The 110640-nt window shown below is 69.8% G+C and carries 110 protein-coding genes, 1 tRNA gene and 6 pseudogenes (2 of these 117 cut by a window edge); 46 read left to right on the forward strand and 71 right to left on the reverse strand.

Annotated elements, in window-relative coordinates; all coding sequences use genetic code 11:
* On the reverse strand, window positions 1–148 hold the beginning of the coding sequence (locus tag HHL28_RS00805) for a M20/M25/M40 family metallo-hydrolase (protein ID WP_075771471.1). The gene continues 1265 nt to the left of window position 1, outside the view; only the first 148 of its 1413 coding nucleotides appear in the window; its start codon is at window positions 146–148; the stop codon falls past the left edge of the window.
* Window positions 149–336: 188 nt separating this feature from the next.
* On the opposite strand from HHL28_RS00805, the gene HHL28_RS00810 reads away from it, so the two are divergent.
* Window positions 337–720: a hypothetical protein gene (locus HHL28_RS00810; RefSeq protein ID WP_075771472.1), complete on the forward strand. Its 384-nt coding sequence runs from the start codon at window positions 337–339 to the stop codon at window positions 718–720.
* 3 nt (window positions 721–723) lie between these two features.
* Here the strand turns inward: HHL28_RS00810 and HHL28_RS18095 are convergent, their stop codons facing one another.
* Together HHL28_RS18095 and HHL28_RS00815 are read right to left on the reverse strand one after the other, a co-directional pair.
* Window positions 724–1011: a LysR substrate-binding domain-containing protein gene (locus tag HHL28_RS18095; protein WP_404326182.1), complete on the reverse strand. Its 288-nt coding sequence runs from the start codon at window positions 1009–1011 to the stop codon at window positions 724–726.
* Window positions 966–1646: a LysR family transcriptional regulator gene (locus HHL28_RS00815; protein ID WP_404326183.1), complete on the reverse strand. Its 681-nt coding sequence runs from the start codon at window positions 1644–1646 to the stop codon at window positions 966–968. Before HHL28_RS00815 ends, HHL28_RS18095 begins: the two co-directional genes overlap by 46 nt.
* Before the next feature lie 254 nt (window positions 1647–1900).
* Here HHL28_RS00815 and HHL28_RS00820 point away from each other — a divergent pair, with 254 nt between their 5' ends.
* Complete coding sequence (locus HHL28_RS00820; protein ID WP_169654523.1) at window positions 1901–2092, forward strand: hypothetical protein; 192 nt, start codon at window positions 1901–1903, stop codon at window positions 2090–2092.
* Between the two features lie 160 nt (window positions 2093–2252).
* On the opposite strand, the gene HHL28_RS00825 is transcribed toward HHL28_RS00820, so the two are convergent.
* On the reverse strand, window positions 2253–2573 hold the full coding sequence (locus HHL28_RS00825; protein WP_075771475.1) for a heavy metal-binding domain-containing protein: 321 nt from the start codon (window positions 2571–2573) through the stop codon (window positions 2253–2255).
* A gap of 198 nt (window positions 2574–2771) precedes the next feature.
* On the opposite strand from HHL28_RS00825, the gene HHL28_RS00830 reads away from it, so the two are divergent.
* Window positions 2772–4652 carry an autotransporter domain-containing protein gene (locus tag HHL28_RS00830; RefSeq protein WP_083699161.1) on the forward strand — a complete coding sequence of 627 codons (1881 nt, stop codon included), beginning with the start codon at window positions 2772–2774 and terminating at the stop codon, window positions 4650–4652.
* A gap of 247 nt (window positions 4653–4899) precedes the next feature.
* Here the strand turns inward: HHL28_RS00830 and HHL28_RS00835 are convergent, their stop codons facing one another.
* From HHL28_RS00835 to HHL28_RS00855, 5 genes are all read right to left on the reverse strand, one after another.
* A complete protein-coding gene (locus HHL28_RS00835) occupies window positions 4900–6135 on the reverse strand; it encodes a pyridoxal phosphate-dependent aminotransferase (RefSeq protein WP_075771477.1) in 1236 nt (411 codons plus the stop codon).
* Between the two features lie 167 nt (window positions 6136–6302).
* Window positions 6303–8354: a transglycosylase domain-containing protein gene (locus tag HHL28_RS00840; RefSeq protein WP_404326186.1), complete on the reverse strand. Its 2052-nt coding sequence runs from the start codon at window positions 8352–8354 to the stop codon at window positions 6303–6305.
* A gap of 245 nt (window positions 8355–8599) precedes the next feature.
* Window positions 8600–9355 carry a gamma-glutamyl-gamma-aminobutyrate hydrolase family protein gene (locus HHL28_RS00845; protein WP_169654525.1) on the reverse strand — a complete coding sequence of 252 codons (756 nt, stop codon included), beginning with the start codon at window positions 9353–9355 and terminating at the stop codon, window positions 8600–8602.
* A 156-nt stretch (window positions 9356–9511) separates the two neighbouring features.
* Window positions 9512–10525: an amidoligase family protein gene (locus HHL28_RS00850; protein WP_083699162.1), complete on the reverse strand. Its 1014-nt coding sequence runs from the start codon at window positions 10523–10525 to the stop codon at window positions 9512–9514.
* On the reverse strand, window positions 10504–11151 hold the full coding sequence (locus HHL28_RS00855) for a dienelactone hydrolase family protein (RefSeq protein ID WP_075771480.1): 648 nt from the start codon (window positions 11149–11151) through the stop codon (window positions 10504–10506). The genes HHL28_RS00850 and HHL28_RS00855 overlap by 22 nt, the downstream gene beginning before the upstream one ends.
* A gap of 172 nt (window positions 11152–11323) precedes the next feature.
* On the opposite strand from HHL28_RS00855, the gene HHL28_RS00860 reads away from it, so the two are divergent.
* The 3 genes from HHL28_RS00860 to HHL28_RS00870 all read left to right on the forward strand — a co-directional run bounded on the left by HHL28_RS00860 (window position 11324) and on the right by HHL28_RS00870 (window position 12891).
* Window positions 11324–11935 carry an HPF/RaiA family ribosome-associated protein gene (locus HHL28_RS00860; protein WP_075771481.1) on the forward strand — a complete coding sequence of 204 codons (612 nt, stop codon included), beginning with the start codon at window positions 11324–11326 and terminating at the stop codon, window positions 11933–11935.
* A 10-nt stretch (window positions 11936–11945) separates the two neighbouring features.
* Entirely contained in the window at window positions 11946–12206 is a 261-nt protein-coding gene (locus HHL28_RS00865) for a hypothetical protein (protein WP_075771482.1), read from the forward strand.
* A 97-nt stretch (window positions 12207–12303) separates the two neighbouring features.
* Complete coding sequence (locus tag HHL28_RS00870) at window positions 12304–12891, forward strand: hypothetical protein (RefSeq protein WP_075771483.1); 588 nt, start codon at window positions 12304–12306, stop codon at window positions 12889–12891.
* A 7-nt stretch (window positions 12892–12898) separates the two neighbouring features.
* Here HHL28_RS00870 and HHL28_RS00875 read toward each other — a convergent pair.
* From HHL28_RS00875 to HHL28_RS00905, 7 genes are all read right to left on the reverse strand, one after another.
* A protein-coding gene (locus tag HHL28_RS00875) for an IS630 family transposase (RefSeq protein WP_169654527.1) occupies window positions 12899–14034 on the reverse strand; the annotation gives its coding sequence in 2 pieces (ribosomal slippage) (window positions 12899–13602 and window positions 13602–14034; 1137 coding nt in all).
* 337 nt (window positions 14035–14371) lie between these two features.
* Window positions 14372–14908: a hypothetical protein gene (locus HHL28_RS00880; protein WP_075771485.1), complete on the reverse strand. Its 537-nt coding sequence runs from the start codon at window positions 14906–14908 to the stop codon at window positions 14372–14374.
* 12 nt (window positions 14909–14920) lie between these two features.
* Window positions 14921–15535: a hypothetical protein gene (locus HHL28_RS00885; RefSeq protein ID WP_075771486.1), complete on the reverse strand. Its 615-nt coding sequence runs from the start codon at window positions 15533–15535 to the stop codon at window positions 14921–14923.
* Window positions 15536–15706: 171 nt separating this feature from the next.
* Window positions 15707–16279, reverse strand: a complete 573-nt coding sequence (locus HHL28_RS00890) for a hypothetical protein (protein WP_075771487.1) — start codon at window positions 16277–16279, stop codon at window positions 15707–15709.
* Between the two features lie 9 nt (window positions 16280–16288).
* Window positions 16289–16825, reverse strand: a complete 537-nt coding sequence (locus HHL28_RS00895) for a hypothetical protein (RefSeq protein WP_169654529.1) — start codon at window positions 16823–16825, stop codon at window positions 16289–16291.
* Window positions 16780–17367: an energy transducer TonB gene (locus HHL28_RS00900; RefSeq protein ID WP_169654531.1), complete on the reverse strand. Its 588-nt coding sequence runs from the start codon at window positions 17365–17367 to the stop codon at window positions 16780–16782. Before HHL28_RS00900 ends, HHL28_RS00895 begins: the two co-directional genes overlap by 46 nt.
* A gap of 116 nt (window positions 17368–17483) precedes the next feature.
* Window positions 17484–18512, reverse strand: a complete 1029-nt coding sequence (locus HHL28_RS00905) for an NADP-dependent oxidoreductase (protein ID WP_075771489.1) — start codon at window positions 18510–18512, stop codon at window positions 17484–17486.
* 174 nt (window positions 18513–18686) lie between these two features.
* Between HHL28_RS00905 and gloB the strand changes: the two genes are divergently transcribed.
* Window positions 18687–19457, forward strand: a complete 771-nt coding sequence (gloB, locus tag HHL28_RS00910; RefSeq protein ID WP_075771490.1) for a hydroxyacylglutathione hydrolase — start codon at window positions 18687–18689, stop codon at window positions 19455–19457.
* Between the two features lie 60 nt (window positions 19458–19517).
* Window positions 19518–20129, forward strand: a complete 612-nt coding sequence (locus HHL28_RS00915) for a glutathione S-transferase N-terminal domain-containing protein (RefSeq protein ID WP_075771491.1) — start codon at window positions 19518–19520, stop codon at window positions 20127–20129.
* 254 nt (window positions 20130–20383) lie between these two features.
* Here HHL28_RS00915 and HHL28_RS00920 read toward each other — a convergent pair whose 3' ends face one another.
* Both HHL28_RS00920 and HHL28_RS00925 read right to left on the reverse strand, forming a co-directional pair.
* Entirely contained in the window at window positions 20384–20698 is a 315-nt protein-coding gene (locus HHL28_RS00920) for a polyhydroxyalkanoic acid system family protein (protein WP_404326190.1), read from the reverse strand.
* Between the two features lie 60 nt (window positions 20699–20758).
* Window positions 20759–21994: an MFS transporter gene (locus HHL28_RS00925; protein WP_075771492.1), complete on the reverse strand. Its 1236-nt coding sequence runs from the start codon at window positions 21992–21994 to the stop codon at window positions 20759–20761.
* A 380-nt stretch (window positions 21995–22374) separates the two neighbouring features.
* Here HHL28_RS00925 and HHL28_RS00930 point away from each other — a divergent pair, with 380 nt between their 5' ends.
* The 4 genes from HHL28_RS00930 (at window position 22375) to HHL28_RS00945 (ending at window position 28485) form a co-directional block, all read left to right on the forward strand.
* Complete coding sequence (locus tag HHL28_RS00930; RefSeq protein WP_169654533.1) at window positions 22375–23001, forward strand: outer membrane protein; 627 nt, start codon at window positions 22375–22377, stop codon at window positions 22999–23001.
* 159 nt (window positions 23002–23160) lie between these two features.
* Window positions 23161–24078 (forward strand): 2-dehydropantoate 2-reductase, encoded by a 918-nt coding sequence (gene panE / locus HHL28_RS00935; RefSeq protein WP_075771494.1) that lies wholly within the window; start codon window positions 23161–23163, stop codon window positions 24076–24078.
* 421 nt (window positions 24079–24499) lie between these two features.
* A complete protein-coding gene (locus tag HHL28_RS00940) occupies window positions 24500–25735 on the forward strand; it encodes an aminotransferase class I/II-fold pyridoxal phosphate-dependent enzyme (protein ID WP_083699164.1) in 1236 nt (411 codons plus the stop codon).
* A gap of 92 nt (window positions 25736–25827) precedes the next feature.
* A complete protein-coding gene (locus HHL28_RS00945; RefSeq protein WP_083699165.1) occupies window positions 25828–28485 on the forward strand; it encodes an FtsK/SpoIIIE family DNA translocase in 2658 nt (885 codons plus the stop codon).
* Between the two features lie 204 nt (window positions 28486–28689).
* Here HHL28_RS00945 and HHL28_RS00950 read toward each other — a convergent pair whose 3' ends face one another.
* Window positions 28690–29661, reverse strand: a complete 972-nt coding sequence (locus HHL28_RS00950) for an SAM-dependent methyltransferase (RefSeq protein ID WP_075771495.1) — start codon at window positions 29659–29661, stop codon at window positions 28690–28692.
* A 499-nt stretch (window positions 29662–30160) separates the two neighbouring features.
* Here HHL28_RS00950 and HHL28_RS00955 point away from each other — a divergent pair, with 499 nt between their 5' ends.
* Window positions 30161–30808 carry a cold-shock protein gene (locus HHL28_RS00955; RefSeq protein ID WP_075771496.1) on the forward strand — a complete coding sequence of 216 codons (648 nt, stop codon included), beginning with the start codon at window positions 30161–30163 and terminating at the stop codon, window positions 30806–30808.
* Between the two features lie 359 nt (window positions 30809–31167).
* Window positions 31168–32721: a gamma-glutamyltransferase family protein gene (locus tag HHL28_RS00960; protein ID WP_404326193.1), complete on the forward strand. Its 1554-nt coding sequence runs from the start codon at window positions 31168–31170 to the stop codon at window positions 32719–32721.
* 83 nt (window positions 32722–32804) lie between these two features.
* Here the strand turns inward: HHL28_RS00960 and argB are convergent, their stop codons facing one another.
* Window positions 32805–33734, reverse strand: coding sequence for an acetylglutamate kinase (gene argB / locus HHL28_RS00965; RefSeq protein WP_075771498.1), 930 nt, complete (start codon window positions 33732–33734; stop codon window positions 32805–32807).
* 250 nt (window positions 33735–33984) lie between these two features.
* Here argB and HHL28_RS00970 point away from each other — a divergent pair, with 250 nt between their 5' ends.
* Complete coding sequence (locus tag HHL28_RS00970) at window positions 33985–36696, forward strand: M16 family metallopeptidase (RefSeq protein ID WP_404326194.1); 2712 nt, start codon at window positions 33985–33987, stop codon at window positions 36694–36696.
* Window positions 36697–36750: 54 nt separating this feature from the next.
* On the opposite strand, the gene yihA is transcribed toward HHL28_RS00970, so the two are convergent.
* From yihA to rpmH, 5 genes are all read right to left on the reverse strand, one after another.
* A complete protein-coding gene (gene yihA / locus HHL28_RS00975) occupies window positions 36751–37431 on the reverse strand; it encodes a ribosome biogenesis GTP-binding protein YihA/YsxC (protein ID WP_075771500.1) in 681 nt (226 codons plus the stop codon).
* Window positions 37432–37507: 76 nt separating this feature from the next.
* The gene (gene yidC, locus HHL28_RS00980) at window positions 37508–39280 is read right to left on the reverse strand and encodes a membrane protein insertase YidC (RefSeq protein WP_075771501.1); all 1773 of its coding nucleotides are present in this window, start codon (window positions 39278–39280) and stop codon (window positions 37508–37510) included.
* Window positions 39281–39362: 82 nt separating this feature from the next.
* A complete protein-coding gene (yidD, locus tag HHL28_RS00985) occupies window positions 39363–39635 on the reverse strand; it encodes a membrane protein insertion efficiency factor YidD (protein ID WP_075771502.1) in 273 nt (90 codons plus the stop codon).
* Window positions 39632–40069 carry a ribonuclease P protein component gene (rnpA, locus tag HHL28_RS00990; RefSeq protein ID WP_075771503.1) on the reverse strand — a complete coding sequence of 146 codons (438 nt, stop codon included), beginning with the start codon at window positions 40067–40069 and terminating at the stop codon, window positions 39632–39634. The genes yidD and rnpA overlap by 4 nt, the downstream gene beginning before the upstream one ends.
* Before the next feature lie 10 nt (window positions 40070–40079).
* Window positions 40080–40214, reverse strand: coding sequence for a 50S ribosomal protein L34 (gene rpmH, locus HHL28_RS00995; protein WP_075771504.1), 135 nt, complete (start codon window positions 40212–40214; stop codon window positions 40080–40082).
* Window positions 40215–40353: 139 nt separating this feature from the next.
* Between rpmH and HHL28_RS01000 the strand changes: the two genes are divergently transcribed.
* From HHL28_RS01000 to HHL28_RS01015, 4 genes are all read left to right on the forward strand, one after another.
* Complete coding sequence (locus HHL28_RS01000; RefSeq protein WP_075771505.1) at window positions 40354–40539, forward strand: hypothetical protein; 186 nt, start codon at window positions 40354–40356, stop codon at window positions 40537–40539.
* 11 nt (window positions 40540–40550) lie between these two features.
* The gene (locus HHL28_RS01005) at window positions 40551–40829 is read left to right on the forward strand and encodes a type II toxin-antitoxin system RelE/ParE family toxin (RefSeq protein WP_075771506.1); all 279 of its coding nucleotides are present in this window, start codon (window positions 40551–40553) and stop codon (window positions 40827–40829) included.
* A 90-nt stretch (window positions 40830–40919) separates the two neighbouring features.
* Complete coding sequence (locus HHL28_RS01010; RefSeq protein WP_075771507.1) at window positions 40920–41645, forward strand: TVP38/TMEM64 family protein; 726 nt, start codon at window positions 40920–40922, stop codon at window positions 41643–41645.
* A complete protein-coding gene (locus HHL28_RS01015) occupies window positions 41638–43056 on the forward strand; it encodes a dihydrolipoyl dehydrogenase family protein (protein WP_075771508.1) in 1419 nt (472 codons plus the stop codon). The genes HHL28_RS01010 and HHL28_RS01015 overlap by 8 nt, the downstream gene beginning before the upstream one ends.
* Before the next feature lie 120 nt (window positions 43057–43176).
* Here the strand turns inward: HHL28_RS01015 and HHL28_RS01020 are convergent, their stop codons facing one another.
* Entirely contained in the window at window positions 43177–44049 is an 873-nt protein-coding gene (locus HHL28_RS01020; RefSeq protein ID WP_169654535.1) for a uracil-DNA glycosylase, read from the reverse strand.
* Between the two features lie 121 nt (window positions 44050–44170).
* Between HHL28_RS01020 and HHL28_RS01025 the strand changes: the two are divergent.
* From HHL28_RS01025 to HHL28_RS01035, 3 genes and pseudogenes are all read left to right on the forward strand, one after another.
* A pseudogene (locus HHL28_RS01025) lies at window positions 44171–45831 on the forward strand (electron transfer flavoprotein-ubiquinone oxidoreductase).
* Between the two features lie 264 nt (window positions 45832–46095).
* Window positions 46096–47790: a tetratricopeptide repeat protein gene (locus HHL28_RS01030; protein ID WP_169654537.1), complete on the forward strand. Its 1695-nt coding sequence runs from the start codon at window positions 46096–46098 to the stop codon at window positions 47788–47790.
* Between the two features lie 79 nt (window positions 47791–47869).
* Window positions 47870–48757, forward strand: a complete 888-nt coding sequence (locus HHL28_RS01035; RefSeq protein WP_075770911.1) for a 4-(cytidine 5'-diphospho)-2-C-methyl-D-erythritol kinase — start codon at window positions 47870–47872, stop codon at window positions 48755–48757.
* Window positions 48758–48847: 90 nt separating this feature from the next.
* Here the strand turns inward: HHL28_RS01035 and HHL28_RS01040 are convergent, their stop codons facing one another.
* The 10 genes from HHL28_RS01040 to HHL28_RS01085 form a co-directional block, all read right to left on the reverse strand.
* Window positions 48848–49030 carry a hypothetical protein gene (locus HHL28_RS01040; protein WP_075770912.1) on the reverse strand — a complete coding sequence of 61 codons (183 nt, stop codon included), beginning with the start codon at window positions 49028–49030 and terminating at the stop codon, window positions 48848–48850.
* An 82-nt stretch (window positions 49031–49112) separates the two neighbouring features.
* Window positions 49113–50255, reverse strand: coding sequence for a pentapeptide repeat-containing protein (locus HHL28_RS01045; protein WP_075770913.1), 1143 nt, complete (start codon window positions 50253–50255; stop codon window positions 49113–49115).
* A gap of 145 nt (window positions 50256–50400) precedes the next feature.
* Window positions 50401–50850: a (deoxy)nucleoside triphosphate pyrophosphohydrolase gene (locus HHL28_RS01050; protein ID WP_083699070.1), complete on the reverse strand. Its 450-nt coding sequence runs from the start codon at window positions 50848–50850 to the stop codon at window positions 50401–50403.
* Window positions 50837–51406 (reverse strand): GNAT family N-acetyltransferase, encoded by a 570-nt coding sequence (locus tag HHL28_RS01055; protein WP_075770914.1) that lies wholly within the window; start codon window positions 51404–51406, stop codon window positions 50837–50839. Before HHL28_RS01055 ends, HHL28_RS01050 begins: the two co-directional genes overlap by 14 nt.
* A gap of 174 nt (window positions 51407–51580) precedes the next feature.
* The gene (gene argJ, locus HHL28_RS01060) at window positions 51581–52825 is read right to left on the reverse strand and encodes a bifunctional glutamate N-acetyltransferase/amino-acid acetyltransferase ArgJ (RefSeq protein ID WP_075770915.1); all 1245 of its coding nucleotides are present in this window, start codon (window positions 52823–52825) and stop codon (window positions 51581–51583) included.
* 216 nt (window positions 52826–53041) lie between these two features.
* The gene (locus HHL28_RS01065; protein ID WP_169654539.1) at window positions 53042–53200 is read right to left on the reverse strand and encodes a hypothetical protein; all 159 of its coding nucleotides are present in this window, start codon (window positions 53198–53200) and stop codon (window positions 53042–53044) included.
* Window positions 53201–53276: 76 nt separating this feature from the next.
* Window positions 53277–53714, reverse strand: a complete 438-nt coding sequence (locus HHL28_RS01070) for a hypothetical protein (RefSeq protein ID WP_169654540.1) — start codon at window positions 53712–53714, stop codon at window positions 53277–53279.
* 67 nt (window positions 53715–53781) lie between these two features.
* The gene (locus tag HHL28_RS01075) at window positions 53782–54180 is read right to left on the reverse strand and encodes a group III truncated hemoglobin (RefSeq protein ID WP_075770917.1); all 399 of its coding nucleotides are present in this window, start codon (window positions 54178–54180) and stop codon (window positions 53782–53784) included.
* 3 nt (window positions 54181–54183) lie between these two features.
* On the reverse strand, window positions 54184–54762 hold the full coding sequence (locus tag HHL28_RS01080; RefSeq protein ID WP_075770918.1) for an NnrU family protein: 579 nt from the start codon (window positions 54760–54762) through the stop codon (window positions 54184–54186).
* A gap of 368 nt (window positions 54763–55130) precedes the next feature.
* The gene (locus HHL28_RS01085; protein ID WP_075770991.1) at window positions 55131–55880 is read right to left on the reverse strand and encodes an SDR family NAD(P)-dependent oxidoreductase; all 750 of its coding nucleotides are present in this window, start codon (window positions 55878–55880) and stop codon (window positions 55131–55133) included.
* Between the two features lie 131 nt (window positions 55881–56011).
* On the opposite strand from HHL28_RS01085, the gene HHL28_RS01090 reads away from it, so the two are divergent.
* Both HHL28_RS01090 and pip read left to right on the forward strand, forming a co-directional pair.
* Window positions 56012–56614: a TetR/AcrR family transcriptional regulator gene (locus HHL28_RS01090; protein ID WP_075770919.1), complete on the forward strand. Its 603-nt coding sequence runs from the start codon at window positions 56012–56014 to the stop codon at window positions 56612–56614.
* 158 nt (window positions 56615–56772) lie between these two features.
* Complete coding sequence (pip, locus tag HHL28_RS01095; RefSeq protein WP_075770920.1) at window positions 56773–57723, forward strand: prolyl aminopeptidase; 951 nt, start codon at window positions 56773–56775, stop codon at window positions 57721–57723.
* An 87-nt stretch (window positions 57724–57810) separates the two neighbouring features.
* Here pip and HHL28_RS01100 read toward each other — a convergent pair whose 3' ends face one another.
* Complete coding sequence (locus HHL28_RS01100; protein ID WP_075770921.1) at window positions 57811–58452, reverse strand: 2-hydroxychromene-2-carboxylate isomerase; 642 nt, start codon at window positions 58450–58452, stop codon at window positions 57811–57813.
* Window positions 58453–58598: 146 nt separating this feature from the next.
* On the opposite strand from HHL28_RS01100, the gene HHL28_RS01105 reads away from it, so the two are divergent.
* Window positions 58599–58946, forward strand: a complete 348-nt coding sequence (locus HHL28_RS01105; protein WP_075770922.1) for a DUF4870 family protein — start codon at window positions 58599–58601, stop codon at window positions 58944–58946.
* 107 nt (window positions 58947–59053) lie between these two features.
* On the opposite strand, the gene HHL28_RS01110 is transcribed toward HHL28_RS01105, so the two are convergent.
* From HHL28_RS01110 to HHL28_RS01140, 7 genes are all read right to left on the reverse strand, one after another.
* Window positions 59054–59461, reverse strand: coding sequence for a hypothetical protein (locus tag HHL28_RS01110; protein WP_169654542.1), 408 nt, complete (start codon window positions 59459–59461; stop codon window positions 59054–59056).
* Between the two features lie 51 nt (window positions 59462–59512).
* Window positions 59513–59911: a type II toxin-antitoxin system HicB family antitoxin gene (locus HHL28_RS01115; protein WP_075770924.1), complete on the reverse strand. Its 399-nt coding sequence runs from the start codon at window positions 59909–59911 to the stop codon at window positions 59513–59515.
* An 11-nt stretch (window positions 59912–59922) separates the two neighbouring features.
* Window positions 59923–60111: a type II toxin-antitoxin system HicA family toxin gene (locus HHL28_RS01120; RefSeq protein ID WP_075770925.1), complete on the reverse strand. Its 189-nt coding sequence runs from the start codon at window positions 60109–60111 to the stop codon at window positions 59923–59925.
* Window positions 60112–60145: 34 nt separating this feature from the next.
* A complete protein-coding gene (locus HHL28_RS01125; RefSeq protein ID WP_075770926.1) occupies window positions 60146–60460 on the reverse strand; it encodes a hypothetical protein in 315 nt (104 codons plus the stop codon).
* Complete coding sequence (locus HHL28_RS01130) at window positions 60460–60828, reverse strand: hypothetical protein (protein ID WP_075770927.1); 369 nt, start codon at window positions 60826–60828, stop codon at window positions 60460–60462. Before HHL28_RS01130 ends, HHL28_RS01125 begins: the two co-directional genes overlap by 1 nt.
* Before the next feature lie 77 nt (window positions 60829–60905).
* Entirely contained in the window at window positions 60906–62897 is a 1992-nt protein-coding gene (locus HHL28_RS01135) for a sodium:solute symporter family protein (protein WP_075770928.1), read from the reverse strand.
* Between the two features lie 10 nt (window positions 62898–62907).
* Window positions 62908–63177 (reverse strand): DUF4212 domain-containing protein, encoded by a 270-nt coding sequence (locus tag HHL28_RS01140; RefSeq protein ID WP_404326206.1) that lies wholly within the window; start codon window positions 63175–63177, stop codon window positions 62908–62910.
* 358 nt (window positions 63178–63535) lie between these two features.
* Here HHL28_RS01140 and HHL28_RS01145 point away from each other — a divergent pair, with 358 nt between their 5' ends.
* Both HHL28_RS01145 and HHL28_RS01150 read left to right on the forward strand, forming a co-directional pair.
* On the forward strand, window positions 63536–64030 hold the full coding sequence (locus tag HHL28_RS01145; RefSeq protein ID WP_075770930.1) for a hypothetical protein: 495 nt from the start codon (window positions 63536–63538) through the stop codon (window positions 64028–64030).
* 70 nt (window positions 64031–64100) lie between these two features.
* Window positions 64101–64176, forward strand: a tRNA-Ile gene (locus HHL28_RS01150).
* Between the two features lie 10 nt (window positions 64177–64186).
* Here the strand turns inward: HHL28_RS01150 and HHL28_RS01155 are convergent.
* The gene (locus HHL28_RS01155) at window positions 64187–64636 is read right to left on the reverse strand and encodes a YaiI/YqxD family protein (RefSeq protein WP_075770992.1); all 450 of its coding nucleotides are present in this window, start codon (window positions 64634–64636) and stop codon (window positions 64187–64189) included.
* Between the two features lie 163 nt (window positions 64637–64799).
* Between HHL28_RS01155 and arr the strand changes: the two are divergent.
* A pseudogene (gene arr, locus HHL28_RS01160) lies at window positions 64800–65212 on the forward strand (NAD(+)--rifampin ADP-ribosyltransferase).
* A gap of 55 nt (window positions 65213–65267) precedes the next feature.
* On the opposite strand, the gene HHL28_RS01165 reads toward arr, so the two are convergent.
* From HHL28_RS01165 to HHL28_RS01185, 5 genes are all read right to left on the reverse strand, one after another.
* Window positions 65268–65759, reverse strand: a complete 492-nt coding sequence (locus HHL28_RS01165) for a GNAT family N-acetyltransferase (RefSeq protein WP_083699071.1) — start codon at window positions 65757–65759, stop codon at window positions 65268–65270.
* Window positions 65760–65765: 6 nt separating this feature from the next.
* On the reverse strand, window positions 65766–66890 hold the full coding sequence (leuB, locus tag HHL28_RS01170; RefSeq protein WP_169654544.1) for a 3-isopropylmalate dehydrogenase: 1125 nt from the start codon (window positions 66888–66890) through the stop codon (window positions 65766–65768).
* 125 nt (window positions 66891–67015) lie between these two features.
* Window positions 67016–67630 carry a 3-isopropylmalate dehydratase small subunit gene (leuD, locus tag HHL28_RS01175; protein ID WP_075770933.1) on the reverse strand — a complete coding sequence of 205 codons (615 nt, stop codon included), beginning with the start codon at window positions 67628–67630 and terminating at the stop codon, window positions 67016–67018.
* A 128-nt stretch (window positions 67631–67758) separates the two neighbouring features.
* The gene (locus HHL28_RS01180) at window positions 67759–68013 is read right to left on the reverse strand and encodes a type 2 periplasmic-binding domain-containing protein (RefSeq protein WP_169654547.1); all 255 of its coding nucleotides are present in this window, start codon (window positions 68011–68013) and stop codon (window positions 67759–67761) included.
* Complete coding sequence (locus HHL28_RS01185; protein ID WP_404326208.1) at window positions 68010–68567, reverse strand: substrate-binding periplasmic protein; 558 nt, start codon at window positions 68565–68567, stop codon at window positions 68010–68012. The genes HHL28_RS01180 and HHL28_RS01185 overlap by 4 nt, the downstream gene beginning before the upstream one ends.
* Before the next feature lie 178 nt (window positions 68568–68745).
* Here HHL28_RS01185 and zapE point away from each other — a divergent pair, with 178 nt between their 5' ends.
* Window positions 68746–69864, forward strand: a complete 1119-nt coding sequence (zapE, locus tag HHL28_RS01190; RefSeq protein WP_075770935.1) for a cell division protein ZapE — start codon at window positions 68746–68748, stop codon at window positions 69862–69864.
* A gap of 202 nt (window positions 69865–70066) precedes the next feature.
* Here zapE and HHL28_RS01195 read toward each other — a convergent pair whose 3' ends face one another.
* The 8 genes from HHL28_RS01195 to HHL28_RS01230 all read right to left on the reverse strand — a co-directional run bounded on the left by HHL28_RS01195 (window position 70067) and on the right by HHL28_RS01230 (window position 76601).
* A complete protein-coding gene (locus tag HHL28_RS01195; protein WP_169654551.1) occupies window positions 70067–70252 on the reverse strand; it encodes a hypothetical protein in 186 nt (61 codons plus the stop codon).
* Window positions 70219–71463, reverse strand: a complete 1245-nt coding sequence (locus HHL28_RS01200; RefSeq protein WP_169654553.1) for a tetratricopeptide repeat protein — start codon at window positions 71461–71463, stop codon at window positions 70219–70221. Before HHL28_RS01200 ends, HHL28_RS01195 begins: the two co-directional genes overlap by 34 nt.
* Before the next feature lie 67 nt (window positions 71464–71530).
* On the reverse strand, window positions 71531–72304 hold the full coding sequence (locus HHL28_RS01205; protein WP_075770936.1) for a substrate-binding periplasmic protein: 774 nt from the start codon (window positions 72302–72304) through the stop codon (window positions 71531–71533).
* A gap of 138 nt (window positions 72305–72442) precedes the next feature.
* The gene (locus HHL28_RS01210) at window positions 72443–73417 is read right to left on the reverse strand and encodes a tripartite tricarboxylate transporter substrate binding protein BugD (RefSeq protein ID WP_075770937.1); all 975 of its coding nucleotides are present in this window, start codon (window positions 73415–73417) and stop codon (window positions 72443–72445) included.
* 48 nt (window positions 73418–73465) lie between these two features.
* Window positions 73466–74971, reverse strand: a complete 1506-nt coding sequence (locus tag HHL28_RS01215) for a tripartite tricarboxylate transporter permease (protein WP_075770938.1) — start codon at window positions 74969–74971, stop codon at window positions 73466–73468.
* 6 nt (window positions 74972–74977) lie between these two features.
* Window positions 74978–75433, reverse strand: a complete 456-nt coding sequence (locus tag HHL28_RS01220) for a tripartite tricarboxylate transporter TctB family protein (RefSeq protein WP_075770939.1) — start codon at window positions 75431–75433, stop codon at window positions 74978–74980.
* 185 nt (window positions 75434–75618) lie between these two features.
* The gene (locus tag HHL28_RS01225; RefSeq protein ID WP_169654555.1) at window positions 75619–75837 is read right to left on the reverse strand and encodes a hypothetical protein; all 219 of its coding nucleotides are present in this window, start codon (window positions 75835–75837) and stop codon (window positions 75619–75621) included.
* Window positions 75834–76601, reverse strand: coding sequence for a VOC family protein (locus tag HHL28_RS01230; protein WP_169654557.1), 768 nt, complete (start codon window positions 76599–76601; stop codon window positions 75834–75836). The genes HHL28_RS01225 and HHL28_RS01230 overlap by 4 nt, the downstream gene beginning before the upstream one ends.
* Window positions 76602–76758: 157 nt before the next feature.
* On the opposite strand from HHL28_RS01230, the gene HHL28_RS01235 reads away from it, so the two are divergent.
* On the forward strand, window positions 76759–77952 hold the full coding sequence (locus HHL28_RS01235; RefSeq protein WP_075770942.1) for a DUF2336 domain-containing protein: 1194 nt from the start codon (window positions 76759–76761) through the stop codon (window positions 77950–77952).
* 34 nt (window positions 77953–77986) lie between these two features.
* Here HHL28_RS01235 and HHL28_RS01240 read toward each other — a convergent pair whose 3' ends face one another.
* On the reverse strand, window positions 77987–78448 hold the full coding sequence (locus tag HHL28_RS01240; RefSeq protein ID WP_075770943.1) for a hypothetical protein: 462 nt from the start codon (window positions 78446–78448) through the stop codon (window positions 77987–77989).
* Window positions 78449–78760: 312 nt separating this feature from the next.
* Between HHL28_RS01240 and mdh the strand changes: the two genes are divergently transcribed.
* The 4 genes from mdh (at window position 78761) to HHL28_RS01260 (ending at window position 83078) form a co-directional block, all read left to right on the forward strand.
* Window positions 78761–79726, forward strand: a complete 966-nt coding sequence (mdh, locus tag HHL28_RS01245) for a malate dehydrogenase (protein ID WP_075770944.1) — start codon at window positions 78761–78763, stop codon at window positions 79724–79726.
* Window positions 79727–80107: 381 nt separating this feature from the next.
* A complete protein-coding gene (sucC, locus tag HHL28_RS01250) occupies window positions 80108–81304 on the forward strand; it encodes an ADP-forming succinate--CoA ligase subunit beta (protein ID WP_075770945.1) in 1197 nt (398 codons plus the stop codon).
* 1 nt (window position 81305) lies between these two features.
* Window positions 81306–82181: a succinate--CoA ligase subunit alpha gene (gene sucD / locus HHL28_RS01255; RefSeq protein WP_075770946.1), complete on the forward strand. Its 876-nt coding sequence runs from the start codon at window positions 81306–81308 to the stop codon at window positions 82179–82181.
* A 207-nt stretch (window positions 82182–82388) separates the two neighbouring features.
* Window positions 82389–83078: an MOSC domain-containing protein gene (locus tag HHL28_RS01260; RefSeq protein ID WP_075770947.1), complete on the forward strand. Its 690-nt coding sequence runs from the start codon at window positions 82389–82391 to the stop codon at window positions 83076–83078.
* A gap of 86 nt (window positions 83079–83164) precedes the next feature.
* Here HHL28_RS01260 and HHL28_RS01265 read toward each other — a convergent pair whose 3' ends face one another.
* Complete coding sequence (locus HHL28_RS01265) at window positions 83165–84022, reverse strand: DUF4440 domain-containing protein (RefSeq protein ID WP_075770948.1); 858 nt, start codon at window positions 84020–84022, stop codon at window positions 83165–83167.
* 359 nt (window positions 84023–84381) lie between these two features.
* Here HHL28_RS01265 and HHL28_RS01270 point away from each other — a divergent pair, with 359 nt between their 5' ends.
* Complete coding sequence (locus HHL28_RS01270; RefSeq protein ID WP_075770949.1) at window positions 84382–86175, forward strand: potassium/proton antiporter; 1794 nt, start codon at window positions 84382–84384, stop codon at window positions 86173–86175.
* A 201-nt stretch (window positions 86176–86376) separates the two neighbouring features.
* Here the strand turns inward: HHL28_RS01270 and HHL28_RS01275 are convergent.
* Window positions 86377–86970, reverse strand: a pseudogene (locus HHL28_RS01275) (enoyl-CoA hydratase/isomerase family protein); the annotation flags it as partial.
* A gap of 104 nt (window positions 86971–87074) precedes the next feature.
* Complete coding sequence (locus HHL28_RS01280; RefSeq protein ID WP_169654559.1) at window positions 87075–87401, reverse strand: hypothetical protein; 327 nt, start codon at window positions 87399–87401, stop codon at window positions 87075–87077.
* A gap of 194 nt (window positions 87402–87595) precedes the next feature.
* Between HHL28_RS01280 and HHL28_RS01285 the strand changes: the two genes are divergently transcribed.
* Window positions 87596–88327, forward strand: coding sequence for a DUF3618 domain-containing protein (locus HHL28_RS01285; protein ID WP_075770952.1), 732 nt, complete (start codon window positions 87596–87598; stop codon window positions 88325–88327).
* 240 nt (window positions 88328–88567) lie between these two features.
* Here the strand turns inward: HHL28_RS01285 and carA are convergent, their stop codons facing one another.
* Window positions 88568–89752, reverse strand: coding sequence for a glutamine-hydrolyzing carbamoyl-phosphate synthase small subunit (carA, locus tag HHL28_RS01290; RefSeq protein WP_075770953.1), 1185 nt, complete (start codon window positions 89750–89752; stop codon window positions 88568–88570).
* Between the two features lie 254 nt (window positions 89753–90006).
* On the opposite strand from carA, the gene HHL28_RS01295 reads away from it, so the two are divergent.
* A complete protein-coding gene (locus tag HHL28_RS01295) occupies window positions 90007–90468 on the forward strand; it encodes a GatB/YqeY domain-containing protein (RefSeq protein ID WP_075770954.1) in 462 nt (153 codons plus the stop codon).
* Window positions 90469–90591: 123 nt separating this feature from the next.
* On the opposite strand, the gene HHL28_RS01300 is transcribed toward HHL28_RS01295, so the two are convergent.
* The gene (locus tag HHL28_RS01300) at window positions 90592–90957 is read right to left on the reverse strand and encodes a helix-turn-helix domain-containing protein (RefSeq protein WP_075770955.1); all 366 of its coding nucleotides are present in this window, start codon (window positions 90955–90957) and stop codon (window positions 90592–90594) included.
* A complete protein-coding gene (locus HHL28_RS01305) occupies window positions 90929–91210 on the reverse strand; it encodes a BrnT family toxin (RefSeq protein WP_075770956.1) in 282 nt (93 codons plus the stop codon). Before HHL28_RS01305 ends, HHL28_RS01300 begins: the two co-directional genes overlap by 29 nt.
* Window positions 91211–91398: 188 nt before the next feature.
* Here HHL28_RS01305 and dnaG point away from each other — a divergent pair, with 188 nt between their 5' ends.
* From dnaG to HHL28_RS01330, 5 genes are all read left to right on the forward strand, one after another.
* Window positions 91399–93231, forward strand: coding sequence for a DNA primase (gene dnaG / locus HHL28_RS01310; RefSeq protein WP_404326216.1), 1833 nt, complete (start codon window positions 91399–91401; stop codon window positions 93229–93231).
* A 573-nt stretch (window positions 93232–93804) separates the two neighbouring features.
* The gene (gene rpoD / locus HHL28_RS01315) at window positions 93805–95766 is read left to right on the forward strand and encodes an RNA polymerase sigma factor RpoD (RefSeq protein ID WP_075770958.1); all 1962 of its coding nucleotides are present in this window, start codon (window positions 93805–93807) and stop codon (window positions 95764–95766) included.
* 140 nt (window positions 95767–95906) lie between these two features.
* The gene (locus HHL28_RS01320) at window positions 95907–96134 is read left to right on the forward strand and encodes a type II toxin-antitoxin system CcdA family antitoxin (RefSeq protein WP_075770959.1); all 228 of its coding nucleotides are present in this window, start codon (window positions 95907–95909) and stop codon (window positions 96132–96134) included.
* Window positions 96135–96140: 6 nt separating this feature from the next.
* Window positions 96141–96458, forward strand: coding sequence for a CcdB family protein (locus HHL28_RS01325; protein WP_075770960.1), 318 nt, complete (start codon window positions 96141–96143; stop codon window positions 96456–96458).
* A 20-nt stretch (window positions 96459–96478) separates the two neighbouring features.
* Window positions 96479–97039, forward strand: coding sequence for a Uma2 family endonuclease (locus HHL28_RS01330; RefSeq protein WP_075770961.1), 561 nt, complete (start codon window positions 96479–96481; stop codon window positions 97037–97039).
* A gap of 18 nt (window positions 97040–97057) precedes the next feature.
* Here the strand turns inward: HHL28_RS01330 and HHL28_RS01335 are convergent, their stop codons facing one another.
* The 5 genes and pseudogenes from HHL28_RS01335 to malQ form a co-directional block, all read right to left on the reverse strand.
* Window positions 97058–99388 carry a methyl-accepting chemotaxis protein gene (locus tag HHL28_RS01335; RefSeq protein ID WP_169654561.1) on the reverse strand — a complete coding sequence of 777 codons (2331 nt, stop codon included), beginning with the start codon at window positions 99386–99388 and terminating at the stop codon, window positions 97058–97060.
* A 229-nt stretch (window positions 99389–99617) separates the two neighbouring features.
* Window positions 99618–100346: a DUF4032 domain-containing protein gene (locus HHL28_RS18100; RefSeq protein ID WP_404326976.1), complete on the reverse strand. Its 729-nt coding sequence runs from the start codon at window positions 100344–100346 to the stop codon at window positions 99618–99620.
* Complete coding sequence (locus HHL28_RS18105; RefSeq protein ID WP_404326218.1) at window positions 100321–100884, reverse strand: hypothetical protein; 564 nt, start codon at window positions 100882–100884, stop codon at window positions 100321–100323. Before HHL28_RS18105 ends, HHL28_RS18100 begins: the two co-directional genes overlap by 26 nt.
* A 251-nt stretch (window positions 100885–101135) precedes the next feature.
* Window positions 101136–101534, reverse strand: a complete 399-nt coding sequence (locus HHL28_RS18110; protein WP_404326220.1) for a 4-alpha-glucanotransferase — start codon at window positions 101532–101534, stop codon at window positions 101136–101138.
* Window positions 101535–101557: 23 nt separating this feature from the next.
* Window positions 101558–102664 (reverse strand): annotated as a pseudogene (malQ, locus tag HHL28_RS01345) (4-alpha-glucanotransferase); the annotation flags it as partial.
* 387 nt (window positions 102665–103051) lie between these two features.
* On the opposite strand from malQ, the gene HHL28_RS01350 reads away from it, so the two are divergent.
* Window positions 103052–106147 (forward strand): glycoside hydrolase family 15 protein, encoded by a 3096-nt coding sequence (locus tag HHL28_RS01350; protein WP_075770965.1) that lies wholly within the window; start codon window positions 103052–103054, stop codon window positions 106145–106147.
* 107 nt (window positions 106148–106254) lie between these two features.
* Here the strand turns inward: HHL28_RS01350 and HHL28_RS01355 are convergent, their stop codons facing one another.
* Window positions 106255–106614, reverse strand: coding sequence for a hypothetical protein (locus HHL28_RS01355; protein ID WP_075770966.1), 360 nt, complete (start codon window positions 106612–106614; stop codon window positions 106255–106257).
* A gap of 165 nt (window positions 106615–106779) precedes the next feature.
* On the opposite strand from HHL28_RS01355, the pseudogene HHL28_RS19075 reads away from it, so the two are divergent.
* From HHL28_RS19075 to pepF, 3 genes and pseudogenes are all read left to right on the forward strand, one after another.
* Window positions 106780–107667 (forward strand): annotated as a pseudogene (locus HHL28_RS19075) (ATP-dependent helicase); the annotation flags it as partial.
* Window positions 107668–107841: 174 nt separating this feature from the next.
* Window positions 107842–110139: pseudogene (locus tag HHL28_RS19080) on the forward strand (3'-5' exonuclease); the annotation flags it as partial.
* 446 nt (window positions 110140–110585) lie between these two features.
* Window positions 110586–110640: the 5' end (the start) of an oligoendopeptidase F gene (gene pepF / locus HHL28_RS01370; RefSeq protein ID WP_169654563.1), read on the forward strand. Its footprint extends 1721 nt past the window's final position; 55 of the gene's 1776 nt are visible here — the first part of the coding sequence; it begins with the start codon at window positions 110586–110588; its stop codon lies off the right edge, out of view.

Genomic DNA, 110640 nt, shown 5'->3' on the forward strand with positions numbered 1-110640 from the left:
GGCGGCTGTCCAGGGCCCGCTTCCGCAGCTCCGCCGCCAGGGCCATGGCGGTGTCGGGGATGCGGGCGGGCTCGGCAAGGGCCGGGGAAAGGGGCAGGACGAGGCAGGCAAGCAACAGACCCTTGGAAACCAGACCCTTGACCCCCATTCCCCGCTCTCCTGACCGTTCCGTCCCCGGGGCGGCATTGCCGCCGCCAAACACCAGCATGGCCGCTGAATCAGGCGGGCGCAAGCCCATGCCCCTGCGCCACCCCAAGCCTTTGGTGTCAACCAATCGCCCTGTCATCTCCCCCGCGATGACAGGCTTCCGCCGCATTCCCCCGCCATCTCTACAGCATGTCGAACCGCACCGCCGACGAGCCCGCCATGCTGCCGACCCTGTCCCGCTCCCTCTTCCTTGCCGCCACCGCCCTGCTGGCCGGGGCCGTCGCCGGACTGTGGGACCTGTCGGCGGCGGAGCTGGAGGGCACGCTGCTGATCCTGGGGCTGTCGGGCTTCGGCCTGGGGCTGGTGGCGCCACGCGGGGCGCCGTTGCTGGCCTTGGCCGTGGCGGCGGGGGTGCTGGGGGCACACCTGGCCTCCCCCGTCCCGCCGGGGGCCCAGCTCTCCCCCCTCGAAAGTGGCCTGATTTCCGCCGCCGTCGCCGCCCTGCCCGCCGGGATCGGCGCCGGCCTGGGCGCCCTGTTCTCCGGCAGCGCGCGGAGGCTGGTCGTCAGGTAGGGCTCACGCCACCATCATCCCGCATTGCCCCGCGCAGGCGTTGACCTCTGACAGGATCCAGTCGCGGAAGGCCTGGATCTTCGGCTCGCCGGCCCGCTTCTCGCTGTAGGCCAGCCAATAGGCGCTGCCCGTGTGCAGCACCAGCCCGGGGAAGGGCAGGACCAGCCGGCCCGTGGCGATGTCGCCGGCGAAGAACAGGGGGCAGAGCAGGGCCACGCCCTGGCCCATGGCGGCGGCTTGGCCGGTCATGCCGTGCATGTCGTACTGGGTGCCGGTGGGAAGGTCGCCCACCTCCACCCCGCCAGCCGGAACCAGTCCCGCCACCACGCCTTGTCATCCGGGTGCTGGGAGTCCAGGAAGGGCAGGGACAGCAGGTCCCGCGGTTCCCGGATGCCGCCCACCCGCTCCGCCAGCCGGGGGCTCAGGGCGGGGGTCAGGGTGAAGTCCTGCAACCGCTCCGCCACGATGCCGGGCCAGTCGCCCTTGCCGCTGCGCAGGGCCACGTCGAAATCATACTCCAGGTCGCCCATGCGGGGGTTGGCGTCCAGCCGCACCGCCAGGTCCGGCCGCCGCATCTGGAAATGCCCCAGCCGTGGCACCAGCCATTGCGACGCGAAGGTGGGCAGGGTGGTGACCGACAGCACCTTGCTCTCCCCCCGGTCGGCCAGCCGATTGACGGTGGCGCGGATGCGGTCGAACGCCTCTGCCACCGCGCCCTGAAGCTCCTGGCCCGCCGGGGTCAGCTCCAGCTTGCGGGTCAGCCGGCGGAACAGCTCCCGCCCCACATGCTCCTCCAACTGGCGCACCTGGTAGCTGACGGCGGCCTGGGTGACCGCCAGCTCCTCCGCCGCCTTGGTGAAGGACAGGTGCCGCGCCGCCGCATCGAAGGTGCGCAGCGCGTTCAGGGGCGGCAGGCGGCGGGACATCTTTCGTTCTTCCTTCTTTCGCAGTTCCCTCAAGCGCCGGGCGCCGCCATCCGGCGGCTTGGCTCATGCGACCATGGGGTCGCGCGGCCGGTTCCCGCCATGCGGGAACGGTCCCCATGGATAAGTCCAGCTTATCCACTGTATCGGGATTACTCGTTTGTCGTCGAGGCCCGTTTGCGGCGGAATGCCATGGACCGGGCGCCCCGCCCGACCCTGACAACCCGATGATGGAGCATGCCATGCAAAAGGCTGCCTTGACCCAACACGCCCAGAGCCCGCGCATCGGCGGGCAGGTGGACGTGGTGCCGTCCTTCCGCGGCCCGGCCATGGGCGGGCTGGGCGGCTTGCTGGAAGCGGTGCTGGTCCGCTTCCTCTCCGCCCCCGTCTACCGCGACCTGGCCGACCTGCACGGCCACCTGCTGCGCGATGTGGGCGCGAAGCGGTGAGTCCAAATGTCCGTGTCGTCCGTGGTGTGTCCGTGCCGTCCGTGTCCCCAACAAACAGCGTGTTCCCCAAGACCAAACGGTGATCCGTTCACACGGACGGCACGGACAAGCACACGGACGACACGGACAAAATGAAATTGGCTTCGCCGATTCAGGCCGACTAACCCAGCTTCACCGCCGTGCCGTTGACGCTGACCATCAGCATGCCGTTCTCCTTGCCCAGCACCTCATAGTCCACGTCCACGCCGATCACCGCATCGGCGCCAAGCTCCCGGGCGGCCTCGGCCATGTCGGCGAAGGCGTGCTCGCGGGCGTCGCGCAGGGAGGCCTGGTAGCCGCCGGACCGGCCGCCGACGATGTCGCGGATGCCGGAGAACATGTCGCGGAAGACGTTGACGCCCATCACCGCCTCGCCGGCGACGACGCCCAGGTAGGACAGCACCCGCCGGCCCTCGACGGTGTTGGTGGTGGTGATCAGCATGGGATGGCCCTCCTTCAGGCTGTGTACCGCGGCGACCGGCGGCGGGGCGCGGCATCCCTGCCATAGTCGCCGGGAAATGGGCCCCGGGCCACAACGCATTGTGATGAAACGCCTTCCCTGTGTGTGAAAGTAAAGTTACGGTCTCCCCCGACAAACAAGGGCGCGCCCAGCGCCCGTCCTCGGGAGGGAGCGACAGGAATGCTCAAGCGTATCCTCATGGCGACGGCCGCGGCGGCCGTGGCCGGTCTCGCCGTCGGTGCGGCGGGGGCCCAGCAGCTCCGCTACAGCGGCGGTACGGTGTTCGGCGACAGCCTGTCCGACACGGACAATTTCGCCCGGTTCCTCAGCCCGGCCCTGCGGCCCGGCGCGCCCTACGTGAACGGCCGCTTCTCCAACGGTCCCGTATGGCTGGAGACGTTCGGCAGCCTGCGCGGCATCACCATGGACAGCCGCGCCTTCGGCGGCGCCCGGGCCGTCACCCGGAACGATGCCACCGGCCTCGCCACCGACCTGACGCCGCAGGTGGACCGCTTCCTGGCGGGCGGCACCACCGTCGCCAGCGACCGGCTGGTGGCCATCTGGATCGGCGGCAACGACTATGTCGGCGTGCTCAGCGCCCCGACCCCGCCCAGCACGGCCCAGGTGCAGGCCACCATCGCCAACGTGGCCAACACCGTCGCCACGCAGGCCGGCCGGCTCTATGCCGCCGGTGCCCGGAACTTCGTGCTGGTGGACCTGCCTCCCCTGGGCAACATCCCCCTGACCTCGGGCCTGCCCGCGGCTACCCGCGCCAGCGCCAACCAGGTGTCGGACCTGCACTCCCTCGCCCTGGCTGGCGTCGCCGCCGGCCTGCGGACCCAGGGCGCCAACGCCATCCTGGTGGACGTGAACGGCCTGTTCCGTGACCTGTTGGCCCGGCCCAGCGCCTATGGCTTCACGAACACCACCATCCCCTGCTTCGCGCCGGTGGGCCCGGGCGGCTCGCTGGTGGCGACCGGCGCCTGCGCCACGGCGGCCGGCACCGCCGGGACGGTGTTCTTCGACGCGCTACACCCCACCACCACCGCCCACGCGTTGACCGCAGCCTTCGTGGACGGCACCCTGTCCGCGGCGTATGAGGCGCCGTCCGCCATCGCCACCACCACCCAGCTCGGCATCCGCCTGTTCGAGCAGGCGAACCAGGCCATCGCCGGCCGCATGTTCGGCGCCCGCGGCGGCCAGGCGGCCAGCCTGTCCGGCAGCCAGATGGGCCCGGACGGCCGCTTCGCGCTCTACGCCTTCGGCTCCTATTTCAAGGGCGACGCGGAGCAGCGCGGCAACCAGTTCGGCTATGACTATGACGGCTACAATGGCGGCGTGGGCGTCGACTACGAGGTCGACCAGAACGTCGTCGCCGGCCTGGCCTTCGCCTATGGCAAGGGCAAGCTGGACACGGACGGCGACTATGCCGAGGTGGACGCCAAGTCCTACAGCGTGACCACCTACGTCACCGCCGCGGCGGGTGAGCTGTGGGGCGACGCCTTCATGGGCTACAGCTTCAACAAGTACGACATCGACCGCCAGACCCGCTTCGCCTTCGCCCCCACCGCCAGCGCGGAGCCGGACGGCGACAGCTACGGCGCCGGCCTGACCGTGGGCTACACCCCGTCCATGGGCGGCTTGGCCATCGGCCCGGTGGCCAGCCTGCGCTATGTGAACACCGAGGTGGACGGCTTCACCGAGCAAGGCAGCAACCTGCTGAATCTGAAGGTGGAGGATTTCGACGCCGAGTCCCTGAAGGGCAGCCTGGGCGTGTCCGCCACCGGCCGCTTCGGCAGCGGCGGCACGGCCATCGTCCCCACCGTCCATGTGGCCTATGAGCGGGAGTTCCTGAACGACGACCGGAAGGTCTTCGGCACCCTGCCCAGCGGCCAGCCCGCCTTCGCCAACGCCACCTCACCGGCCCGCAACCAGGTGGTGGGCGGCATCGGCCTTGGCGTGAACACGGGCAGCATCGGCCTGTCCCTCGGCTGGGAAGGCCGCTTCGGCGGCAGCATCGACGACAACAGCTTCAGCGCCCGCGTCCGCGTCGGGTTCTGAGGACGGTCAGCGTTTGATGGCCGGGGCCGCGGGGGTATGTCCTCCGCGGCCCTTTCCTTTTCTGCTGTGTGGATGCGGTCGGAGGTGTGGCGGAAGGATATGGGCACGGATGAACGCGGATCAGGGCGGATGGCCACGGATAAGATGATTTGCGCTATCGCGCGGATAAGCAGGCGGCGCAGCCAATCATCAACCAGGCACTGACTGTCCCCACGGCCATCCGCGTCAATCCGACAGGAATCCGCGTTTATCCGTGTCCAAGTCTTTCCTCAACGCCGCCAAAACGGCTCGCAAGCATCTCCCCCAGCGCTGGCACCAGCCGGGCCATGGCTTCCTCCAGCAGGGTGGGGGAGCTGGCGAAGCACAGGCGCAGGCTGCCCTCCCCGCCGGGACCGAAGGCGCTGCCGGGGGCAAGGCCGACATTGGCGCGGTCCACCAGGCGGCGGGCGAAGTCCATGCTGTCCGTGACCCCCTCCAACCGCAGGAAGCCATAGAACGCCCCCGGCGGCGGGGCGACGGTGACGCCGGGCACCTGGTTCAGGGCGCGGGTGATGATGTCGCGGCCCTGGCGGCAGCGGGCCAGCATGTCGGCCAGGAAGGGCTCCCCCTGTTCCACCGCCACCAGCCCGGCATACTGGATGAACTCCGCCGTGCCCGAGGTGTTGAGCTGCACCAGCTTCTCCAGCGCGTCGCCCAGGGCCGGCGGGGTGGTCAGCCAGCCCAGGCGCCAGCCGGTCATGCACCAGTTCTTGGAAAAGCTGTTGACGACGATGAGCTTGTCATCAGCCTCCGCCAGCTCCAGGAAGCTGGGGGCGACCGGCTGTTCATAGGTCAGGCGGGTATAAACCTCGTCCGCCACAAGCCAGACGTCGCGGCCCCGCACCAGGTCCCAGACGGCGCGCAGGGTGGGCCGGTCCAGGGTCCAGCCCGTGGGGTTGCTGGGGGAGTTGACGAACACCGCCTTGGTCCGCGGCCCGATGGCGGCAGCCAGTTTCCCCAAGTCCAGGGCCCAGCCCTCCGGCGCCGGGTCCAGCGGCACCGGCACCACCACCCCGCCCATCAGCCGCACGGCGGACATGACGTTGGGCCAGACGGGGGTGACGACCACCACCTCGTCGCCCGGCCCCACCAGCGCCTGGACAGTGAGCATGATGCCCTGCATGCCCGAGCTGGTGATGGTGACCCGGTCCGCCAGCACCGGCGGGGCGCCGTTGGGGGTGGCGTGCAGCCGGGTCATGTAGGCGCCCAGCGCCTCCCGCAGCTCCGGCAGGCCGCGCTGCCAGGTGTAGAAGACCCGCCCGTCGCGGATGCCCCTGTCGCAGGCCTCGCGGATGAAGTCGGGGGTGGGGATGTCGCCCTCGCCCACCCACAGGGGGATCAGCCCCGGCCGGCCGCGGCCATACTGCACCATCTGGACGATGCGCGTCTCCTCCAGCCCGGCCACGACCGGGCGAAGGCCGGGGACATCATGGTAGACGGTCATGGGCGGGCGCGCTCCGGGTTGCGTGGGGCGTGACAGTAGCGGACCCTGGTGCCGGCTGCCACAGTCCCGGTGGGCCGCCGCCGCAGGTCGGTGCCGAGCGCAATGAGGCCCGACACGATGTGGATGGAGAGTCTTGCCGTCGGGCTTCCGCTCCGCTCCAGCCCGACCTACTCCCCCTTGAGGCTCCGGATGAGGTTGGCGATGGCGTCGTTGGATTCCTCCGGCGCCGCACCCTGGGCGGGGGCCTCCACCCCCTCCGGCGGCAGCTCCGCCACGGCGGGCGGGGCCGGGGGGGCCACGGTGGCGACGCGCGGGTGGCCGCCGGACAGGCCGGGCAGGGGCCGGGGCGGCAGGCCCCGGTGGGCGTCCTCCATGACGGACCGCCACAGCTTGGCCGGCAGGCCGCCGCCGGCCACCTTCTTCATGGGCGCGCCATCGTCGTTACCCAGCCAGACGCCGGCCACCAAATCGGCGGTGAAGCCCACGAACCAGGCGTCCTTGTAGTCTTGGGTGGTGCCCGTCTTGCCCGCGGCCATGCGGTCCAGCCGGGCCGCGGTACCGGTGCCATAGGCGATGGGCGCCAGCAGCATCTGGTTGATGGCCTCCACATCGGGCCCGGCCACGGCATGGCCGGCGCTGGAGCCGCGGCGCTGGTACAGCAGTTGCCCGTCCGTGTCCCTGATCTCCTGGATGGCATAGGGGATGACCGACCGACCGTCATTGGCCAGGGTGGCATAGGCGCCGGTCAGCTCCAGCAGCGTCACCTCGCTGGTGCCCAGCGCCAGGGAGAGGTCGCGGCGCATGGGCGTGGTCAGGCCCAGCCGCTTGGCCAGGCTGCGCGCCCGGTCCACGCCCACCTCCTCCAGCAGGCGGATGGTGGCGGTGTTCAGGGACCAGGCCAGCGCGTCGCGCAGGCTCACCTCGCCCCGGAACTTCAGGTCATAGTTGGCCGGGCGCCAGTTCTTCTTCTGGTACGGCGCGTCAACCACGGTGCTGGTGGGGGACCAGCCCGCCTCCAGCGCCGCCAGGTAGACGATGGGCTTGAAGGCGGAGCCGGGCTGGCGCAGGGCCTGCGTCGCGCGATTGAACTGGCTGTCGTCATAGTCCCGCCCGCCCATCAGCGCCTTCACCGCCCCGTCCGGCGTCATCACCACGGCGGCGGCCTGGGACACGCGCGACGCTTCCCCGCTGACCCGCAGCGTCTCGGCGATGTGGTGGGCGGTGGCCCGTTGGATGGCCGGGTCGAAGGTGGTGTAGACGATCAGGTCGCCATGGTCCGGCCCGACGAAGGCCGCCACCTGGTCCGCCACCCAGGCGGCGAAATAGCGCCCGTCCCCCTCCTGCCCCGGCTTGCGCTTGGGCACCCGGGGCACGGCCAGGGCGGCCTTGCGCTCGGCCTCGCCGATGTAACCCTGCTCCACCATCTCCGCCAGCACGACGGACGCCCGTTGCAGGGCCTTGTCCTCGCTGGCGGTGGGGGCATAGCGGGACGGGGCCTTCAGCAGGCCGACGATGATCGCCGCCTCCCGCAGGTTCAGCTCGGTGGCGGGCTTGTCGAAATAGGTCCGCGCCGCCGCGTCCACCCCGAAGGTGCCGGCGCCCAGGTACACCCGGTTCAGGTAGGCGGTAAGGATCTCCTCCTTGCTGTACTTGCTCTCCAGCCACACGGCCAGGATCGCCTCCTGCGCCTTGCGCTTCATGGTCTGTTCCGGCGTCAGGAACAGGTTCTTCACCAGCTGCTGGGTGATGGTGGAGGCGCCCTGCACTGTCCGCCCCGCCTTCCAGTTGGCCAGGGCGGCGCGGGCGATGCCGATGGGGTCGATGCCGAAATGGCTCCAGAACCGGCTGTCCTCCGTGGCCAGCAGGGCGTTGATCAGGTGCGGCGGCAGGTCCCGCGCCTGCACCGTGGCGCCCCGCAGGTCGCCGAAGCGGTGGAAGGGCGTGCCGTCGGCGGCCACCAGCGTCACGGCGGGCCGCCGCTCCAGTTGCACCGCCTGGTTCACGTCCGGCAGGTCGTGGGCGAAATAGGCCAGGACGAACAGCCCGGCCAGGCCCCCCCAGATCGCCACCAGGGCGGCGGACCGGCCAAGGAACCGCCACAGGCCGGACCGGTCCTTGCGGGCCTTGGGCTGCCGCGGCGGCTCCTTCCGCGGCGGGGGCGGCGGTGGGGGAGGGGGCGGTGCCGCGGGGCGGCGGGGCGGGGCGCGCAAGGTGCTCACGGGCTTCCGGACGCTGGGTCGGCTTGATGGGACCGCGGAAGATGGGCGGCGAAAGCGGCCTTTTCACGGCGCCCCACCGAGCCGTGACCATAACGGAGCGCACCGTTGCGGGAAAGCGACAGGGGTGGGGCCGCACCGTTCCCTCTCCCTGGGGAGAGGGTGGCCCGGCCGCCAGGCCGGGACGGGTGAGGGAGGTGGGCGTAGGGCGAAACGTGAACCCCGCCGTTTCGAGGAACCTGCCCCCCTCACCCGGCGCTACCGCGCCACCCCCGGATCAAGTCCGGGGCGGGCTCTCTCCCCAGGGACAGGGGACAAGACCCCTGCCGAAATCCCCCCGACGCTGCCTGGACCAGGGCCTTGAACAGGCGCTGCTGGCCGGCGTCCAGGACCAGCAGCTCCGGATGCCACTGCACGCCCATCAGGAAGGGGCGCTCCGGCACCTCCACGGCCTGGACGATGCCCCACTGGTCCCGGGCGCTGACCTGCACACCCTGGCCCAGCTTGTCCACCGACTGGTGGTGCAGGGCGTTCACCATCACGTCCATGTGGCGCAGGATGGCGGCCAGCCGGCTGTTGGGCGTGATCTCCACCCGCTTGCGGGGCAGCACGGTGCGCAGCCGCGGCGCCTCCACATAGATCTGGTGGATGTCGGTGTAGAGGGTGCCGCCGCGGTGGATGTTGATCATCTGGCTGCCGCGGCAGATGCCCAGCACCGGCTTGCCCGTCTTCTCCGCCCAGTCCAGGGCGGCCAGCTCCAGCTCGTCCCGGTCGGGATCGATCTTGACCGTGGGTTCCACCTTGGCGCCGTAGCGGGTGGGCTCGATGTCGTCGCCGCCGCCCACCACCAGCCCGTCCAGGGCGGTGAAGTCCGGCACGTCGTCCGCCGTCAGCCGCACCGACCGGGCCCCGGCCCGACCCAGGGCCAGCCGGTTCATGGTCCAGGAGATGCGCCCGCCCCGGGCCGAGGTGGTGACGCCGATGAGGGGGGATTTGCGGGGCATCAGGGCCTGTATCCTTAACGCGGCTTTCGAATTCGAAAGTTGCAAGAACGGGTCTGCCGTCCTGGTCCGGCCGTCACTCCCCCCTCGCCCTGAGAGAGGGGACCGAACGGCCCCGTCCGGCCGCTTCCCGGGCCGTGGCGCCAACGTCGTCGGAGCCTAGACAGGGGGCAGCCACCGCCTGACCAGCCGCGGCCAGTCCTCCAGCACGCCCGACCGGCGGCAGTCCAGCCACAGGGCGCCCAGCTCGTCCAGGGCCCAGCGGTCGGTGGCCAGGCGTTCCACCTGAACCCAGCGGTTCCAATCCGGCAGGATGGACCAGCCGGGCGTGCCCACCCGGCTGTCGGGCAGGCGCCAGTGCCAGGTGGGGCGGGGCTTCACGTGGGGGTCGCTGGCCTTTCCGGTGGACATCTCCCCCGGCACCAGCAGGGTCAGCAGGGGCCAGAGGTCCAGCTCCCGGTTCCGGCTGGGGCTGTGGCGGACATAGTCGCGGGCCAACTCCGCCAGCCCCGGCCGGTAGGAAGGGCCCACCACCAGGGCCGCGTACTCCTCCGGGAAGCGCTGCACGAAGGGGGCGACCTGGCGGGCGGTGTCGATGTCCATCTCCTCCCGCAGCCAGGGGGACAGCAGCAGGTAGGCCTTGAGCACGTCCAGGATATGGTCGCCGTCGCGGCGGGCAACCTCCGGGTTGAAGTGCAGGCCGAAGGCATAGAAGAAGCGGGCATCGGTGCCCTTGGCCCCGGCCTGTTGCAGGGCGGTCGCCAGCGGGTCCAGCTCGGCAAGGTCGGCCAAGGCGACGGGCGGGCAGGCGACCTCATAGGGCAGGACGAAGCTGCCCACGTCGCCCACCGTGGCGCGCAGGCGCTGTTCCAACTTGTCCAGGGCCGTGGCCACCTCGGCGCCCTTGGAATCCGGGTGGGCGGCCAGCATGTCCAGTTCCACCCGGAAGTCGCCCAGGCGGGTGTCCCTCACCCGTGCCCTGTGCTCATGCTCCACCTCGACCCGGCCGCCATAGAGGGATTGGACGACCCTGGCGATGGCGGGGGGCTCCAGCCCGGCGAACTCCAGTTCCACGCCGCATTGGCGCGGGACGCCGTCCTCCCGGCAGGTCACCGGGGGGAGCAGGGGGCCGGGCAGCGCCTCGGAAGGGGTCAGAGACGGGTAAGTAGCCAATCGCGGACCTCCCGGTGGACCCGGTCCGCCACCTCGTCCAGCAGGTGCCGGGCCCCGTTGAAGATGACCAACTGCTTCGGCTCCTTCGCCAGCCGGTTGACGTACTCGGTGCTCTCCACGGGCAGGACCTCGTCATCCGTCCCGTGCATCATCAGCATGGCGACGCGGGGGCCCAACCGGCTTGCCGGCTCGGCCCCGCGGCCCTGGGTGGCCAGCGTCACCACCGCCCGGACCTGGGACAGCTTGGCCGCCGCCTGCACGGCCACCGCCCCGCCGAAGCTGTGCCCCACGATGCCAAGGCGGTTCACCCCCTTGGTCTCCAGGAAACGCGCGGCGGTCAGCAGGTCGAACAGGCACTCCTCCAACTCTCCCGGTTTGCGATAACGCACGCGGAGGCCCGCAAGGTCCTCACCGGCAAGCTCAAGCGCCAAACGGGCATAAAGGTCGCGTGCCGGGCTGTCCCAGCCGCCGCCAACCCCGCCCACCCAGATGACCCCCCGACCCTTGGATTCGGCCAGACGCTGCGGGGCGTAGAAACGGGACTTCACCTCGCCCCGGGCCGTGGACAGGGTCACGGCCTGGTAGCCGCCCATCAAGGTGCCGTCAGTTTGCGCGCGCGCAGGCATTCGGTGCGCTTTCCGGTTGCGGAGCCGGGACCGTGCCCCCGCGGCAGGCCCCCGTTCGTCAACCGGTGTGGTGCGGACCGGTTCCGTTCTCCCGTGCCCCGCTTTTGCCCCCGGAACCGCCCCGGCCCCGCCCTGTTGGGAGGGCCGACACACCAGAAAGGTGGGAAACAAAATGCAGACGCCCCTGAAGATCGCCTTCCACAACATGGAATCCTCGGACGCCATGGAGGCCGCCATCCGTGAGCGGTTCGAGAAGCTGTCCAGGCTGGCCGGCGACCGCATGACCGCCTGCCGCGTCTCCGTGGAGGCCCTGCACCGGCAGCACCGCACGGGCAACGTCTTCGAGGTGCACATCGACATGGTGATGCCGGGCGCGGAGCTGGCCGTCAGCCGTGAGCCCAAGAAGGCGCATGACAAGTACGCGAACCCCGACGTCTACACCTCGATCCGCGACGCCTTCCAGGCGGCGGAGCGGCAGTTGAAGGCCTACAAGCAGCAGCAGCGCGGCGACGTGAAGCGCCACGACTTCGAGGTCCAGGGCCAGGTTACCCAGATGGCCGACGACCATGGCTTCCTGCTGACCAACACGGGCGGGCAGCTCTATTTCCACCGCAACAGCGTGATGGGCGGCGGCTTCGACAAGCTGACCCAGGGCGCCAAGGTCCATTACATCGAGGCCATGGGCGACACCGGCCCCGTCGCCAGCAAGGTCTGGACCGACCTGGACGGGGAAAACCGGCAGGACGTGAACGACCTGCCCCCCGCCGAAGACAACGCCGCCTGAGGAGGGCCCCATGGCGACCAACGACGAAACGCGGCGCCCCGGCTCCGAACGGGTGACCGACGTCCCGAACGACCCCCTGCACGTCAGGGAGGACGGCGGCTTCGCCGGCCTGTCGAGCACGCCCGAGGAGCACCGCAAGCGCGCCCGGGAAGGCGGCGACACGGGTCGCCGGCACAATGGCGACATCGTGCCGGAACAGGCTCAGGAAGACTCGGAACAGACCAGCCAGCATCTGGTGAAGCCGCGCGGCGTGGACGACAAGCCGGCGTGACCGGCCGATGCGGGGCTTGCTTGGGCACCCCCTTGTACCCTCCCCCATGGGAGAGGGGATTGTCTGGCCGCCCCGAGTGCAAGGGACAGGAGAAACCATGGCCGAGACACCCCGCGCCGGCGGGCGCCCCAGGACCTATGACGACCAGCAGCGGGAGGGCGCGCCGCGCCCTCCCGACGGGCCGTCCACCAGCAACAGCCCCGGCGTGGTCGGGCCCACGGGCCACAGCCATGCCCGCGGCGACTCCCAAGGCACGGCCCGTATCGCCGACGATACCGGCCCGCAGGTGCCCACCACCCTGGAGAAACACCCGGACGAGCTGGCGCCCCCCTTCGAGGAGACACCCATGGGCCCGCCGCCCAGCGGGCCGGGGACGGACCCCTGGCCGGGGGCGCGGGCGCAGCAGGCGCGGCACATGCATGACCACGGCATGTACCGGGACAAGATCGCCGTCTCCGACCCGGCGGCCACGCCGCTGGGCACCGACAGCGAGGCCGCCGGGCACCATGTCCCGGAGGGCTCCATCGAGCCGGTGGCCCCCATGAACGCCCCGGCCGAGAACAACCACACCCCGGACGGCCACGCCCGGGGCGAGGTGCCCCAGCGCTCCACCGCCATCGTCTGGACCCTGGGCGCGGTCATCGGGGCCATCGTGTTGGGGCTTATCGTGCTGGCGATGACCTAGTGTTCCGTCAGGTCTGAGGTGAGGGGTAGAGGCTTCGCAGCTTTATGCGTGCGTCGCTGGTTGTGAACTGCCAGCGTATGCTTGAGGCGGCGGCGTTGCGGTCCTCCTCCCATTGTCCGACCTGACGCTCGAGGGTGTCCTGACGGGCGATGCGGCGGGCGAGGCACTGGCGGGAGAGGGCGCCCAGCTCGATCTCTGCCATGTTCAGCCAGGAGCCGTGCTTGGGGGTGTGGTGCACCTCCAGCCGGTCGGCCAGGCGCTTGGCCTCGTCCGGCGGGAACGCCTCGTACAGGCTGGCCGGCGAGTGGGTGTTGAGCTGGTCCATGACCAGCACGACCTTGTCGGCCCCGCGGTAGCGCCCCTCCAGCAGGTCGCGCACCACGTGGGCCCAGGCCGTCCGGCGACGGTGGCCGGTGACGGCCACGTGGCGCCAGCCGGCCAGCGGCTCGCAGGCCATGAACAGGCTGGCCACGCCGTTGCGCACGTAGACGTGGTCGTAGCGTTCCACCGCGCCGGGCCTGGCCGGCAACGGCTCGCGCGTCTCGCCCACCAGCTGCTTGAAGGTCTCGTCCAGGCAGACCACCGGCCGGCGCGCGTCCAGGGGCCGCCGGTACACCTCCAGCACGTCCTCCATGTGGTAGACGAACTCCCCCGACTGCTTGGGCGGGATGCACCACATCCGCCTCAGGTGCGGGCGCAGCGCGTTTTTTTGAGCGTCTGGCGCACCGTCTCGTGCGAGAGCGTGCCCACGTGGCCCAACTCCACCATGCGCCCGGCCAGCAGCCGCAGCGTCCAGCGCGCCCGGCTCCCCGGCGGCTGCGAGCAGGCAAGCGCCACCAGGTGCGCCTCCTGCTCGCCGTCCAGCTTGGTCTCATACACCCGGTCCGGGCCGCGGTAGTGGCTCAGCGCCGCCTCGAACCCGTCCTCCACGAAGCGCCGGCGAAGCCGCTCCACCGTGGACAAGCCCACCCCCAGCGCCTCGGCGATCCCCGCGTCGCACAACCCCGGCCCGCCCTCCGCCTCGTCGGCCCGAAGCAGCACCTGCGCGTGCTTCAGCTTGCGCACGTCCGCCTTGCCCCGGGAAAGAAGCTGCCGGATGTGCTCACGCTCCTCCTCTGTCAGCGTCACGCGATACTTCTTCATGGCCGCTCTCCTGTTGGTGCCAAAACACCAACAGGACCAGACCCTTCACCTCACGCCTGACGCTGTACTAGACCCGTTTTCCGATGACCGGAAACGGGTCTAGCTTTTCCTGTTCCTCACACGCCCCCGGATCGGGGTCCGGGGCAGGCTCCGCCGCATCCGCGGCTTGGCTTCGCCCGCATGGGCGGGCGCGGCGGCAGTCGCCGCCGGAGCGTGTTTACGGCCAGCGTAAACACGCTCTAGCCTCGCCCCCTCAGGCGGGCCCTGGCTCAGGGCGCGCAGGCCGGCTGGTGCCGGCCCAGGTTGGCGTGGAGGGCGGTCGCTTGCCGCTGCCGGTTCACAGCGCCTCCGGGTCGCCCTGGTAGGGCTCGGGCTGGCCCACGGCATATCCCTTGTCCGCCGTGAAACGCATGGCGGCCTTGGCCTGGGCCATCTTCTCCGCCGCCGCCCAGACCAGGTAGCGGCGGCCATGCTGCCAGCTCCCCAGCACCTCGGCCGGGGCGGTGCGGCCCAGGCTGGCGAAGTTCGGGTGGCGCACCGGCACGATGAAGGCCTGGTCGCCCGGGTTGCGCCGGTCGTCCAGTACATAGATATGGGACTCGCTGCCCCGCTCCTTCGCGACCGCTTCCTCCCCCTGGTCGATGCCGACGCCCAATTCCTGCAACTCCCGCTCCATGGAGCGTTCCTCCCGGCGCAGGTCCAGGGTGATCCTGGCCTTTTCCCGCATCCGGCGGCTGGCCTCGCGCACCTGGTGCTGCTTGGCGGCATGCAGCATCTGCACCCGCTTGATCCGCTTCATCACCGTGCCCGCCACCTGGGCGGCGACGGCCAGCCCGGCGAGGATGCCGAACCACAGGGCGACATTGTCCAACATGCCTGCCGCCCCTCAGCCCGCCGGCTGGGCGGCGCGGAGGTCGATCTCCTCCAGCGCGCTCAGCACATCCCCGTCATGGGGCTCGGCGATCTCCACCACGAAGAAGCCGGTGGCGGGTGGGAAGGCCTTGTCCACCATGGCCTTGGCATCGCCGATGCCGTGGGCCCAGACGATGACCTGCTGCGCCCGGTTCCAGCCCTTGGAAAGGTGGGAATGTTCCTTCTGGTCCAGCACGGCGCGCTGGACATGGCGGTTGATGACGTGGGCCACGAACTTGCGGGCCGGCCGCTCCGACCGGACAAAAGCCTCCTCCTCCCCCAGCACCCGCAGCAGGCGGGACCGGCTGACCTTCATGTCGGAGATGCGCTTGCTCACCATGTAGTGCCGCCGCCGGGCGGATTTCAGCCTGTCCTCCAGCCGGACGAGCTTGGGCAGCATGGCGGTGCGCCGGGCCTGGAACCGGTGTTCCAGGGTGGCCAAGGCCAACAGCCGCCCTTCCAGCCCCTCCCCCTTCAGCCCACGCAGGGTCGTCTGCTCAACCATGTGGGCGATGGCCAACCCGGCCAGGTAAGCCAGGCCGGCGATGGAGGCGAAGATGATGCCGGCCTCGGTCAGCGTCTCGATCATGGGGCGGCGTCTGGCATCCGGCTGCGTCGGCACGGCTAGGTCCCGTGCGCGTATCGGTTGGATACTACCCTGAATCCTATCCATTCGGATAGTCCCGGATGCGCCGACGATAAACCGCATGTGAACAGGTGGGGAAGGGCGGATGCTGCCGAACCCGGCAATATCCCAACCTCAGCCTGCTCCGGCACCGAAGTCGGGCAGGTCGGGCAGGCGGCCGATCAGGTCGTTCAGGATCAGGATGGCGGTGGTCAGCTCCGCCTCCAGCCCCGGGTCAACCCGCTCGGCCACGGCGGGCGCGCGCAGTTTCTCCAGCGCGTCCAGCAGGGACGGCAGGTCCCGCCGCAACCACTCCACCGCACCCACGGGCACGGTGGGGTCCAGGGACAGGAAGGTGAAATAACGTCGGCTGGTCCGCACGAACAGGGACAGCATCAGCAGTTCCAGCCTGTCAAAGGCGGCCCGGGCCTTTTCCGCCCGTTCCGGGTCGGCGGGCCCCGATTGCCAAGTGCCCGCCGCCTCTTCCAACCGTCCCCGCAGCAGGGCGGCGATGGCCTGGAACTCCGACAGCTTCTCCCGGAAGCCGCGGTAGGGATGCTTGCGGAAATGCGCCGGGTCCCGCGCCGCCGCCTGCGACAACTCCATCGCCTCCCGCGCCAGATCCTGCAACGCGCGGTACAGGGCCTTGGCCTCAGCCTGGCGGGCCGCGGGGTCGCGGTACGCGGTGCGGTGTGGGCGGGCGTGCAAGGGCGGGGCCTACTCCTCGACAAGCCCCAACAGGGTACCCCGGCTGCCCCGGACTGTCAGCGTGCAATCACCCCAGCTCGCAGGGATGGTCCAGGCCGTGCCGTCCTGCACCGTGCCTTTGGAAATGGCCCGGTCGCAATCCGCCTCCACATTGTCGATCCGGCCCTGGATCCCCTGGAAGACGACGGTCCGGCGCAGGGGCCGGTAACGCCAGGCGGCGGTGCCCTCCGGACAGTCCCGCTCGCAGCTCTGGTCCAGCTTTCCCTGCACCTCAAAGGGTTGGCCGCTTGCCGCGCGTTCCTTGGCCTTGGCCAGCACCTCCAACAACGGCGCGGCAGAGGACGGTTGCTTCCGGGCTTTTTCCAGCCGGTCGCCCGTTTCACCGGCATCCTTGACGTAACCGAAGCTGAGCTCCAGTTGCAGCCGCTGGCGCAGCAGTTCCGTGTAAAGTTCCGTGCCCAGGGCGTTCTCGCCACCCCACAGCGCCCGGCGGACATAGGTCAGGCTCTGCCAATGGTCCCCTTGGCCCGGTGGTAAAGGTGCCATCGGGCGAACAGGTGGGAGTATTCGTAAAGGTTCAGGCCACGGTACCCACCCTCGGCCTCCTCGAGGACAAGCCGGGCCTCTTCCAGTTTCCCCTCGGCCAACAGGTTGTCGATCCGGCGGATCCTGCTCCGGGTGATATCGCTGCCGCCCATGGGGTTGCCGCCGCTGGTCCGGATGGTGAAGACGACCGGCAGCTCGTTGTTCCGCTGCTCCACCGGTTTCCCGTCCACCTGGGCCGGGGTATAGCGCCATGTGGATACGGCCTCGATGGCGGCCTCATGAAACCGCTTGGCGCGGTCGCTGCTGTCCAGCACCTCGATGTTGGCCGTCTTGCCCTCGGCCGTGATGGTGAAGGACAGGATCACCCAGCCTTCCCGGCTCTGGTCCGCCATCATGGCCGGGTACTTCGGCGCCAGCTTTTCCAGGGGCTGGGCCTTGATGAAGACCGGCAGTTTCTGCGGCGCCTCTTGGGCGGGTGCCGGGACCGGGGCCTGTGCGGCCATGAACGCGACGGCCAAGGCGATGGTGATGGAACGGCGCATCGGAGTTTTGCCCGTGGAGGAGGTAGATCGTTCCACCTCCTCCTATCGTTCGGGCGCGCTCCTGCCAAGCCCCCGCGAGTTGCGAGGTTATGCGCGACCGCCGGGCCCCCGCCGGGTCAGCCCCGCGCCGGTTCCTCAGACACCTGGACGGCCAGCTTGCCTGTGTTGCCGCCGGTGAACAGCTTCTTGAAGCTGGTGATGGTGTTCTCCAGGCCCTGGTCCAGGTCCACCTTCCACTTCACCTTCCCGCCGGCGATCCAGGGGCCCATCTCCTGGTACATCTCACCCAGGCGGGGGTTGTAGTCCAGGACCAGGAAGCCCTCCATCCGCGCCCGGCGGGACACCAGGATGGACAGGTTGCGGGGGCCGGGCTGGGGTTGGGTGGCGTTGTACTGGCTGATGGCGCCGCAGAAGGCGATGCGGCCCTTGATGTTGATCAGGTCCAGCACGGCCTCGCCCACCTCGCCGCCGACATTCTCGAAATAGACGTCGACGCCCTTGGGGCAGGCGGCGCGCAGGGCCTTGCGCCAGCCCTCGGCCTTGTAATCGACGGCGGCATCGAAGCCCAGCTCACCGGTCAGCCAGGCGCACTTCTCCGGCCCGCCGGCGATGCCGACGACGCGGCAGCCCTTCAGCTTGGCGATCTGCCCCACCATGGAACCCACGGCCCCCGCGGCGGCGGAGACCACCACCGTCTCCCCCTCCTTGGGCTTGCCGATGTCCAGCAGGCCGAAATATGCCGTGGCACCGGTCATGCCCAGCGGGCCCATGAAGGCGACCAACGGCAGGCCGGGGATGTTGGGCACCCGGCCGAAATTCTTGCCGTCGGTGATGGTGTAGTCCGCCCAGCCGCCCATGCCGCTGACCAGGTCGCCCACCTTCACCTTCTCATGGTTGGACTTGTCCACCACGCCCAGCACCAGCCCGCGCATGGTGCTGTTCAGCGGCACCGCCGGCAGGTAGCTGTCATACTGCATCCAGACCGCATTGGTGGGGTCCAGGGACAGGTAGATGGTGCGCACCCGGTATTCGCCGGGACCCGGCTCCGGCGCCGGCTCCTCCCGCAGGGACAGGACCTGCTCGAAGTTGCCGCCCTTGGGACGGTCGGTCAGCACCCAGTGGCGGTTCGTGGCGGTGGCGGACATGGTTCCTCCCTATACCCTTTCCGGGCCAGGGCGCCCGGTTCGCCGGGGAGTATGGTTCAAACGGGTGTTTGAGACAACCCGGAAAAGCACGGTCGTTCGGTCCCGAAAGGCCTAGATGTGCATCGGCCGCCGGGGTGCTTGGCGGCGGCGGCGGACGGGGGTAGGCTTCGCACCATGCTCGACATCCGCCTGATCCCCGTCCTGTCCGACAACTATGTCTACCTGCTGCGCGACGGCGCCACGGGGGCCGTGGCCGTGGTCGATCCGGGGGAGGCGGAGCCGGTGGCCATGGTGCTGGACGATCTGGGCTGGCGGTTGAGCCACATCCTGAACACCCACCACCACGCCGACCATGTGGCGGGGAACGAGGACCTGAAGCGCCTGTCCCAAGCCCCCGTCATCGGGCCGGAGGCGGACCGGCACCGCATCCCCACCCTGGACCAGGGAGTGGGGGAGGGGGACACGGTGCGCGTCGGCAGCCGCACCGCCCGGGTCATCGCCGTCCCCGGCCATACCAGCGGCCACATCGCCTTCTGGTTCGAGGCGGATTCGGCCCTGTTCTGCGGCGACACCCTGTTCTCCCTGGGCTGCGGCCGGCTGTTCGAGGGCACGCCGGCCCAGATGTGGGACAGCTTGCAGAAGCTCCGCGCCCTGCCGGATGAGACCCGGATTTACTGCGGGCATGAGTATACGGCCGGCAACGCCCGCTTTGCCCTGTCCATCGACCCGGACAACCCCGCCCTCCAGGCCCGGGCGGCGGAGGTAGAGCGGCTGTGGCTGGCGGGCAAGCCGACATTGCCGGTGACCCTGGGCGCGGAGAAGCGCGCCAACCCCTTCCTGCACGCCGACGATCCCGCCCTGGCCGCCCGGCTGGGGATGGCCGGGGCCGACCCGGTTGCCGTCTTTGCCGAGACACGGCGACGCAAGGACACATTCCGGGGCTGAGTTTCCCGCAGGTGCGTCTTAAACTGTGTCGCACCGCACACCCTGACCGGCAGGTGGCCCATGAAGCTGCGTTACAGCCAGACCTCCCCTTATGTCCGCAAGGTGCTGATGGTGGCCATCGAGGCGGGGCTGTACGACAGGATCGAGCTGCTGCCCACCGACGTCTGGGCCCCGGACAGCCCCATCCAGCGGGACAACCCGCTGTCCAAGATCCCCTGCCTGATCACGGAGGACGGGCTGGCCCTATTCGACAGCCCGGTGATCTGCGAGTACCTGGCCCACCTGGGCGGCGACGCACGCCTTTACCCCGGGCCCGGCCCCGCCCGCTGGGTGGCCCTGCGCCAGCAGGCCCTGGCGGACGGCATCTGCGACGCGGCGGTACTGCGGCGGCTGGAAAGCCTGCGCCCGGCCTCCCTCCGCTCCGCCGACTGGGACCGGCGCCAGCACCACGCCGTGACCCGGGCCCTGCACCGGCTGGAGGAGGAGGCGGGCCAGCTCCCCCCGCCCGAGGCCCCGACCATCGGCGGCGTCGCCATCGCCTGCGCCCTGGCCTATCTGGACTTCCGCTTCCGCGACGAGTGCTGGCGCAAGGGCCACGGCGCGCTGAGCCGCTGGTTCGACCACATGGCCGAGCGCGACAGCTTCAAGCGCACCATGCCGCCGATGGAGTGACCAGGTCCGGTCTAATCTGTAGCTGATCTTCGCCCGAGCCAGGCAGGTCACCGGTTGCTGCTCTCGTCTCTACTTGGTATGGTTCTCCAGAATACATACACGAACACGCACCACACACTCACGGACACGCACAAAAACTAGAAAAATAACGCTGCGCCGCAGGCATTGTCTTTTTTGTGAATGTTCGTGTGTGTTCTTGTGCGTGTTCGTGAATGTTTCCTGGTGCCCCGGCCGACGGGGCCCAGCGACACCCTCTATTTCTTCTCCAGCAACAGCGTCCCCTGCTGCCGGATCTTCGGGGCCAGCTTGTTGGCCAGCATGGACAGCATCCAGGGCAGGTCCACCTCCACCAGCACCTGCTGCTCGGCCACGTCCAGGCGGCCGGTGATGGTCTGGCCCAGGGCGACGATCCGGAAGCTCAACCGGTCGCCCTCCCAGCGATCGTCGATCTCGTTCGCCACGCGGGCGAGCTGGGCGCGCGCCTGCTCCCGCCCCACATCCACCCGCCGCTTCGCCTCGGCAAGGCCGAGCTGGTGCGGGATGGCGATGGTCATGGGTTTGGTCATCATGGGCGGGCTCCGCTGGTTCTCCCTTGGAGATGGGAACGCGTTGGCGCAACAGAAGGGCCTCTATCCGCCCACGCCACTGCCCTTCGCCGCCACGGCCTTGACCCGATGGCTCTCCGTGGCGCTCCGGGGGATGCGCCGCTCCAGGGCGGCCATCAGGGGCGGGCCGGCCAAGCTGACCAGGATGCCGATCAGGGCCAGGGCCGGCATGCCCGCCAACTTCCCGTCCGGGCCGGCCGTCAGCATGGCCGCCCCCAGGGCGGACCCGGCGCCGCCGGCAATCTGGGTCACCGCCTGGACCAGGGCCATGAAGCCCGCCCGCTCCGCCGGTTCCGGCACCTTGGACACGGCGGTGTTCTGGGCCACCATGCGGGCGGTGTTGAAGAACATGAAGGCCGGCACCAGCCCCAGCACCGGCAGGGCCAGCCAGTGCCAGTCGAAGTACAGAACGTATAGCAATGCCGCCAACACCAGGGTGGAGACGGTGGTGACGGGGGTGGAGCCGAACCGGTCCACCAGCCGCCCCGTCCAGCGCATGCCGAAGAAGCTGATGCCCCCGCCGATCATGTAGAGCAGGCCCAGCTGCTCCCTGGGGAAGCCCAGGTTGAACTGCACGAACACGGCCAGGTTGGTGATCACCAGGAACCCCGGCAGGATCGCCACCGCCGCCAGGGTGAAGGCCAGCAGCGACAAGGGCCGGCTTCCCATGCGCAACAGCCGCAGGGCCGCCCCGGTGATGTCGGTGGGCAGGGCGGCTTCCTGGTTCAAGTGGTGCCGCTGCGGCGGCAACTGGGCCAGCGAGCCCAGGACGATCACCAGGCTCAGGGCCGCAACGCTGAAGAAGGGGGCGGGCCAGCCGAACCGGTGCCCCACCTCCAGCGCCCCCGGCACGCCCAGCACCGCGCTGAGGGAGATGGCCCCCATGACCGTGCCCATGGCCTGGCCCCGCCGCTCCGGCGGGACATTGTCGGCGACGATGGCCACGGCCAGGGCCCCGGCGGGCCCGCCGAACAGCCCGGCCATCACCCGGGCGGCCACCAGCGCCTCAAGGCTCCAGGCCAACCCCGCCGCCACGTTGGACGCCACCAGCCCCAGCATGCACAAGCCCAGGGCCGGCCGCCGGTCGAACCGGTCCAGCACCAGGGCCGCGGCGATGCCCGACACCGCGGCGGTCAGCGTGTAGGACGCCGTCACCCAGCCCACGAGGGATGGGCTGAAGCCCAAGGCCTGGCTCATGTCCGGGCCCAGCGGCATCACCACCATGAAGGACAGGACGCTGACGAACTGCACCGCCGTCATCAGCAGCGTCAGCCGTCGCTCCTCACGCGTCAGGCCCAGGGGAGATCTCCGTCAGGAATGGGCAGGGAACCTGCATAGCCCGCCCCGGGCGGCCCGTCCATGTCCGCGCGGGATGGGTGGGGGCCGCCCGGCCTTCAACCCCCGGGGCCATTCGATGGCCGCGGACGAGTCATCGCGTTGCAACATACCTTGTGTGATGTCACGCACAGTTTCGCCGACGCCAGGGGACTAACGTCTGCCCATCACGAAGCGATGGCCGCGACGGCAAATCCGCGACCCTTCGTGAGAAGTAAAGACCGAACAGACGGTCAATGATGGGGCGCGCTGATCCGCGCAGCGGGAGCGTATTGCCCCAAGGGAACCTAACGAGGAGTTCAGAGATGTCCCGTTTTGCTTCTGCCATGTTTGCCGCCTCTGCCCTGGCCGCCGTCACCGCGGCGCCGGCCCTGGCGCAGACGGCGTTCGACGGGCCCTATGTGGGCGCCTACACCGGCTATGCCTTCGGCAGCAACGAGGCCCAGGCCGGCACCACCAAGACCGACCTGGATGCCAATGGCTGGACCTATGGCGCCTATGTCGGCTACGGCAAGACCTTCGACCGCCTGTACCTGGGCGCCGAGGCCGAGATCGGCCGCACCGACCTGGAGGGTGACGGCACCTCCGGCACCTTCGTCGGCGCCCTGGACAGCAAGGAGAGCTATGGCCTGTCGGCCCGCGCCGGCTACCTGTTCGCCGACAACATCCTGGGTTACGCCCGGCTGGGTTGGCAGCAGACCGACGTCCGCGCCGTCGCCCTGAGCGGCGCCACCGCCTCCTCCTTCAAGGATGAGCTGGACGGCATCCGCTACGGCGTGGGCTCGGAGATCGCCCTGACCCCGAACATCCTGGCCCGCGTGGAGTACAACTACACGGACTATGAGAAGGCCAAGTTCAACCTGGGCACCCAGCGTGTCGGCATCCAGCCGGACAGCAGCGAGGTCCGCGTGGGCATCGCCTACCGGTTCTAAGTCCAACTTTTCCAGCTTCCCTGCCGGCCTCCCCCCTCCCCACCGGCCGGCAGGGCCCCGGCCCCGGCGCCGCCCCCACGGCGCCGGGGCTATTTTTTTGCCCGGGCCGGGAATGGTCGGCTACTCTCCGCCACCTACCAAGAAGCGGAGGGTCGTCCCATGCGCATCCTGTTCCTCGGCGCCGGCTCCATCGGCGGCTATTACGGTGGGCGGCTGATGCAGGCGGGGGCAAACGTCACCTTCCTGGTGCGGCCCCGGCGGCAGGCGCAGTTGATGGAGCAGGGGCTGCGGGTCACCAGCCCGCACGGGGACATCCGCCTGCCAGCCCAATGCGTGACCAAGGCACGGGGTCCTTACGACCTGGTGGTCCTGACCAACAAGGCCTATGACCTGGAGGACGCGATCCAGGCGGTCACCCCGGCCATGGGGCCGGGCAGCCGGCTGTTGCCGCTGTTGAACGGGCTGCGGCACCTGGACCGGCTGGACCAGGCATTCGGGGCGGACCGGGTGATGGGCGGCCTTGCCCACATCAGCACCACGCTGGACCCGGACGGCACCATCCGGCACCTGAACCAGCTGCACCGCATCACCTTCGGCGCCCGCGACCCTGGCCAAGCCGCCGCGGCGGACGCCCTGGCCGACGCATTCCGCCCCACCTCGGTGGAGTGGCGGCAGAGCGGGGACGTGCTGCAGGACCTCTGGGAGAAGTTCACCTTCCTGTGCAGCCTGGCAGCCACCACCACCCTGGTCCGCGGCAGCATCGGCACCATCCTGGCCCAGCCGGGTGGTGAGGCCTTCATCCGTGCCGTCATCGCCGAATGCCGCTCCGTTGCCCAGGCGGAGGGCCACCCGCCCCGCCCCCCGGCCGCGGAGGAGGCGGTGCGCCTGCTGACCCAGCCCGGCAGCCCCCTGGCCGCCTCCATGTTGCGCGACATCCAGAAGGGCGGCCCCAGCGAGGGCGAACACATCGTCGGCGACATGCTGGCCCGCGGCGAACGCCACGGCCTGACCCTGCCGACCCTGGCGATGTCCGCCCTGGCCCTGCGGGTGTACGAGGCGGAGCGGGCGCGGGGCTGAACCGCCGTTGGGCCATTCTGCACGGACGGCACGGACACTCCACGGACACCACGGACAAGGAAAGCTGCTTGCGGCGCAGCCAACTGGATGGATGGGTTCAGCAAGGACCGCTCCGGAAAAGGGGCCCGTGCCTGTCCGTGGCATGTCCGTGCCGTCCGTGATTGATGGCTAAACCGTCCCCGCGACTCGGAGTCCAGCCAGGGAACGGGCGCGGAACGTTTTCCCCTGGTTTGTTCACAGGGCAAAAACCGATTCGCATCAAGGGTTTGCGGCAGTTTTCAACGCTTTTCTCAGACTCTATCCACAAGCTGCGGATTCTTCTGACTCTTTCCTGCCCCGGTCGCTTGAACCGGGGCGGCGGCGGGGGTATGCTCGTTTTTGTTTTGTACCGGCTCCCCGACGCGCGTGAGTTCAACCAGAGATGATGGAAGACAAGGGGCCTCCCGGCCTGTCCCCGCTGCTGAACGGCCGCCTGGGGGCCCTGGCCGACTATCCCTTCCCGCGGCTGACGGCGCTGCTGTCCGGCGTGGCCCCGCTCGCCAACGTGGAGCCGGTGGTCATGTCCATCGGGGAGCCGCAGCATGCCCCGCCGGCCCTGCTGGACCAGGCGCTGCGGGACAACGCGCATCTATGGGGCAAGTACCCGCCGGTTGCCGGCACGCCGGACTTCCGCGCCGCCGTGGCGGGCTGGCTGTCCCGCCGCTACGCCCTGCCGGATGGCTTCATCGAGGCGGACCGCATGGTGCTGCCCCTGGCCGGCACGCGGGAAGGCCTGTTCCTGCTGGCCCAGCTGGCCGTGCCGGAGGAAAAGGGCGGGCGCCGCCCGGCGGTGCTGATCCCCAACCCCTTCTATGCCGTCTACCAGGGCGCCGCCGTGCTGGCCGGGGCGGACGCCATCTTCCTGCCCGCGGTGAAGGAAACGGGCTGGCTGCCGGACCTGGACGCGGTGGATGACTCCACCTGGGCCCGCACGGCCCTGTTCTACCTCTGCACCCCCGCCAACCCGCAAGGGGCGGTGGCCGACCTCGCCTATCTGAAGCGCGCCCTGTCCCTGGCGCGGCGCTTCGGCTTCGTCCTGGCGGTGGACGAATGCTATGCGGAGATCTGGGACAAGGCCCCGCCGCCGGGCGCCCTGGAGGCGGCGAAGGCCCTCGGCGGCCTTAACCCGACCGCAAACCTGCTGGTGTTCCATTCCCTGTCGAAGCGCAGCGGGGCCGCCGGCCTGCGCAGCGGCTTCGTGGCGGGGGACCCGAATTTGATCCAGGCGTTCGGACGCATGCGCAACTATGCCTTGGCCGGCAACCCCTTGCCCGCCCTGGCGGCCTCTGCCGCCCTGTGGCGGGATGAGGCGCATGTGGAGGAGAATCGCCGGCTCTACCGGGAAAAGATCGACGCGGCGGAAGCCGCCCTGGGCGGCCGCTTCGGCTTCTACCGCCCGGCAGGGGGCTTCTTCCTGTGGCTCGACGTGGGCGACGGGGAGGAGGCGGCCAAGAAGCTGTGGCAGCATGGCGCCATCCGGGTCCTCCCCGGCGCCTACCTGACGCAGCCCGAACCCTCCGGCATCAACCGCAGCCAACCTTTTGTCCGGGTCGCGCTGGTGCATGACACGGACACCGTTTCCCGGACCCTTGAGCGGATGGCCCGCATCCTGGCATGAGCATGACGACCCCACAGCGCCGTGATCGTTACGCAGCCGAAGACACTGACATTGACCATTCCGCTTTCGGAACGAGCCCGAGGGACCCGTCCATGACGACCCGCCTTGCCACATCCCCCCGCACCTCCGGCCGGGGCCCCGCCCCCCGTGGCGCCGGCGCCCCGCCGCCGGGCAAGGGCCGGCTGCTGCCCGAGTCCACGGCCCGCTTCCTGCGCCGCCGGGTGATGGAGCTGGGCGGGCTGGGCCTTCTGGGCGTGGCCGCGGTGGTGGCGGCGGCGCTGGGCAGCTACGACCCCGCCGACCCGTCCTGGAACACGGCCAAGCCGGCGGGGGAGGGGCTGGTGCGAAACTGGGTGGGCGTCCCCGGTGCCTACCTCTCGGACGTGCTGTGGCAGACGCTGGGCGTGGCCGGCTGGCTGATCGCTGCCATCCTGGCGGGCTGGGGCCTGTCCGTGGCCCGGCATCGTCCGATCGGCAACTGGCCGGTGCGGGTGCTGCTGGCCCTGGGCGCCGTCCTGCTGACCGCCATGACCCTGGCCGGCCTGTCCGGTCCCGCCGTCCTGGGCGGCAGCGCCGGGCTGCTGCTGTTGGGCACCATCTCCGGGCTGGTGGAGGGCCTGTTGGGTGCGGCGAGCGGGCCGTTGCTGGGCGTCGTCCTGGCCGTGCCGGCCCTGCTGGTCCTGCTCTCCTCCCTCGGCGTCTCCCCCACCCAGGCTGTTGCCGGGCTGAAGGGCCTGGGCGGACAGTTGAAGCGCCCCGCGGCCCCGGCCCGGCCTTCCCGCGCCGCCACCGGGCCGGAGGCGGAGCCCCGCTTTGCCGCCCTGTCCGGCCTCGCCCACAAGTTCCGCCTGGACCCCGCCGCCATCATGGCGCAGCTGCGGGAGAAGGCGTCGGGCCTGCTGGCCCGCAAGCCCGCCGCGGCCCCTGCCGCCCCCGCCCCCCGCGGCCGGGTGGAGCCGGGCCTGTCCGTCCCCCGCTTCGACCGGGGCGAGGCGAGCCGCGCCGAGCCCACCCTGTCCCCCCGGGCCGAGCGCGCCGCCCCGTCGGCACCCCGTGACGAGGATGAGGAGGAGCCGCCCTTCGAGCCGGATGCCCCCGCCGTCCAGCGCCCACGCCTCGCCCCCGTGGTCACCCCCCGGCCGAAGCCGGTGGAACCCGCCCGCAAGGCGGTGGAGAAGGCCCGCCAGCCCGCCCTGGAGCTGGTGCCTAACGAGGGCGGGGAGTATGAGCTGCCGCCCCTGGACATCATGCAGCAGCCGCCCCACGGCGCCGGCCCGCTGATGGATGAGGAGTCCTTGCAGCGCAACGCCACCCTGCTGGAGGGGGTGCTGGAGGATTTTGGCGTCCGCGGTGAGATCGTGAAGGTCAGCCCCGGCCCCGTGGTCACGTTGTATGAGCTGGAGCCCGCACCCGGCACCAAGTCCTCCCGCGTCATCGGTCTGGCCGACGACATCGCCCGTTCCATGAGCGCTGTCAGCGTCCGCGTGGCGGTGGTGCCCGGCCGCAACGTCATCGGCATCGAGCTGCCGAACCAGAAGCGGGAGACGGTGTACCTGCGGGAACTGCTGCAGGCGGAGGCGTACGACAAGTCCCAGGCCAAGCTGGCCCTGGTGCTGGGCAAGGACATCGGCGGCGGCCCGGTCATCGCCGACCTGGCCCGCATGCCCCATTTGCTGGTGGCCGGCACCACGGGCTCGGGCAAGTCGGTGGCCATCAACACCATGATCCTGTCGCTGCTGTACCGGCTGCCGCCGGACAAGTGCCGCTTCATCATGGTGGACCCGAAGATGCTGGAGCTGAGCATCTATGAGGGCATCCCCCACCTGTTAGCGCCCGTCGTCACCGACCCGAAGAAGGCGGTGGTGGCCCTGAAATGGGCGGTGCGGGAGATGGAGGACCGCTATCGCGCCATGTCCAAACTGGGCGTGCGCAACATCGACGGCTATAACGCCCGCCTGCGGGAAGCGCGGGAAGACGGGGAGGTGCTGACCCGCCGCGTCCAGACCGGCTTCGACCCCGACACCGGCAAGCCGGTCTATGAGGAGCAGCCCATCGACCTGACGGAGCTGCCCTACATCGTCGTCATCGTGGACGAGATGGCGGACCTGATGCTAGTGGCCGGCAAGGACATCGAGGCGGCGATCCAGCGCCTCGCCCAGATGGCCCGTGCCGCGGGCATCCACCTGATCATGGCCACCCAGCGCCCCAGCGTGGACGTCATCACCGGCACCATCAAGGCCAACTTCCCCACCCGCATCAGCTTCCAGGTCACCAGCAAGATCGACAGCCGCACCATCCTGGGCGAGCAGGGGGCGGAGCAGCTCCTGGGCCAGGGCGACATGCTCTACATGGCCGGCGGCGGCCGCATCACCCGCGTCCATGGTCCCTTCGTCCGGGACGAGGAGGTGGAGCAGGTGGTCAAGTTCCTGAAGGCCCAGGGCGAGCCCATGTATGTGGACGCCGTGACCGAGGAGGATGAGGAGTTCGACCCCTCCGAGGACGGCGGCGGTGGTGGCGGCGGGGAGAACCCGGCCACCGGCGACGACCTCTACGACCAGGCCGTGGCCGTGGTGACGCGGGAGCGCAAGGCCAGCACCAGCTTCATCCAGCGGCACCTGCGCATCGGCTACAACTCCGCCGCCCGGCTGATCGAGCGGATGGAGAAGGAAGGCGTGGTCAGCAAGGCCAACCACGCCGGCAAGCGCGAGGTCCTGGCCCGCGACGTGGACGACCACGAGCGGGTGAACTGACCTATCCGGCAGCGGCCGTCCAAGAAACACGCACGGACACGCACAAGGACACTCACGAACACGCACGCAGGAAAACGGGCTGCGCCGCAGGCGTCCTTCCTCTTGCTTGGTCTGTTTCGTGAATGTTCGTGCGTGTCTGGTGTGTGTTCGTGAAGGTCAAACGGCCCCACGCCTGACAGATTGCTCCAGGCCCGAACTCCCAGGTCAGCCCACGTCCGCCGGCTTCATCGCGTAGAATCGGTACACCCGCAGGCCCGCGTTCAGGGCGGCCACGCGGCGGGCCCACAACTCCACCTCCTCCACCACCGCGATCTTGGTGTCGCGGTCCATGCTCACCGTCTCGAGGTGCTTCACCAGGCTCTGGATGGCGGCCAGGATGGTGCTGCGGTGGATGTCCGAATTGTCCTCGGTGATGCGGATGTCCAGGTTCCGCTGGGTCAGCGCCGTGGCGTACTGCTCCACCGTCCAGGGATGGGGCTCCGCCGGTTCGTGGTTGGCCCAGCTGTCGAACTCCCGCTGCTTCAGGGCGGCGGGGTCCACCACATAGTCGGTGAACAGCAACTGCCCACGGGGCTTCAGCGCCGCCTCGATCCCATCGATCAGGCCTTCCTTGTTCCGGATGGTGAACAGGGCCTCCTTGGAGAAGATGGCGTCCACCCGCTTCGTCCACTTGAAGCCGTCCAGGTCCATCTGCTGCACCGGCGCCTGCCGGGCCAGGCCGGATTTCTGCGACCGGAACATGCCTAGCTCCGCCAGGACCGGGTTGTGCTCCAGCCCGGTGACCCAGGCGCCGTACTGCTGTGCCATGGTGCGGGTGGCCCCGCCCAGGCCGGCGCCGATGTCCAGCACGCTCATGGCCGGGTTCAGGCCCAAGGGCTTGACCATGCTGGGGATGAAGTCCGTCCCGCCGGGGGTGGAGAACCCCTCGCCCCAGATCTTTTCCGACACCTGGACCCGGGTGGCGGTCCACAGGGGCTTGCCCTTGCGGTTAAGGTGCTTGCCTTCCGCCGGGCCCGAGGACACGCCGCCGGCGGCGGCGTCGGGCCCGTCCGCCGCGGCATCCCGGCGCCGTTGCATCAGGCCCGACAGGTCATACCCCTCCCACCACGCGACCAGACGCTCCTTCAGCGTCAGCGTGGGCGGGGCGACCTCTTCCGTACCGGGGGAGGCGGGCATGCTCGTGACGGTCTGCCTTGCGGGTTCGTCACTACCACTCTAATACGGGGTGGGAGGGCGGGGGAAGTCCAATCCCCGCCGGTCCCGGGGCCAAGTCCCCGCGCCAAACCTACAGGCCTGCCAAGGAGATGGCGGCGGCAGCATGCCGGAATCCCGCCCGCCATAAGGGTGCGGCCTGCCCCGAAGGCGGCCTTCCCTAAGGGTCTCCTGTGGAAAACACAAGGATTGGTGTGGCGCGACACAGGATTTAGCGTGTAAACAGTCGCGCGGCCTGCCTTTGCCGGGGCTTCCATTATCCCCTCGATTTTGCCAGTCCTTTAGGGGTATCCCCGCGGCTTTGTTCGTGCATCCCGTGGATATCCGGTATATGGTTTCTTCGGGGTGGCTGCTCGACTCGACCGCAATAGGCATTTCCCTGCGGGCCAGAAACGGGTACTGTCCTTGCAGCCGGCCCGCCGGTGAAGTCCTTCTAACGTTTGGCAGTCGAGTCTACGAACACATGTACGAGCGCCGTTCTCCCCAGAGCCCGCAGGTCACCCGCCGGGGCGTCACCGCCACTGTCAAGTGGTACAACCCCACCAAGGGCTTCGGCTTCGTGACCCTGTCGGACGGGTCCCCGGACGCCTTCCTGCACGCCTCGGTCGTCCAGGCCATGGGCCATGACAGCCTGGCGGACGGCACCACCATCGTGTGCGACCTGTCCCAGGGTCAGAAGGGCCCGCAGGTCGCGGCCATCCACAGCGTGGACACCTCCACGGCCACCGCTCCCCGTCGCCCGGCCGGCGGCGACCGCTTCGGCGGTGGTGGGGACCGTTTCGGCGGCGGCGGTGACCGCTTCGGCGGTGGCGGCGGCTACGGCGGCGGCGGCGGTTACGGCGGCGGCGGCTATGGTGAGCCCCGCGCTCCCCGCGCCCCGCGCAGCTTCGACACCGGCCCGACCGAGACCATCGAGGGCACCGTGAAGTTCTTCAGCGCCGACAAGGGCTTCGGGTTCGTGACCCCCGATGGCGGCGGGAAGGACGTGTTCGTGCACATCACCGCCCTGGAGCGGTCCGGCGTGCGCAGCCTGACCCCGGAGCAGCGCGTCCGCCTGCAGACCAGCATGGGTCAGAAGGGTCCGCAGGCCAACCGCGTCGAGCTGCTGTAATCCAGGCAGCCCGATCCGGCTTGATGGCTGGTGAACGGTAAGGAATGGCGTCGCCCCCCGGGCGGCGCCATTTCCGTTTCTGCGACTGGCGGCCTTGCCATGCATTCGGGGATGCGGCCCGGCCGGACCCATGGCAGAAAGGTGGGGATGACCCAGCGCACCTCCCGCCGCCCCACCCGCCTTGGCCTCGCCCTCCTGGCCAGCCTCCTCCTCAGCCCCCCTGTACCGGCCCAGACACCGGAACCGGCATCCCCCAGGGTCGAGAAGCCCCTGGCACTGGCCAAGCGCCACATGGCCGTAGCCGCGAACCCCCTGGCCGCAGAGGCGGGGCGGGAGATGCTGCGCCGGGGGGCAGCGCCGTGGATGCGGCGGTCGCCACCGCCCTGGTCCTTGGGCTTGTGGAACCGCAGAGTTCCGGGCTGGGCGGCGGCGGCTTCCTGTTGGTCGCGATGCCCGATGGCACCGTCACCAGCTTCGACGGGCGGGAAACGGCCGGGCAGGGCGTCATGCCTGACCATTTCATCGGCCCGGACGGAAAGCCGCTTGGCTTCCTGAAGGCCTTGGGCCAGGGCCGGCCCGTCGGGGTCCCCGGCCTTGTCGCCATGCTGGCGGAGGCACACCGCAAACACGGCAGGCTGCCCTGGGCCACCCTGTTCGAGCCGGCCGTTGCGTTGGCGGAACGGGGGGTGCCCGCCTATCCCCGCATGGTCCATGTACTGGAAACCTGGCGGCGGGTGCTGGAACAGTCCCCCGACCTGAAAACCACCTACTATCGCAACGACCTTGGTGTGCCCAGGGTCGGCGAACCCGTTCTCCAACCGGAACAGGCCGCGGCCCTGAAGCTGCTGGCCGCCCGGGGACCCGATGCCCTCTACCGCGGGCCCATTGGCAAGGCGATGACCGACCGTCTCGCCGCGGCCGCCGGTGCGGAAGGGCCCCCTGTGCTGCGGCCAGAGGACCTCGCCGCCTATAAGGCCGTGGAGCGGCCCGCCGTCTGCCGCCCCTACCGGGCCTGGACCGTCTGCGGCATGGGCCCGCCCTCGGCCGGCGGTCTCGGGGTGCTGCAGATCCTGGGCATGCTGGAAGGCCATGACATGGCCGCCCTGGGCAAGGACAATCCCCAGGCTTGGCACCTGTTCGCGGAGGCATCGAAGCGCGCCTATGCCGACCGGGAGGTCTATCCTGCCGACCCGGACCGGGTGCCCGTGCCCGTGCGGGGCCTGCTGGACAAGGGCTATCTGACGGCCCGCGCCGCTACCATCGACCCGGGCCGCGCCACAGCGGGCAAGGTCCCTGCCGGCGACCCGCCCTACCGTGAAGGCCACGCCTTCGGGGTGGGGGAGGGGCCGGACATCGCGGGCACCAGCCACGCGTCCTTCGTCGACGGCGACGGCATGGTGGTGTCCATGACCAACTCGGTGGAGTTCGCCTTCGGCTCCGGCCTCATCGCCGGGGGTATCGTGCTGAACAACCAGCTCACCGATTTCAGCTTCGTGCCGGTGGACCCGGCGGGCCGCCCCGTGGCCAACGCCCCCGGCCCAGGCAAGCGCCCTCGCTCATCCATGGCGCCCATGGTGGTGCTGGACGGGCAGGGCCGCCCGGTGCTGGGCGTCGGCTCCCCCGGTGGCAGCGCCATCATCGGCTATGTGGCGCAGGCGCTGGTGGCCATGCTGGACTGGGGCCTGGACCCCCAGGCCGCCATCGACCTGCCCATTGTGCTGGACCGCAACACCGGCACCGTGGTGGTGGAGGCCGTGCCCCAGGGTGACGCTGTCGCTGCGGCCCTCATGGAACGGGGGCATGCGGTGAAGCGTGAGGAAACCAACAGCGGCCTGCACGCGGTCCGGCTGGTGCCCGGCGGGATCCAGGGCGGCGCGGACCCGCGGCGGGACGGGGTGGCGGCGGGGGATTGAGGGAATAAATAGGTTGGTTGAAATACCAAGCGCATGAGTTTCTGGCTCATGCGCTTATCAGATCAAGCCCTGACTGATGGCCGTCACTTCCGCCCGACCAGCGTCCCCGCCCCACCCTCGGTGAAAATTTCCAGCAGGATGGCGTGCGGCACGCGGCCGTCCAGGATGACGGCACCCTCCACGCCGCCCTCCACCGCCTCGATGCAGGTCTCAAGCTTGGGGATCATGCCGCCGAAGGCCGTGCCGTCGGCGATGGCCGCCTTGGCCGCCTCCACGGACAGGCTGGGGACCAGGTTCTTGTCCTTGTCCAGGAAGCCCGCCACGTCGGTCAGCAGCAGCAGCCGGGTGGCGCCCACGGCCGCGGCGATGGCCCCGGCGGCCGTGTCGGCGTTGATGTTGTAGGTCTCCCCATCCTCCCCGATGCCGACGGGGGCGATCACGGGGATGATGTCCGCCTGGCGCAGCTTCATCAGCAGGCCGGGGTTGATGCGGAACGGGTCGCCCACGAAGCCCAGGTCCACGATCCGCTCGATGTTGCTGTCCGGGTCGCGCTTGGTACGGGTTACCTTGCGGGCCTCGATCAGGTCGTCATCCTTGCCGGACAGGCCGATGGCGTCGCCACCCTCGTCGTTGATCAGGGCGACGATCTCCTTGTTGATGCTGCCGGACAGCACCATCTCGGCGATCTCCATGGTGGCCTTGTCGGTCACGCGCAGCCCGTCCACGAAGGTGGACTTGATGTTCAGCCGGTCCAGCATCTGGCCGATCTGCGGCCCGCCGCCATGCACGACGATGGGATAGATGCCCACCTGCTTCAGCAGGACGATGTCGCTGGCGAAGCGCTTGGCCAGCTCCTGGTTGCCCATGGCGTGGCCGCCATACTTCACCACCACCGTCTTGCCGCTGTAGCGGCGCATATAGGGCAGGGCCTCGGACAGGGTCCGTGCCTTGGCGATCCACTCCTCACGCGACGGGGCCTCGCGGGACGGGGCGGGGGCGGATGCGGCGGTCATCGGCGGCTCCGGGTGGGAATGGCAAACGGCCGAGTGTCTAACACCCGCGCCCCCATGGGGCAATGACCGGTTGGCCTGCGGCTTCGACATCGGCCACCGCGGGCACCGCGAAGCCACTTGGTGGCAGAACCGTCATGCACTAACGTGCCCTGGTTGTTATCTGCCGGGGTACCCCTCCATGTTGAGAACCATTGATAAGTATACCGTCGCATTGTTCGCCACCGCGGCTTTCCTATCAGCTGCCACGCCCGTGCTGGCCCAGCCAGCGCCCGCCCCCGCCAGCGCCAGACCCGCCGCCACGGTGGACATCCCTTATGAGAGGTTCACCCTGAAGAACGGCCTGCGGGTGCTGGTGCACACCGACCGCAAGGCGCCGGTGGTGGCCGTCGGCGTCTGGTACCATGTGGGCAGCAAGGATGAGAAACCGGGCCGCACCGGCTTCGCCCATTTGTTCGAGCATCTGATGTTCCAGGGTACTGAGAACTACAAGGGCGAGTGGTTCACCCCGTTCGAGAAGGTGGGCGCCACCGACCAGAACGGCACCACCTTCCTGGATCGCACCAACTATTTCCAGACCGTCCCGACCACCGCCCTGGACATGACCCTGTGGCTGGAGTCGGACCGCATGGGCCACTTCATCAACTCAGTAGACCAGGCGAAGCTGGACGAGCAGCGCAAGGTCGTGAAGAACGAGAAGCGCCAGGGGGAGAACCGCCCCTATGGCCGCATCTGGGAGGCCACGCTGAAGGGTCTGTTCCCCAGCGGGCACCCCTACAGCTGGACGACCATCGGCTCCATGGAGGACCTGTCGGCCGCGTCGCTGGACGACGTGAAGACCTGGTTTAACACCTATTATGGCCCCAACAACGCGGTGCTGGTGCTGGCCGGCGACATCGACGCGCAGGCTGCCAAGCCGCTGGTGGAAAAGTATTTCGGGGACATCCCCGCCGGCCCCAACCTGCCCCGCGACCTGCACAAGGTGCCGGACCGGCGGGAGAATACCCGCTCGCGCCTGGAGGACCGGGTGCCCCAGGCGCTGCTGCGCCGGACCTGGGCCGTGCCGGGGGTCAACACGCGGGACTATGCCCTGCTGGGGCTGGCGGCCCAGGTGTTGGGCGGCGGCAAGACGTCCCGGCTGTACAAGGAGCTGGTCTATGACCGGCAGATCGCCACCAGCGCCACCGCCGGCAACGCGCCTTTCGAGCTTGCGTCCATCTTCTCCGTCTCCCTGATGGTGAAGCCGGGGACGGAGCCGGGTCAGGTCGAATCGGTGATGGAACGGGTGGTCGCCGACTTCCTGGATAAAGGGCCCACGGCAGAGGAGCTGGAACGGGCCAAGACGGTCTTCCGCTCCCAGTTCGTCCGCGGGGTGGAGAGGGTAGGCGGCTTCGGCGGCAAGGCCACCCTGCTGGCGGAGGGGGAGCTGTACCACGGCAACCCGGCCCACTACGCCACCTGGCTGCGCTGGATCGACACGGCGACGGCAAAGGACGTGCAGGCGGTGGCGCGGGAATGGCTGCGCCGCGGCTGGCACCAGGTGGACGTGGTGCCGGTGCCGGCCTACACCGTCTCCGGCGGCGGGGCCGACCGCTCGGCCCTGCCCACGGTGGACAAGACGCCCGACCTCAGCTTCCCGGCCATCGAGACGGCGACCCTGTCCAACGGCATCAAGGTCTCGCTCGCCCGGCGTTCCGCCATCCCGGCGGTGACCGTGGCGCTCCAGTTCGACGCGGGCTATGCCGCCGACCCCGCCGACAAGCCCGGCGTCGGCAGCTTCACCCTCGGCTTGATGGATGAGGGCACGGGCAAGCGCACCGCCCTGGGCATCGCCGCGGAGGTGGAGGGGCTGGGGGCGAACCTGTTCCTGCAGAATAGCCTGGACATGGCCTATGCCGGCGTCTCCTCCCTGAAGGACAAGCTGGGGCCCAGCCTGGCCGTGCTGGCCGACGTGGTGCGCGACCCCATCTTCCCGCAGGAGGAGATCGATCGCATCCGCCCCCGGCTGCTGAGCGGCATCCAGCAGGAGAAGGCCAACCCGCAAAACTTGGCTTGGCGCCTGTTGCCGCCCGCCCTCTATGGCAAGGACCATGCCTATGGCAAGCCGCTGACCGGCACGGGCACGGAGGTGTCGATCAAGTCGATCACCCGCGCCGACATGGTGGCGTTTCACCGCGCCTGGGTCCGCCCGGACAATGCCCGCATCTTCGCCGTGGGCGACGTGTCGCTGCCGGAACTGGTGGCCGAGCTGGAGAAGGCCTTCGGCAGCTGGAAGCCGCCCGCCACGCCCAAGCCCGCCAAGAACTTGGCGACGGTCAAGCGGGAGGGGACGCGCGTTGCCCTGGTGGACCGGCCCGGCGCCGAGCAGACAGTGATCCTGGCGGGCCGGGTGGGCCCCGCCTACGCCGAGGAGGCGGAGATCCCCCTCGCCGTCGCGAACGACCTGTTCGGCGGGCTGTTCGGCTCCCGCATCAACCTGAACCTGCGGGAGGACAAGGGCTGGAGCTATGGCGTCGACAGCAGCAGCCAAGGAACCCTGGGCCAGCAGCCCTGGATCATCCAGGCCCCGGTACAGACGGACAAGACGGGCGAGTCTCTGGCCGAGCTGTTGAAGGAGATCAGGGAGATCGGCACCAGCCGCCCGCCCACGGCGGAGGAGCTGGCGATGGCGGTGCAGAACGGCGTCCGCTCCCTCCCCGGCCGGTTTGAGACGGCGGACGCCGTGCTGGGCCAGATGCTGGACGACTCCCTCTATGGCCGGAAGCCTGACCACATCCTGGGCGTGAAGGCCCGGTACGAGGCCCTGAAGCCGGCCGACGTTTCCGCCGCGGTGAAGGAGCTGATCCGCGCCGACGACATGGTCTGGGTGGTCATCGGCGACCGCAAGCGGGTGGAACAGGCGGTGCGCGACGCCGGCCTGGGCCCGCTGGAAATCTGGGACAACGACGGCAACAAGCTGGAGTGAGGCGGTACTGATGGCGGCCCGGGGGAGCGATCTCCCGGGTCGCCCCCATCCCCGTCAGGCGGCCGGGGGCGGTGCCGCCAGGCTCGTCAGCGTCGCGCGCAGCTCGGGGATGCCCAGGCCCGTGTCGGAGCTGGTGACCATCACCTCCGGGTGGGCGGCGCCGTGCTTCTTCAGGATCTCGGCCACGGCGGCGCGGGCCTTGGGGATGGCTTGGTCGCGCAGCGTGTCCACCTTGGTCAGGACGACCTGGTAGGGCACGGCGGCCTGGTCCATCATCTTCATGGTGTCGATATCGCTTTCCTTCGGCCCGTGGCGGCTGTCCACCAATACCAGGGCCCGGCGCAGTGTGACCCGGCCCTTCAGGTAGCTGCGGGCGAACAGGGTCCAGGCCTCCGACCGTTCCTTCGACACCTTGGCATAGCCGTAGCCCGGCATGTCCACAAGCACCAGCCGGTCGCCCAGGTTGAAGAAGTTGAGCTGCTGGGTGCGGCCCGGGGTCTGGCTGGTCCGGGCCAGGGTCTTGCGGCCGGTCAGGGCGTTGATCAGGGACGACTTGCCCACGTTGGACCGCCCCGCGAAGCACACCTCCGGCAGGTCGGCCTCCGGCAGGGCCGCCGCGGCCTCCGCCCCCCAGAAGAAGTCGCAGGGGCGGGCGAACAGCAGCCGCCCCGCCTCGATCTCCTCCTCGGTCAGGCTGCCGGTCAGGCTGGGGATGATGCGGGGGGTGTTGGCCATGGGGATGCTCGCTTCAGAAATGGAAAGGGACCGGCCCCGGGCGCGGGTGCCGGTCCCTGGCCGTGCGACGGGCGCGTCAGGTCACCTTGACGCCCATCCGGCGCATGATGAACCACTGCTGGGCGATGGACAGCAGGTTGGACCAGGTCCAGTAGATCACCAGGCCCGCCGGGAACGCCGCCATCATGTAGGTGAAGATGAACGGCAGCGCCATGAACACCTTCTGCTGCACCGGGTCGGGCTGCGACGGGTTCAGCTTCTGCTGCAGCCACATGGTCACGCCCATCAGGATCGGCCAGACGCCGATGTGCAGGATGGCGGGCGGGTCCCAGGGGATCAGGCCGAACAGGTTGAAGAGGGTGGTGGGGTCCGGCGCCGACAGGTCCTGGATCCAGCCGAAGAAGGGCGCGTGCCGCATCTCGATGGTGACGAACAGCACCTTGTACAGGGCGAAGAAGACGGGGATCTGCAGCAGGATCGGCAGGCAGCCGCCCAGCGGGTTGGCCTTCTCCTCCTTGTACAGCTTCATCATCTCCATGGACATCCGCTCACGGTTGTCGCCATGGACCTTGCGGATCTCCTCCATCTTCGGCTGGAGCTTCTTCAGCTTGGCGAAGGCCTCGTACTGCTTGTTGGCGATGGGGAAGAAGGCCAGGCGCAGCAGCACCGTGAAGACCAGGATGGCCACGCCGAAGTTGCCCACCAGCCCGCGCAGGAAGTCCAGCGCATGGAAGAACGGGATGGTGAAGAAGTAGAACCAGCCCCAATCCACCGCATAGTTGAAGCGGGGGATGCCCAGGCTGTCCCGGTACTCCTCCAGCAGGTTCACTTCCTTGGCGCCGGCGAACAGGCGGTTGGTGCTCTCCGCCGCCGCACCGGGGGCCACGGTCAGGGCCGGGGCGGTGAAGTCGAACTGATAGACGTCGCCCGCCGCCTGGCGCTGGTGGAACAGGCGGGCGTTGATCTGGGCGCCCTGGTCGGGCACCAGGCTGACCAGCCAGTACTTGTCGGTGAAGCCGAACCAGCCGCCGGTCGTGCTGAACTTCTGCTCCGCCCCGTCCTCCTTCAGGTCCGTGTAGTTCGGCTCCTGCAGCACCCCGTCGATGACGCCGATGGGCCCCTCATGCAGCACGTAGAAGCCGCTGGTGGTGGGGGTGCCGATGCGCTGGACCCGGCCATAGGGCTGAAGCGTGACCGGGGCGGCGCCGTTGTTGCGCACCCGCTGGGTCACCGTGAACATGAAGTTCTGGTCGACATTGATCACCCGCTCGAACACCAGCCCCTGGCCGTTGTCCCAGGTCAGGGTGACGGGCTTGTCCACGCCCAGGGGGCCGCCGCTGGCGGTCCACTCGGTACCCGGGCCGGGCACGGCATTGGCAGGCAGGCCGCCGGCGCCGATCCAACCGAACTCGGCGAAGTAGGGGGACTCGGACCCGGTCGGCGCCAGCAGCACCACCTCGGCGCTCGCCGGCTCCGGCGTGACGCGGTAATTGGCCAGGGTCAGGTCGTCGAAGCGGCCGCCGCGCAGGTTCACGCTGCCATGGATGCGCGGCGTGTCGATCTTCAGGCGCTGGGTCTCGCCCAGCACCACCGTCCGCTCCCGCGGGCCGGCGGGGGGCGCGTTGCTGACCACCGTCTCGCTGCCGGGGGCCTGGCCGGGGACGGTGGCCTGGGGCAGGGTAGGGTCGGCCGCGGGGCCGGCGGGGGCCTGCTGCTCCACCAGCGCCTGCTGGCGGGCCTGTTCGGCCTGCAGGGCGCGCTGGCGCGGCAGCTCATAGAAGAAGTGGAACCCGAACAGGATGGCGACCGAGATCGCGATCGCCAGCAAAAGGTTCTTCTGGTCCGTCATGGGGTGCTGTTCCAGGTTCCAGGCGTGTTCGATGTGCAGCGCGCATATTCGGCGCGGCTTGGCATTTGTAAAGGCCCGGCGGTCAGTGCCGGGCGCAGGAGGGGGATGTTTCCGGGCTTCCCGCGGCTTTTCCCGGCTGCGGCACCGGGTCCCAGCCCGACCCGCCCCAGGGATGGCAGCGGCAGACACGCCGCGCCGCCAGCCAGCCACCCTTCAGGCCCCCATGGGCGGCCAGGGCTTCCAGCGCATATTCGGAGCAGCTCGGCATGTAGCGGCAGCGCGGGCCCAGCACGGGGGAGATACCCCAGCGATAGGCCAGGACCGTCCCCTTGAGCGCCAGGGCTAGCGGGCTCACGTCCCGCCTCCGTCGGCCTGGGGCGCGGCATCCGGCGCCGGCGGGTCCTGCCAGGCGCGCAGCTTCTTCATGGCCTGGGCCAGATCCTGCTTCAGGGCGGCATAGGGCCGGCGCACCGTCTCCGCCCGGGCCACCACCACGTAATCCGTGGCGGGCAGGGCGTGGGGGGCCAGCACCTCGGCCACGGCCGCGCGCAAACGACGACGGGCGCGGTTGCGTTCAACCGCGCCCCCAACCTTCTTGCTGGCGGTAAAGCCGACACGGACGTCTGGCTCGCCCTTGCGGGGCTTCTGCACCCCGTCCTGGGCGCGGGCCTGCAACAGCAAGCCCGGCGCCGACCATTTGCGGCGAGCCCCGGCCACGGCCAGGAACTCCGCCCGCTTGGTCAGGCGCCCCACCTTGTACCGGGCCTTGCCCGAGACCGGGGGCGCCATGGCACGACCCTTAGGCCGACAGGCGCTTGCGGCCCTGCGCGCGGCGCTTGTTGATGATCTTCCGGCCGGCGGCGGTGGCCATGCGGGCGCGGAAGCCATGGCGGCGGGCGCGGACGATCTTGCTGGGCTGGAAAGTACGCTTCACGACACTGACTCCGGTGACATCTCGGCAAAAACGAAGCGCGGTTTATAGTGGTGGCGAGGGTGGGAGTCAACGGGCGAGCGGGCCCGATTGCGAGGGGGCACGCTTGTGTTATCCTGCTGGTGGAACATATAGGTGTCCCATGGCCCGACACAACCTCGACCGCCCCTTGCCCGCCGATGATCCTACCGACGCCGCCCTGACGGAGGAGGCACTGGCCGAGTTGGATTCCGGCATGGGCATCCCGCTGGCCGACATCAAGGCTTGGGTGGAATCCTGGGGCACGGACGACGAGCTCCCGCCGCCGGAGGCCCGCCGGTTCCGGTAGGGGACCAGGGCTTGTTCACCATCCAACTCTCGACCCGCGCCCGGCGCGACCTGCAAGCGGTGCACGCTTGGTATGGCCAGGGTGGCGTCATCGCCAAACGGCGGGTGCAGCACATCATCAAGGCGCTCGAGGACTTGGCGGGGGCCCCGTTCCGCTGGCCGGTCGATGACCTGGACAGCCGTTTCCGGATGCGCATCGTCGAGAAGCACCGCATCCGCTACCGCGTCTCGATGGAGGACCGGGTGGTTGAGGTGGTCAGAATCAGGGGGCCTTGGCAAAACCTGCCGTAACCACCCCCTCACGCCCTGGTGACTGGCAGTGATGGGCGCAGGACCTTAGGTTGGGATCGTCACCCGCAACGATCCACGGACCCTCTTGCCATGGCCGCGCCCGCTACCCCCGCCTGGAAGCGCCTGCTGCCCCTGGCCGTGCTGGCCGCTGGCATCGGGGCGGTCTTCGCCCTCGACCTGGACCGTTACCTCAGCTTCTCCGCCCTGGCGGAGAACCGGCAGGCCCTGGCGGGCTGGGTCGATGCCAACCCGCTGCTGGCGCCGGCCGGCTTCGTCCTGGCCTATGCCCTGGCCGTGGCCCTGTCCATCCCGGGGGCCATCTTCCTGACCCTGGCGGGCGGGCTGCTGTTCGGGGTGGTGGCGGGCACGCTCTATGTGGTGGCGGGCGCGACGCTTGGGGCGACGCTGCTGTTCCTGGCCGCCCGCACGGCGCTGGGCGACCTGCTGCGGGCCAAGGCCGGCCCCTGGCTGGCCAAGCTGGAGGACGGGTTCCGGCAGGACGCGCTGAGCTACCTGCTGTTCCTGCGCCTCGTCCCCGCCTTCCCCTTCTGGCTGGTGAACCTGGTCCCCGCCTTCCTGGGCGTCAGGCTGTCCACCTTCGTCATCGGCACCTTCCTGGGCATCATCCCCGGCACCCTTGTCTATGTCTCCGTTGGCAACGGGCTGGGCGCGGTGCTGGACCAGGGCGGCACGCCGGACCTGGGCATCATCTTCACCCCGTCGGTGCTGCTGCCCCTGCTGGGGCTGGCGGCCCTGTCCCTCGTCCCCATCCTGCTGAAGCGCTTCAAGCGCCCGACGGAGGCCGCCCGTGGCTGAGACCCTCACCGCAGACCTCTGCATCATCGGCGCCGGCTCCGGCGGCCTGTCCGTGGCGGCGGGTGCCGCCCAGCTGGGCCAGAAGGTGGTGCTGTTCGAGAAGCACCGCATGGGCGGCGACTGCCTGAACACGGGCTGCGTGCCGTCCAAGGCCGTCATCGCCGCCGGCAAGGCCGCCCACACCATCCGCACCGCCGCCAAGTTCGGCGTCACGGGCGGCGAGCCGCAGGTGGACTACGCCAAGGTCCACGCCCATGTCCGCGGCGTCATCGCCGCCATCGAGCCCAACGACTCGGTGGAGCGGTTCACCGGCCTTGGCGTGAGGGTGATCCAGCAGGCCGCCCGCTTCACCGGGCCGGACAGGGTGGAGGCGGAGGACGGCACCGTGGTCACCGCCCGCCGCTTCGTCGTCGCCACGGGCAGCCGCCCCGCCGCCCCGCCCATCCCCGGGCTGGACAAGGTGCCCTATCTGACGAACGAGAGCCTGTTCGACCTGACCGTCCTGCCCGGCCACCTGGTCGTCATCGGCGGCGGCCCCATCGGGCTGGAGATGGCCCAGGCCCACCGGCGGCTGGGCTCCAGGGTGACGGTGCTGGAGCGCTTCGGGATCCTGCCCAAGGACGACCCCGCCCTGGTCGCCATCGCCCGCAAGGCCCTGCTGGCTGAGGGGCTGGACCTGCGGGAGGGCGCCGACATCCTGCGCGTCGAGCCCGGCCCCGTCGTTGTGCTGAAGCGCCCGGACGGCGGGGAGGAGCGGCTGGAGGCCACCCACCTGCTGGTCGCCGCCGGCCGCCGCGCCAACATAGAGGACCTGGGGCTTGAGGCCGCGGGCATCGCCTTCACCCCCCGCGGCATCACCGTGGACGAGGGCCTGCGCACCAGCAACCGCAAGGTCTACGCCATCGGCGACGTGGCCGGCGGCCCGCAGTTCACCCACGTGGCCGGCTACCACGCGGGCATCGTCGTGAAGTCCGCCCTGTTCCGCCTGCCCGCCAAGGTGGACTACAAGGCCCTGCCTTGGGTCACCTACCTGGAGCCGGAACTGGCCCATGTGGGCCTGACGGAGGCGCAGGCGCGGGAGAAGCACCCGGACGTCCGCACGACCGAATGGCCCCTGAATGAGAACGACCGCGCCCAGGCGGAGCGGGAGACGGAAGGCCTGGCCAAGGTGGTCCTGCGCAAGAACGGACTGATCCTGGGCGCCAGCATCGTCGCCCCCCACGCGGGCGAGCTGATCCAGCCCTGGGCCCTGGCCATCACCGCCGGCCTGAAGATCAAGTCCTTCACCGACATGATCGCCCCGTACCCCACCCTGGGCGAGGTCAACAAGCGCGCTGCCAGCGCCTTCTACACCCCCAGCCTGTTCAGCGAGCGGACGAGGGGCCTGGTGCGGCTGCTGACGCGGTTCTGAGTGGAGAGCACTGCCGCGCCCGGGTTCGTTCTGTCGGGCTTCCGCTCCGCTCCAGCCCAACCTACGAATTCCATCGCCGTAGGTCGCGGGTGAGCGAAAGCGAACCCCGACACCCCGCCGTCACCCCTCCATCCTCACCTTCAACGCCAGCAGGTCCCGCCAAGCCTCCCGCTTCGCCACCGGGTTCCGCAGCAGGTAGGCCGGGTGCAGCATGGGCAGGGCGGGCAGGGCCTTCCCCAGCCCCGGCGTCGCGTACTCGAACCAGCGGCCGCGCAGGCGGGTGATGCCCTCACTGCGGGCCAGCAGGGATTTGGCGCTGATGCCGCCCAGGAAGACCAGGATGTCCGGCTTCGCCAACTCCACATGCCGCTGCACGAAGGGCAGGCAGGCGGCGATCTCCCCGTCCGTGGGGCTGCGGTTGCCAGGCGGGCGCCAGGGCAGGACGTTGGTGATGTAAACCGCCTTGGCCGCATCTTCCGCGTGGCGGTCCAGCCCGATGGCGGCCAGCATCTTGTCCAGCAGCGCGCCGGCCGGGCCGACGAAGGGCTTGCCCTGCCGGTCCTCATGCTCGCCCGGTGCCTCCCCCACAAGCATGATGCGGGACTGCGGGTTGCCGTCGGCGAAGACCATGTTGGTGGCGGTGCGCTTCAGGGCACAGCCCTCGAACGCGGCCAGGGCGCGCTGCAACTCCTCCAGCGTGCTGGCCTGCCCCGCGGCGGCGCGGGCCGTGGCCCCGGCCTCCGCGGCACCCAGGGGTCCCGGGGTGGGCGACTCGAGCCCCGGCAGGGCGGGGCCGCCGGCGGCCCGGTTGGGCGCCATGGCCTGGGCGGGCACCGGGCGGGAGGCAGGGGGGGCGCCCGGGGGTGGCGCCGCGGCGGCACGGGCCCGCGGCCCCACCGTCGTCCAGTCGGTGGGAACATCGTTCACGGCCTCGTCCACGCCGATCTCGGCCAGGAACCTCAGCACCGCGACACTGTGGACCAGAGCATTCATGCTTTGACCCTACCATCTGCCTATGGTGTCTTACACGGGCGAAATGCCGACCCGTTCAACGGGCGAAAAACCAGGGCGCCCAAGCGTCGGCAACAAGAAAGCGTAGGGGTGGGACCGGGTTATGGAACGGGAATTCATGGAATACGACGTCGTGATCGTCGGCGCCGGCCCTGCCGGGCTGTCCGCCGCGATCCGGCTGAAGCAACTGTCGGCGGAGCAGGGCCACGAGGTCAGCGTCTGCGTGATCGAGAAAGGGTCGGAGGTCGGGGCCCACATCCTGTCCGGCAACGTCCTGGACCCCCGCGCCCTGAATGAGCTGATCCCGGACTGGAAGGAAAAGGGCGCCCCGCTCAACACCCCTGTCACCGACGACCGGTTCTATGTCCTGTCCGACAAGGGCGGCATCCGCATCCCCAACTTTCTGTTGCCGCCGCTGATGCACAATGACGGCAACTACGCCATCTCCCTCGGCAACCTGTGCCGCTGGCTGGGCCAGCAGGCGGAGGCGCTGGGGTGGAGATCTATCCCGGCTTCGCCGCGGCCGAGGTGGTCTACCACGACGACGGCAGCGTCAAGGGCGTCGCCACCGGCGACATGGGCATCGGCAAGGGCGGGGAGCATACCGACCGCTATACCCCCGGCATGGAGCTGCACGGCAAGTACACCTTCTTCGCAGAGGGCGTGCGCGGCAACCTGTCGAAGCTGCTGATGGAGCGGTTCCACCTGCGCGATGGGGTGGACACCCAGAAGTACGGCATCGGCATCAAGGAGCTGTGGCAGATCGACCCCGAGATGCACAAACAGGGCCTGGTCATGCACACCCAGGGCTGGCCCCTGGACGGCAAGACCGCCGGCGGGTCCTGGATGTACCATCTGGAGGACAACCAAGTCTCCATCGGCTTCGTGGTCAACCTGGACTACTGGAACCCGCACCTCAGCCCGTTCGAGGAGTTCCAGCGCTTCAAGCAGCACCCCTTCATCCGCAAGTACCTGGAGGGCGGCAAGCGCCTGGCCTACGGCGCCCGCGCCATCAACGAGGGCGGGTTGCAGTCCGTGCCGAAGCTGGTCTTCCCCGGCGGCGCCCTGATCGGCTGCTCCGCCGGCTTCGTGAACGTGCCGCGCATCAAGGGCACCCACAACGCCATGAAAACTGGCATGCTAGCGGCGGAGGCCGCGTTCGAGCGGCTGAAGGCCGGCGCCACCCAGGGCGACACGCTGGACAGCTATGAGGACGCCTGGAAGAAATCCTGGGTGCACGAGGATTTGTACAAGGTCCGTAACGTCAAGCCCGGACTGAAGGCGGGCTTGGCGCTGGGCAACCTGCATGGCGGCGTCCAGATGTGGGCCCACGACCTTGGCCTCGGCAAGCTGCTGCCTTACACCCTGCGCCACAAGAAGGCGGACCACGAAAGCCTGGTGAAGGCGGATGAGGCGCCGAAGATCCGGTACCCGAAGCCGGACGGCATCATCAGCTTCGACCGGCTGTCCTCCGTGTTCATCTCGAACACGAACCATGAGGAGGATCAGCCCAGCCACCTCAAGCTGAAGGACCCAGCGGTCCCCATCGCCCACAACCTGCCCCTCTATGACGAGCCGGCCCAGCGCTACTGCCCGGCGGGCGTGTATGAGGTGGTGCGCGACGACGCCGGCCAGAACCCGCGCTTCGTGATCAACGCGCAGAACTGCGTGCACTGCAAGACCTGCGACATCAAGGACCCCACCCAGAACATTGTCTGGACCGTGCCGGAGGGCGGCGGGGGCCCGAACTACCCGAATATGTAAAGGTCGGGAATCCTGAGTCGGGGTGACGCGCGAGCTGAACCCCGACGATCCATGGACGACCGTCGGACGTCGGGGTTCGCTTCCCTTGCCCTGACCGACAACTCAGCCCCTCTCGCCCCAGCAGCCTTATTGAACCGTTAAGCCCTTCCCGCGTACGCTTCGGTCGTGCGGGGGCTCGTGGGGGAACGGGTTCTTGCGCGTGGGATCTCGGGCGGGAGCTTGTGTGGCATGGGCGGTTTCGGTCGGTGGTGTGGGGTCGCGGTCGTGGCGTTGCTGGCAGGGGGTGCCCCCGCCCTTGCCGAATCCTCCGAGGTCAGGTCCGGCCTGTCCGCCCCGGCCCAGGCCTATGCCGACTACCTGGCCGGGCGCATCGCCAGGGGTGCGGGGGATTGGGACAACGCGGCCAAGCGCCTGACCGGCGCGCTGCGGGCCGACCCGGCCAACACCGCCCTGGCCCGCCAGGCCTTCCTGATCCAGCTCGGGGAGGGCCGCTACGCCGACGCCCTGGATCTGGCCGCCAAGCTGAAGACCTCCGGCGCCGACAGCTTCCTGGCCGGCGCGCTCCAGGTTTCCGACCTTCTCTCCAGGAACAAGCTGCCCGAGGCCCGGGCCCGGTTGGCGGAGGTGCCCGCCGACGGCCTCGGCCAGTTCGTCGTGCCCCTGTTGGCGGCCTGGGTGGAGGTGGCGGCGGGCCAGCATGACGCGGCCCTGGCCAAGCTCTCCGTCCTGGAACAGACCCCCGGCTTCGTGCCCCTGCACCGCTTGCAGGCGGCCCTGATTGAGGATCTGCGCGGCAACGGCGCCGTGGCGGGGGAGCTGTATGCCAAGGCGCTGGAGGGCGGCACGCCCCTGCGGCTGATGCAGCTCGCCGGCAACTTCCATGAGCGCGCGGGCCGGGTTGAAGCCGCCCGCGCCCTGTACCTTTCCGTGAAGGCGGAGAACCCGGACAGCCTGGCGGCGGACGAGGCCCTGGCCCGCCTCGACAAGGATGGTCCCGCCCCACGCCGGCTGGTGGCCGACGCCAAGGACGGGCTGGCGGAGGCGCTGTTCGAGCTGGCCTCTGCCATGCACCAGGAAAGCGCCCAGGAAATGGCCCTGATGTTCGGCCGCCTGTCGCAGTTCCTGCGGTCGGACCAGGCCTTGGCCCGCATCATGACCGGCGACGTGCTCCAGGCCCGCTCCCGCCATGCCGACGCGCTGGTGGAATACAAGGCCGCCGTGGACAGCGGCGGCAGTGCCGTGGCCTGGATGGCCCGGCTGCGGCAGGCGGACATGCTGCGCCGCCTGGACCGGGTGGACGAGGCGGCCAGGTTGCTGGAGGCCATGGCGACGGAACGCCCGGCCCGGTCCGATGCCCTGGCCCGGCTGGGCGACGTGCTGCGCAGCCAGGAACGCTATGGGGAGGCGGCGGATGCCTACACCCGCGCCCTGACCCGGCTGGGGGAAAGCCCCAAGCTGACCGCGGGTCTGCTCTATGTCCGCGGCATGTCCCTGGATGCCGCCGGCCGCTGGGCCGAGGGGGAAGCGGACCTGAAGCGCTCGCTGGAGCTGAACCCGGACAACGCCTCCGTCCTGAACTACCTGGGCTACAGCTGGGCCGACCGGGGCGTGAACCTGATGCAGGCCCGCGCCCTGCTGGAAAAGGCGGTCGGCCTGAAGCCGGACGACGGCTACATCATCGACAGCCTGGGCTGGGTGAAGCTCAAGCAGGGTGACATCGCCGGTGCCGTGGAGCTGCTGGAGCGGGCGGTGGAGCTGCACCCGCTGGACCCCGCCATGAACGACCACCTGGGCGATGCCTACTGGGCCGCCGGCCGCAAGCAGGAAGCCCGCTTCCAATGGACCCGCGCCGCGCAGCAGAGCGCGGACAAGGACCTGAAGCAGGCCGCCGAGGACAAGCTGAAGAACGGCCTGCCCCTGCCCAAGACGGCAGAGACGGTGGTACCGAAGGGGGAGTGACGGCCTTCAAGGCCAAGACCCCTGGCATCCGGGGCCGCCGGCGCTATGCTGGCGGCCCTTTCGCTTTGTCGGGGGCGTGATGCCGACCCTGGTGCGGGCCGCGGCGGCGGCCAAGCTGAACCTCTACCTGCATGCCCTGGGCCGCCGGGATGACGGTTACCACCTGCTGGACAGTCTGGTGGCCTTCGCCAGCCCGCATGATGTGGTGACGGTGCGGGAATCCGATGGCTTCAGCCTGGAGATCACCGGCCCCTTCGCCGCCCCACTGCTGGCGGAGGACCTGTCCCGCAACCTGGTGACCCGCGCCGCCCGGGCCCTGGCCGCGGCGCTGGGGCGTGCGCCGGACGTGGCGGTGACCTTGGAGAAGCACCTGCCGGTGCAGGGCGGCATCGGCGGCGGTTCATCGGACGCGGCGGCCACGCTGCGGGCCCTGGCGGCCTTGTGGGGCCTGGACCCGGATGACCCGGCACCCGCCCGGGTGGCGCCGGACCTGGGCGCCGACGTGCCCGTCTGCCTGTTCGGCCGCACCGCCTATTTCGGCGGGGTGGGGGAACTGGTGGAGCAAGCGCCTGAGCTGCCGCCCGGCCTGTCGCTGGTGCTGGTCAACCCCGGCGTCGGCCTGTCCACCAAGGACGTCTTCAAGGCCCGCACCGGTCCCTGGAGCCAATCCGGCCGGCTGGAACGGGCGGCGCGGGAGGTGGGGGAGTTCGTCGCCATGCTGGGCGCCAGGGACAACGACCTGATGGCCCCGGCCATCGCCCTGGCCCCCGTGGTCGGGCAAGTCATCGACGCGCTGGCGGCCACGTCAGGCTGCCACCTGGCCCGCATGTCGGGCAGCGGGTCCACCTGTTTCGGGCTCTACGCCTCACGGGCGGATGCCGACGCCGCGGCGAAAACGCTGACGGCCGCCAACCCCGGCTGGTGGGTGGCGGCCGCCGATTTCGTCAGGGATGTGCGCGACTTGTAGGTCGGATCAGGGAAGCGTAATCCGACGGCAGGCAGTGCGCTGGGGTGTCGGATTACGCGGCTTGCGCCGCTGATCCGACCTACGGGACGCTTACTCGTCGTGGGCCGGGCGCAGATAGCGCAGGGGCCATGACAGGGCATAGCGCAGGGCGAACAGGCAGACGGCCATGTCGGCGCGCCGGCCGGTGTCCTGGGTGCGGAAGCCCGTGGGGATCAGTTCCCCCAGACCGATCAGCAGGTACCCGATCACGACAAGCCAGAAAACCTCGACCATCACAGCCTCCCCGCACGCGTCATGGGGGCATTTTCGGGCGTGCAAGTTAAGGAGGGCTGAATCCGGTACACGCCCCTTGGGGTTAGCCCACCAGCGGCGGCAGGGCGCAATCCCGCAGCGTCGCCCCATCCAGCCGCCCGGGTGGCACCTGGACATTGGTCAGGGCGACCCATTCCAGCGTCGCCCCGCCGAACCGGGCCGGCAGCCGTCCGCCGCGGGCCAGTTCCAGGTCGCCCAGGTCCGCGGCCTCCAGCACCGTGTGGCGCAGTGTGGCATTCTCGAAGCTGGCGCCGCGCAGGTCCGCCCCCGACAGGTCGGTATAGGCCAGGGTCGCGGCGTGGAAGTCGCTGGCCGCCAGCTTGGCATGGGCCAGCTTGGCACCGGTCAGGTCGGCACCGCGGAAGCTGATGGCCGACAGCTCCCGCCCCCGCAGATCCACCCCGCGCAGCGCCTTGCCGACGAAATCCGCCCGCTGCCCCTCCTTGCCCCGGCTCTCCACCCAGGCCTCATGCCGGGCCACGATCCGGTCCACCTCCGCCAGCATCTTCAGGTGCTCCTGGAAGGCGGGGAGGCCGTGGAAAATGCGCCGTGCCTGGTCGTCCACGGTAAAGACGGCCTCGGCGATGTTGGCGTTCAGGAAATTGGCACCCTGCATCCGGGCGCCCAGCAGGATCACGCCGGTCAGGTCGCTGTCCGACAGGTCGGCACTGCCCAAATCCGCGTTGCGCAGGTTCACCCCCCGCAGCCGCGCCTTGCGCAGCACGGCATCCTGCAACGACGCTTCCTCCATGTTGCAATAGGACAGGTCGGTGATGTACTCGCGGCTCACCACCTCATCGCCGTTCTTGCCCTGGCGATGCAGGGTGAAGGAGCCCACCCGCAGGTCGCTGCCGTCCAGCTTGGCCTGCTGCAGGTCCGACTTGTAGAAGCGGGCTCCGCGCAAGTTGGCGCGGGTGAAGTCGCAATGCTTCAGGTCCGAGCCGATGAAGAGGCTGTTGGACAGGTCCGCTTCCACGAAGCGGCAGCGTTGCAGGTCCGCCTGGGACAGGTTGCAGGCCAGCAGGGTGGACTTGGACAGGTCGAAGCCCGCCAGCTTCAGCCCCGACAGGTTGGCCAGCCGCGACTCCAGCCGCTTACCCCCGCGGCCGCGCAGGAACAACCCGTGCTGGGCAAGCTGCACGGTGAACTGCTCATTGGGGCCGTGCGGGGTGACGGGCTTCTGCATGGTCCGGGATGATCGGGGGCGGGGCATGGACAGGATGCCGCCACGGCAACGGGGGTGGTTGAATAACACCCCCGGTCCAGTTGTTTAACCTGTTCACAAGCATAGGGTGGTGAGGGCGGCTGCACCCATGCGGCCCGGATGCTTCCTACAGCAAGTCCCGCAGCAGCGCCACCAGCGGGATGTCCGCCGGCGGCATGGGGTAGTCGCCCATGCGGTTGGGCCGGACCCAAGCCAGTTGCTGGCCTTCCAGCGGCTGTGGCGTGCCCTTCCAGACCCGGCAGACGAACAGCGGCATCAGCAGGTGGAACGCCTCATAACCATGGCTGGCGAAGGCGAAGGGTGCCAGACAGCTCTCCGCCGTGTCGATGCCCAGCTCCTCCTTCAGTTCCCGCACCAGGGCGGCTTCAGGCGTCTCCCCCTCATGCACCTTGCCGCCGGGGAATTCCCACAGGCCCGCCATGCTCTTGCCCGGCGGGCGCTGGGCCAGCAGCACGCGGCCGTCCGCATCCACCAGGGCCACCGCGGCCACCAGCAGGGTTTTCACCGGGCCACGGGGGGCGGCGTTCGTCCAACAGGGTGTCTCACCCTCGGCCATGCCGGGCCTCCCAGTCATGCCGGTCCAGCCGGTACAGGTTCATCGGGCCCGGATCGCCACGCAGGTAGCGGGGTGCCGCCGGGTCCACCCGGTCCAGGCGGAAGCCCAGCTTGCGCAGCACCGCGTTGCTGCCATGGTTCCCAGGGTCGGCGGCGGAGCGGACCCGGACCATGCCGATCTCCCGGAATGCCGCGTCCACCAGGGCGCCCGCGGCCTCCGTCATGATCCCCCGGCCCCAGGCGGCGGGGGTCAGCCAGTACCCCAACTCCCCGTCCCCGGGGGCGAAGTCGTTCACCCCGATGGCGGCGGCGCCCAGGATCGTGTCCTCCGCCCCCCGAAGGCAGATCGCCCGGTGGAACCGGTCGCCGCTCGCCTCCTTGGCCGCGCAGTCTTCCAGCCACCAACGCGCGTCCGCCTCCGCATAGGGGTGTGGCACCCGGATCAGCCACTCCGCCACCTCCCACCGGCCCAATTCCCGCACCAGCACGGGCAGGTCCCCCTCCACCAGGGGGCGGAGGGTCAGGCGGGGGGTGTGGAGCAGGGTGGGCCAGGGCATGGGCGGCTTACGCGTCAGGATCTTTCACAACCCTCGCCACCTGGAAGACCGCTTCCCCCGCGAAGGCGGGGGTCCACGGTTCTTTGACCCAGGTCCGGTGGGGCCGTCGCTGAAAACTGTGGGCCCCCGCCTTCGCGGGGGAAACAAAAATCCGGCGGGAAGCCTTGGGGCCCTTCAGTTCCGGTAGCTCCCGTTGATGTCGATGTAGCCGTGGGTCAGGTCGCAGGTCCACACGGTGGCCTCGCCGTGGCCCAGGCCGATGTCCACCTGGATGTCGATCTCCTGCCCCTTCATGTGGGCGGCGACGGGGGCCTCGTCATAGCCGGGGACCTCCATGCCGTCGCGGCAGATCTGGACGCCGCCGATGCTGATCACCAGCCGGTCGCGGTCCGCCCGCTCCCCCGACCGGCCGACGGCGGCGACGATGCGACCCCAGTTAGCGTCCTCCCCCGCCACGGCGGTCTTCACCAGGGGGCTGTTGGCCACGGTCAGGGCGATGCGCTTGGCGGCCGCGTCGCTGTCGGCGCCGGTGACGCGGACGCTGACGAACTTGGTCGCCCCTTCCCCGTCGCGCACGATCTGCTGGGCCAGGTCCAGGCAGACCTCCTCGATGGCCGCGGCCAGGGCGGCCAGGCGGGGGTCGGTGGCCTCCAGGATGGGCATGTGCCCGGCCTTGGCCGTGGCGCACAGCACCAACGTGTCACTGGTGGAGGTGTCGCCGTCCACGGTGATGCTGTTGAAGCTGCGGTCGGTGGCCCGGCTCAGCACATGCTGCAACAGGGGGGCGGCCACGTCGGCGTCGGTGAAGACATAGGCCAGCATGGTCGCCATGTCGGGTGCGATCATGCCGCTGCCCTTGGCGAAGCCGGCCACGGTGACGGTCTTGCCGTCGATCTCCGCGAAGGCGGCGGCCCCCTTCGGGAAGGTGTCCGTGGTCATGATGGCCTTGGCGGCCTCTTCCCAGGCGGCCCCTTCGGCCGGCGCCAGCTTGCCGAAGGCTTCCGGCAGGTGCTTGGCGATCAGGTCGGCTTCCATGGGCTGGCCGATGACGCCGGTGGAGGCGGGGAACACCTCGCTCTCCTTGCAGCCCGCCAGCCGCGCGGCGGCCGCCACCGTGGCGTCCACGAACGCCTCCCCCGCCTTGCCGGTGAAGGCGTTGGAGTTGCCTGCGTTCACCACCACCACCCTGGCATGGCCGCCCTTCAGGTTGGCGCGGCAGCGGTGCACGGGGGCGGAGGCGGTCAGGGACCGGGTCAGCACGGCGGCCACGGTCGTGCCCGGGTCCAGCACCGCCACCAGCGTGTCGTTGCGGGGTGTCTTGTAGCGGATGCCGCATCGGTGCGCCGCGAACCGCACCCCCGCCACGGGCGGCAGGGTCGGGAAGGAAGCGGGGGCGAGCGGGGACACCTTGGACGCCATGGCGCAGCGGCTCCTGTGGGACGGATCAAGCGGCGCCATGAAGACGAAGGGGCCGGGCGGGGTCAAGGGGGGAGTGTTTACGTTTTCCCTCAAGCGCCGGGCGGGCGCATCCGCACCCTTGGCTTACGCGGGCCCATACTTTGTTTGAGGGGGGCCCGCGCGGCTGCGGTCGCGGCCGTGGACGGCCCCGGACCGGCCGGGGCCGCCCCTTGCGACCTACACCCGCGGCGTGTCGCTGGTGCTGGCGAAGACGCTGTGCAGGAACCAGGCGAGCATGGTGCCCAGCAGCATCAGCCCGCCCCACTGCCGCTCCACTGTGGACAGGGCGGCGGCGGCGGCGATCAGGGCGCCATAGATCAACAGGGTGCGCTTCATCGGTCAGGTATCCCATGCGTTCGCGCAAGGCCGGCCGCGGCTCTGGCGGCACCGGTCCTGGCGCGGGGTGTCACTGTCAGGGTTCAGCGGGCCCGGGGGCCTCAGGCATGGGAAAGGGAAGGCGGCCCGGTGGGCTGGCGCGGGCCCGTGCGCACCGGTCGGGGACCAGGTCTGGCGTAGCGGGCCAGGGGGTGGCGGCCGGCAGGGCAGGGGCAAAGGTGTGGTCACCGGCCGGCAGGGTGGCATCCGGGCCGGACGGCGGGGCCGGGGGCACCTCCCGCCGGGACTCGGCGGTGGCCGTGGCGACGGCCAGGGCCCGGCCCGCCTCCGCCCCGTCGCTGGCGGCGGCCCGCGGACCCTCGAGCGACAATGGCCCGGCGGGGCCCAGCCCCTGCCCGCCCACCAGGGCCAGCAACAGGGCGAACAGGCCCAGCATGAACCCCTCCGCCGGCCAACGCTCCGCCGGCCGCGCGGGCGGCAGGGGTTCGGGGCAGGGGTGCAAGGGCTCGGTCACGGGGGCTCCGGCGGTCGGGGGCGGATGGCCCCGGGCGTCCTCGGGATATGTAAGAAGGCGGGGCGGCTTACGCCAGACCCTGTTCGCGTGCCATGGCGATGCCCTGCATCAGGGCCGCGGCCATGCGCTCCGCCTTTTCCTGGAACTGGGCGGCGGCCTCGGGCACGTACAGGCTGGCCGCCGTCTCCGCGAACAGGGCCAGCCAGCGGCGGAAATGGTCGGGGCCCAGGCCGGGCAGCATGGCGTGCGCCTGCATGGGCCGGCCGCCATAGCGCCCCGTCGCCAGCATCACCGACGACCAGAAGGCATGGACCTTAAGAAGGTGGTGTTTCCAGGCCTCGTCATCCGTGCCCACGGCCTGCTCGAAGACGGGGCCCAGCAGCGGGTCGTAGCGGGCCTTGTCATAGAAGGCGATCACCAGGTCGGCGATGGACTCGTCGTCGATGGTCTCGAAACGCTCGGTCATGGCTCAGGTCCGGAGATAGGCGGCGGGGGCGACCCCCAGCGCCAGGGGATGCAGGGCCAGCAGCCCGGCCCACAGGGCCAGCGTCGCCGCCGGCCGCCACAGGCCGATGCCGCGCCAGTCCACCCGCGTCGGGTGGGGCGGCGCCAGGGCCAGGTTCTTGCGCAGGGAGCCCAGCCCGATCAGGGCGAAGCCGGCGAACACCACGGCGCCCCGCGCGTCCGACACGGCGAACAGGTGCAGCAGGGCCCACAGGGTCACGCCCACGCTGCCCGGCGCCCGCACCAGCGTGTGGATGCCGCCCTCCCTGGTGGTCACCCGCGCCAGCATCAGGAACAGGGGTACCGGCATCAGCAGCACCGCCGCCCGTTTCCAGCCCAACCCCAAGTCCAGGGGCGACGGCGCCGGGTCGGTGGCCTGCCAGGCCCAGACCAGGAAGACCAGCGCGCCCAGCGACAGGGCGGAATAGGCCGCCATGTAGGGCCCACGCCCCATGGCCGCCATCAACCGCGGCTTCACCCCCGGCCACCCCGGCCCCAGATGGCTGGCCGCCATCAGCAACGTCGCGCCCACCAACGCGCCCATGATCCCTGTCCCTTCGGTTCCCGCGACCAGCTAGGCCTTTCCGGGTCGGGTGGGAAGCCGCGCATGGTCGCAGGGGATGGTTGTCACGGGGGTGGTGCGGCGGGGAGGTGTTTGGGGAAAACGGATTTGAACGGATCAAGACGGATTGGAACGGTAAGGTCGGGCGCGAGACATGCCGCTTGCTTTGCCGAGATTGGAAACTGATCGCGCCGCAGGCGTAGCCATCCTGACTGCTGGGGCAACGCACGTCCCCAGGCAGGATGGAACTACCGTCTTCATCCGTTCCGATCCGTCCAAATCCGTTTTCCCGACCCACGCCTCGACACGGGAGCGGTCCCCGGAAAGGACCGCCCCCGCACCGACAAGCCTTACGCCTCCATCCCGCCATCCACGTCCAGCGCCACGCCGGTGATGTAGCTGGCGGCGGGGCTGGCCAGGAACAGGATGGCGGCGGCCACCTCCTCCGGCTTGCCATAGCGCTGCATGGCCGTCAGGGGACGGACCACACTGGCCAGGTCGCCATCGGCCGGGTTCATGTCCGTGTCGATGGGGCCGGGCTGCACCACGTTCACCCGGATGCCCCGGGGCGCCAGGTCTCGGGCCCAGCCGCGGCTCAGGTTGGCGACGGCGGCCTTGCTGGCGGCATAGGCGCTGACCCCCGCCAGCGGCACCCGGCGGCCCAGCACGCTGCCTGTCGTGACGATGGCCCCGCCTTCGGGCAGCAGCGGGACGGCGGCCTTCACCGCGGCCTGCACCGCCACGACATTGATGGTCCACTGGCGTAGGGACTCCGCCTCGTCCATCTGGTCCACCGGCCCGCCCAGGAAGACGCCGGCGTTGTTGACCAGGATGTCCAGCCGGCCGAAGGCGGCGTGCACCGCCCGCACCAGCTCCGCCACCGCGGCCGGGTCGGCGGAGTCCGCGCGATAGGCGGTCACCTCCGCGCCCTTGCCGCGCAGCTCCGCCACAAGCGCCTCGGCAGCCCCGGCAGAGGCGGCATAGCTGAAGGCCACCGCCGCCCCCTTGGCGGCCAGGGCCCGCACCGTTGCCGCGCCGATGCCGCGGCTGCCGCCCGTCACCAGGGCCACCTTGCCCGCGAACTCAAGCTCTGCACCCATCTTCATCCTCCATGGCTTGTCGCCGGAACCTGTCCCGGTGCGTCATATGTACCGGTCGGTATGAAAATCGGCACGTTGTACCCTGTCGTCAAGAGAATTATATACTGGTCAGTATAAAAGGAGGGATTGCCATGCCCCGGGGTCGCCCCCGGCAGTTCGACGCGGACGCGGCCCTGGACCGCGCGCTGGAGGTTTTCTGGCGCAAGGGCTTCGACGGCGCGTCCCTGACCGACCTGACCGAGGCCATGGGCATCAACCGCCCCAGCCTGTATGCCTGTTACGGCGACAAGGCCGCCCTGTTCGAGAAGGCGGTGGACCGCTACCTGTCGGGTCCCGCGGCCCCGGGCCTGCGCCTGCTGGCGGCGGCACCGACGGCGCGGGACGGGGTGGCCGCCCTGCTGGCCGCCTCTGCCGCGGCGCTGGCCGCGCCCGGTAACCAGCCGACGGGCTGCCTGCTGGTCCACGGCGCCCTGTCCGGCAGCGGGGAATGCGCGGGCGTGGAGGACATGCTGGCCGCCAAGCGCGCCGGCACGGAAAGGGCCATCCGCGCCCGGATCGAGCGGGGCCTCGCCGATGGGGACGTGCCCGCAGGGACGGACGCCGCCACCCTGGCCCGCTTCTATGCCACCGTGCTGAACGGCCTGGCGGTGCAGGCCCGCGGCGGCGCCACGGCGGCGGACCTGGAGGCCGTGGCCGGGATGGCCATGGCGGCTTGGCCGGCGGGGACGGGCTGAGCGGGCGCGCCTTGGGCACGATGGCCCGCCCCGGCTGTTGGGCCGGACCGGTTGGTTCTCCGCCGCGGACCCTTTGCGTTGCGCGCGCGGCTTCAATAGGATTGTGACACCCCCCAACCCTTTGCCTGGTCAACGATCGGGCCGACTCGGGACAGGCCATGCCGCGCGGTGACCTTTTCTCCCCCCTCGACCCCTACCAGACCGGGCGCCTGAGGGTCAGCGACCTGCACACGCTGTATTGGGAGCAGTGCGGCAATCCCAACGGGATGCCCGTGGTGTTCCTGCATGGCGGCCCGGGTGCCGGCGCCTCGCCCACCCACCGGCGCTTCTTCGACCCCACCTTCTACCGCATCGTCATCCTGGACCAGCGCGGCTCCGGCCGGTCCACGCCGCTGGGGGAGGTGCGGGAGAACGACATCCCCCATCTGGTCGCGGACCTGGAGTTGCTGCGCGGCCAGCTTGGCATCCAGCGCTGGATGGTGTTCGGCGGCAGCTGGGGCTCCACCCTGGCGCTGGCCTATGCCCAGGCCCACCCGGAACGGGTGATCGGCCTGGTGCTGCGCGGCATCTTCCTGATGCGCAAGCGGGAGATCGACTGGTTCCTGTACGAGATGCGGACCATCTTCCCGGAGGCCTGGGCCAACTTCGCCGGCTACATCCCGCCGTCGGAACAGCACGACCTGCTGGAGGCCTACTGGAAGCGCCTGTCAGACCCCAACCCCGCCGTGCGCATGCAGGCCGCCCGGATCTGGAGCGTGTATGAGGGCGCCTGCTCCACCCTGCTGCCCAGCCCGGAACTGGTCAGCGCGTCGGGGGAGGACACCCATGCCCTCGGCCTCGCCCGGATCGAGGCGCACTATTTCCGCAACAACCGGCTGACCCCGGAATCCAAGCTGCTGGACGACGTGCACCGCATCCGCCACATCCCCGCGGTGATTGTGCAGGGGCGCTACGACATCGTCTGCCCCATCCGCACGGCGGATGAGTTGCACCGCGCCTGGCCGGAGGCGGACTACATCGTCGTCCCCGACGCCGGCCACAGCGCCATGGAACCCGGCGTGCGCGCCGCGCTGGTGCAGGCGACGGAACGGTTCAAGACGCTGGCGTGAGGTATGTCGGGGTTCCCGTTGGTCACCCCGACCTACGCCGTAGGTCGCGGGTGAGCGAAGCGAAACCCGACATCACAAGCACACCGCTCACCCCGCCGCCTTCGCCTCCGCCACCGCCTGCCGCAGCAGGGCCAAGCGGTCGTTGCCGAACACCATCTCCGTCGTGCCGTCCGGGCGGTGCACCACGAAGCTGGGGGCGCCGAAGCAGCCGGCCTTCAGGGCGGCCTGGATGTTCTCCTCCAGCAGGCGGGCGGTCTCCGCCTCCTCCAGGGCTGGCTTGAACAGGTGCGGCTCGATGCCGGCGGTGTCGTTGGCGATGGACAGGCACAGGGCGTCGTCCGCCGGGCTCCTGCCCTCCACGAAAAGGGCCTTCATCAACGCCCGGGCGAAGACCTGCCCCGCGTCGAACCGCCGGGCGGCCACGCAGGCCAGGGCCAGCCGCTTCGGGTCGGGGATGGTCACGTCCGCGTGGTTGCGGAACGGCACCTTGTACAGCCGGGACCAGCGCTGCAGGTCCGTGACGCGGTAGGCGGGTTCGTACTGGCCGGAATGGGGCGTGGCCAGGCTGGGGTCATAGCCCGCCGCCTTGGCCAGCAGCCGGGCCGACAGGGGCACCCAGTCCACCCGGCACCCCGTCTCCACCTGCAACGCCATCATCTGGGTGCCGGCCAGGTAGCAATAGGGGCTGGCCGGGCTGAAATAGAACTCGACGCGGATGGGGGCGGGCATGGTCCTGCGCTTCCGGGGTGTTGGTGGTCCCACAAGCCTTGCCAGGAACGGCCCCCCGCTGGCAAGCCCCCGGGCCCGGGCGGGCGTTGACAACGGCCCCCCGCATCCCCAAGCCTTTAGGGGACACGGCGAAAGGGGGCAGGGCCATGGCTTACCGCGAATATGATGTCAGCAGCCGGAGCGAGGGCCTGCGCAACGCCGCGCTGGTGGCCTGGATCTGCTACGCGGTGGGCCTGCTCTCCTCCTGGCTGACGGGGCCAATCGGCTTTGTCGTCGCCCTGGTGAAGCGGGGCGACTCGGTCGGCACCGTGTATGAAAGCCACTTCAACGCCGTCATCCGCAGCGGCATCATCTGCTTCATCGGCTATACGCTGGGCTGGATCACGGTCTGGATCGGCATCGGCTTCGTGATCCTGTTCGCCGTCTGGCTCTACAACGTCTATGTGGTCATCCGCGGCTTCATGCGGCTGATGGAACGGCGGCCTTACGATTAAGTGTTCCTCAGGCGCCGGCACAGGCTCCGCCTGCTTGGCTTACGCGACCACGGGGTCGCGCGGCGGCAGTCGCCGCCGGGGCGGTTCCCGGTTGGCCGGCAACCGCCCTATCCCACCGCCCAGGCCACCCCGGCGACGATCCACAGGCCCAAGGCCACCAGCGCGGCCAGCTCCGCATGCTGGAACAGGCTGTCACGCAGCGCCTCCCCTACCAGCCGCTGGGCCACCTCGTCCGGCAGGCCGGTCTTCCGGTCCAGCATGATGAAGACCTCGGTCCGGCGGTAGGGGCGGGCCGTGGCGCGCCCGGCCATCAAGGCCAGGGTCATGGCCATCAGGCTGCACAGGATGGCGCCGGACTTGGCGGCCACGAAGGGGTCGAAGCTCAACCCCACCACCATGCAGAAGATGCCAAGCCCGGCGAAGCCGCAGCCCCGCCGCACCGACAGGTCCGCACACCGCCGGATCGTCTCCATCCGCTCCACCGCACCCTCCATCATCGTGACGGGGCTGTGCAACAGTTCGGAACAGGATGTATCGCGCCGATGGCTTGGCGCCAGGGTGAATCGTCAGGCGGCGTCCGACATCAGCTTCTTCGCTGCCCGGACCAGCAGGCCGGACCGGGTGAAGCCCTCCCGCGCCGCGAAGCGGTCGATCTCCGCCAGCACGTCGGTGGGGATGGTGATGTTGACCCGCGCCGTTTCTTGCCGCGCGGTGGTGAGCGGGACCAGCGCGACCACGGCGCCCGCGAATTCCGGCAGGGCCGACACCGTATCCAGGCTGGACGGGGCGGGCAGGGTCTCACCGTCCTCCGCCATGCCGCGGGCGTGGAAGGACAAGGCCTCCTCCGCCAGGGCCCGCGCGTCGTCCAGGGTCCGCCCAGCCGTGACGCAGCCCGGGAAGTCCGGGAAGGACACACCATAGTCGCTGTCCGGGTCCTTGTGGATCAGGGCGATGTAGTGGGGCATGGCGTCCGTCCTCAGCGCAGGCGCAAACCGGCCTGCTTCTCGATGCTCAGCAGCGTCTTCAGCGGCACGTCCCGCTTGGGGTGCGGGACCGTGACCCGGCCCTTCTTGGTCGGGTGCTTGAACTGCACGTGGCTGCCCTCCTGCCCGACCTGGAACCAGCCGTCCGCCTTCAAGGCGGTGATGATCTCACGGCTCCTCATGATGTGTATCCACACACACGCTGGCAAGGGTCGATCACAGCCGCGCCGCCGTCAGCAGCGCCGGCAGGGTCAGCAGCACGGCCCCGCCCAGCCAGATGGTCAGCGAGGTGCCGTCGCTGTCCTTCAGCCCCCGCACCCGCTCATAGATGGCGGCGGGGACGCCGGACAGCATCACCGTCAGGGCCGAGAGCAGCAGGGAAGAGGCGTAGAACATCACCGGCCCGGTGCGGGGCAGCAGTTCCGGCATCCAGACCGGCGACAAGGCCAGCACCAGCAGCAGGGCGGGGGAGAAGATGCCGTTGATGACCGCGACGAAGGCGATGGCGATGGCAAGGTGGCGGCGTTCCATCAGCGGGTCCCTCCCGGGGCTGCGGGGGCCGTGGCGGCGGGGGGCTGGCCCAACGGCAGGCTGCCCAGGCTGGGCGCCAGGCCGGCGGCGAACATTACGGTGAAGAAGGCGAACCGCGCCAGGAACAGCCACAGGGTCGCCAGCAGCGGCAGCAGGATGAAGGGCACCACCCGTGGCGTCAGCCAACCCGTGGCCTTCACCGGCCAGGCGGTGACCAGGACGAAGAAGCGCCAGATGTAGTTGCCCGAGTCGGGCGGCAGGATGAAGGACAGCACGAACCGGCCGAGGCAGGTCCAGGCCAGAAGGGACAGGGCATAGGTCCCCAGCCAGAAGGGCAGGTGGGCCCAATAGAAGGCGGCGTGTTCCATGATCTCCCGGGCTCGGTTCCGGCAAAAAAAGGGCCTGCCGGTCAGGGCAGGCCCGCGTCAGTCATGTGTTCAAGGGATCAATCCACCGCGGACTTGGCATCGACCAGCTTCACCGCGCCCTTGGGGATGCGGATGCTGTCGATGAAGTCCTGCATGGCCTGGGACGGCTTGGTGGTGAACTGGCTCACCACATACATCACCAGGAACGAGATCGGCAGGCCGAAGATCGCGCCGGAGATGTTGTTGATGCCGCACAGGCGGGCGACGAAGCGGCCACGCTGCATGCCGCCGTCGGCCCAGAGCAGGCCGCCGGACAGGGTATGCATGATGCCGTCCCGGATCTCCGCCGGGGCGGCGATCTTGGCGACCTCATAGGCCTTGGCGATGGCCGCGGCGCTGCCGAAGGTCTCCACGAAGCCGATGCCGCCCCACTCTGACCACACCAGATAGCCTGTCGTGACCAGGTAACCCACGGCCATGCCCCAGATGGCGCCGGCATTGGTCGTGCCCTTGTACCAGACACCCATCACCAAGGCCGCGAACAGGCCGCCCGCGGCGATGGAGAAGGCCCAGGCCACCAGGAACAGGATGTCGGCCCCCGCACTTGCCGCGAACCACGCCGACAGCACCGCGATGGCCAGCAGCAGGACGCGGGACACGAGCATGCGGCGCTCGGTCGGGGCCTGCGGGTCGATCATGCGGTAGTAGACGTCGTGGGACAGGGCGTTGGCGATGGCCAGCAGCAGGCCGTCGGCGGTGGACAGCGCCGCCGCCAGGCCGCCCGCCGCCACTAGGCCGGCGATGACGTACGGCATGCCGGCGATCTCCGGCGTGGCCAGCACGATGGCGTCGTTGTTGATGCGGAACTCCGCGAGCTGAAGGATGCCGTCGGCATTGCCCTTCACGCCCGCGCACATCTTGAACAGCTCCGCCGCGTTGGCCGCGTCGCAGGCACCCACCAGCCCGATGGCCCCCCAGGTCTGCACCCATTGGGGCAGGGCGGAGATGGGCTGGTTCAGGACGTGCTGGTAGACCTCCAGCTTGGCGAAGGCCGCGTAGGCCGGCGCCGTGAAGTACAGCAGGAAGATGAAGAACAGCGACCAGGCCACGGACTGCCGCGCCTCACGCACACTGGGCGTGGTGAAGTAGCGCATCAGGATGTGCGGCAGGGACGCCGTGCCGACCATCAGGCAGAAGGTCAGCGCGAAGAAGTTGACGGCCGAGTTCATGTTGAACTGGCCATTGGCCCCCACGAAGGCCGCCGTGTGGGCCTGGGCGATGCCCAGCTGTTGCTCCAGGACGGCGATCTGTTCCAGCGCCTGCCCGTACATGATCTGCGGCAGCGGGACGCCGGTCAGTTCAACCGACATCATGACGGCCGGGATCAGGTAGGCGATGATCAGGATGATGTACTGCGCCACCTGGGTCCAGGTGACGGCGCGCATGCCGCCCATCAGCGAGCAGACCAGGATGCCCAGCAGGCCGACGAAGCAGGCGACCTCGAAGGACAGGCCCAGGAACCGTTGGGTGATGGTGCCCACGCCCACGATCTGGGCCGTGACATACACGAAGCTGGCGGTGACCAGCACGGCCACGCCGATCAGCCGGGCCGTGTTGCCGCCATAGCGGGCGCCCAGGAAATCGGGGATGGTGTACTGGCCGAACTTGCGCAGGTACGGCGCCAGCAGGATGGCCACCAGCATGTAGCCGCCGGTCCAGCCCAGGATGAAGGCGAGGCCGCCATAACCCAGGGTGTAGAGGGAGCCGGCCATGCCGATGAAGCTGGCCGCGGACATCCAGTCGGACCCGGTGGCCATGCCGTTGTAGATGGCGGGCACCCTTCGCCCCGCCACGTAATATTCGGACAGTTGTTGGGTGCGGCTGATGATGCCGATGAAGGCATAGACACCGATCGTCAGGAAGACGAACAGGTAGCCGATGATCTTGTCCGGCACGCCCATCTGCTCCAGGATCGCCAGGATGATGACGAAGCCTGCGAAGCCGCCGGTGTAGTAGCCGTAGATCCTGCCCAGGTTGCTGAGGAAATCCGAAGACTGTTGTTGGGCCATGGTGTCCTCCTCAGTCCTCGGCCACGCCGAATTCCTCGTCGATGGCGTTCTGCTTCCGGGCGAACCAGAAGAGCGTCACGACGAAGATGATCAGCGAGCCCTGCGCCGCCATGTAGAAGCCGAGCGGGAAGCCCAGGATCTTGATGGTGTTCAGGGACGGGGCGAACAGATGGATGAAAAGGCTCGAGAAGAACCAGATGGCGAAGACGGTCCACATGAGCGTGGATGTCTTCTTCCAATAGGCTTTCGCCTTCTCGGGCGTGATGGTCGTGTCCGACACTAAAGCCTCCCTCACTGCCACGATTTGGGGTTTTGAACAGCGCCTGGTCCGGGGCTGAAAGCTCTGCCCGGAAAAGTAGACCTGATCCCCTATTGCGCCCCGTTGGCCGGGACGTCATGCTTTCGCCCAATACAAAGGCGTAGCGGCTTGATAGGTTTGACTTCTGTAACATCGACCGAAGTTCGTGGCAACATATCCGTATAGAAGCGGAAGTCACACAAGGGATGGGGACATGGGGCTGCTGACTTGGTTTGGTATTCGCAGTCGCAAAAAACTGGATACCCTCAGCAGTGTTGGGGTCTTCCTCTCTTCCCAGGCGGCTTATGCTGCACAGCGGTCGACGACCACTTATTGTGAAGTGAAGGCTGGTGTTAACCGCAACAAGCTGTTCTCCGAGCCCGCCTTCCTGGAGGAGCTGGGCCGCTGCCGGTGGGAGGCGTTCGCCGCCGTGCTGGCCGACGCCATCCTGATCACGGAGACCAAGCTGCGCCCCTTGTCCGGGGACCCCGCCGGTGTCACCCGCCTGGGAAACCGGCTGGGGCGGCTTTATGGGGAGCGCCTGGCGGCGGAGCAGCGGCCCGCCCACCGCCCCGACGGCTGGGACGACCTGACCGGCACTTTCCTGGCCCGGCTGGCCGAGGCCCAGGCCAACCCGCCGAAGCCGCCGCATGAGATCGCGAACCATTCGGTGCGGGTGGTGATGGACACCCTGCCCATCCATGCCGAGCACCGCCGCCACGACCGGGAAGCCATCTCCGGCGGCGTGAAGTTCTACATCCTGGCCCTGCACGAGGCCCTGGAGAAGGAGCTGGATGCCCAGGCGGTCATGGCCGACCTCGCCGCGGGCGGGTAGGACATATCGCTTCCACCCGCGCTGGACCGTTGCAAGCCGCGGGCGTTTTGGGGCAGAGTGCGCCCCGCGTGGGCCTGTAGCTCAACGGTTAGAGCCGGCCGCTCATAACGGTCTGGTTGCAGGTTCGAATCCTGCCGGGCCCACCATCCCCCTGGTTCACCGTCCCCGCTTCGCCTCGTTCACGGCCTTGTCCAGCTCCTGCAGGTAGCGGGATTTGTCCTGCTTGCTCATGGGCGGGCCGCCGCCCTGGACGACGCCCATGTCGCGCAAATCCTGCATCAGGGCGCGGGCGGCCAGGGCGCTGCCGATGTTGGCCTGGGTGAAGGGGCGCCCGTTGGTGCCGATGACCTTGCTGCCCTTGTCCAGGCAGCGCTTGGCCAGCTGGATGTCGGCGGTCACGACGATGTCGCCGGGGCTGGTATGCTCCGCGATCCAGTTGTCCGCCGCGTCGAACCCGTCGGAGACGACGACGAGCTGCACCTTGCCCTCTGCGGGCACGCGCAAGGGGCCGTTGGAGACCAGGTAGACCTGAAGGCCGTAGCGCAGCGCCACCCGGAAGGTCTCTTCCTTCACCGGGCAGGCATCGGCGTCGATGTAGATGTCCAGCATGGCGGCAGGGATAGGGCAGGCGAGGCCCCGGCGCAAGGGCCGGATACCGTCGGCCGTCCTTGCCATGCTCATCTTCTACCCTGGGCGGGGGCTTGCGGCAAGCCCCCGGCCCTGGTCTAGAAACACTGTCCCGTCACACCTTAGCGAAGGGACAGATGCCATGCGCGCCAGCGAGATTTCCTATCCCACGCCGTTCTTCCACGGCACCAAAGCCGAGCTGCGGCCCGGCGACCTGATCGTGGCCGGTCGCCCCTCCAACTATGGCAAGCGCAACCCCGCCTCCTGGGTCTACATGGCGGCCGCGCTGGATGCCGCCATCTGGGGGGCGGAGCTGGCGGTGGGCGAGGGGCCGGGACGCATCTACCTGGTGGAACCCACCGGCCCCATCGAGGACGATCCCAACCTCACCGACAAGAAGTTCCCCGGCAACCCGACGCGGTCCTACCGCTCCGCGAGCCGCTGCGGGTGGTGGCGGAGGTCACGGGATGGCAGGGGCACCCGCCCGAACGGTTGCAGGAGATGCGTGCCGCCCTGGAACGGCTGAGGGCCCAGGGGGTCGAGGCCATCGACTGACGCCTTTTCCACCCCCGCGCCCACGGCTTCCCCGCCGTGGGCGTCTGGGGACGTGTCACCCCGTCAGCCGGTCGAAATCCTCCCCCGCCACGGCCATCAGGTCCACCGGTTCCGATTCGGCGCCCAGGGAACGGTAGAAGAGTTGGGCGCGGACATTGTCCCGGCGCACGTGCCAGGCCACCCAGCCGCCCCCTTCCTCCTTGGCGATGCGGGCCACGGCGGCCAGCAGGGCCCGGCCCACGCCGCGGCGGCGGGACAGGGGCTCCACATACAGGTCTTCCAGCACCACCCCGCCCTGGGCGGTCTGGCTGTCATAGCCGCGGGTCAGCAGCGCGATGCCCGCGGGCCGGCCGCCCAGCTCCGCAATCAAGGGCTCGAAAAGTCGCTTGGGCCCGAACCCCTGGCGGCGCCAGGCAGCGGCGGTCAGCAGCGGTCGGTCCAGCCCGTGTTCCCCCGCCAGGGATGCCAGCAGGGCGGCGGCTACCTCCGCATCCTCGGGCCGCCCCGGCCGCACGGCCGGGGCGTCAGCGGGCGGCGGGGCGGCCACGGGGCCTCAGCCGGCGGTCAGCTTGTCCATCTCCCGCAGGATGGTGTCGGCCATCACGGAGGTGGAGCACTTGGCCATCCCGGGCTGCATGATATCGCCGGTGCGCATGCCGGTGTTCAGCACGTTCTGCACTGCCTGCTCCAGCAGCGTGGCTTCCTCATGCAGGCCGAAGGACCAGCGCAGGGCCATGCCGAAGCTCAGCAGCATGGCGATGGGGTTGGCGATGTCGCGGCCGGCGATGTCCGGGGCGGAGCCGTGCACCGGCTCATACAGGGCCTTGCGCTTGCCGTTGGCGTCGGGCGCGCCCAGCGAGGCGCTGGGCAGCATGCCGATGGAGCCCGTCAGCATGGCCGCCTCGTCCGACAGCATGTCGCCGAAAAGGTTGTCGGTGACGATCACGTCGAACTGCTTGGGGTTGCGGACCAGCTGCATGGCGCAGGCGTCGGCCAGCATGTGGCTCAGCTCCACGTCCGGGTACTCGGCCTTGTGGACCGCCGTCACCTCCTGCCGCCAGAGCAGGCCGGACTCCATGACGTTGGACTTCTCGGTGGAGCAGACCTTGTTGCCGCGGCCGCGGGCCAGCTCGAAGGCGATGCGGGCCACGCGGCGGATCTCGTCCGTCGTGTAGACCTGGGTGTTGATGCCGCGGCGCTGGCCGTTGCCAAGGTCCTCGATGCCGCGCGGCTCCCCGAAATATACCCCGCCGGTCAGCTCGCGGACGATCATGATGTCCAGGCCGCGCACCACCTCCGGCTTCAGGGTGCTGGCGTCCACCAGCGCGTCGAACACCACGGCCGGGCGCAGGTTGGCGAACAGGTCCATTTCCTTGCGCAGGCGCAGCAGCCCGGCCTCCGGTCGCTTCTCGAAGGTCAGCCCGTCCCACTTCGGGCCGCCCACCGCGGCCAGCAGCACCGCGTCCGCCGCGTGGGCCTTGGCCATCACCGCGTCGGTCAGCGGCACGCCGTGGGCGTCGATGGAGGCGCCGCCCACCAGGGCCTCCTCCACCTTGAACTCCAGGCCCCGCTTCTTCGCCAGCCAGTCGATCACCCGGCGCACCTGGCGCATCACCTCGGGGCCGATGCCGTCACCGGGCAGCAGGAGCAAGGAATAGGGTTGGGAGGCGCTGGCCATCAGATCATTCCCGTTCGTTCTGTCTCGCGCCCCGCAGCCGGGCGCCCCGCGTCCATGTAAACCAGCCCCCGGCTCCTTGGCAAAAGCCCAAGGGGCGCTGGGTCAATCCGCCGTCCCCCGGCCGGTCAGGAGGCCCAGAGCCAAGGCTGGCCCAGCTTCTGCCGCGACTCGTAATCGTCGATGGCCGGGGCGTCCCGCAGGGTCAGGCCGATGTCGTCCCAGCCGTTCAGCAGGCACTGGCGGCGGAACGGCTCCACCTCGAAGGGGATGCGCTCCCCGTCCGGGGTCTGGATGGCCTGGCTCTCCAGATCCACGGTGAAGGTGGCGTTGGCGCCGTTGTCGGCGGCGGCCATCAGCCGGTCCACCACCTCCTTGGGCAGGACGATGGGCAGGATGCCGTTCTTGAAGCAGTTGTTGAAGAAGATGTCGGCGAAGCTGGGGGCGATCACACAGCGGATGCCGCTGTCCAGCAGGGCCCAGGGCGCATGCTCACGCGACGAGCCGCAGCCGAAATTCTCCCCCGCCACCAGGATCTTGGCGTCACGATAGGCGGGCTGGTTAAGCACGAAGTCCGGCTTCTCGCTGCCATCCTCGTTGAAGCGCAGGGCGGCGAACAGCCCGGCGCCCAGGCCGGTGCGCTTGATGGTCTTCAGGTACCGGGCCGGGATGATCATGTCCGTGTCGACGTTCATCAGGCGCAGCGGCGCCGCGACCCCGGTCAGTTGGGTGAACTTGTCCATAAGCAGATCCCGGTCATAAGGCGGTTCGGGTGGTTTTGTGCCATGTGCGTGCTTTGCGGCGCAACATAGGAACGCCGCTGGGCTGCCTTGCGCAAGACAAGGACCCGCGCCGGGCAAGGCCGCACCAGCTATTCCAGCCCTTCGGCCCGGGCCAGCCGGGCGCTGGTGCCGTCGGCCTCCATGGCCGAAAGCGCCGCGTCGAAGCGGGCCACCAGCTCCGCCGCCACGCTGGCACGGCTGAACAGCATGTGGGCCGTGTTGCCCTCCAGCCGCACGGGGTGGATGTCCACCGCGTCGTCCAGGCCCAGGCGCGGCATCAGGCGGCGCGCCACCTCATACCCGTCGACATAGCCATCCAGCCGCCCGCGTGCCAGCATGGTCAAGGCGCTCTCGCTGTTGGGGACGCCCACGATCCGCCCGGCCACCCGCGGGTCCCCACGAAGCGGTCGATCTCCTCGCTGTGGCGGGCCCCGGCGATGACGCCCAGGCGGAAACCCTGTCCCGCCAGGTCGGCCAACCGTGTCGCGGGGAAGCGGTCGGCCTCCCCCTTGCGCACCAGCAGGACGTTCAGCCCGCTGCGCAAGGGGCGGGAGAAGCGGCCCATGGCCTGGCGCTCCGCCGTCACCCCAAGTCCGGCGACGGCGTCGATCAAGCCCTCCTGCACCAACACCAGGCTGCGCCTGCGCGGAACCTGCTCCCAGGTCACGGAACATCCGGCCCGGCGGGCGGCCTCCGTCACCAGGGCGTGGTCGATGCCGCGCATCCGGCCGTCCTCGTCCAAGTAATGGTAGGGTTCCCAGGGCCACCAGGCGAAGCGTAGGGCGCAGTCGGCCGCCTCGGCCGGCAGCACGGCGAGCAGCAGCAGGGCGAACGCCAGCGCGACGCCCTGGGCCGGGTTCCGGGATGCTCTCAATGGTTTTCGGGCCGAACCGATCATGCCCGGACCATGCCCCGAAAGGGGTATTCGCCAGGGATAAAGGTGTTGAACCCTATGTTCGTGTGCAAAACCCCCTTGCCGTTGCGCCGCCGACACGGCAGCCGCGCCGCGGCCCGCCTTGCCCCGGCGGGGCCTGTCGGCTAGGAAAGGGACCCCTCCGTCCGGACTTGCCCCCGCCATGACCGAAGGCCCGCTCGCCCTCTACCGCGCCCGCCGGGGCACCGGCACGCTGAAGGCCGACCCGGCGCAGGAACTGGCGGCCGAGAAGCTGCAAAGCCTGTGGCACGCCCTGCTGGACTACCGCCCCGCCACGGGCCAGACCGGCTGGCGCGCCCGCTTCGGCCTGGCCCGCCGGCCCGACCCCGCCCCCCAGGGGCTGTACGTCTATGGCGACGTGGGCCGCGGCAAGTCCATGATCATGGACCTGTTCTATGAGACGGCGCCGGTGGAGAAGAAACGCCGGGTCCATTTCCACGCCTTCATGCTGGAGGTACACCAGCGGCTGCACGACCTCCGCCAGTCCGGCGACGCCAAGCCGGGGGAAGAGCTGCCCACCCTGGCCAAGGCCCTGGCGGGGGAGGCCTGGCTGCTCTGCTTCGACGAGTTCCATGTGGTGAACATCGCCGACGCCATGATCCTGGGCCGCCTGTTCACCGCCCTGTTCGAGCAGGGCGTGGTGGTGGTGGCCACCAGCAACTGGGCGCCGGATGACCTCTACAAGGACGGGCTGAACCGGCAGCTCTTCCTGCCCTTCATCGCCTTGTTGAAGGAAAAGCTGGACGTGCTGCACCTGGCCGGGGCGCGCGACTACCGCTTGGCCCGGCTGATGGGGGCCAAGGTCTACCACTACCCGCTGGGGCCCCAGTCCGCTGCCGCCTTGGCCCTGGCCTTCGCCGAGCTGACCGGCGACCATCCGGCCAAGCCCTGCCACCTCACCGTGTCAGGCCGCCGGGTAGAGGTGCCCAAGGCCGCCCGGGGTGTCGCCTGGTTCAATTTCCAGGACCTCTGCGCCAAGCCGCTGGGCGCCGGCGACTACCTCTCCATCGCCACCCACTTCCACACGGTGCTGGTGGAGGGGGTGCCGCGGCTGAAGGCCGACCAGCGGAACGAGGCCAAGCGCTTCATGACCCTGGTGGACGCCCTGTACGAGCACAAGGTGAAGCTCATCCTCTCCGCCGACGCCGCCCCCGACCGCCTCTACGCCGAGGGCCAGCACGCTTTCGAGTTCCAACGCACCGTCAGCCGCCTGATGGAGATGCAGTCGGAGACGTACCTGGGGGCGGAGCATTTGACCTGATACCCGCCGCCGTTGATCGTGACGGATTAACGGCCCCTCAGGCGCCCCCGGCTCGGGGGGCCGGGGCAGGCTCGCGCCGCCATCCGGCGGCTTGGCTCACGCGGGCCCATACTTTGTTTGAGGGGGCCCGCGGGCCGGCAGTCGCCGGCCTCCAAGCGCATGAGTCAGAAACTCAGGCGCTTGGTGTAAGGCGCCGGACGCCTCACGGCTGCAACACCAGGCTGCTCCGGTCATGCCCGGCGAGGATGCGCACCGGCTGGCCGGCGGTCACGGGCAGGGGCTTCTCGAAGGTGTGCAGGATCTGCTTCCAGCCGCCGGTCTTGCCCGGCGGGTTCTCATAGGTCGCCCCGAACCCTAGATCGATCCGCAGCCATTGCAGGATGCCCACCGCCTCCCCGTCCGCCGCGGCGCGGAATTCCACCGGGGCCAGGGTCGGGGGTGGTGGGGGTGGGTCAGGTCCAGGGACAGCAGGGTCACCACGGGGGACAGGGCCTGCCAGGCCAGCCCGTCCACGATCAGCCGCGGCGCCGACAGTTTCTGGTAGGCGGACAGGTCGAAGCCGCAGGCGCTGCCGACGAGGCTCTGCCGCGCCAGATCCTCACCCCCGACAAGACACCCCACCGCCGCCACCGCCCGGGGCAGGATGGTGGCGCCCGGTTTCAGCAGCCTGGCGTGCGCGTCCTCGAAGGTGGGCAGGATGCCCTCGGTCAGCAGGTCGCTGCTGATGATCTCCGACACCAGGATGTCCGCCGGGACGGGCAGGTCGGTGCCCACCGCCATCTGTTGGGACAGCTTCTCCACCAGCCGCACACGCTTGCCCAGCGGGTTGGCGGCCAGCACTTCCCGCGCCGCGGCGGCCACCATGGGCTCGCCTTCGCAGGCCACCACCGTGCCGGCACCGCCCCGGGCCGCCATCAGGGACAGCAGGCCGCTGCCCGCCCCGATGTCCAGCACCACGGCATCCTGCCCGTGGGCCGCGACGGCGGCGCGGATGGCGGTGTCGAACGCCTCGTTCCGGGCCGTGTCGTTCACCATCGGCACGTGCCAGAAGGGCACCTTGGCGGACACGCAGCGCCGGGCCAAGTGGGCGAAGACGGGTGCCTCCGGCCAGCGCCGGGCGGCGTCCAGGCAAAGGGCGTGGGCCTCCCCATGGCGACCGCGGTCGAACAGCAGCATGGCCAGGTCGGCGGTGGGGGCCGGGCTTTCCGGCAGGGCCGCGGCGGCGGCGCGCAATCGCGCCTCGGCCTCCTCCGGCCGGCCAAGATGGGCCAGCGCCCGGCCGGACTCCAGCAGGGCCACCGGGTGCTTGGGCGACAGTGCCAGCAGCGCGTTCCAGTCGGCCATGGCATCGCCATGCCGCCCCGCCTGCCAAGCCATGTTGGCCGTGATGGGCAGCAGGTCGGTGACCCGATAGCCCTTCCCCACGATGGCGCGGTACAGCCGCTCCGCCCCGCCCAGGTCGCCCTTCTCATGCAGCCCCATGGCCTGCGCCAGAAGCGACCGGCACAGGGACTGGTCCGCCTCCTCCAGGACGCTGTCCAGGCGGAAGGGTTCGGCATCGCCGGATGTCCCGGTTTTCGGATATTCGCCTTCTGCCATCAGGTGCGCGGCCCCCGGTCAATCCTTCCTGCCATAGCAGAAAAACCGGGCCGGGGGCAAAGCACCCCTACTTCTTCCAATCCTTCAGCCCGTACGCCTTCAAGATCTCCGCCAGCTTGCCGGATTTGCGAAGCTCCTCCACGCCCGTCTCCAGCATCGCCAGCAATTCCTGCGCCTTGGGGTGCTTGGGCGACAGGGCGACATAGACGGGGGCGCCCTCGCTGGCGACGGACAGGTCGAACAGGTTGCCCATGCCGATCAGGTTGATGCTGTACTCCAGCACCGCGTCGCCCTCGATGATCACGTCCAGCTTGCGCTCGGCCAGTTGGGTGATCAGGTCCTTGGTGGCGGTGTCGCCGGAAACCAGGGTGATGGCCGGCGTGCCCTTGTTGGCGGCGATATAGGCGTCGATCCGGTCGTCGTAGGTATAGTCCTGGATGGCGCCGAAGCGCTTGCCCTTCAGGCTGTCCGGGCCGGCATACTTGAACCCGCTGCCCTTGGCCGTGGCGAAGGCATAGGTGGTGTAGCCCTCGCTGTCCCTGGTCAGCAGCAGGTCCGGCGCGTCCTTCCTGGCGGCGCCCAGCACGCCGGTGATCTCCCCCTTGCGGGCCGCCTCGATGGCGTCCTGGTAGGGCATCAGCTCATAGGTGACCGTGTAGCCCTTGGGCTCGTACACCGCCCGCAGGATGTCCAACAGGTACCCCTCCGGCTTCTTGCCGGGCGTGCAGTTGTAGGGGCACCAGAAATCAGCCTTGAAGGTCAGCGTCTCCGCGGCCTTGGCGGCGGCAGGGCCAAGGGCCAGGGCGGCCCCCAGGATTACGGCGATGATGGACCCGCGCATGTGAACCTCCCCCCGGATGGTCAACCTGAGGGGGAGGGTAACCCGAAAGTGCCGCGGGCGACAGGCCCCCGGAACGGCACCGCCCGCCCCGGGGGTGACCGGGGCGGGCGGCAGTCGGGTTGCCTGGATGGGGCGGGATCAGTCCGCGTACACCCCGGCCGCGGTGATCACCGGCTTCCAGCGGTCGATCTCCGCCTTCACGAAGTCGCCCAGAACCTTCGGCGTGGCGCGCTCCTGGGCCACGGGCTCGGTGCCCAGCTCGCCGAAGCGGGCCTTCACCGTCTCATCCTTCAGCGCGGTCTGCAGCGCCTTGGACAGCTTGTCCACCACCGGGGCCGGGGTGCCCTTGGGCGCGTACAGCCCGTGCCACACAGCCACCTGCACGGCGGGCAGGCCGGCGTCCTTGGTGGTGGGCAGGTCCGGCAGGGACGGGACCTTGGTGGGCGTGGTCACGGCATAGGCCTTGATGGCCCCGCCCTTGATCTGGCCCGTGGTGTTGGTGGTCTGGTCGCACATCAGGTCCACCTGGCCGCCCACCAGGTCGTTCATGGCGGGGCCCGTGCCCTTGTACGGCACGGTGGTCAGCTGGGTGCCGATGGCCTGCATGAACAGCATGCCGCACAGGTGGGAGGCCGCGCCCACGCCGGCGTTGGCCAGGGTCACCTTGTCGGCGTTCTTCTTCACGTACTCCACCAGCTCCTTCAGGTCCTTCGCGGGGAAGTCCTTCTTGGCGACGATGGTCATGGGCACGTCGGTGACCAGGCCCACCGGAGCGAAGTCGTTGGCCGGGTCATAGGGCAGCTTGCGGTACAGGGTGGCGCTGGTGGCCTGGCCGATATGGTGCAGCAGCAGCGTGTAGCCGTCCGGGTCGGCCTTGGCCACGCGGGCGGCGCCCAGCGTGCCGCCGGCGCCGCCGACATTCTCCACCACGATCTGCTGGCCCAGGCTCTGGCTCATGCTCTGGGCCACCAGCCGGGCCACCGTGTCGGTCGGGCCGCCCGCGGCGAAGGGCACCACCATGGTGATGGGCCGGGTCGGATAGTCCTGGGCCGTGGCCGTGGCGGAGACGCCGACGGCCAGCAGCGCCGCGGCGGCAAGGGTCTTGAAGCGCATGGGTCCTCCCTGGGGATTCGGTTTCTGGTTGGGGAACAGGCGAACGGGTCACTCTTCCTCGTGGAAGACTTCCTCCCGCCGCTTGCGGATGGAGGGCAGCAGCACGAGGGCCAGCAGCCCCGCCGCCACCAGCAGCAGCACCAGGCTGATGGGGCGGGTGACGAAGATGGTGGGGTCGCCGCGGGCGATCAGCATGGCCCGGCGCAGGTTCTCCTCCAGCAGCGGGCCCAGCACGAAGGCCAGCAGCAGGGGTGCCGGCTCGAAATGGTGCTTCATCAGGAAATAGCCCACGACGCCGAAGATGGCGACCAGCACCACGTCGAAATAGCTGCTGTTGATGCTGTACACGCCGATGCAGCAGAACAGCAGGATGGCCGGGTACAGCAACCGGTAGGGCACCTTCAGCAGCCGCACCCAGATGCCCACCAGCGGCAGGTTGATGATGACCAGCATGGCGTTGCCGATCCACATGCTGGCGATCATGCCCCAGAACAGGGTCGGGTTCTCCGTCATGACCGTGGGGCCGGGGACGATGCCCTGGATGGTCATGGCGCCGACCATCATGGCCATCACGGCGTTGGGCGGGATGCCCAGGGTCAGCAGGGGGATGAAGCTGGTCTGGGCGCCGGCGTTGTTGGCGCTCTCCGGCCCGGCCACGCCCTCGATGGCGCCCTTGCCGAAGCGGCTGCGGTCCTTGGCCAGCTTCTTTTCCAGCGTATAGCTGGCATAGGGCGCCAGCACCGCCCCGTTACCCGGCAGGATGCCCAGGATGCTGCCGATGCCCGTGCCGCGCAGCACGGCGGGGAAGCACTGCTTGATGTCGTGCCAAGTGGGCATCAGCCCGTGGATATGGCCGGGAAGGACCGTCCGTTCCTCATGCTTTTCCAGGTTCCGCAGGATCTCCGCCACGCCGAACAGGCCCACGGCCAGGGTGGTGAAGTTGATGCCCTCGGCGATCTGCGGGATGCCGAAGGTCAGGCGCGGCTCCCCCGACTCCAGGTCGGACCCCACGGTGCCCAGCAGCAGGCCCAGCAGGATCATGGACACGGCCTTCACCACCGACCCGCTGGCCAGCACGGTGGCGCCCACCAGGCCCAGCAGCATCAGGCTGAAATACTCCGCCGGCCCGAACTTCTGCGCAAGGGCGGCCAGCAGCGGCCCGAACAGGGCGATCATGAACGTGGCCACAGTCCCGGCGAAGAAGCTGCCCAGGGCCGCGATGGCCAGGGCCGGCCCGGCGCGGCCCTGCTTGGCCATCTGGTGGCCGTCCAGGGTGGTGACCACGCTGGACGTCTCCCCCGGCATGTTCACCAGGATGGCCGTGGTGCTGCCGCCATACTGGGCGCCGTAATAGATGCCCGCCAGCATGATCAGGGCGCCCAGCGGGTCCAGGTAGAAGGTGATGGGCAGCAGGATGGCGATGGTGGCGATGGGCCCCAGCCCCGGCAGCACGCCGATCAGGGTCCCCACCAGGGCGCCGATGAAGCACAGGCCCAGGTTCAGCGGCGTGAACGCGGCGCCGAAGCCCATGGCCAGGTTGGAAAAGACATCCATGGGCGGTCAGAACCTCGGCCAGACGGCGAAGGGCAGGCCCAGCGCCACCTTGAACAGCAGGACGGTGAACAGGACCAGGGCGCCGCCGAAGATGATGGTCTCCCGCCAGCGCAGGTCCGGGGCGGCGAAGGAGGCGACCAGCACGATCCCCGCCCCCGACAGCACCAGTCCCAGCGGCCGTATGGCGAAGGCGAACAGCACGATGGCGCCGATGACGGGGATGATGTGCCGCCAGCCCCAGCGGTCCAGCGGCGGCCCGTCATGGACCAACCCGCGGCCGGCGATGAACAGGCCGAACAGCCCCACCAGCCAGGACAGCACGGTGGGGAAATAGCCCGGCCCCATGCGCATGGCCGTGCCCATCTTCAGCTCACCCAGCTGGGACCAGGCCACCGCGGCCACCACCACCAGGGCAAGCCCGCCCACCACGTCCTGGGGGCTGCGGATGCGGGGGCTAGCCATGGGCGGGCCTGGGGGAACCAAGACACCCCGTCACGCGCACGCTCCCCATCGGCCGTCCTCCCCTGCGCGGTCGGGGCTTCATGCCCCTACTTTGGAGGGTAAACTATCCCGTACGGCAGGAGGGCGCAAGAAGCCAAGCAATCCAAGGGCTTGCGCTGCACTGCGGTATAGGGAGGCCCACCCTGCTACTGGCTCCACATCACCCGACCGATGTCATATCTGACTTGGATGCCGCCGACGCTGGTTTCCCTGATGTCCAGGGACGCGACCGTGCCGATCGACACCAGCAATGTCCCATCCCCGTCCCAAGAAATGCTGGGATCGGCTTCTCCCGCACTGACGAAAGAATAGGCCGGGCCGTACTCGACCAGGGTGACGGGCTCTTGCCCCGGCGCTACGATCATGATGGCGACCCGATGGGACGTGCCCAACTGCCCGCACAGCCGATCCACCTTGACGATCCGGGTGCCGTCATGGGGCTCGCCGACCATTTCCTCGATTGTCTCGCACGACGAAGGCCAACCCCAAAAGGCCGCGAGGTACAGGGACCAGCCAAGCCCGACAGCGACGACCAAGCCGGCCAGGGCGAACCCTTTCCCAACCCAGGACAATCCTCTCCACTGCGCCACGGCCATGAGGAGCCGCCCCTGACCTCGTCATCCCCAGGCCCACAGGAAGCCATGCCGCCGCGCAGGGCACAAGCCACGGAAGGCGATGTTTGGCGACAAAGCCCGGAATGGTGGCTGCCGGCGCCGGGGCCGGCGGCCTCAGTCCCCGTGAACTCCGTACCCGACTCCACGAAGGCCAGCCGGTTGCCGAACGGGTCACGGCAATAGAAGCTGCGCTCGCCCCAGGGCCGGTCCTCGATCCGGCCGGGCACGCCATGGTCCTCCGACACGGCCAGGTCGAAGGCGGCACCCGCCGCATCCGCCCTTGCCAGGAAAGCCTCCAGATCATGGACCGCCAGGTAGACATGGTCGGGCAGGGGCCCGGGGAAGCCGCCGTCCCCCTCGGCCTGCGCGTCCAGGCAGGCCAGGATGGACCGGCCCACGTCGAAATAATGCCGGCCGGGGGACACCCGGCGCCCCGGCTGGCCCAGCACCTGGGCATAGAAGCGGGTGGCGGCGTCGATGTCGGTGACGGGCAGCGTCAGGCGGAACAGGCGCATCTCCGGCCTCCCCGGTCTGTGGTCCACGGCCCCTAACATAGTGCCAACCGACCCGGTCTCCCACGGGGCGTCTCGTCACTCCCCGCCCGTGACCTATGGCATCCGGGTGGGTGCGCGCCGGTTGAAAGGGGGATGCCCCCTGGGCGATGCTGCGCGGATGAGCGATCTGCTGCCCTACGAACAGGCCAAGGCCCTGGCCGCGCACCCGGACCCGTCGGTGCGCGGCTGGCTGGCCACGCGCCCCGACGTGCAGCCGGAACTGCTGTTCTTCCTGGCCGAGGACCCGGACGTGGGCGTGCGCCGGGCCATCGCCGGCAACGATGCGACCCCGGTCCAGGCCGCCCGCCGCCTGTCCCGCGACGCGGACGCCGACGTGCGGCGCCTGCTGGGGGCCAAGTTGGCGCGGGCCCTGCCGCACCTCACGGGGGCGGAACTCGCCAGTCTGCGCGACCTGGCCCACCAGGTGCTGAACGACCTGGCCGCCGACCAGGTGGTGCGGGTGCGGGCGGCCCTGGCCAGCACCCTGGCCGACGTGGAGGTGGCGCCGCCCCGGCTGGTGGCCCGCCTGGCCCGCGACGTCTCCCGCGAGGTGGCGGAGCCGGTGCTGCGCACCTGCGTCACCCTGACGGATGAGGAATTGCTGTCCATCATCGCCAGCCAACCCCTGCCCTGGGTGCTGGAGGCCATCGCCCGCCGCCCCACGGTCAGCCAGCAGGTGGCGGACAGGCTGGAGGCCACCGGCGACCCGGACGCCCTGGCCGCCCTGCACGCCAACCCCGGCGCCCCGCACTCGCCGGGCACCGGCACCGCCCTGGTGGAGGTGATCCCGCCCCCGCCCGTCAGGTCGGGCCTGCCCGCCACCCTGACCGGCCGCATCGCCGAGGTGGTGGGCAGCGGCATCCGGGACGAGCTGGCGGCGGAGGGCTTCGACCGGGAGGCGCGCGACACCGTGGTGGCCGTCACCGGCCGCCGGCTTGACTGGGCCCGCGGCTATGCCGACCGGGAACCGCCGGAAAAGCGCGCCCTGCGCCTGATGGAGGAGGGGACGCTGGACGAGGAGGCGGTATGGGACGCCCTGTCCTGGGGCGACATGACCTTCACCCGGGCCGCCCTGGCGCTGAAGGCCCGCATCCCCCTGCCGGTGGTCCAGCGCATCCTGGACACCCAGGGCCCCAAGGCCATCACGGCGCTCGCCTGGAAGGCCGGCCTGTCCATGCGCTGCGCCCGCGCCCTCCAAGCCAAGGCGGGCGTCCCGCCGCGCAAGCTGCTGAACGCCCGCCACGGCACCGACTATCCCCTGGGCGAGGTGGAGATGCTGTGGCAACTGGAGCTGTTCGGGATCAGCGGCTGATCCCCCCTTTCCCTGGGGAAGGGGGGAAGAATGCTTACGGCCGCGGCGTCCCGTTCAGGGCACCGGCCCCGGCGCGCTCCCGGGTCTGGGCCGGGTCGCTCAGGCGGGATTCAGGCTCCCCCGGCAGGCCGGGGCGGGCAGGGGGCGGGCCGGACTGGGTGTCGCCGATCCGGCTCACCGGGCGCAGGCCGGGCCCGCTGCCGTCGAACCGGACCAGCACCGGCGGGTTGGCCAGATAGGCCTCGCACTGGCGGTACAGCTCCAGCTTGTCCTCCGGCCACTCGTCATAGCTGGTGAAGGGCCGGAAGATGAAGGGGATGGCCTGCACGTCGGGCGGGATGGCGATGTCCAGGAAGTTGAAGTTCACCTCGCAGGCATTGGCCGGGGTGGTGGCATAGGTGGCGCTGGTGGGCGCCTGGGACAGGGCCGGGCCCGCCCCGGCGGCCAGGGCGAGCAGGGCGGGTGCGGCGCATCGGCGCAGACGGGGTAGCGGCATGGCAGCCTCGGCATGCAGGCAGGGGGAAGGCGGGCCCCGCGTGCGGACGCACGGCGCGGGACGGTAAGGCAACCCGCCCCGGCAACGCTTGTTCCACAAGGGTTTGGCCGGCAGCGCCGCATCCCCGGCCGGTGCCGCCCGGACGCCCCGGCCCCTAACCCCAAGTCTTCTTGCGGGGGCTGCGGAATCAGGCTAGAGCACCCCCGGCCCCGGTAACGCGCCGTCCTCCGGTACAGGCGCCGCCGCGGCCCCGAACAAGGCAGGCCCCAAGGCCTCCCGCACGCGAACCTGAGCTAACCGAGGACGCATCCCATGGCACGCAAGAAGATCGCACTGGTCGGCGCCGGCCAGATCGGCGGCACCCTGGCCCTGCTGGCCGGCCAGAAGGAGCTGGGCGACATCGTCCTGCTGGACATTCCCGACGCCGAGGGCGTTGCCAAGGGCAAGGCGCTGGACATCGCCGAGCTGTCCCCGGTGGAGGGCTTCGACGCCGGCTACAGCGGCACCAGCAACTATGCCGACATCGCCGGCGCCGACGTGGTGATCGTCACCGCCGGCGTGCCCCGCAAGCCGGGCATGAGCCGTGACGACCTGGTCGGCATCAACGCCAAGGTGATCAAGGCCGTCGGCGCCGGCATAAAGGCGCACGCCCCCAACGCCTTCGTCATCGTCATCACCAACCCGCTGGACGCCATGGTCGGCCTGATGCAGGAGGTGACGGGCCTGCCGCCGGAGAAGGTGGTCGGCATGGCCGGCGTGCTGGACAGCGCCCGCTTCCGCTGGTTCCTGGCGGAGGAGTTCAAGGTGTCCGTGGAGGACGTGACCGCCTTCGTGCTGGGTGGCCACGGCGACACCATGGTGCCGTCCGTCCGCTACTCCACCGTCGCCGGCATCCCCCTGCCGGACCTGGTGAAGATGGGCTGGACCAGCCAGGAGAAGCTGGACAAGATCGTCCAGCGCACCCGCGACGGCGGGGCGGAGATCGTCGGCCTGCTGAAGACCGGCTCCGCCTTCTACGCCCCCGCTGCCTCCGCCATCGCCATGGCCGAGAGCTACCTGAAGGACAAGAAGCGCGTCCTGCCCTGCGCCGCCAAGCTGACCGGCCAGTACGGCGTGGACGGCCTCTACATCGGCGTGCCCGTGATCATCGGGGCCGCCGGCGTGGAGAAGATCGTCGAGATCGAGCTGAACGACGACGAGAAGGCCATGTTCGCCAAGTCCGTGGACGCGGTGAAGCAGCTGGTCGACATCACCAAGAAGGTCGCCGGCGAGGGCTGATCCCCCTCCGGTCGCCGAAGCCTGACACAGCCCCCGCGCCGGGTGACCGGCGCGGGGGTTTTTGTTTTGCGCGCCGGGTCCTGTCCGTCGGTGCCCTGGTAACACGCCACGCGCGACTACCAGTCTCGCTGCGCGCGCGCTTCGTTTTCCGCACCGCCCGTATCGCCCCGCGACAGAACCTATCCTTGTCCCGCGGAATCGTGTGGCGAAAGCTTCGCTGCCATGCAGCAGGGCGCGACCAATGGCCGGTTGAACCCTTCTTCCGCGGTGCTAAAGTGCGGCCCGCGTGGGGGACCTGCCCCTCGCGTGCGGCTTGGTCCGCGCGGTCCTGCCCGCGCGCCGGGCCGGACCGTCTCCCATCCAGAGCAAGACGGCGGACCGATGAACATCCATGAGTACCAGGCCAAGGGCCTGCTGAAGAAATACGGCGTCGCGGTTCCCCGCGGCGGCGTCGCCTACACGCCCGAGGAGGCCCGCAAGGTGGCCGAGGAGCTGGGCGGCCCCGTCTGGGTGGTGAAGTCGCAGATCCACGCCGGTGGCCGCGGCGCCGGCCGCTTCAAGGAAGACCCCAACGGCAAGGGCGGCGTCCGCGTCGTCAAGTCCGTGGATGACGTCGTCGCCAATGCCGGGGCCATGCTGGGCAAGGTGCTGGTCACCAAGCAGACCGGGCCGGAGGGCAAGGAGGTCAACCGCCTGTACGTGGAGGAGGGGGCCGACATCAAGCGCGAGCTGTACCTCTCCATGCTGCTGGACCGCGCCACGTCCCGCGTCACCATCGTCGCCTCCACCGAGGGCGGCATGGAGATCGAGGAGGTGGCCCACAACACCCCTGAGAAGATCGTGAAGGTCGCCATCGACCCGGTCGAGGGGCTGCAGGGCTACCACGCCCGCAAGGTCGCCTTCGCCCTGGGCCTGGAAGGCAAGCAGGTCGGTGCCGCCGCCAAGTTCCTCACCGCCATGTACAAGGCCTTCGTGGACCTGGACATGAGCCTGGTGGAGATCAACCCGCTGGTCGTCACCGGCTCGGGTGAGGTGATCGCCCTCGACGCCAAGATGAACTTCGACGACAACGCGCTCTACAAGCACCCCGAGGTGGAAGAGCTGCGCGACGAGTCGGAGGAGGAGGCCAGCGAGACCGAGGCCACCAAGCACGGCCTGAACTACGTCAAGCTGGACGGCAACATCGGCTGCATGGTCAACGGCGCCGGCCTGGCCATGGCCACCATGGACATCATCAAGCTGTACGGCGGTGAGCCGGCCAACTTCCTGGACGTGGGCGGCGGGGCGACGAAGGAGCGGGTGACCACCGCCTTCAAGCTGATCCTCTCCGACCCCAACGTCGAGGGCATCCTGGTCAACATCTTCGGCGGCATCATGCGCTGCGACGTGATCGCGGAGGGCGTGGTCGCCGCGGCCCGCGAGGTCAGCCTGCACGTGCCCCTGGTGGTCCGCCTGGAAGGCACCAACGTCGACCTCGGCAAGAAGATCCTGGCCGAATCCGGCCTGCCCATCCTGTCGGCCGACAACCTCGCCGACGCCGCCGAGAAGATCGTGAAGTCCGTGAAGGAGGCCGCGTAACATGGCCGTTCTCGTCAACAAGGACACCAAGGTCATCTGCCAGGGCTTCACCGGCGCCCAGGGGACCTTCCACTCCGAGCAGGCCATCGCCTACGGCACCAAGATGGTCGGCGGCGTCACCCCCGGCAAAGGCGGCACCAAGCACCTGGACTTGCCCGTGTTCGACACGGTGGCCCAGGCGGTGGACGCCACCGGCGCCAACGCCAGCGTGATCTACGTCCCGCCCCCGTTCGCGGCCGACGCGATCCTGGAAGCCATCGACGCCAAGATCCCCCTGGTGGTCTGCATCACCGAGGGCATCCCCGTCCTGGACATGGTGAAGGTGAAGCGGGCGCTCGCTGGTTCCGGCACCCGCCTGATCGGGCCGAACTGCCCGGGCGTCATCACCCCGGACGAGTGCAAGATCGGCATCATGCCGGGCCACATCCACAAGCGGGGCAAGATCGGCATCGTCAGCCGCTCCGGCACCCTGACCTATGAGGCGGTGGCCCAGACCACCGCCGCCGGCCTGGGGCAGAGCACCTGCATCGGCATCGGCGGCGACCCGGTCAACGGCACCAACTTCGTGGACGCGCTGGAGCTGTTCGCCAACGACCCGGAGACCGAAGGCATCATCATGATCGGTGAGATCGGTGGTGACGCGGAGGTTAAGGGCGCGGAGTACATCAAGAACAGCGGCCTGACCAAGCCCGTCGTCGGCTTCATCGCCGGCCGCACGGCCCCCCCGGGCCGCCGCATGGGCCACGCGGGTGCGGTGATCTCCGGCGGCAACGACACGGCGGAGTTCAAGCTGGCCGCCATGAAGGAAGCCGGCATCCACATCAGCGAAAGCCCCGCCAGCCTCGGCAGCACCATGCTGAAGGCCCTGAAGGGCTGACGCCCGCGCCGTCCGACCTGCGGCCCCCGTAGGTCGGATTAGTGCAGCGTAATCCGACAGCCCCGGCCCCAATGCCGGGGCAAGCCGGACAGAACAAGACGAAAGCCGCCCGGGTGCGAACCCGGGCGGCTTTTTCTTCGCCCATCTGGCCGGTGCCGCCCTGCTCTGGCATGGTGTGGCGTGAGGAACTTACCCTGGAGATCCCCCATGCTGATCGATGCCGTCCTCGTGGGCACCCCGCAACCGTTGGGACCCAAGGGCGTGCCCAGCAGCATCGCGGCGCGGGAACCTATGACGGGGCCCGTGCCGGTGGGGGAGCTGGGCCTGATGGGCGACCAGGTGGGGGACCCCAAGGTGCATGGCGGGCCGGAGAAGGCGGTCCACCTCTACCCAAGCGACCACTACGCCGCCTGGGCCGCGGAACAGCCGGCCATGGCCCCGCTGCTGGGAGCGCCCGGCGCGTTCGGGGAGAACCTGTCCGTCGCCGGGGTGACGGAGGGCGATGTCTGCCTGGGCGACGTGGTGCGCGTCGGCACGGCCCTGCTCCAGGTCTGCCAGACGCGCCAGCCCTGCTGGAAGCTGGGCGCCCGGTTCGGCATCCCGGAGCTGCCCCGCCTGTTCCAGCGCACCGGGCGCACCGGCTGGTACTACCGGGTGCTGGAGCCCGGCGCCCTGTCCGCCGGGGAGCGGCTGGAGCCGGTGGAGCGCCCCAACCCCGCCTGGCCCCTGTCCCGGGTCATCGCCACCCTGTATGACCGCACCCTGGACACGACCGCCCTGGCCGACCTCGCCGCCTGCGCCGGCATCAGCGCCAACCTGAAGGCCCTGACCCTCCGCCGGATCGAGACCAGTGCCGTGGAGGACTGGAGCCGCCGGCTGGACGGGGTGGGGGCGTAGGTCGGATTAGAGGCGAAGCCTCGTAATCCGACGGCACCAAACACGCTCACGATGTCGGAATACGGCGTGTGCGCGCCTGTTCCGACCTACGATTTGGCCGGCGGGACCGGCAGCAGCTCGTCGAACACCAGCTTCCACCCCTGCGTCCGGTTCTGCCAGATGCGGACATAGTGGCCCCGGTGGGGTTGGCCGTCCTTGCCGGTCCAGGCGGCGCTGCCATAGGTGAAGGCCAGGTCACCGGCGGACGAGGCCTTCCCACCCAGCGCGGCAAAGCTCAGGGCCGGCGCCCGGCGGGACAGTTCGGCGGTGACAGCCTCCGGCGTCGTGGCCGGCTGCTCCGGCGATCCCATCACCCGCGCGTCGGGGGCAAGGTGGGCAAGGTAGGCGGCCCTGGCATCGCTCGCGGCCTGCGCGGCCAGGGCGCTCTCCAGGGCCGTCACCTGCTTCATGGCCGCCTCTGCCGAGCCCGCGGCGGCCGTGGCGGGGGGCAGGCTGGCGGGTTCCGTGTCCGGGCCCAGGGGCGACTTATCCTTGTTCCGCGGGCCGCCGTCATAGACCCACTTCCAGGACCCGTCCGGCTGCCTGACCCAGACGGTGAAGAAATGGCCGAAGCCTTTGTCGCCGATGGCGAAGGGTCCCATGGTGAAGCCCATGTCGCCGGACCGCGCCATGCCCGCCCAGACCGGCCACCAGGTCAGCGGCACCGGGTCCTTGCCCTCCGGCAGCTTGGCCAGGTTCGCTTGCGCGTTCACCGGTTCCGGGCTGAAGGTGATGCCGTCCGGGGCGGCGTTGCGCTTGAACGCCGCCACCCAGCCCAGCTCCAGGCCCTGGGCTGCGAAGGCCCGCTCCGCCGCCACCACGGGGGCAGTGTCGTTGGCGAGGGTCGGGGCGGTGACAAGGGCTAGCATCAGGGACAGGCCGGCAACGGAAAGTGTCCTGGGCATGGGGCGGGAACTCGCAAAAGGGTCGGTCGCCAGACCCTACCCCCGGCCCAGCGCCCCGGAACCCATGGCCCCGACCCTGCAAGCAATTCCCCGCGCACGGGCCGGGGACCAGCAACGAAGGGGACGCCCGATGCGGATGGCGGCGGCGCTGGTGGACAAGGCACAAGGCATGAATCTCGGCGGGCTGACCATCGATCTGCGCGGCGGCAAGAAACAGCGGCCTGTTCCGCCCGCGCAGACTGTGGCGCGACAGCAAGACTCGCCCCCGTTTCGTGTCCGATACGCCACAATTGTGGCACCTTCACCGTCTCTCCTGTGGGAGAGTAAGGAAGGGCACCGGCTGGAAGGGGGAGGGGGGCGTGGAACTTGTCAACCACATCATCCTGCTCGCCGGCCTGTTGCTGCTGCTGGCCATCTTCGCGGGACAGGTGTCGTCGCGCATCGGCGCCCCGGTGCTGCTGGTGTTCCTGGCGCTGGGCATGCTGGCGGGGGAGGATGGCTATGGCATCTTCTTCAATGACTACCAGCTCGCCTACCTGATCGGCAGCCTGGCCCTGGCCGTCATCCTGTTCGACGGCGGCCTGCGCACCAGGGCCGAGACTTTCAAGCTGGCCCGCTGGCCGGCCCTCAGCCTCGCCACGGTGGGGGTGGTGGTCACGGCGGGGGTCACGGGCCTCGCCGCCGCCCTCGCCCTGGACCTCGGCTGGCGGGAGGGGCTGCTGGTCGGCGCCATCGTGGCGTCCACCGACGCGGCGGCGGTGTTCTTCCTGCTGCACCTGCGCGGCCTGGGCCTGCGCGCCCGGGTCAGCGCCACGCTGGAGGTGGAATCCGGCCTTAACGACCCCATGGCCGTGTTGCTGACGGTGGTGGCCATCACCCTGGTCACGGCACCCGGCCCTATCTCCGGCTGGCACCTGGCCCTGGAGTTCGTGCTGGAGATGGGCGGCGGTGCGGCGCTGGGCGTCATCGCCGGTTTCGCCCTGGTGGGGCTGGTCAACCGGCTTGAGCTGGCCGACGGCCTCTATCCCATCCTGGCCCTGTCGGCGGCCCTGTTCGTCTATGGCTTGGCCCAGGCCCTGGGCACGTCGGGCTTCATGGCCGTGTACCTGGCCGGCTTCATCCTGGGCAACAAGCGGCACAAGGCGGACCGGCTGATCCGCCGCTTCCATGACGGGCTGGCCTGGCTGGCGCAGATCACCCTGTTCGTCATGCTGGGCCTGCTGGTGACCCCGTCCAAGCTGGAGCCCTTCGCGGCAGAGGCGGTGCTGGTCGCCCTGGCCCTGGTCTTCCTGGCCCGGCCGCTGGCGGTGTTCATCAGCCTGGCGCCCCTGCGGTTCAGTTGGGGCGAGCTGTGGTTCATGTCCTGGGTGGGCTTGCGCGGGGCGGTGCCCATCGTGCTGGGCACCATGCCCGTGCTGGCCGGGGTGCCGGGGGCGGAGACCTATTTCGGCATCGCCTTCGTGGTGGTGCTGGTGTCCCTGGTGGTACAGGGCTGGACGGTGGGCCTCGCCGCCCGCCTGCTGGGAATGCTGGCCCCGGCGGAGCCGGAGGCACCCACACGGGCGGACTTCGACCTGGCCGGCGAGGAGGGCCGCCAACTCGCCGTCTTCACCGTCGCCCCGGACAGCGAGGCGGCGACCCGCACCCGCGGGCGCCTGCTGATCCCGGAGAACGTGCAGGTCCTGACCCTGATCCAGAACGGCTGCCCGGTCAGGCCGGAGGACGCGGCCGGCCTGCAACCCGGTGACGCGGTGCTGTGCCTGGGCGACCCGCCGGCTTTGGCGGTGATGGACCGGTTGTTCGGACGCCGCGCCGCCGGCGTGGCGCAACGGCAGGGCATCGGCGATTTCCAGCTCCAGGCCGACACCCCGGCGCGGGAGGTGGGCCTGCTCTATGGCTTCGACCCCGGCCCTGACGGGGACCTGATGCTGGGCGCATTCCTGGCCAAGCGCCTGGGCCGCACCCCCGCCCTGGGTGATCGGGCGCGGGCGGGGGAGGTGGAGCTGGTTGCCGCCCAGATGGATGGTGACCGGCTGGTCCAGGTGGGCATCGACCTGACGCCAGAGGAGGAGCGCGGCTGGTCCCGGGTCAAGACCCGCCTCGCCGGCTTTCGCCGCCGCCCGAAACAGGCGCCACTTGAGGCGGCGGAGTAAGCGCTGACCCTCAGGAATACGGGAACCGTGGCGGCCGCTTCTCCCCGAAGGCCCGCAGCCCCTCCTGGAAATCCTCACCCTCCACCGCGTCCAGGAACTCGGCCACCGTCCCGGCGTGTCGGACACCTGCCCGGCCAGTACGTGGGCCACCATCCGCTTGGTCGCCCGGGCCGTGTACTGGGAGGTGGCGGCCACCTGGGCGGCATAGTCCAGCACCGCCTGCTCCAGCTCCACCGCCGGCACCACCCGGTTCACCAGCCGCAGGGACAGCGCTTCCGCCGCGTCCACCAGCCGGCCGGTGAACAGCAGGTCCTTGGCCACCGCCGGCCCCACCGCCTGGACCAAACGCTTCGTGTCCCCCAGCGGATAGACCAGCCCCAACTTGGCCGGGGTGATGCCCAGCCGGGCCGTATCGGCGGCGAAGCGCAGGTCGCAGGCCAGCGCCAGCCCCATCCCGCCGCCCACGCAAGCCCCCTCGATCAGGGCGATGCTGGGCTTGGCAAAGTCCGCCAGCCCGTCCATGGCCGCGGCGATGTCGGCGGCATAGCGGGCCGTGGAGTCCCGCGTGGCATAGGCCGTCCCGAACTCCGCGATGTCCGCCCCGGCGGCAAAGCAGCCGCCCGCCCCGCGCACCCCCAGCACCTTGATGCCCGGGTCCGCCGCCGCCCGCGCAAGCAGGGGCGGGATCGCCTGCCACATGGCCTGGTCCAGGGCATTGCGCTTCCCCGGCCGGTTCAGCACCAGCCAGGCCAAGCCGTCGGCGGCGGGGGAGAGATAAACGGGGTCGGTGGTCATGGGCAGGTCCGAGCAGGGTCATTCAGCCGACAGATACCGTCCGGTTGCCATCGGCGCCGGATTAGGGCCCCGCCCCCCGTCCGCTCGTCAAGTCCCGCTGGGGTTCACCGGTTGATCATGTAGCGCGCCAGGAACCGGGCCACGGTCTGCCTTGTGGCGTCGGGCAGGGCGTCGAAGTTGATCTTGGCCGTGTCCTTGCCCACGCTGGCCACGGTGCCGCTGCCTTTCAGGCGCAGGTTTTCCTTGGGGTCCTTCAGGGCCAGGTCGAAGCTGACCTTCTGGCCCACCGCCAGCTTGGCCTTGCCGCTGACGGTCACGCTGTTCACGCCAAGGTTGGCGACGGACAATTGCTTGCCATCGATCAGCAGGTGCGCCGTGTACTTCGACACCGCCACCTTCTCGACGACGGTGACCTTCAAGAAATCCAGCATGCCCATGAGCGGGCCCCCCGTCGCCTGTTTCCCACAAAAGTATGTTAATTCTATCGATCGGGGAAGATGTCGATTCGGTTAAGGGGGTGTCGCCGCCGCCGGCGTCGGCGGATGCCGCCAAGTCGGGGCAAGTGCAACCGAATCCCGCTTCGGGCGTTGCTAGCACGGGCAAACGAAGCGGGAAGGAACCCCCTATGGCCACGCGTACCGAGGAGATCGAGCGGGAGATCGAGCGTACCCGTGAGGAGATGACGCGCACGGCGGCGGAGATCGAGCGGCGGCTGAAGCCGGACCATGTGATCGACAGTGCCATGGGGTGGGTGCAGGGCAACCCCCGCGGCCAGGCCATGGCCAACCAACTGCTGGACGTGGTCAGCCGCAACCCCCTGCCCATCGCCCTGATCGGCATCGGCGTTGCCTGGCTGGCCTTCGAGATGACCCGCGGCCAGAAGCGCGGCCGGCTGAACCAGTACACCCCCATGCGCCGCCGCATGGGCCCGAACGAGCCGGCGTCGCGCCACCACATGCATGTGGAGGACGGTGGCCGCGCCTATCCCAAGGGCTCCTCGCCCGACCCGGATGAGCTGATCGGCCGCGTGCCGTCCGGTGAGCGGGCGTCTGACGCCGCCGCGGCCTTCGAGGGACAGGGCATGGCTGGCGGCACTGCCGGTGCCGGCTCCCGCGAGGCCATGCTGCGCGACCGCCTCGGCCCGAACGAGCCGGCATCGCGCCACCACACCCATGTGGAGGACCGGGGCCAGGCCGTGCCCCCGGGCAGCAGCCCCGACGCGGATACCCTGATCGGCCGCAAGCCCAGCGGCGAGCGGGCGTCAGAGGCCGCCGAGGCCTTCGAGAAGCAGGATGGTACCGCCGGCGGCTCCGGCAAGACCGGCCCGGTGCACAGCTACACGACGCCGGGCACGTAAGCACCCGAGGTCACCCCGGACTTGGCCCCAAGCGCCAATTCAGGGCTGGGCCGTCTGGTGCAGACACTACCGCGTCCCCGCGAAGGCGGGGGCCCACAGTTTTTGACCCGGTGTGTGCCGTCACTGTGGTTGAAGAACCGTGGACCCCCGCCTTCGCGGGGGAAGCACAATGAACCCCAGGCCAGCCAACGCCGCGCTTGTCTGGTCAAGCCTGGGGTGACATCAGGTGCCCCCCAACCCTCAGTACTTCCCCTCGATCGCCTGCACGAAGCGCTCGAACAGGTAATGGCTGTCCTGCGGGCCGGGGCTGGCCTCCGGGTGGTACTGCACGCTGAACACGGGGCGGCCCTTCAGGCGCAGCCCCTCGTTGGTGCCGTCGAACAGGCTGACGTGGGTGACCTCCACCGTGTCCGGCAGGCTCTCCGGCAGCACGACGAAGCCGTGGTTCTGGCTGGTGATCTCCACCCGCCCGGTCTCCAGGTCCTTCACCGGGTGGTTGGCGCCCCGGTGGCCCTTCTCCATCTTCGTGGTCTTGCCGCCCAGGGCCAGGGCCAGCATCTGGTGGCCCAGGCAGATGCCGAACACGGGCTTGCCGCTCTCCACCACCTGCCGGATGGCCGGGACCGCGTATTCGCCCGTGGCGGCCGGGTCGCCGGGGCCGTTGGACAGGAAAACGCCGTCCGGGTTATGGGCCAGGATCTCCTCCGCCGTCGCCGTGGCGGGCACGACGGTCACCTTGCAGCCGGCATTGGCCAGGCAGCGCAGGATGTTGCGCTTGGCGCCGAAATCCATGGCCACCACATGGTGCTTGGGATTCTCCAGCTTCCCGTACCCCTGGCCCAGGGTCCAGCCGGTCTCATCCCAATGATAGGTCTGGCGGGCGCTGACCTCCTTCGCCAGGTCCATGCCTTCCAGCCCCGGCCACTCCTTGGCCATCCTCACCAGGGCGTCGATGTCGAACTTGCCGTCCGGGGCATGGGCGATCACGCCGGTGGGGGCGCCGCCGTCACGGATCAGCCGGGTCAGCCGGCGGGTGTCGATGCCGGTGATGCCGACGATGTCGAAATTCTTCAGCCAGTCATCCAGGTGCCGGGTGGCGCGCCAGTTGCTGGGGTCGGTGATGTCCACCCGCAGCACCAGGCCCCGGGCGACGGGGGTCACCGTCTCGATGTCTTCCGGATTGGCGCCCACGTTCCCCACATGGGGGAAGGTGAAGGTGATGATCTGCCCGGCATAGGACGGGTCGGTCAGGATTTCCTGGTAGCCGGTCATGGAGGTGTTGAAGCACACCTCGCCCACCCGGTTGCCCGCGGCGCCGATGCCGCGGCCCCAGAACACGGTGCCGTCCGCCAGCACCAGGGCGCCGGTGGCGCCGGGAGGGGCGGGCGCGCGCTGGGGTATCCCCGTCGTGTGGGCATCGGTCATGGGCTGGCACCTTCTCTCGGCGGGTCGGCAGGCACATATGGTGTGGGGCCGCGCCCGTCGGGGGGCAGGGCCTCGCGCCGAGTGGTCCAGATAGACAAGGGCCGCCGGGCGGTCAACCCGCGCTTCGCGCGCATCTGGGCCGACCTGCCGCGCAGGCGCGCCGTTTTCGCCGGGATGATCCCCCCTTGCGGGCTGGCCTGCGGGCCCCGGCTCGCGTAATCTGCCCGCTTGTCTTTAGATCGAGGTATCCTGCCATGCTCCGCACGCGGTTGAACGAGGCCTTGAAGGAGGCCATGCGCGCCAAGGACCAGCGCGCCACCGCCACCATCCGCCTGATCCTGGCCGCCCTGAAGGACCGGGACATCGCCGCCCGCGGCCGCGGCCAGATGGACGGGATAGACGACGCGGAACTTGCCTCCATGCTGCAGACCATGGTCAAGCAGCGGCGTGAGTCCATCGACCTCTATGAGCAGGGCGGCCGCGTTGAGCTGGCCCAGCAGGAGCGGGAGGAGATCGCGGTCATCGAGGGCTTCATGCCCAAGCAGCTCTCCGAGGAGGAGACGACGCAGGCCGTGGCCGCCCTGATCCAGGAGATCGGCGCCACTGGCATCAAGGACATGGGCCGCGTGATGGCCGAACTGCGCACCCGCTACGCCGGCCAGATGGACTTCGGCAAGGCCAGCGGCCTGGTGAAGGGCACCCTCGCCGGGGCCTGACTTCTTGCATGGCCGGCTTCCGCTTCGCCGGGCAGGGGGACGAGGGGCGCCTGGACGCGTTCCTCGCCGCCCATGCGGACAGCTCCGGCGTTGGGGGCCTGCGGGATCATCCTGTCCCGAGTGTCAAGCCGCCAAGGCGCGACGGGCGGCTTCCGGGTCATGCTCCACCAGGGTGATGAAGGCCCTTGCCGTGGCGTCCGGCGTGCCGCGGCCCTGTTCCCAGTCCCGCACCGTCCCCACCGGGATGTGGAAGGCGCTGGCGAATGCCTGTTGGCTCAACCCCATCCGCTCCCGCAACAGCCTGACGCGCCGGCCGAACCGTCCGGTGGAAAGGGCCCCGGCCGACAGGGGCTGCGCGTCCGGGTCCGCCAGGGCCGCCGCCTCGGCTTCCGCCTCAGTCATGCGGCGCAGGCGATCCCAATCGGTCTTGCCGGGCACCGGCTCCTGCCCGTCCGGGACATCAACCGAGAAAGTATTCGTCTTGCTCATGGCGTGTCGCCTTCCGGGCTGACAGGATGCGCGTGACGGACCCAAGCGGCCTGCCGCGCGGTGTGGTAACGACGAACAGGATGCCGCTCCGCGACATGCCGATGACCTGAACACGGTCCTCACCATAATCAAACCGGTCATCCACCTTCTCGATCCGGTTCGGGTCGTGCAGCGCGGGGATGGCATCCCAGAAATCCACGCCGTGCTTGGCGAGGTTTGTGACGGCCTTGTCCGGGTCCCACTCATAGCGCATGCAGGGATGGTACGGGCAGCCCGTACGCCTGTCAAGGAAAGGCGTTTGCCTGTGGACAAACGGTAACCTGGGGATAAGTCGGGGTCCCGGTGGTACGCCGGGCGTGGGGTGCGTTATCATCCGCGACTTGACCTTCCCGGAACCCGGCCCCCGGCGCCATGGCACTGCCCCCGCAGTTTCTAGAGGAGTTGCGCACGCGCCTCCCCCTGTCCGACGTGGTGATGAAGCGCATCCGCCTCATCCGCGCCGGCCGGGAGTTCAAGGCCCCGTGCCCCTTCCACAACGAGAAGTCCCCCAGCTTCTACGTCAACGACCAGAAGGGGTTCTTTCATTGCTTCGGTTGTGGGGCCCATGGCGACCAGATCGGGTTCGTCATGCGGCACGACAACCTCTCCTTCATGGAGGCGGTGGAGCAACTCGCCGCCGAGGCCGGGCTGCCCGTGCCCAAGGCCAGCCCCCAGGAACGCCAGCGCTATGAGCGGCAGAAGTCCCTCTACGACCTGGTGGAGCGGGCGGCGAAGTATTATGAGCAGCAGCTCTTCACCCAGGCCGGGCAGAAGGCGCTGGACTACCTGCGCCGCCGCGGCCTGGACGAGGAGGCCATCGCCCGCTTCCGCCTGGGCTTCGCGCCACAGGACGGGTCCGGCCTGCATGGGATGCTGACCCAGGCCGGCTATGCCGAGGCGGACATGATCGAGGCGGGGCTGTTCAAGCGGCCCGACGCTGGGCGCGGGGCGCGGGCCTTCTTCTGGGGCCGGGTCATGTTCCCCGTGACCGACCGACGCGGCCGGGTGGTGGCCTTCGGCGGCCGGATCATGGAGGGGGAGGGGCCCAAATACATCAACTCCGCCGACAACCCGCTCTTCCACAAGGGGCACCTGCTCTACGGCATGTCCCGCGCCCGGCAGGCGGCGGCGGACGGGCACACGCTGATCGTCACCGAAGGCTACATGGACGTGATCTCCTGTGTCCTGGCCGGGTTCGAGGGGGCGGTGGCGCCCCTCGGCACCGCCTTGACGGAGACGCAGATCCTGGAGCTGTGGAAGCTGGCGCCGGAGGGGCGGCGCACGCCCATCCTCTGCTTCGACGGCGACAATGCCGGCCGGCGGGCGGCCCAGCGGGCGGTGGAGCGGCTGCTGCCCCTGCTGGTCCCCGACCACAGCGCCTGCGTCGCCTTCCTGCCGGAGAAAGAGGACCCCGACAGCCTGATCCGCACCGGCGGCAAGGCCGCCCTGCAAGCCGTGCTGGAGCGGGCCAAGCCCCTGTCCGAAGTGCTGTGGGAGATGGAGTCGGTCGGTCGTGACCTGTTCCAACCCGACGCCAGGGCAGGACTGGAGGCGGCCCTGTTCGAGCGTTGCGCCCAGATCAAGGACCAGCGCGTCCGCCGCGCATACGAGCAGGACATGCGGGACCGGCTGTTCAAGCTGTCCCGCCAGCACCGGGCCAAGGGCGGGCCCCCCCGCGCCGGCGGCGGCCAGCGGCGGCCGGCACCGGGGGAGGTGCCGGTCAGCCGGCTGTTCGACCGGGCCATGGTCACCGGCCGCATCCAGGTGGATTTCTCCGCCCAGGCCCGCACGCTGTTGGGCGGCATGCTGCGCAACCCGCGCTACTTCGACCAGTTCGGGGAAAGGCTGGCTGCCATCACCCTGGACAACGCGGCCCTTGAGGAACTGCGGCAGGAGATCGTCAACCAGCTCACCTCCCAGCCGGACATGGACGGCGAATCGCTGGTCCGCATCCTGTGCGAGCTGGGGCTAGAGGAAACGGTCAACGACGTGCTGCGGTACCTGGAGCTGCGCGGCCTCGCTTGGTTCTCCGGTGCCAACCCGGACGTGGAGAAGGCCGCCCGCGACCTGCTGGACATCGCCCGCAAGGTGGAGGACCGCGACCTGCGCCGGGAGCTGGCGGAGGCGGAAGAGAATCTGCGCCGCGATTTCTCCGAGGAAAACCTGTCCCGCCTGGACCAGTTGCGCCGTGAGTATCTAGCGGCCCGCGGGTTGTCGTTGGATGGGGAAGGGTAACCACTTCCCAAGCCATGGGGAGGGTACGTGATGACCGCTCCACGGGTGACACCTTTCGGAGTCGCATGCCTGACTTCCGAATCGACACTTGACGGCGGCCGATTATGTCGCCACCTGTCTCGTCGCTGCTTGTCCGAGACGCTGGATAGTCCGCTGAGTGCGGACGCGCCGTTGCCGCGCACCACAGAGCGTCCTCGAGGGTGGCGTAACGCGGCTGGCAGGCGGTTTGCTCCAGCCCGGGGGAAATCCTGCTGCGGCAGGGTCGGGGAGAAGGCGTCCCGCCGGCAGGGCCGGTCCAAGGGATGCGAATCTTCCGGACCTCGCGGAGCGGGAAATCTTGTCCGGATGCTGGGGTGGAACCACCCGACAGGGAAGCATGGTCGTGGGACGCCGCGTGTCGGTACCACCCCGGACCATTGTTTCCAACAACTGTGTCGTCCTGAACACAGGGTGGGGCTGGCGTGCGGATAACAGACGGCAGGAGAGGGACGTCGGTCGGCCGGGGGCCAAGGGCCCGGGTCGGCCATGTGCGTTTAACGGGTGCATCCGTGTCGAGTCGGGGGCAGTGAGCGAATGGCCACGAAAGCGCAGCAGACCGCTGAAGTTTCGGATACGCGTGAGGAGGAGGCCAACGGCCCCCTGATGGACGGCATGGCGATCGCCGTCAAGAAGATGATCCAGCGCGGCAAGGAGCGCGGCTACGTCACCTATGACGAGCTGAACGCAGCATTGCCGCCGGACCAGTCCTCCTCCGAGCAGATCGAGGACACCATGGCCCTGCTCTCGGAGCTGGGCATCAACGTGGTGGAGGGCGAGGAGCCCGAGGACAACGCCGCCGAGGGCTCGGGCGACGGCGAGGGGCGCGTCTCCGGCAATTTGGACGATGACGACATCGGCCGCACCGACGACCCGGTGCGCATGTACCTGCGCGAGATGGGCTCGGTCGAGCTGCTGAGCCGCGAGGGCGAGATCGCCATCGCCAAGCGCATTGAGGCCGGCCGCGAGATGATGATCGGCGCGATCTGCGAATCGCCGCTGACCATCCAGGCCATCATCGAGTGGCACCAGTCCCTGCAGGACGGCAAGATGCTGCTGCGGGACATCATCGACCTGGACGCCACCTACGGCATCGACCCGGAGTCGGGTGAGCCCACCGGCGAGACGCTGGACGGCCCCGCCGCCGAGCGCGAGGACGAGGAGGAGGGTGAGCGCCCCGAGGGCGAGAACCCCGAGGGCACCCCCGGTGAGGGCGGCGATGACGAGGAGGGCAACATCTCCCTCTCCGCCATGGAGGCCGAGCTGAAGCCGAAGGTGCTGGAGACCTTCGGCAAGATCGAGGAAACCTACGACCGCCTGCACAAGATGCAGGAGCAGCGGCTGGCCGCCCTGCAGCGGGGCGAGGACCTGCCCAAGGGCTCCGACAAGAAATACGACAAGGTGAAGGGCGAGCTGACCGAGCTGGTCAACTCCGTCCGCCTGAACAACGGCCGCATCGAGCAGCTGGTGGAGCAGCTCTATGCCCTGAACAAGAAGCTGATGGGCTTCGAGGGCAAGCTGCTGCGTCTGGCCACCGACGCCAAGGTGAAGCGGGAGGACTTCCTGCAGCACTATTACGGCTCGGAGCTGGACCCCAACTGGCTGGACCGGGTGAAGTCCCAGAGCAAGGCCTGGGGCCGCTTCGCCGAGCGGTCGGCCAGCGACGTGGCCCGGGTGCGGGAGAACATCGCCGAGGTGTCCCAGCAGGCCCGCCTGCCCATCGGGGAGTTCCGCCGCATCGTCAGCACGGTGCAGAAAGGCGAGAAGGAGGCAAGCCGCGCCAAGAAGGAGATGGTGGAGGCCAACCTGCGCCTCGTCATCTCCATCGCCAAGAAGTACACGAACCGCGGCCTGCAGTTCCTGGACCTGATCCAGGAGGGCAACATCGGCCTGATGAAGGCGGTGGACAAGTTCGAGTACCGGCGTGGCTACAAGTTCTCCACCTACGCCACCTGGTGGATCCGGCAGGCGATCACCCGGTCCATCGCGGACCAGGCCCGCACCATCCGCATCCCCGTGCACATGATCGAGACGATCAACAAGCTGGTCCGCACCAGCCGCCAGATGCTGCACGAGATCGGCCGCGAGCCGACCCCGGAGGAGCTGGCCGAGCGGCTGATGATGCCGCTGGAGAAGGTGCGCAAGGTCCTGAAGATCGCGAAGGAGCCCATCTCCCTCGAGACGCCCATCGGCGACGAGGAGGATTCGCACCTCGGCGACTTCATCGAGGACAAGAACGCCGTCCTGCCGCTGGACGCCGCCATCCAGGCGAACCTGCGCGAGACGACGACCCGCATCCTCGCCACCCTCACCCCGCGTGAGGAGCGCGTCCTGCGCATGCGCTTCGGCATCGGCATGAACACCGACCACACCCTGGAGGAGGTCGGCCAGCAGTTCAGCGTGACCCGCGAGCGTATCCGCCAGATCGAGGCCAAGGCCCTGCGCAAGCTGAAGCACCCCAGCCGGTCGCGGAAGCTGCGGAGCTTCCTGGACACCTGACCTCCGGGACAGGGTCCGCGTACCAAAGGCCGGCGGGGCGACCCGCCGGCCTTTGCCGTTCAAGGGGGAGAGCGCCTCGCCGTTGACGGGGCGATTGGGGGGTTGCACCATCATCCAGCAGGAAGGGCAGGGGGTGCGGCATGGACCAGGAAGACGACATGGGCCATCACAGTATCCCGCTTGATGCGGCAGATGCCGGTCCTGCCGGGACGATGGCCGGACCCGGCTCCTTCGACGGCTCTGGCCGCCTGGGCATGTCGGTGCAGGGCCGGCGGGAAGCGGAGCGGATCGCCGATGAGGCGATGCGCGAATGGAACCGGTACATCGCAATCCATGGCCATTTCGCCGATGACCAGGATATCGATTGATCGCCGATGGCCCAGTTCGATATCTGCTTGAACAATGGGCCGACAAAGTCGGCGTTTCCCTGTCTGTTGGTCCTGCAATCAAGCCTGTTCCGGGGTGCCGAGCGATGGGTTGTCATCCCCCTTGTCCCCGGCATTGGCTTTGCCAAGCAGGACCCCCGGCTGTCGCCCGTCCTGAAGATCAATGGCGCGCCATTCCTATTGGCAACCCAATCTATCACCAACGTGCCTGTAAGGCAGTTGGGCGAGGTGGTCGGGAGCGCTCGGAAACAGGCAGAGACGATCATCGCGGCCGTTGACTGGCTGATGAATCGGGGGTGGGACTAAAATTTTCCCGGAGGTTTGCCATGACCCAGCGGATGAGCCGTGAAGCCTTCCACCGGTGGGTGGAGGAGCAGGGGGGCGGGCAGCGCTATGAACGGGCAACCGGCCAGCCTGTGGCCATGTCCCCGGAAAAGGTCGGCCACGCCCGGGTAAAGGCGGAGATCTGGTCGGCCTTCCGCCAGCAACTCCTCGCCCGCGACCTGCCCTGCGAGGTGCTCCCCGACGGCATTACGGTCGAGGTCGGCGACGATGCGGACTACGAGCCCGACGTGGTTGTCAATTGCGGCCCCCGCCTGTCGCCGGAGGCCACCGCCGCCCCGACCCCGGTCATCATCGTCGAGGTCCTGTCCCGCGGCACCAAGGGCGTGGATGTGGGGGAGAAGTTCGCCGACTATTTCCGCCTGCCCAGCCTGCGCCACTACCTGCTGGTCAGCTATGTCAGGCGCCGGGTCATCCACCACCGCCGCCAGGACGACGGCACCATCCTCAGCGCTATCCATGCCGGCGGCGTCCTCACCCTCGACCCGCCCGGCCTGGACCTGGACATCGACGAGGTCTACCGGCTGGCCGAGGTGGGTGTCTGAGGCGGACCGTGACCACCCTCACCCCGCCTCCGCCATCGGCACCAGGTCGCGGACCAGCGCCCGCACCGCCGGCCCCGCATCCCCGGCGAAGCGCAGGTTGGTGCCCTTGGCGGCCTGGGCCAGCACGGTGAAGGGCAGGGCGGGGGTGCCGTCCAGCCGCAGCAGGCCGTTGCCGCCCACGGGCAGGTCCGGGGCGCCGGCGACCAGGGCGCCACCGTCGGAGATGTCGATGACCTGCACCGGGTGGGTGCCCGGGCCCAGCTCCAGCGTGCCCGGCCGGTCCAGCCGGTAGCGGGGGCCGCCGCGGCGGTCCACCTCGGTGGTGCTGGTGCGCACCACGCGGATCAGCGTCTCGCACAGGGCGGTGATGCTGTCGGATAGCTCCCCCGCGATGGCCTGCACCTGTTGCGCCCGCTCGCCCGAGGTGGCGGCCTCGCCGGAGACCTGGGTGATGCAGTGGGCCACGTCGCGGGCGGCCTCCGCTGTCTGGGCCACGTTGCGGGCGATCTCCTGGGTGGCGGCGGATTGCTGCTCCATGGCCGCGGCGATGGCGGTGGAGACCTCGTCCATGTTGCGGATGGCGCCGCCCATGTCCCGCACGGCGGACACGCTGGCGCCGGTGATGTCGCTGATCTCTGCCAGCTTCACGCCGATGTCGGCGGTGGCCTGGGCCGTCTGGCTGGCCAGGCTCTTCACCTCCGCCGCCACGATGGCGAATCCGCGGCCTGCCTCCCCGGCGCGGGCGGCCTCAATGGTGGCGTTCAGGGCCAGCAGGTTGGTCTGCTCGGCGATGCCGCGGATCAGCTCCGCCACCATGCCGATCTGGCCCACCGAGTCGGCCAGGCTGCCGATGATGCCGGCGGCCTCCTCCCCCTTGCGCACGGCCCCGCCGCTGACCTGGGTGGCCAGGGTGACCTGGCTGGCGATCTCCTGGATGGAGGCGGTGAGCTGCTCCGTGGCCGTAGCCACGGCCTGGGCGGTGGCCAGCGCCTCCTCCGCCGCGGCGGCGACGCCTTGGGAATTGTCCTGCACGTGCCGGGCGGACCCGGCCATGGCGGTGGCGGCCTCGGCCATGGCGGCGGTGCGCTCCGCCACCAGCCCCACGGCCTGCCGCGTCTCCCCCTCCACGGTCCCGGCCATCAGTTGCAGGGCCTCCCGCCGCACCCGCTCCGCCGCGGCGCGGCTACCCTCCTGCTCGGCCAGCAGCTGGGCCCGCTCCAGCCCCTGGCGCTGGAAGACCAGCACGGCCTGCGCCATGGCGCCGATCTCGTCCCGACGGTCCTGGCCCGGCACGGTGACAGCCCAGTCCCCGTCCGCCAGCCGCGCCATGGCCTTGGTCATGCCCCGCAGCGGCTGCACCACCTGCCGCACGATGACGAAACCGCTGGCCAGCCCCAGCCCCGCCGCCACGCCCAGGACGGCCAGCGCCAGGGCGATGTTCAGGCGGGCCGCCGCCTTTGCCGCCTCCACCCGCTCATCCACCTGCACCGACAGCTCGCGTGAGGCCGCGGCCATGGCCTCGATCCCCTGGGCGGCCAGGGCGAACCAGTCCGTGGCCGGGGCGGGGTAGTCCAGGTTCTTCGCGCTGGCTTCCATCAGCCGGCGCCGTAGCGCATCCACCTGGCCGAAATACCGCTCCCGGATGCCCTCCGCGGCGGGGGTCAGGCTGGGGAAGCGGCCCATGCCGCCGCCGAAGCTTTCCCACGCCCCCTCGATCCGGCCATGGGCGCGGGACACCTGGTCCAACTGCGCCGGGGTCAGGGGCAGGCCGCCGGCCACCACCCCGGCCAGCAGGCCCCGCTCCCGGCTGGCGAACTCCGCCACCAGCATCAGGTCCTCCGCCAAGTGGAACCCGGCACGCAGGTCGCCGCCCAGCGCCGCCCCACCCGATTCCAGCGCCGCCCCCCACAGGGCCAGGGTCGCGTCGGCCACGCCGTTGGCGGTGGGCAGCCAGTCCCGCCGCAGGTCGAAAGGCACGCTGCCGCCGGCGGCCAGGGCCTTGTCCAGGGCGGCGCGCTGGGCGTCCAGCTTGGCCTTGGCGTCCCGCAGGCCCTGCGCGGCCTTGGCGAGCTCCGGCGCCGCAAGGTTGTCACCCATCTCCGCCAACAGGGCCTTGAGGCGCCGGTCCGTCTCCGCCCGGTCCCGCGGCACCGCCCCCTTCAGGGCGTCCGTCGCCGCCCGCGGGTTGCCGGCCAGCAGGTTCAGCCCGTCCCGCTCCGCTCCCACGGCCCAGACCAGTTCCTGCACGGCCAACGCGACCCGCTCCAGCCGCTCGGCCCCGCTTGCGGCGCGCAGCTCCCCCAAGGCCCGGGACATCTGGGCCACGGCGAACCCCAGCACCAGAACCACGAGCAGCGCGCCTATCGTGAAAAGTTTGGACCGGATGGACATGGCATGACCGTCTGCAACCCTGGCTACGCGATCTTTAACCTGTCCCAATGGGATAGGCCAGGGGTGATAAGCATTCGGAAAAGAGAACAGCCAGTATTGTTACAGTATTATTGCCGTCTTATGACAGTGCCTCAGGACAAACGGCAGGATTGGTGGGCCCCCTGTTCCGATGCGAGGCCGCGGATGCTCACGGCTCCGGCCAGGGTTCCTCCGCCGGGATGACCGGCCGGTCCGGCAGCCGGCGCAGCACCTTGTCGATGTAATCGGACAGGGCGGCTGCCGTGCCCACGTCGCGCCCCTGCGCCTCCGACAGGTACCAGCGGTGCTCCAGCACCTGGAAGTACAGCTCCGGGTCGTCCAGCTTGCCGCGCAAATCTTCCGGCACGGCGTCCAGCAGGGGGGCGTAGATCTCGTGCAGCCAGCGGTGCGCGGCCGCCCCCTCCGGCAGGGGCCGGCCCTCCGCCAGTTCCAGCCGCGCCTTGAAGCGGCGGATGTCGTTCAGCAACTGGCGGCTCTGGTTCTCCTCCGCGTCCAGCCCGGTCAGCTGGTGCAGGCGCCGCTTGTGGTGCCCTGCCTCCACCACCTTGGGCCGCATGACCAGCCGCAGCCCCTCCCGCCGGCCGGGGACCCGGTTGGGCAGGTCGTCCGCCGTGACCAGGTCCAACTCCTCCACGTCGAAGCCGAAATCGTTCAGGGCCTTGATGCGGGTCTGCACCCGGTATTGCTCCTCCGGCCCGAACACCTCGTCCCGCGTCAGCTCATGCCACAGCCTGTGGTACCGGACCTCCATCTCCTCCGCCACGGCCAGGGGGTCGAAGCCGTCGGGCAGGCCGGGGCCGGCGGCCAGGTCCATCAGCTCCCCCGCCATGTTCAGCCGCGCCAGCTCCACGTCATAGGCGCGCATGCCGTCGGACATCTCCGGGTGCAGCTCCCCCGTCTCCGCGTCCACCAGATAGGCCGCCAAGCGGCCGGCGTCGCGGCGGAACAGGGTGTTGGACAGGGAGCAGTCGCCCCAGTAGAAGCCGGCGATGTGCAACCGGATCAGCAGGTCCACCAGCGCGTCCAGCAGCTTGTCCCGCGGGCCAGCGGGTCGCCCCCTCGAACAGCACGCGATAGGGCATGGCCCGCTCCAGGTAGCGGGTGACCAGGATGGTCATCAGGGGCCGCCCCTCCGGGCTGATCCGGCCCGTCACCAGCCCCACCGCCTCCACCGACGGCAAGCCGCGGTCCCGCAGGGTGCGGAGCAGCTCATACTCCCGCAGCGCCACCCGCTCCGGCACCTCCTTCAGGGCGAAGACCGTGTCGCCGTCGCCATGGACGAAGCGCACCACGTTGCGGCTGATGCCCCGGGGCATCTGCACCAGCAGCTCATCCGGCCAGGTCTCCAGCGGCAGTTCCCAGGGCAGGCCCACGCCCAGGGCGAAGCTGTCGGCGGCGGTCAGCTTGATGCGCATTGCGGGTCATCCAGCACGGAGGGCGGGCGCTTGCTCGGGCGGACCCGGCATGGGGTGGCGTCGAACACTACCCAACCGTCCCCTCCCCCTGAGGGGGAGGGACAGGGAGAGGGGTTAGGACCTTTCCGGAAAGGGAAGCCTGTGAAAAGGCGCCTGCTGTCCTGGTCTCACCACCCCTCTCCCTGTCCCTCTCCCCCTGGGAGAGGGGACGCGACCGCATCGTCCAGCCTTGTCCCCGGCGAGGTTCGGCCTCACCGCTCCTGCAAGCGCCCGCTGGCCTCGGTCAGTTCCCGCAGGCGCTCCAGGTGCTCCCGGCGCAACTGGCCGGGGGCCAGCCGCCAGGCCCAGTTGCCCTCCGCCTTGCCCGGCACGTTCATCCGCGCCTCCGTGCCCAGCCCCAGCACGTCCTGCACCGGCATCACGGCAAAGCGGCTGTTGGTGTTCAGGGTGAAGCGGATGAAGTCCCAGTGGATGGCTGTCCGGTCGCTGCCAAGGTAGTCCAGCATGGCCCGGCCGCTGCGCGACCCCTCGCCGCCGATATGGGCGAACCAGCCCAGGATCGTGTCGTTGTCGTGGGTGCCGGTGTAATAGACCGTGTTGGCGGAGAAGCGGTTGGGATCGTAGCTTTCGGGGTGGAAATCCTCCCCCACTCGAACGGCAACACCCGCATGCCCGGGAATTGGAAGTGGTCGCGCAGCCGCTCCACCTCGGGCGTGATGATGCCCAAATCCTCGGCGATGATCGGCAGTTCGCCGAACCGGTCGCGCAGGGATTGGAACAGCTCATAACCCGGGGCCGGCGCCCAGCGGCCGTTGATGGCCGTGGTCTCGTGCGCCGGGATCTCCCAATAGCTCTCGAAGCCGCGGAAATGGTCGATGCGGACCAAATCCACCAGCTCCAGCGTCTTGGCCAGCCGCTTCTGCCACCAGGCGAAGCCTTCGGCCCGGTGCGCGTCCCAGCGGTACAGCGGGTTGCCCCAGAGCTGGCCGGTGGCGCTGAAATAGTCCGGCGGCACCCCGGCCACCAGGGTGGCGCGACCCGTGGCGTCCAGCTCGAACAGGTCGGGCCGGGACCAGGTGTCGGCGCTGTCCCCGGCGACGAAGATGGGGATGTCGCCCATGATCCGCACGCCGCGGGCGTTGGCGTGCTCCTTCAGCTTCTGCCACTGGCGGAAGAACAGGAACTGCTGGACCTTCACCTTCTTGATCTCGAAGCCCAGCGTGTGCCGCACCTCCCCGATGCCGATGGGGTCGCGGGACACGTACAGGGCGTTCCACTCCCACCAGGGGCGGCCCTTATGGCGGTCCTTCAGCACGGTATAGAGGGCGTAGTCGTCCAGCCAGTCCGCCTCATGCCGGGCGCGGAACAGCTCATAGTCGGCCCAGGCGTCATCGTCGCTGGGCCGGCGCAGGAAGGCGGCGCAGACCTCGTCCAACGCAGCCAGCTTGGCGTGGGTCACCTCCCCGAAATCCACCCCTTCCGGCTTGTTGGCCGGCAGGCGGGACAGGATCGCGGCGTCCGCCAGCCCTTCCGCCACAAGGTCGTCGAAGCTGACCAGCAGCGGGTTGCCCGCGAAGGTGGACAGGGCGGAATAGGGGCTGTTGCCGGCGCTGGTGGGGGCCAGCGGCAGGATCTGCCAGATCACCTGGCCCGCCTCGGCCAACTGGTCGACGAAGGCCCGCGCCTCCGGCCCCATGTCGCCGATGCCGTGCCCGCCGGGCAGGGAGGTGGGGTGGAGCAGCAGGCCGCTGGCGCGCGTGTCGATCAATCGGGCGTTCATCGGGATCGTCTGTCAGGGGTGGGCCGGTTACGGGCGGTATGTCGGGATCGTTGCGGCGAACGCAAGGTTGCGGCGGCTGCAATTTTGTAACGATACTACGGTGGGTCCCCCACCGGTCAAATCACAAACGGTGGACACGGGCCCGACCGGGGCGGGGGTCTGCTTTCCCTGGCCGGAGCGTGTGGCCGGCAGCTACCGCCAATGCGCTGCGGCCTTGCCCCGGGCTTGCGTGATCCGGTAACGCTGTTACAGTGTTAGGCCGGTTGGGCGTTCGTGGCGGTACCGCCGTGCCCGGCCCCGGCGCGACGCCAACGGACCACCGCCAACGGACCACCCTGGGCACCGCCCACGAGGACCATTCCCGGCCCCTGCCAAGGCGCATCCCCCATGCCTCCCTCGCTCCTGCCGCTGGCCGGCCCGGTCGGGTCCGACCCCGCCAAGGCCGCCCTCGACCGACTGCACGACCATGTGGCGAAGGTGATCCTGTCCCGGCAGCACCCGGTGACCGGGCTGCTGCCGGCCAGCACGGCGGTGACGGTGCATGGCAACTACACCCACGCCTGGGTGCGGGACAATGTCTACAGCATCATCGGCCCCTGGGCCCTGGCCCTGGCCTATCGCCGCCGCGGCGATTCCGCCGCCCGGGCGCGCCTCTTGGAGCAGAGCGTGGTCAAGACCATGCGCGGCCTGCTCCAGGCCATGATGAAGCAGGCCGCGAAGGTGGAGCGGTTCAAGCACACCCAGGACCCCCTGGACAGCCTGCACGCCATCTATTCGGCCAGCACGGGCGAGGCGGTGGCCCCCGACGACGGCTGGGGCCATCTGCAGGTGGACGCCACCTCCCTGTTCCTGCTGATGCTGGCGCAGATGACCCGGTCGGGCCTGTCGCTGGTCTATACGATGGACGAGGTGGCCTTCGTCCAGAACCTGGTCCACTACATCGGCCCGGCCTACCGCATCGCCGACTACGGCATGTGGGAGCGGGGGCGGAAGATCAATGACGGGGCGGTGGAGCTGAACGCCAGCTCCATCGGCATGGCCAAGGCCGCGCTGGAGGCGCTCCAGGGCCTGGACCTGTTCGGGGAGGACGGGGGCCGCGTCGCCGTCGTCCACGCCGTGCCGGATGAGATCGCCCGCGCCCGGGCGACGCTGGAGGCGCTGCTGCCCCGCGAGTCCGGCTCGAAGGAGGTGGACGCCGCAGTCCTGTCCGTCATCGGCTGGCCCGCCTTCGCGGTGGAGGACCCCGCCGTCCTGGCCCGCACGCGGCGGGAGATCGTGGAGAAGCTGGAAGGCCCCTGGGGCGCCAAGCGCTTCCTGCGCGATGGCCACCAGACCGCCCTGGAGGACCACAGCCGCTTGCACTATGAGGCGGGGGAGCTGGAACGCTTCCGCGGCATCGAGTCCGAATGGCCGCTGTTCTTCACCTACCAGTACGTCACCGCCCTGATGCTGTGCGACCGGGCCACGGCCACCTCCTACCGGGCGAAGCTGGACGGGCTGCTGGTGGAGCGTTACGGCGAGGCCCTGCTGCCCGAGCTGTACCTGGTCCCGGCCGAGTTGGCGGAAGCCGAGCGTGCCGCCCCCGGCAGCCAGCCCCGCGTGCCCAACGAGAACGTGCCCCTGCTCTGGGCGCAGAGCCTGTACGTGCTGGGCCTGCTGCTGGAGGAAGGGCTGCTTTCCCCCGGCGACGTGGACCCGCTGGGCCGGCGGGACCGGGTGGGCCTGAAGCCGCCCGTGCCCCTGCGGCTGGTGGTGCTGGCGGAAGATGAGGGGGTGCGCATGGCCCTGCGCCAGCGGGGCATACAGGCCCAGACCCTGGCCCAGGCGGGCGGGGCCATCCATGTCTGCCATGCGGATGTGCTGGGCCGGGCCCTGTCGTCCCTGGGCGCCTGCCCGGCCCTGGGCCTGACCGGCCGGCCGCCGCGGCGGCTGGGCAGCCTGGTCACGGCCAACGGCTTCCGCCTGTCCGGCCAGCCTACCGTCTTCGTCCCGTCCTTCGTGGATGAGGCGGACGGTTTCTATTTCACCCTCGACCCCTGCTTCGTGGGGGAGCGGTTGCTGGCCGAGGTGGCCTATGTCAACCGGAACTGGACCTATGGCCGCCCGCCGCTGATGGTGCTGCCGGTGACCCGCTCCATGGCCGGGGCGCCGGCCTTCGACACCCTGGCCCAGACCCTGGCGGACCTGCTGGCCGGCCGGGTGCCCGACCTGGCCGTGCGGGGCGGGGAGCTGGGGGAAAGCTTCGCCGCCACCCGGGTGGTGTCCCTGGACGGGGCCGCCCCCGGCGTGCCCATGGGCCCCGCCGCCGGTCGCGGGCCCGCCAGCCCCGGCCCGGCCGAGTTGGACCGCCTGTCCCTGGCAGAGGCCGGCGCGGAGGGCTGGGACGATGACCTCTACCGCGCCGCGGCGCAGGTGGGCCGCTGGGACCTGGTGCGCCGCGCCGCCGCCCGGCTGGGCCGCCATGACGAGCGGTTGCAGGACGCGGTGAAGGAACTGGTGGTGCGGCAGAAGCGGGTGCTGCTCGGCCCGCCCGGCGACCCCAGCCTGGCCATCGACCGGCCCATGGACAACGCCGCCATCACCGCCCGCCTGTCCGCCGCGGCCGGCGGTGACCCGGCCCTCGCCATGCTGCATGAGGAGGTGCTGCTGTTCTGCGGCACCCTGGTGAAGGGCAGCCCCGACCTGTTCGCCCATGTGCTGACCGTGCGGCCGGTGGATCTGGCCGGCCTGCTGGTGCGCGGCCTGATGCGGGAACGGGGGCTGGACCTCGCCGCCGCCCGACTGCGGCTGGAGCAGGAAAGCCCCCATGCCGTGCTGACCCGCCTGCGCCGGCTGGTCAGCGCCTGCCCCGGCATGACGGGGGAGTTCTGCCTGCCCGTCCTGTCCCGCAGCATCCTGTCGGACCCGGCGGACGCCCCGCCCGGCTTCGGCCTGGACGCCCAGGACGGCGCCTGGGCCGCCCACGCGCTGGCCACGGGCGGTGACTGGTGGGCTTGGCGCGACGTGACCGGCACCCTGTTGCCGGTACCGGAAGCCTTCTTCGCCCGGGTCTGGGACGTGCTGGAACATTGCGAGGCCCTGGCCCTGGCCGACCCGGGCAATCCCGCCCACCGGCTGGACAGCACCCTGCTGCGCGCCGACCGCACCCCGGCGGAACGGGACTTCGCCCGCGAGGTGGAATCCCGCCTGGACCGCATCGGCAGCCCGGAATACCGGCAGTTGACGGTAGAGGCCCTGTGGGCCGTGTCGGAACTGCTCCGCGCCCGGCCCGACCTGGCCGTGGCCGGCACGCTCGCCACCGACGACCTGCTGGCGGCGGCCGTGCGCCGCCACTGGCAGGCCCTGGCCCCGGATGGATCGGACCTGCCGGCAGAGGCCTGGCAGCGCTTCTACGCCCTGTCCCCGGCCCGTGTGGCCGAACACGTGGCCGCCGCCTTCCTGTCCCGCGCCGCCGCGATGCCCAGGGTGGGGCGGGCGGCGTAAGGGGGCGTCGCTCAGTCCTTCAATTTAGGGGAAATGTGCTTCCCCCGCGAAGGCGGGGGAGGCATCCACCTTTTAATCACCGGAAAAGCCGCGGGAAGAGGACGCCCTCACCACTTCCGCTCGGTCTTCAGCCCGCCCGTGTTCAGGGCGTCCAGGATGCCGCCGCCGCTGGGCTTGCCGGCCGGGCGGGACAGGCGGGGGTTGGTGCGGCGGTTGGCCCGCTCCATCACCTTGATGGCCGTCTCGGTGGCGTCGGTGTGGATGCGCCGGCGCACGTCCGGCTCCAGGGACTCGAAGGCCTGCTGGGCGAAGGTCAGGGCGGACTCGGACTTGGTCTCCACCACCTGCCGCAGGGCGTTGGCCGCCATCAGGCATTCCAGCCGCTCCGGCCCGGTGATGTCGTCCAGCACGTTCGCCAGGATACCGATCGCCTCCAGCATCTTGGGATCGTTCAACTGCAGGGACATCACGACAGACCTCCGGACCTCGATAACCCCATCTTTCCACCCCTTGCGCCGGACCGCAACGCCCACGCAAGCGATAGGGACCAGTTAACCCAGCGGCACGGGGCATAGCTCCATGCCGCTGGGGGCCGGTGATCGGCCGCGATCACCGGCCACGGACATAAGGCCATGTCGCCCGCGAGGGGAAGACTCAGGCGCTCCCCGTGCTATATATGTTCTCACCATGACCGACCTGTTCTCCCCCCGCCCGCCGGCCCCGGCGGCAAAGGCCCCGCCCCGGCGTACCCCGCCCCGGCCCACCTGCCCTACCTGCAGGGCCTGAACCCCATGCAGCGCGCGGCGGTGGAGGCGCTGGACGGCCCCGTCCTGGTGCTGGCGGGGGCCGGCACCGGCAAGACCCGGGTGCTGACCACCCGGCTGGCCCATTTGCTGCTGACCCGCCGGGCCAACCCCTGGCAGGTGCTCACCGTCACCTTCACCAACAAGGCCGCGCGGGAGATGCGCGACCGGGTGGACAATTTGCTAGGCGGCCAGTCGGAGGGCTGGTGGATGGGCACCTTCCACGCCCTCGCCGCCCGCATCCTGCGCCGCCATGCGGAGCTGGTGGGCCTGAAGCCCAACTTCACCATCCTGGACACGGACGACCAGATCCGCCTGCTGAAGCAGATCCTGGAGGCGGAGAACATCGATTCGAAGAAGTGGCCCGCCCGGGTCATCCTGAACGCCATCGAGCGCTGGAAGGACCGCGCCCTGACGCCTGACCGGCTGAAGCGGGAGGACACGGGCGACGTGGCCAACGGCAAGCTGCTGGACATCTACCGCCAGTACCAGGACCGCCTGCGCACCCTGAACGCCTGCGACTTCGGCGACCTGCTGCTGCACAACATCACCCTGTTCCAGACCCACGACGACGTGCTGAAGGAGTACCAGAACCGCTTCCGCTACATCCTGGTGGACGAGTACCAGGACACCAACGTGGGGCAGTATCTGTGGCTCCGCCTTCTGGCCCAAGCGCACAAGAACATCTGCTGCGTGGGCGACGACGACCAGTGCGTCGCCGCCGGGACCCCGGTCACCCTGGCAGATGGTTCCACCCGGCCGGTGGAGCAGGTGCGGGAGGGGGACTTGGTCCTTTCCGCCCAGGGCGGCGGCCGGTTCGGGCCGTCCCGCGTGCTGCGGGTCCACGCCAAGCGGCATGATGGCCCCCTGGTGCGGGTGACGCTGGAGGACGGCACGACCCTCACCAGCACGCCGGAGCACCGGCACTTCGCCGGCTACCGGCTGGGCACGGCGCCCCAGCTCCACTTCACCTACCTGATGTGGAAGCGGGGCTTCGGCTTCCGCGTCGGCACCTCCCAGACCTACACCAAGGGCCAGGCTCAGCCGGTCCTCGGTTTCGAGTTGCGCTGCCGGGGGGAGCATGCGGACGCCCTGTGGATTCTGGAGACCCACGACAGCGAGAACGAGGCGCGCTTCCGGGAATACGCCCTGTCCCTGGACTATGGCATCCCCACCTTCCCCTTCGTGGCCCGGCCCGGCGGCTCCACCAAGGGGCTGGTGCATGACCAGAAGTGGCTGGACCGGCTGTACCGGGAACGGCCGACGGAAGAGGCGGGGGAACGGCTGCTGGCCGATTTCGGCCTGGACCGCGCCTTCCCCCATTACCGGCCCCAGTCCCACACCGGCCGCCGCCGCAACGTGACCGTCACCCTGTGCGGGGAGAACCGGGGCGGGCGGCCGCTGCACCGCATCTCCGTCATCGGCAGCGACTATGCCGACGCCGAGGCCCTGATGGGGATCGGCATGTCGGTCCGCCCGGTGAAGAAGGGCAACCCTGGCTGGCGGTACGAGACGGCCATGGCCGACCTTGGGGCCCTGATGGGCATCGCCGACCGCATCCGCGACGCCTTCCACGGCGACGTGGACCTGGTGCAGTACGCCCGTTTCGGGGCGGGGGAGGGTACCGAGGCCGGCGAGGGCGACGGAGAGGTGGTCGTCGAGGCGAAGGCCAAGGCGCGCAGCAGCTTGCCCATGCTGCCCGCCGCCTCCGTCCGGCGGGGCATGTCCATGTTCCGGGCCGACGGGAGCCTTGCCGTGGTCCGGTCGGTGGAGCTGGTGTCCAGCGGCACGACAGTCCATGACCTGGACGTGGAGCGCACCCACAACTTCATCGCCAACGGCATCGTCACCCACAATTCGATCTACGGCTGGCGCGGGGCGGAGGTGGGCAACATCCTGCGCTTCGAGCATGATTTCCCAGGCGCCCAGGTGATCCGGCTGGAGCAGAACTATCGCTCCACCTCCCACATCCTCGGCGCCGCCCATGGCATCATCGCCAACAACCAGGGCCGCCTGGGCAAGCAGCTCTGGACGGAGATGGACGGGGGGGAGAAGGTCCGCGTCCGCGGCGTCTGGGACGCGGAGGAGGAGGCGCGCTGGATCGGGGATGAGGTGGAATCCCTGCAGCGCAAGGGAATCTCCCTCGCCCACATGGCGGTGCTGGTCCGCGCCGGCTTCCAGACCCGCGAGTTCGAGGAGCGGTTCATCACTCTCGGCCTGCCCTACAAGGTGATCGGCGGCCCCCGCTTCTATGAGCGGCAGGAAATCCGGGACGCCCTGGCCTACCTCCGCGTCATCGCCAGCCCCGACGATGACCTTGCGTTCGAGCGCATCATCAACGTGCCCAAGCGCGGCATCGGCCCCGCCACGGTGCAGCAGCTCTATGAGACGTCCCGCCGCCTGGGCGTGCCCCTGACGGAGGCCACCTGGCGCCTGACCGAGACGGACGAGCTGAAGCCCAAGGTGCGCGCCACCCTGCGCGACCTGACCCAGGACATGTTCCGCTGGCGCTCCCAGATGGACCGGGTGCCGCACACGGAGCTGGCCCAGACCATCCTGGACGAGAGCGGCTACACCCGCATGTGGCAGGAGGACAAGACGCCGGAGGCCCCCGGCCGGTTGGAAAACCTGAAGGAGCTGATCAACGCCATGGGCGAGTTCGAGAACCTGACCGGGTTCCTCGAGCACGTTTCCCTGGTCATGGAGAACGCGGACTCAGCCGGCGCGGAGCAGATCTCCCTCATGACCCTGCACGGGGCCAAGGGTCTGGAGTTCGACGTGGTCTTCCTGCCGGGCTGGGAGGAGGGGGTCTTCCCCAGCCAGCGCACCTTGGATGAGAACGGCATCGCCGGGCTGGAGGAGGAGCGGCGCCTGGCTTACGTGGGCATCACAAGGGGCAAGCGGCTGGTCACCATCAGCCACGCCGCCAACCGGCGCATCCACGGCTCCTGGTCCACGGCCATCCCCTCCCGCTTCGTGGAGGAGCTGCCGCCGGAGCATATCGAGGTGCAGAACGACCCCGGCATCGGCGGCAGCGCCTATGGCAGTTTCCGCGACATGGCCGGCCGCGGCAGCTTCGGCGGCGGCTTCGCCGCGGGCGGCTGGTCCAGCGGGCCCCAGGCGGCCTTCGGGGAGAAGTTCAACCGCATGGGCCGCGCCGCCGCCCAGGCCCCCAGCGCGGCCGCCTGATCGAGGGCACGGCCTACGACGTCACCCCCCGCAGCCGCCCGGGCCGCGCCTTCAACCCCGGCGACCGCGTCTTCCACCAGAAATTCGGCTACGGCGCCGTGCTGGCGGTGGAGAACGACAAGCTGGAGATCCGCTTCGACGTGGCCGGCACCAAGAAGGTGATGGACAGCTTCGTGGTGCCGGCGGACCAGGCGGGGTGAGGGGGGCCGTAACGCCCTATTTACAAATCCCGCCTCACGTCCCCTCGTGCCCTGCGCTACAGTCGCGCCAAGCCGGCACGGGGGTGTCCCCGGGCCAAGAAACGGCATGGGGTTCAGGGACATGGCACGCAAAAATTCCTTCCGCCGGCACCTGTTGGGTGCGGCCTTCATCGCGCTGGCCGCCGCGGCCGCCCCCTTTCGGCCCAGGCGCAGCAGGCGGCCCCGGCCGCCGCGGCGCAGAAGCCGGTGGACCAGAAGTACGTCTGGGACCTGACCAGCCTGTTCAAGTCCGACGCGGAGT

Origin of the sequence: Aerophototrophica crusticola (assembly GCF_012913305.1) — a bacterium.
Taxonomy (GTDB): domain Bacteria; phylum Pseudomonadota; class Alphaproteobacteria; order Azospirillales; family Azospirillaceae; genus Niveispirillum; species Niveispirillum crusticola.

What these genes read in the sequence shown, in the direction of transcription:
- HHL28_RS01080 (WP_075770918.1), bottom strand. Translation starts at nt 54,762, where the DNA reads ATGGGCGCGTTGGTGGGCGCGACGTTGCTGATGGCGGCCAGCCATCTG.
- HHL28_RS00870 (WP_075771483.1), top strand. Translation starts at nt 12,304, where the DNA reads ATGGCCGAGACACCCCGCGCCGGCGGGCGCCCCAGGACCTATGACGAC.
- HHL28_RS00915 (WP_075771491.1), top strand. Translation starts at nt 19,518, where the DNA reads ATGAAGCTGCGTTACAGCCAGACCTCCCCTTATGTCCGCAAGGTGCTG.
- HHL28_RS01265 (WP_075770948.1), bottom strand. Translation starts at nt 84,022, where the DNA reads ATGCCCAGGACACTTTCCGTTGCCGGCCTGTCCCTGATGCTAGCCCTT.
- HHL28_RS01300 (WP_075770955.1), bottom strand. Translation starts at nt 90,957, where the DNA reads ATGAGCAAGACGAATACTTTCTCGGTTGATGTCCCGGACGGGCAGGAG.
- argB (WP_075771498.1), bottom strand. Translation starts at nt 33,734, where the DNA reads ATGACCGCCGCATCCGCCCCCGCCCCGTCCCGCGAGGCCCCGTCGCGT.
- yihA (WP_075771500.1), bottom strand. Translation starts at nt 37,431, where the DNA reads ATGGCCAACACCCCCCGCATCATCCCCAGCCTGACCGGCAGCCTGACC.
- HHL28_RS01220 (WP_075770939.1), bottom strand. Translation starts at nt 75,433, where the DNA reads ATGGCTAGCCCCCGCATCCGCAGCCCCCAGGACGTGGTGGGCGGGCTT.
- HHL28_RS01320 (WP_075770959.1), top strand. Translation starts at nt 95,907, where the DNA reads ATGGACCAGGAAGACGACATGGGCCATCACAGTATCCCGCTTGATGCG.
- HHL28_RS00905 (WP_075771489.1), bottom strand. Translation starts at nt 18,512, where the DNA reads ATGTCCGCCACCGCCACGAACCGCCACTGGGTGCTGACCGACCGTCCC.
- HHL28_RS00925 (WP_075771492.1), bottom strand. Translation starts at nt 21,994, where the DNA reads ATGACGGCGGTGCAGTTCGTCAGCGTCCTGTCCTTCATGGTGGTGATG.
- HHL28_RS01035 (WP_075770911.1), top strand. Translation starts at nt 47,870, where the DNA reads ATGCCGACCCTGGTGCGGGCCGCGGCGGCGGCCAAGCTGAACCTCTAC.
- HHL28_RS01225 (WP_169654555.1), bottom strand. Translation starts at nt 75,837, where the DNA reads ATGATCGTAGCGCCGGGGCAAGAGCCCGTCACCCTGGTCGAGTACGGC.
- HHL28_RS00810 (WP_075771472.1), top strand. Translation starts at nt 337, where the DNA reads ATGTCGAACCGCACCGCCGACGAGCCCGCCATGCTGCCGACCCTGTCC.
- HHL28_RS01285 (WP_075770952.1), top strand. Translation starts at nt 87,596, where the DNA reads ATGGCCACGCGTACCGAGGAGATCGAGCGGGAGATCGAGCGTACCCGT.
- HHL28_RS01000 (WP_075771505.1), top strand. Translation starts at nt 40,354, where the DNA reads ATGGCCCGACACAACCTCGACCGCCCCTTGCCCGCCGATGATCCTACC.
- HHL28_RS01105 (WP_075770922.1), top strand. Translation starts at nt 58,599, where the DNA reads ATGGCTTACCGCGAATATGATGTCAGCAGCCGGAGCGAGGGCCTGCGC.
- HHL28_RS01350 (WP_075770965.1), top strand. Translation starts at nt 103,052, where the DNA reads ATGCCTCCCTCGCTCCTGCCGCTGGCCGGCCCGGTCGGGTCCGACCCC.
- mdh (WP_075770944.1), top strand. Translation starts at nt 78,761, where the DNA reads ATGGCACGCAAGAAGATCGCACTGGTCGGCGCCGGCCAGATCGGCGGC.
- HHL28_RS01215 (WP_075770938.1), bottom strand. Translation starts at nt 74,971, where the DNA reads ATGGATGTCTTTTCCAACCTGGCCATGGGCTTCGGCGCCGCGTTCACG.
- HHL28_RS01120 (WP_075770925.1), bottom strand. Translation starts at nt 60,111, where the DNA reads ATGAGGAGCCGTGAGATCATCACCGCCTTGAAGGCGGACGGCTGGTTC.
- HHL28_RS00895 (WP_169654529.1), bottom strand. Translation starts at nt 16,825, where the DNA reads ATGGCACCTTTACCACCGGGCCAAGGGGACCATTGGCAGAGCCTGACC.
- HHL28_RS18105 (WP_404326218.1), bottom strand. Translation starts at nt 100,884, where the DNA reads ATGCGCATCAAGCTGACCGCCGCCGACAGCTTCGCCCTGGGCGTGGGC.
- leuB (WP_169654544.1), bottom strand. Translation starts at nt 66,890, where the DNA reads ATGGCCAGCGCCTCCCAACCCTATTCCTTGCTCCTGCTGCCCGGTGAC.
- HHL28_RS00900 (WP_169654531.1), bottom strand. Translation starts at nt 17,367, where the DNA reads ATGCGCCGTTCCATCACCATCGCCTTGGCCGTCGCGTTCATGGCCGCA.
- HHL28_RS01045 (WP_075770913.1), bottom strand. Translation starts at nt 50,255, where the DNA reads ATGCAGAAGCCCGTCACCCCGCACGGCCCCAATGAGCAGTTCACCGTG.
- HHL28_RS01010 (WP_075771507.1), top strand. Translation starts at nt 40,920, where the DNA reads ATGGCCGCGCCCGCTACCCCCGCCTGGAAGCGCCTGCTGCCCCTGGCC.
- HHL28_RS00830 (WP_083699161.1), top strand. Translation starts at nt 2,772, where the DNA reads ATGCTCAAGCGTATCCTCATGGCGACGGCCGCGGCGGCCGTGGCCGGT.
- yidC (WP_075771501.1), bottom strand. Translation starts at nt 39,280, where the DNA reads ATGACGGACCAGAAGAACCTTTTGCTGGCGATCGCGATCTCGGTCGCC.
- HHL28_RS01130 (WP_075770927.1), bottom strand. Translation starts at nt 60,828, where the DNA reads ATGGAACACGCCGCCTTCTATTGGGCCCACCTGCCCTTCTGGCTGGGG.
- HHL28_RS01325 (WP_075770960.1), top strand. Translation starts at nt 96,141, where the DNA reads ATGGCCCAGTTCGATATCTGCTTGAACAATGGGCCGACAAAGTCGGCG.
- HHL28_RS01125 (WP_075770926.1), bottom strand. Translation starts at nt 60,460, where the DNA reads ATGGAACGCCGCCACCTTGCCATCGCCATCGCCTTCGTCGCGGTCATC.
- carA (WP_075770953.1), bottom strand. Translation starts at nt 89,752, where the DNA reads ATGACCGATGCCCACACGACGGGGATACCCCAGCGCGCGCCCGCCCCT.
- HHL28_RS01055 (WP_075770914.1), bottom strand. Translation starts at nt 51,406, where the DNA reads ATGCCCTGGCCCACCCTGCTCCACACCCCCCGCCTGACCCTCCGCCCC.
- HHL28_RS01075 (WP_075770917.1), bottom strand. Translation starts at nt 54,180, where the DNA reads ATGACCGAGCGTTTCGAGACCATCGACGACGAGTCCATCGCCGACCTG.
- HHL28_RS00940 (WP_083699164.1), top strand. Translation starts at nt 24,500, where the DNA reads ATGATGGAAGACAAGGGGCCTCCCGGCCTGTCCCCGCTGCTGAACGGC.
- HHL28_RS01210 (WP_075770937.1), bottom strand. Translation starts at nt 73,417, where the DNA reads ATGCGCTTCAAGACCCTTGCCGCCGCGGCGCTGCTGGCCGTCGGCGTC.
- argJ (WP_075770915.1), bottom strand. Translation starts at nt 52,825, where the DNA reads ATGGCGTCCAAGGTGTCCCCGCTCGCCCCCGCTTCCTTCCCGACCCTG.
- HHL28_RS00950 (WP_075771495.1), bottom strand. Translation starts at nt 29,661, where the DNA reads ATGCCCGCCTCCCCCGGTACGGAAGAGGTCGCCCCGCCCACGCTGACG.
- HHL28_RS01280 (WP_169654559.1), bottom strand. Translation starts at nt 87,401, where the DNA reads ATGCTGGATTTCTTGAAGGTCACCGTCGTCGAGAAGGTGGCGGTGTCG.
- HHL28_RS01240 (WP_075770943.1), bottom strand. Translation starts at nt 78,448, where the DNA reads ATGCCGCTACCCCGTCTGCGCCGATGCGCCGCACCCGCCCTGCTCGCC.
- HHL28_RS00865 (WP_075771482.1), top strand. Translation starts at nt 11,946, where the DNA reads ATGGCGACCAACGACGAAACGCGGCGCCCCGGCTCCGAACGGGTGACC.
- HHL28_RS00835 (WP_075771477.1), bottom strand. Translation starts at nt 6,135, where the DNA reads ATGACCGTCTACCATGATGTCCCCGGCCTTCGCCCGGTCGTGGCCGGG.
- zapE (WP_075770935.1), top strand. Translation starts at nt 68,746, where the DNA reads ATGACCGAAGGCCCGCTCGCCCTCTACCGCGCCCGCCGGGGCACCGGC.
- rnpA (WP_075771503.1), bottom strand. Translation starts at nt 40,069, where the DNA reads ATGGCGCCCCCGGTCTCGGGCAAGGCCCGGTACAAGGTGGGGCGCCTG.
- gloB (WP_075771490.1), top strand. Translation starts at nt 18,687, where the DNA reads ATGCTCGACATCCGCCTGATCCCCGTCCTGTCCGACAACTATGTCTAC.
- HHL28_RS00930 (WP_169654533.1), top strand. Translation starts at nt 22,375, where the DNA reads ATGTCCCGTTTTGCTTCTGCCATGTTTGCCGCCTCTGCCCTGGCCGCC.
- HHL28_RS00845 (WP_169654525.1), bottom strand. Translation starts at nt 9,355, where the DNA reads ATGCCCCGCAAATCCCCCCTCATCGGCGTCACCACCTCGGCCCGGGGC.
- HHL28_RS00920 (WP_404326190.1), bottom strand. Translation starts at nt 20,698, where the DNA reads ATGATGACCAAACCCATGACCATCGCCATCCCGCACCAGCTCGGCCTT.
- HHL28_RS01020 (WP_169654535.1), bottom strand. Translation starts at nt 44,049, where the DNA reads ATGAATGCTCTGGTCCACAGTGTCGCGGTGCTGAGGTTCCTGGCCGAG.
- HHL28_RS01065 (WP_169654539.1), bottom strand. Translation starts at nt 53,200, where the DNA reads ATGAAGCGCACCCTGTTGATCTATGGCGCCCTGATCGCCGCCGCCGCC.
- HHL28_RS01200 (WP_169654553.1), bottom strand. Translation starts at nt 71,463, where the DNA reads ATGGCAGAAGGCGAATATCCGAAAACCGGGACATCCGGCGATGCCGAA.
- leuD (WP_075770933.1), bottom strand. Translation starts at nt 67,630, where the DNA reads ATGGACAAGTTCACCCAACTGACCGGGGTCGCGGCGCCGCTGCGCCTG.
- HHL28_RS00885 (WP_075771486.1), bottom strand. Translation starts at nt 15,535, where the DNA reads ATGATCGAGACGCTGACCGAGGCCGGCATCATCTTCGCCTCCATCGCC.
- HHL28_RS01185 (WP_404326208.1), bottom strand. Translation starts at nt 68,567, where the DNA reads ATGATCGGTTCGGCCCGAAAACCATTGAGAGCATCCCGGAACCCGGCC.
- HHL28_RS01135 (WP_075770928.1), bottom strand. Translation starts at nt 62,897, where the DNA reads ATGGCCCAACAACAGTCTTCGGATTTCCTCAGCAACCTGGGCAGGATC.
- HHL28_RS01230 (WP_169654557.1), bottom strand. Translation starts at nt 76,601, where the DNA reads ATGCGCCTGTTCCGCCTGACGCTGCCCGTCACCGACATCGACGCCGCC.
- panE (WP_075771494.1), top strand. Translation starts at nt 23,161, where the DNA reads ATGCGCATCCTGTTCCTCGGCGCCGGCTCCATCGGCGGCTATTACGGT.
- sucC (WP_075770945.1), top strand. Translation starts at nt 80,108, where the DNA reads ATGAACATCCATGAGTACCAGGCCAAGGGCCTGCTGAAGAAATACGGC.
- HHL28_RS00855 (WP_075771480.1), bottom strand. Translation starts at nt 11,151, where the DNA reads ATGCCTGCGCGCGCGCAAACTGACGGCACCTTGATGGGCGGCTACCAG.
- HHL28_RS01305 (WP_075770956.1), bottom strand. Translation starts at nt 91,210, where the DNA reads ATGCGCTATGAGTGGGACCCGGACAAGGCCGTCACAAACCTCGCCAAG.
- HHL28_RS00880 (WP_075771485.1), bottom strand. Translation starts at nt 14,908, where the DNA reads ATGTTGGACAATGTCGCCCTGTGGTTCGGCATCCTCGCCGGGCTGGCC.
- HHL28_RS01090 (WP_075770919.1), top strand. Translation starts at nt 56,012, where the DNA reads ATGCCCCGGGGTCGCCCCCGGCAGTTCGACGCGGACGCGGCCCTGGAC.
- HHL28_RS01050 (WP_083699070.1), bottom strand. Translation starts at nt 50,850, where the DNA reads ATGGCCGAGGGTGAGACACCCTGTTGGACGAACGCCGCCCCCCGTGGC.
- HHL28_RS00955 (WP_075771496.1), top strand. Translation starts at nt 30,161, where the DNA reads ATGTACGAGCGCCGTTCTCCCCAGAGCCCGCAGGTCACCCGCCGGGGC.
- HHL28_RS00945 (WP_083699165.1), top strand. Translation starts at nt 25,828, where the DNA reads ATGACGACCCGCCTTGCCACATCCCCCCGCACCTCCGGCCGGGGCCCC.
- pip (WP_075770920.1), top strand. Translation starts at nt 56,773, where the DNA reads ATGCCGCGCGGTGACCTTTTCTCCCCCCTCGACCCCTACCAGACCGGG.
- HHL28_RS01040 (WP_075770912.1), bottom strand. Translation starts at nt 49,030, where the DNA reads ATGGTCGAGGTTTTCTGGCTTGTCGTGATCGGGTACCTGCTGATCGGT.
- HHL28_RS01100 (WP_075770921.1), bottom strand. Translation starts at nt 58,452, where the DNA reads ATGCCCGCCCCCATCCGCGTCGAGTTCTATTTCAGCCCGGCCAGCCCC.
- HHL28_RS00815 (WP_404326183.1), bottom strand. Translation starts at nt 1,646, where the DNA reads ATGTCCCGCCGCCTGCCGCCCCTGAACGCGCTGCGCACCTTCGATGCG.
- HHL28_RS01260 (WP_075770947.1), top strand. Translation starts at nt 82,389, where the DNA reads ATGCTGATCGATGCCGTCCTCGTGGGCACCCCGCAACCGTTGGGACCC.
- HHL28_RS00825 (WP_075771475.1), bottom strand. Translation starts at nt 2,573, where the DNA reads ATGCTGATCACCACCACCAACACCGTCGAGGGCCGGCGGGTGCTGTCC.
- HHL28_RS01205 (WP_075770936.1), bottom strand. Translation starts at nt 72,304, where the DNA reads ATGCGCGGGTCCATCATCGCCGTAATCCTGGGGGCCGCCCTGGCCCTT.
- HHL28_RS01235 (WP_075770942.1), top strand. Translation starts at nt 76,759, where the DNA reads ATGAGCGATCTGCTGCCCTACGAACAGGCCAAGGCCCTGGCCGCGCAC.
- HHL28_RS01355 (WP_075770966.1), bottom strand. Translation starts at nt 106,614, where the DNA reads ATGTCCCTGCAGTTGAACGATCCCAAGATGCTGGAGGCGATCGGTATC.
- sucD (WP_075770946.1), top strand. Translation starts at nt 81,306, where the DNA reads ATGGCCGTTCTCGTCAACAAGGACACCAAGGTCATCTGCCAGGGCTTC.
- HHL28_RS01085 (WP_075770991.1), bottom strand. Translation starts at nt 55,880, where the DNA reads ATGGGTGCAGAGCTTGAGTTCGCGGGCAAGGTGGCCCTGGTGACGGGC.
- HHL28_RS01330 (WP_075770961.1), top strand. Translation starts at nt 96,479, where the DNA reads ATGACCCAGCGGATGAGCCGTGAAGCCTTCCACCGGTGGGTGGAGGAG.
- rpoD (WP_075770958.1), top strand. Translation starts at nt 93,805, where the DNA reads ATGGCCACGAAAGCGCAGCAGACCGCTGAAGTTTCGGATACGCGTGAG.
- HHL28_RS01115 (WP_075770924.1), bottom strand. Translation starts at nt 59,911, where the DNA reads ATGCCCCACTACATCGCCCTGATCCACAAGGACCCGGACAGCGACTAT.
- HHL28_RS00860 (WP_075771481.1), top strand. Translation starts at nt 11,324, where the DNA reads ATGCAGACGCCCCTGAAGATCGCCTTCCACAACATGGAATCCTCGGAC.
- HHL28_RS01295 (WP_075770954.1), top strand. Translation starts at nt 90,007, where the DNA reads ATGCTCCGCACGCGGTTGAACGAGGCCTTGAAGGAGGCCATGCGCGCC.
- HHL28_RS18100 (WP_404326976.1), bottom strand. Translation starts at nt 100,346, where the DNA reads ATGTCCGACGGCATGCGCGCCTATGACGTGGAGCTGGCGCGGCTGAAC.